We start from the raw sequence: 98,088 nt of genomic DNA, 5'->3' as shown, positions 1-98,088 counted from the left end.
CCCCCGGCGCCCACCGCCGTCTCGTCGTACCTCACCCTGCTCGCGCCGCGCCCTGCTGCGGCTACCAGACCACCGGCAGCCGCAGGACGCCCTGGACCGAGCCGCCGGGCTTGGTTCCCAACCGCTCGACCGGCTCGGCGAGCCGCAGCCCCGGGAGCCGTACGGCCAGTTCGACCAGGGCGATCTCCAGCTCGGCGCGGGCCAGGTTCTGGCCGATGCACTGGTGGACGCCGTAGCCGAAGGCCAGATGGTGCAGGGTGCCGCGCCCGACGTCGAGGACGTCCGGATCGGCGAAGGCCTCCGGCGAACGGTTGGCCGCGGCGTTCGGCAGGTAGACGGCGTCGCCCTCCCGGATCACCCGGCCGCCGATCTCGATGTCGGCGGCCGCCACCCGCTGGAGCTCGTCCGCGACCGACAGGAACCGCAGGAGTTCCTCGACCGCACCGGGCGCGAGCGCCTCGTCGGCGCGCAGCCGGGCGAGCTGCCCCGGGTGTTCCAGGAGCGCGAGAACGCTCAGCCCGATCATGTTCGCCGTGGTCTCGTGGCCCGCGACCAGCAGGAACATCGCGATGGAGGCGACCTCGGCCCGGGTCAGCTCCCCCGCTGCGAGCCGGTCCCTGATGAGCTCGTCGAGCAACCCCTCGCCGGGCTCGGCCAGTTTGGTCTCGATCAGTTCCTCGAAGTACCCGATCAGGGTGGCGCTCGCCGCCGCGGCCTCCTCGGCGGTGCTGGTGGCGAGCAGCATCCGGCGGGTCTGCTCCTCGAAGAACTCGTGGTCCCCGTAGGGCACTCCGAGCAGTTCGCAGATGACGGTGGACGGCACGGGCAGCGCGAACTCCGGTACGAGATCGGCCTCCCGGCGCCCGCCGGCCACCAGCGCGTCGATCCGCTCCACGACGATCCGGCGGATGGCCGGCCGCAGCGAGTTGACCCGCTTCACGGTGAAGCTCGGTATGAGCATGCGGCGCTGCACGTCGTGCTCGGGCGGATCCATCCCGACGAGCGCGACGAGCTTCGCGGCGGCCATCCGGGGCACCAGTACCGGAAAGTCCGGCCGGGACCGGTCGGAGGAGAGCCTCGGATCGACCAGGAGCCGACGCGTCTCGGCGTAGCCGGTGACGGCCCACGCGGTGCGCCCGTCGTATAGCCGCACCTGCGCGAGCGGGCCTTCCTTCCGCAACTCCTCGTAGCCGGCGGGCGGGTGGTACGGGCACTGGCGCGACATGGGGAACTTGGGCAGCATGCGGCCCCCTGGCTGCTAGGACGGCGGGCGGAGGGACCGCCCGCGATGACGCGGCATCTTCCACAACCCCGATAAAGCACGACTAAAGGGCTGTTCACCGCACTGCGCGCCGGCCGGTCCTGCGGATCCCTGCCGGAAGCCTTGACGCTGGGCGCGGGCGCTCGGATACTTGCGGCCAAATCGATTTGGCCAAATCGATTTGGCTCTCCGTCCAGGGCCGGATCGCGGCTGAAATCCGAGCGTGCAGCAACGCCCGAACGGAGCCTGAACGTGTCAAGCCCCCGCGAGACCCTGCCCGGTGCGGAGCACCCGGCGCCCACGTCCACGTCCACTCCCACGTCCACTCCTGCGCCTAGTCCCGCGCCCACTCCCGCGACACCCCACCCCGTCGACGAGTCCCGGCCCCTCGGCCGGATCCTGCTCTTCGGGATCCAGCACGTCCTCGTCATGGCCGCCACCCCCATCTCGGCGATCTTCCTGATGAGCGCGACCCTGCGCCTCAGCCCGGCGCTCACCGTCAACCTCCTCTCCGCGGCCTTCGTGCTCTCCGGGGTCGGATCCCTGATCCAGTCGCTCGGCCCCTGGAAGTTCGGGCCGCGGCTGCCCTTCGTGATGCTTCCGGGGGGCGCGCCCCTCATCCTGTTCCTCGCCATCGCCGACCAGCACGGCCTGCCCACGGCCACCGGCGCGGTGATCCTCACCGCCGCCTTCACCTTCGTCGTCCTGCCCCTCTTCTCCAGGCTGCTCGCCTTCTTCCCGGCCCTGGTCATCGGCACGATGATCGTCATCGTGGGCGTCAACCTGGTGAAGGTCGGCGCGGTCCTGGTCACCGGCCGGCCCGGCCAGCCGGGCTTCGCCGACCCCGCCAACCTCGGGCTCGGCCTGGCGACCATCGGCTTCACCGTCGCCTTCTACCTCCTCTTCAGCGGCATCCTGCGCCAGTTGGCGGTGATGCTCGGCCTCCTCGCCGGCACCGCCCTCGCCGCGGCCCTCGGTTCCGTCGACCTCGGCCGCGCCGCCGACGGCGGCCTGCTCACCCTGCCGCACCTGCTGCCGTTCGGCTCACCCCAGTTCAACCTGGTCGCCGCACTGCCTCTGATGCTCTACAGCCTCGCCTCCATGGCGGAGGCGACAGGCCAGACCGTCATCAACGCCGAAGCCGTCGGCAAGGAGATCGACACGCGCACCGCCGTCCCCAGGACCGTTCGCGGCGACGCGCTCACCTCCCTCTTCGGCGGGTTCTTCGGGCTGCCGCTCCTGGTCACCAGCGGCGAGAACATCGGCATCGTCCGCGTCACCGGCGTGCGCAGCCGGTTCGTGACCGCAGCGGCCGGTCTCGTCCTGATCGCCATCGGGTTCCTCGCCCCCGTGACCCGGGCCATCAGCGTCATCCCGTCCGCGGTCGTCGGCGGCACCGCGATGGTCGTCTTCGCCGTGATCACCGTGCTCGGCGTGCAGATGCTGGGCCGTTCCGACCTCGACAAGCACACCAGCACCTTCATCTGCGCGGTCGCCCTCGCGCTCGGCCTGCTGCCGATCCTCGTTCCCGGTGTGTACGGGGGCTTCCCGCCGAACGTCCGGATCCTCCTCGAAAGCGGCGTCGCCGTCGGCGCGTTCGTCGCGGCGGTCCTCAACATCCTCTTCCACCACGTCAGGCCGGGCATCGCCGCCCGCCTCGCCACCGCCCGTACGGAAAGCGACCGATGAACCAGCCCGTCCGCGAACTCCTGCACGGCCCCGGGCCGTTCCTCCTCCTGCCGGATGCCGTCCTGCTGCCCGAAGGGCCCGCCGACGGCCACGCGGTCGTCGTCGCCGACGGCTCCTTCCGCGCCGTCGGGCCCGCCGGTGAGCTGGTGCGCCGGCATCCGCACCTGGACCCCGTACGACTGCCCGGCCGGCTCCTGATGCCCGGGTTCGTCGACTCCCACCACCACCTCACGCAGAGCTTCGGTTCCGCGCTCGCCTTCGGGGAGCCGTCGGAGATCTTCCGCAGGGTGTGGGAGCCGCTGGAGGGGGCGCTGGACGAGGAATCGGCGTACGTGGCCGCCAAGCTGGCCGCTCTCGAATCCCTGCGCGGCGGTTTCACCACCGTCGCCGACGCCGGAACGCGCGCCGGTGTCGACGCCGAGGTGGTCGCCTCGGCGGCGCGCGACGCCGGCATCCGGTGCGTGCTGGGTCTGGTCTGCAACGACGCCGAGGGCGGTGGCGCCTCCGTCCTGGAGGCCGCCGAGAAGCACCTCGCGCGCTACGCGGACGACCCGCTCGTCCACCCGTCCCTCGCCGTCTCCATCCCCGAGGCCGCCACCGAGGGGACGCTGCGGGGCACGGCTCGACTCGCCGCCGAGTCCGGGGCCGTCGTACAGATCCACGTCAACGAACACCTGGCCGGTGTCGAGCGCTCTCTCGTACGCCACGGGCTGCGCCCCCTGGAGCACCTGCACGCGATCGGCGCCCTCGGCCCGCAGTTGCTGGCCGCGCACGCCACCCTCCTCACGCCGCGCGAGCTCACCCTGCTCGCCGACACCGGTACGGCGGTCAGCTACAACCCCGTCGCCAGCGCCTGGAAGGGCAACGCCGTCGCGCCCGCCACCGCCATGGCCGAACGCGGCATCCGCTTCGGGCTCGGCACGGACGGCACGCGGGGCGACGGGTTCCGCCTCGCCGAGGCGGCCGAGTTCGCCCAGCGGATCGCCTACGGGCTGGTCACCGGCGACTCGTCCTGCGGCGCCGGCTGGACCTGGCTGGAGCACGCCACCCGGGGCGGCGCCGACGCCGTGGGCCTCGGTGCGCGGACCGGCACGATCGCCGAGGGCCTGGCCGCCGACTTCCTGCTCGTCGACGTCACCGGCCCGGAGCTCGCACTGTCCTGGGACCTGCCCTGGGAGCTGGTCCGGCGCGGCAACCGCGACCAGATCAGCGCCGTGTTCGTCGCGGGCCGCATGCGCCTGTGGAGCGGCCGGCCCGTCGACTGGGACGCCGCCGCCCTCGTACGGCAGGCGGCCGGCCTGGCCCGCGCCACCCTGGGACGGGCCGCCGTCACCCGCGTGCACCCCACCTCCACGCAGGCACGGGAACGGAGCGCCGCACGGTGACCGCGCTGACCCTGGTGGTGCTCGCCGTCACGGTGACCGCCGCCGCGTTCGTCCAGGGCAGCAGCGGGCTCGGATTCGCGCTGATCGTCGCCCCGGTGGCGGGCATCCTCGATCCCGGCCTGCTCCCGGTGTTCGTCCTGGCGGCGATGATCCCCCTCAACGCGTACGTGGCCTGGCGCGAACGGGCCTCACTCGACGTGCGCGGCGCGGGCTGGATCACCGCCGCCCGGCTCGCCGCGACGCCCGCCGGTCTGGCGCTGCTCTGGGTGATCCCCGACCGGCGTCTGGGCCTGTTCGTGGGCCTCGCCACCGTGCTGGCGGCCGTCGTGAGCCTGGCCGCGCCGGCGTTCACGCCCGGCAGGGCCGCCTATGTGGGCGCGGGGGTGGTGACCGGCCTGACGGAAACCGCCACCGGGGTGGGCGGGCCGCCGCTGGCGCTGGTCTACCAGCACCGGCCGCCGGCCGAGCTGCGCTCCACCGTGGCCGCGTGCTTCCTCGTCGGCGAAGTCGCCTCGCTGCTGCTGCTGTTCGCGACGGGCAAGGGGAACCCCGCGGACCTCGGCTGGGCGCTCGCCCTGGTGCCGGCGATCGGGGTGGGGGCGTGGCTGAGCCGCCTGGTGCACCACCGGCTGGACGCGCGGCGGATGCGGCTGTGCGTGCTGGTGTTCGCCCTGGTCTCGGGGGTGGTCCTCATGATCGGGCGCTGACCGTGGGGGCGGGGGCCGCGCCGCGCCGCGAGGAGGCCCGGGCGATCAGCCGCGGCTCGGGAGCCGCCACCGTCCTGGCGGCGTCGGCCTCGCCGCGCAACCGGGCCAGCAGCAGCTCCACCGCACCGGCCGCCGCCCGGTCCAGGCCGAGGTCCACGGCGGTCAGGGGCGGTTCGCAGGTGCGGGCGCGCAGGCCGTCGTACCGGGTGACGACCATGACGTCGTCCGGGACGGCGCGCCCGCTGGCCCGGACCGCCCGTACGGCGCCCACCGCGAAGGCGTCCACCAGCGCGCACACCGCGTCGATCTCCGGGTGCCGGGCGAGCAGGGCGGCGCACCGTTCGTAGCCGGCCTGTTCGCCGCCCGATTCGGGGGCGGTCGCCACGATGGGCTCCCAGCCGTGCGCCTCGGCGACCCGTTCGTAGGCCGCGCGCGCGTCCACCGAGGAGTGCCGGGCGCCGGAGCCGATGAACAGGGCCGGTTTCCGGGCGCCCTGCTCGTGGAGGTGGGTGAGCAGCAGCTCGGCGACGGTCCCGCCGCGCAGGTCGACGTACGGGGCGTCCTCCTCGGGGGACACGGGCCTGCCGAGTGCCACGTACGGCAGTCCGCGCTCCTTCAGTACGGCCACCGCCGCGTCGTCCGCGTCGGGCTCCACGACGATGGCCCCGTCGATGTCGACGGAGTACAGGGCGGATCCCGACATCACGGGCGGTACGAGCACCAGCGCGTAGTCGTGTACGAGGGCGCTCTCGGCGGCAGCGGCGGCGACCTCCATGTAGAACCCCAGCCGGGACGGCCCTCCGGCCACCGCGAACGGCATGGACGAGGCGAGGGCGATGGCCCTGGCCTGCCCGCGCCTCAACCGCTGGGCCCGCAGGTTGGGCCGGTAGCCGAGCTCGCCGGCGACCTGCTTGATCCGCTCCCGGGTGCGGGGGTCGACCTTACCGATCCCGTTGAGGGCGTGCGAGACCGTGGTGCGGGACACCCCGGCGACCCGCGCGACGTCGGCGATCGTCGGCGGCCTCGGGCCGGAGCCGGAAGTGGACATCTGCGGCGGCGCTCCCCTCACGCTGGGCACTGGTGATCTCCATCATCGCCGACGGGCGGGGCGCCCGTCACAGCCTCCGGCTCAACGCGTCTTCGGTCGGAGGCGGCGGGCGCCCGGGGCGGGGGCGGCCTCCAGGAGGCGCGGGGGGCGGTGGCCGGCGGCGGCGAAGGCGGCCGTGACGGCGCCGCCCACCGTGCTCTCCCGCCCGGCCTGCACCAGCGCGATGACCGAGCCCCCGAAGCCGCCCCCGGTCATCCGGGCGCCGAGTGCCCCGGCGTCCAGTGCGGTGGTCACGGCGAGGTCGGTCTCCGGGCAGGAGACGCGGTAGTCGTCGCGGAGCGAGGCGTGGCCGGCGGTGAGGATCGGGCCGAGGGCCGCGGCATCGCCCTCCCGCAGCCGGGAGACGGCTTCGGCGACGCGGGCGTTCTCGGTCACCACGTGGCGGACCAGGGGCGCGAGTTCCGCCGGCAGGGCGTCCAGCGCCCGTGGGAGTTCCCCGGCGGGCAGGTCGCGCAGGGCGGGCAGGCCGAGCAGCGCGGCCGCGCGTTCGCAGCCCGCGCGCAGGGCGGCGTACGCACCGTCGCCGAGGTCGTGGGTGACCCGGGTGTCGATCACCAGCAGCCGCAGCCCCTGGCCCGCCAGGTCGAAGGGCACCTGCCGGTGGTGCTCCGGGGTGCGGGCGTCGAGGTGGAGGGCGGCCTCGGCGGTGCAGCACACGGAGGCCATCTGGTCCATGATCCCGCAGGGGACGCCGACGAAGGCGTTCTCCGCGCGCTGCGCGGTCCGGGCCAGTTCGGGCCCGGGCAGGCGCAGCCCGTACAGCTCGTCGTAGGCGACGGCGACCGCGCACTCCAGCGCGGCGGAGGAGGAGAGGCCGGCGCCGGTGGGCACCGTGCTGTCGAAGTGGAGGTCCGCGCCCCCGACGGGGTGTCCAGCCCCGGCGAGTGCCCAGACCACGCCGGCCGGGTAGCCGGCCCAGCCCGTCACGGCGCCGGGGGTCAGTGCGGCCACCGCGAACTCGGTGATCCGGCCGTCGCCCTGCGCGCTGTGCAGCCGCAGGCGTCCGTCCGTACGGGCGCGGGCGGCGAGGAGGGTGGTCTGCGGGAGGGCCACGGGGAGGGCGAACCCGTCGTTGTAGTCGGTGTGTTCGCCGATCAGGTTGACCCGGCCCGGGGCCGCCCAGACCCCGTCCGGGGAGGCGCCGTAGAGCCGTCGGAAGGTGTCGGCGACCCGGTCGGCCCGGCCGTCCTCGTCCCACCGGCCGGTCACGACAGGGCCTCCCGCAGTCGGCGGGCGGCCGTCTCGGGGGCCACGTCGTTGATGAAGGCCTCCGTGCCGGATTCCGTACCGGCGAGGAACTTGAGCTTGTCCGGGGTCCGGCGGACCGTGAACAGCTCCAGGTGCAGGGCCAGTTCCCCGCCGCCGGTACGGGGTGCCTGGTGCCAGGCCGAGACGTACGGGGCCGGCGCCCACCGCTCCGGCTGCCCGGGCAGGGGGAACAGCCGGTCGAAGCGGCGCAGCAGGTCGAGGTAGACGCCCGGGAACTCGGCCCGCTCGGCTTCGGTGAGGCGGGTCAGGTCGGGGACGCGGCGGTGCGGGTAGAGGTGCACCTCGTAGGGCCAGCGGGCGGCGTAGGGAACGAAGGCGGTCCAGTGTTCCCCGGCGGTGACGACGCGTTCGGTGGCGGTGCGGGCACGGGACAGGAGGTCCTCGAAGAGGTTGCGTCCGGTGGCGGCGCGGTGGGCGGCCGCGGCGGCGGTCATCTTGGCGGTGCGCGGGGTCGCGAAGGGGAAGGCGTAGATCTGGCCGTGGGGGTGGGCGAGCGTCACGCCGATCTCGGCGCCCCGGTTCTCGAAGCAGTACACCTGTTCGACGCCCGGGAGTGCGGAGAGCTGAGCGGTGCGGTCGGTCCACGCGTCGAGGACCAGGCGGGCGGCGGCCGGCGTGAGGTCGGCGAAACGGGCCTCGTGATCGGGGGTGAAGCAGACCACCTCGCAGCGTCCGGCCGCGCCGGCGAGCGAGGGGAAGCGGTTCTCGAAGACGGCCACCTCGTAGTCGGCGGCGGGGATTTCGCCCAGCCGGCCGTCCCGGGACGGGCAGAGCGGGCAGGCGCCGGCGGGCGGGTGGTAGGTGCGGTCCTGGCGGTGGGAGGCGATCGTGATCCAGTCGCCGGTCGCCTCGTCCCGCCGCAGTTCCGGCTCGCTGCGCACGCGGTCGAGCGGGCGCCGGTCGGGCGCGTCGCGCACGGCGCTTTCGCCGGTGTCGAAGTAGATCAGTTCGCGGCCGTCCGCGAGTTTCGCGAGGGTCTTCTTCACCCACCAAGAATAAACATCTTCAAACATCATCCACCAGCCTGTGGGCGGGCATTCCCCACGCTCAAACAACCCTGCCGTGCTATCTTGCGACCTTCCGACCGGATCCGCCGATCCTCCCCGGAGGGAACCGTGGCCGAGCAGTCCGCCCAACTCGCCCACCAGCGACGTGCGCTCATCCTGGACGCGGTCCGGCGCGACGGCGCGGTGAGGGTGGCGGACCTGGTCGGCCGGCTCGGCGTCTCGGACATGACGGTCCGCCGGGACCTGGACGCCCTCGCCCGGCTCGGCGCCGTGGAGAAGGTCTACGGCGGGGCCGTCGCCCCGGCCGGGACCAGCGGGCACGAGCCCGGATTCGACGCCAAGTCCGGCCTGGAGGGGGCCGCCAAGGCCGCCATCGCGGACACGGCCGCCACCCTGGTGGAACCGGGCAGCGTGGTCGCGGTCTCGGGCGGCACCACCGCGCACGCGGTCGCCGCCCGGCTGCTCGGCGTTCCGCGGCTCACCATCGTCACCAACTCCCTCCCGGTGGCGGAGCTGGTGCGCGCCGCCGAACGCGACGGCGGGGCCGACGCCCCCGCCCTGCTGCTCACCGGCGGCTCCCCCACCCCGTCGGCCGCGCTGGTCGGGCCGCTCGCCGACCTCGTCATCGGCTCCCTCCACGTGGACCTGCTGGTCCTCGGCGCGCACGGAGTGGCGGAAGGGGCCGGGCTGACCACGCCGAACCTCATGGAGGCCCAGACGAACCGGGCGCTGGTCGCCTCGGCGCGGCGGGTCGCCGTCGTCGCCGACCACAGCAAGTGGGGGGTGGTCGGGCTCAGCAGCTTCGCCGCCCTCGACCGGGCCGACTGGTTCGTGACCGACGCGGGCATGCCCGCGCCCGCCCGCGCCGTCCTCACCGAGGCGGTGGGCGAACTCCTCGTCGCGGGCGAGGAGCACTGAGCGCGGCAGCCGGCAGGGCGCGCCCGATGTCCCGGACGCCCCGTCAGGCTGCTTTGCCGCGCAGGAACTTCCGCAGCCTCGTCAGCGGCCACGCGTTGATGACGTCGTCCTTGGTCAGCCAGCCGCGCTGGGCCGTGCCCACCCCGTAGCGCATGTACGGCAGGTGCGTGGTGGCGTGCGCGTCGGAGTTCACCGCGAACTTCACGCCGTACCGCTTCGCGCTCAGGACGTCCTCGTCGCAGAGGTCGAGCCGCTCCGGATGCGCGTTGATCTCCAGGGCGGTGCCCGTCCGCGCGCAGGCCTCGAAGACCGCGTCGAAGTCGGCGTCGATACGGGGGCGTTTGCCGATCCGGCGGGTCGTGGGATGGCCGATGACGGCGACGTACGGGTTCTCGCAGGCGCGGATGAGGCGGCGGGTGAGCTCCTGCCTGCTCTGGTCGAAGTGGGAGTGGACGGAGGCCACGCAGAGGTCGAAGTCCGCGAGGAACTCGTCGGGCCAGTCCAGTGAGCCGTCCGGGCCGATGTTGAGTTCCGTGCCGTGCAGCAGCCGCATCCGGTGCCGGGTGCCGTCCAGGGCGCGCACCCGCTCGCGCTGGGCGAGGATCTTCTCGCTGGTCATGCGCTGCATGTACAGGTTCGGGGCGTGGTCGGTGACCGCGTAGTAGGCGTAGCCGCGGGCCGCGGCGGCGGCGATCATGTCCTCCAGCGGGGCCAGTCCGTCGGTGAGGTCGGTGTGGGTGTGCAGGTCGCCGCGGATGTCCTTCTCCGTGAGGAGGTCGGGGAGTTCACCACGCAGTCCGGCGGCGATCTCGCCGCGGTCCTCGCGCAGCGTCGGCGGTATCCAGGGCAGTCCGAGCCTCGCGTAGATCTCCTCCTCGGTCGCGGAGGTGATGCTCTCGCCGCTCTCCGCGTCGAAGAGCCCGTACTCGGAGAGCTTGAGGCCCTGGCGCACCGCGAGCGCGCGGGTGCGGATGTTGTGCGCCTTGGAGCCGGTGAAGTACTGGAGCCCGGCGCCCCAGGAGGCGGGGGGCAGCACCCGCAGGTCCACCTGGAGTCCGGTGGCGGTCCGTACGGAGGTCTTCTTCTCCCCGCGGGCGATGACCTCGGCGGTGGCGGGGAGGGCGGTGAGGGCTTCCATGAACGGCGCCGAGCGGCGCGCCGCCACCAGGATGTCGACGTCACCGATGGTCTCCCGCATGCGGCGCAGGGAGCCCGCGTACGTGCACCGGACGCAGCCGGGGATCTGCGACAGCTCGGCGACGAGCTGCTCGGCGACGTCCATGGCGGCGCTGACCAGGATCCGGCCCTCGCCGGCCTTCTGGAGGACCGCGATGCCGTGCAGGATCTTCTCCTCGGTCCGCTCGCCGAAGCCCTTGAGATCGCGCAGCCGCTCCTGCTGGATGGCGTCCCGCAGCTGGTCGACGGAGGTGATGCCGAGCTCCTCGTACAGGGCCATGGCCTTGTGGGGGCCCAGCCCCGGGATGGCGATCAGTTCGCGCACTCCGGCCGGTACGAACGCCCTGGCCTCGTCGACGACGGACATCCGGCCGGTCCGCAGGTACTCCAGGATCTTGTCGGCGACCGACTTGCCGACGTGCGGGATCTCGCGCAGGGCCTTCGCGTCGAGTGCCGAGACGTCCTGCGGGTAGCCGCCGACGGCGCGGGCGGCCTTCTCGTAGGCACGCGCCTTGAAGGCCTCCCCGCCCCGGATCGCGATGAGGTCCGCGTACTCCTGGAGCAGCGCCTCGACCTGGTCGTTGGCTCGGACCATGCCTCCAGGGTGCGCTCCGGGCGGCGGCCGGGCACCCCGGACGGCCTAGCCTGGAGGTGTGGGCGCTGACCTCGTGACGCTGTTCCTCGCCGGTGACGTGATGCTCGGCCGCGGCGTCGACCAGATCCTTCCGCACCCCGGCGACCCGGCCCTGCCGGAGGCGTACGTCTCCGACGCGCGGACGTACGTCGAGCTGGCGGAGGCCGCGAACGGCACGGTTCCGCGGCGCGCGCCCTTCTCCTGGCCCTGGGGGGAGGCGCTGGGCCTGCTCGACGCGGCCGCGCCCGATGCCCGGATCCTCAACCTGGAGACCTCGGTCACCCGGAGCGACGACGTCGCGCCCGGCAAGTCGGTCCACTACCGGATGCACCCGGCCAACCTGCCGTGCCTGGCCGCCGCCCGGCCCGATGCCTGTGCGCTCGCCAACAACCACGTCATGGACTACGGCCGCCGCGGGCTGGCCGAGACCCTCGACTCGCTCGCCGCCGCGGGGCTGCGGGCGGCGGGAGCTGGCCGGGACCTCGAAGAGGCGCGGCGGCCCGTGGTCCTGCCCCTCTCCGGGAAGCGGCGCCTGCTGGTGTTCTCCCTGGGGACGGCGTCGAGCGGCATCCCCCACACGTGGGCGGCCACGGCGGACCGCAGCGGGGTCGACTTCTGCGACGAGTCCTCGGCCGCGGCCGCCGCCGAGGTGAGCGGGCGCATCCGGCGGGCGAAACGGTCCGGTGACCTCGCGGTCGTCTCGATCCACTGGGGTTCCAACTGGGGCCACGCCGTCCCCCGCGAGCAGGTCCGCTTCGCGCACGCGCTCGTGGACGGCGGCGCCGACGTGGTCCACGGGCACTCCTCGCACCATCCGCGCCCGTTCGAGGTGTACCGGGGGCATCCGGTCCTCTACGGCTGCGGCGACCTGATCGACGACTACGAGGGCATCGGCGGCAACGAGCGGTACCGGGACGACCTGCGGCTGCTGTACTTCCTCGCGGTGGAGCCGGACACCGGCCGGCTCGACCACGCCCGTCTCGTCCCCCTCCAGGCCCACCGGATGCGGCTGCGGCACGCCTCGCGGGAGGACTGCGCCTGGCTCCACGAGGTCCTCGCCCGCACCGGCCGCGCCTTCGGGACCCGCCTCGCCCTCGATCCGGAGGGCGCCCTCACCGTGCGGGGAGGGTGAGTTCGCGTCCCCGGTGGAAGCTCTCCCGCTCGTCGACCACGTACGGTCCCATGACCTCGCGCCGCCGCTTCTCCGCGTCGGAGGACCGCCACGCGTCGCACGCCTGCCGCGAGTCCCAGAGCGAGACTCCCGTGACCTCCTGACCGTCCTCGGACCAGTACGCGAACGCGCCGCGCATGCCCTCGGGGCGGGTTTCCGGGCGCCACGCGCGCTCGAACTCCTCCAGGGTGCCCTCCTTGATGCGGCGCGTCGTCACCCAGACGCAGTGCTCCTCCATGGCAGCCTCCTCAAGGGCGGGCACCGTTGCGGCCCGGCCCGTCTCTTCGACCACCGTAGGTCCGCCGGGCCCCTTCCGCCTCAGGGCGTGGACCGGACGGGAGGCCGTGGCCCCCGGTCACTCCACGCCCAGCAGGCGGCGCCGGCCCTCGGGGTCGGCGCGGAACGCGGCGCAGGACGTCCGGTGGACGATGCGGCCCTTCTGCATGACCGCGACGTCCTGGGCGACGGAGAGGGCGAGCCCCAGGTTCTGCTCGACGAGGACCACCGCCGTGCCCTGCGCGGTCACCTCGCGGATCACCTCGCCGACCTGGGCGACGACCGCCGGGGCCAGGCCGTCGGAGGGTTCGTCGAGCAGGAGCAGGCGCGGATTGCCCAGCAGTGCGCGGGCGATCGCGAGCATCTGCTGTTCGCCGCCGGAGAGCTGGTCGCCGCGGTGGCCGAGCCGCTCGCCCAGCCGCGGCAGCAGGTCGAGGACGCGGGCCCTGGTCCACGGGCCCCGCGGCGGCCGCCGCGGGGAGGCGATCGCCAGGTGGTCCGCCACGGTCAGCGGGGCGAAGACCCGGCGCCCCTGCGGGACGACACCCACGCCGGCGCGGGCGATGACGTCGACGCGGGACCCGGCGAGCTCCCGGCCGTCGAAGGTGACGCTTCCCCCGTACGGCCGGACGAACCCCGCGACGGTGGAGACGAGGGTGGTCTTGCCGACCCCGTTGCGGCCCAGGACGGCGACGGTGCCACCGGCCTGGAGGTCGAGGTCGACGCCGCCCAGGACCACGCCACCGGCGTAGCCGGAGCGCAGCTCGCGGATGCTGAGGAAGGGTGTCACGAGGGAACCTCCGTGGTGCCGAGGTAGGCGCTCTGGACCTCGGCGGAGGCCCGCACCTCGTCCGGGGAGCCGGTCATCAGGTGTCTGCCGAGGTGCATGACCGTCACCGTGTCGGCGAGTTCGAAGACCATGTCGAGGTCGTGTTCGATGAGCAGTACGGTCACGTCGGGGGGCAGGGCGGCGATCAGCTCGGTGAGTCGCGCCGTCTCCGCCGGGGACATGCCCGCGGCGGGCTCGTCCAGCAACAGCAGCCGGGGTTCGGTTGCCAGGGCGACGGCGACTTCCAGCTGCCGCCGTTCGCCGTGGGAGAGCTCGGCCGCCCGGGTGTCGTGCCGGGTGGGCAGGCCCACGCGTTCGAGCAGCGTGCGGGCCCGGGCGATCGCGTCGGCCCGGGCGCTCACCCTGCGCAGGCCGCCGAGTCCCCATCCGGTTCCGGCGGCCCGGCGCAACACGGCGAGCAGGACGTTCTCCAGGACGGTCTCGCGCAGGAAGAGACTGGAGTGCTGGAAGGTGGCGGCGACGCCGAGCGCGACGCGGCGGTCCACGGGCAGCCGGGTCACGTCCCGGCCGTCGACGAGGATGGTTCCGGCGGTGGCGGGGAGCGTTCCCGAGATGAGGCCGAACAGTGTCGACTTGCCCGCGCCGTTGGGGCCGATGACGGCGTGCCGGGCACCGTGCCGCACGGTGAGGTCGACTTCGTCCAGGGCGCGGAAGGAGCCGAAGTGCCGTGACACCCCGTGTAGTTGCAGTAGATCGAGGTCCGTCACGCCGTCCTCTTCCGGTGGGGTCTGTGCGGGAGCCGTACGCCGGCCAGCCCGCGGGGCAGCGTGTAGACGGCGGTGACGAAGAGCAGTCCGAGCAGCAGCGGCCCGCGTCCGGCGACGGCTTCGAGGTTTCCGAGGTAGTCCCGGGTGAGCCAGACGAGTGCGGCACCGGCGCAGGCGCCCCACATCGAGCCGGCGCCGCCGATGACGACGGCCAGCAGTGCCAGGGCGGCGATCTCGAATCCGGCGTCGCCGGGCGAGACGAACCGCTGCACCGACACCCACAGGGCCCCGGCGGCGCCGGCCAGGCCCGCCGCGCCGCAGTAGACCGTCAGGGCGTAGCGGCGCGTGGGGTACCCGATCGCGCGCATCCGGTGCTCGTTGTCGCGGATTCCGCGCAGGGCGAGGGCGAACGGTGTCGCACCCAGCCGGGACACGGCCGCGAAGAGCAGCAGGAACACGGCCAGGACGTAGAAGTAGACGAGCCCGTCGAGTTCCAGCGGGTCCATGCCGGGCAGCGGTACGACGGGCGGGATGCCGGAGATCCCGTCGGAACCGTTCGTCAGGGACTTCCAGTTGACGGCCGCGCTGTAGACGATCTCGCCGATGGCCAGCGTCAGCATCAGGAACACCACGCCCCGCGCCCGCACGGCCGGCCATCCCGTGGGGACGGCCACCAGCGCGGAGACACCCGCGGCGACGATGAGTTGCACCGCACCGATGTCGGTGACCTTCGTCGCCACGATCGCCGCCGTGTAGGCGCCGACGCCGAAGTACGCCGACTGGCCGAGGGTCGGCAGTCCGGTCAGGCCGGTGAGCTGGTTGACGCTCACGGCGAGGAGGGCGAACACGAGGATCCGCGACAGGGTGCCCACGGCGTACGCGCCGAGGACGAAGGGGGCCAGGGTGAGCGCGACGACCACGGCGGTCACCGAAAGGCGCCGTACGGAGGATCTGGAGGGGTTCACGCGCGCACCGCCGACGGGACGAGGCCGTTCGGGCGGACCACGAGTACGGCCAGCATGGTGCCGAAGAGGAGGAAGGGGGCGTACTCGGGGAGCAGCGCCACCCCGAGGGTCTGGACCTGGCCGATGAGCAGGGCCCCGGCGAGCGCGCCGCGCACGGATCCGAGGCCGCCCACGACCACGACGACGAGCGAGAGGACGAGCACGGTCTCGTCGACGCCGGGCCCGGGACCGAGGATCGGCGCCCCGAGGACGCCGCCGACGGTGGCGAGGGCCGCGCCGAGGGCGAAGACCCCGTAGAGCACCTTGCGGATGTCGACGCCCAGCGCGCGGACCATGTCCCGGTCGGCGACGGTGGCCCGCACCAGCGCTCCGAGCGAGCTGCGTTCGAAGACGAGGTACACGAGCAGCGCGAGGCCGGCCGCGACGCCGATGAAGACGAGCCGGTAGACCGGGTACGCGTGGCCCAGGAGGTCCACCGTCCCGCGCAGGGCCGCCGGCGGATCCGTGGGCAGCACCTCGCCGCCGAAGCCGGCGGCGAGGAGGTCGGCGACGATGAAGGTGATGCCGAGCGTCAGCACGGCCTGGTCCAGGTGCCCGCGCCGGGCCAGCGGCGCGGTGAGGAACGTGAGGGCCGCTCCGCCCGCGGCGCCGGCCAGGGCGCCGGCGGCCAGCGCGAGGAGCAGCCCCCACACGCCGCCGTCGGAGAGCGCGTAGGCGATGTAGGCGCCGACGAGGTAGAGCGTGCCGTGCGCCAGGTTGAGCACGTCCATCATGCCGAAGACCAGGGACAGGCCGACGGCGATCGTGAAGAGCAGCAGACCGAAGGCGATCCCGTCGACGAGGCTGACGAGGTTGCCGTCCAACCATCCGGTCATGTCAGCCGCCCAGCCGGACGAGCTCGGACGTCACGGTGTTGGTCCCCTGCTTGACCTCGCGCAGGTACCAGGGCTGGACGGGCGTGCCGTCGCTGTTGAACCGCCAGGTGCCGCGGGGGCTGTCGATGTCGCCGACCTTGGCGATGGCGGCGTTGACGGATTCCGGGGTCACCTTGGTGCCGGCGGCCTTGATGGCCTTGTCGAGCACCTGCGCCGCGTCCCACGAGGCCATGGCGTAGGTGGTGGGGGCCGAGCCGTAGGCGGCCGTGTAGGCGGGGGCGAACTGCTTGTTGGCCGGGTTGTCCAGGTCCGCGCCGTAGTTGAGGGCGGTGAGGATGCCTTCGGCGGCGTCTCCCTGGCCCTTGAGGACTCCGCCCTCGGTGAGGAAGCCGGGTGCGTAGAGCGGGATCCTGCCGGCCAGTCCGAAGTCCCGGTACTGCTTGACGAAGTCGACGGCCGCGCCGCCGGCGTAGAAGCAGAAGACGGCCTTAGCGCCGGACTTCTCGATCTGCGCGAGGTACGGCTGGAAGTTCTTCGTCCCCGGGAACGGCGTGTAGACCTCCTCCCCCGCGATCGTGCCGCCCGCCGGGAGGAAGGTGGACTTGAAGCCCTCCACCTCGTCCTTGCCGGCCTGGTATCCGGCGGCGACGAGGAAGACCGGGCCGCCGGCCTTCTCGGCGACGTACCTGCCGAGCGCCTTGCCGGGTTCGTCGTTGACGTACGAGGTGCGCCAGACGTAGGTGGTGCCGGTCAGTGTCGTCGGGGAGGCGTTGGAGCCGACGAGCGGGACCTTGCTGCTCTCGAAGAGGTCCTTGACCCCGTTGATGGTGGCCGAGCTCACCACTCCGCTCACCGCCAGCACCCGGTCCTGCTTGACGAGCTTCTCCGCCGCCGCCTTGCCTGAGTCGGCCGTCTCCCCCTCGTCCGCGACCACGATCTCCACCTCGCGCCCGCCGAGTCTGCCGCCGTGCTGCTTCACGTAGAGCTCGAAGCCCTGCTTCATGTCGTCACCCAGCGCCTTGTAGGTGCCCGACTGCGGGACGAGGAGCCCGAGCTTCACGGGACCGCTCTGCCCGTCGTCGCCACCTGCGCCGAGGCTGGCGCCACCGCATGCCGTGGCCAGCAAGAGGGCCGCTGCTGCGGCGATCGGACCAACGGGACGAAACCGACCTGCCATGGGATCTCCGTACGTCGTCAACCGGCCTCGGAGGGCCGGATGTTGCTGTTGGGCTGCCGTGAGGGTCCGGGAAGTGACACGTGTCTATCGTGCTTTTCAGACGGTCGTCAAGACTTCACAAGACAGGTTTCATGCCGTAACACTGACCCTCGTCAATTTGACGCAATGCCACTTCGGCTACGGGCTCTTGAGCAGTCAGGGAGTGAAGCGACATGACCGACGATCCATCGCGGCGCGCGATCCTCAGGAACAGCGGGGTACTGGCGGGAGCCGCGCTGCTCTCCGGCGTCCCCGGCGCAGCCGGCGCACAGGCCGCCTCCCGCGCGGACGCCTCCTCCCCCGAGGTGGAGCTGCCCGCGGGCCGCCTGCGCGGAGCCGTCGAAGGGGGCCTCGCCGTGTTCAAGGGCGTGCCCTACGCGGCGCCCCCGGTCGGCGCCCTGCGCTGGCGGCCGGCGCAGCCCCACCCCGGATGGCAGGGAACGCGCGACGCGACCGCGTTCGGCCCGAGCGCGCCGCAGCCCTACCGGGAAGGAGGCGACCCCGTCCTCGGATCGCACGGCTCGCCGCCCTTCGACGAGGACTGCCTCACGCTCAACGTCTGGACTCCCGGGGCCGACGGCGCCAAGCGGCCGGTGCTGGTGTGGATCCACGGCGGCGGCTTCGTCTCCGGCTCCGGCGCGGTGCCCGGCTACTCCGGCGAGACCTTCGCACGCAACGGCGACCTGGTCGTGGTCAACCTCAACTACCGTCTCGGAGCCCTGGGTTACCTCTACTTCGGCGAGGACGGGGCCGGCGGGAACTTCTGGCTCACCGACCAGCTCGCCGCACTGCGCTGGGTCCGGGAGAACATCGCCGCGTTCGGCGGCGACCCGGACAACATCACCCTGGCCGGCCAGTCCGGCGGCGCGCTGTCGGTCGCCGCGCTCGCCGGCGCCGCCCGGGCCAAGGGGCGCCCGCTGTTCCGGCGGGCCATCCTGCAGAGCCCGCCGCTCGGGCTGAAGATCCCCACCCGCGCCGAGTCGCTCCAGCGCACCGCCACCTTCCTGGACATCGCCGGCGCCAAGAACGTGGCGGAGCTGCGGGCCGTGCCGTGGCAGCGCCTGCTCGCCGCCACCTTCGAGATGTTCGGGCGCACGAGCAAGTGGGGGTACTGGTCGACCCCGTTCCTGCCGGTGCTCGACGAGGGCACGCTGGACCGCGACCCCGTCGAGCTGCTGCTCGGCGGGGCCGGGGCGGACATCGACGTCCTGATCGGCTGGACCAGGGAGGAGGCGAACTTCGCCTTCGCGCTCAGCGAGCCGTACGCCGCCGCGACCAAGGAGCAGGTGCTGGCGCGGGCTCGGGACACCTTCGGCAACCGGGCGGCCCTGGCGTACACCGCCTACGAGGAGGCCCGGCCGGGCGCCCGCCCGGTGGACGTCCTCATGGACCTGATCACCGACGACCTGTTCCGCATGCCCGCCGTGGCGCTGGCCGAGCGGCGGGCGGCCCGCGGGCGGCCGGTCTGGGCGTACCAGTTCAACCTGCCGACACCCGCCCACGACGGTCAACTGGGCGCCGCCCACTGCCTGGAGCTGCCGTTCGTCTTCGACAACTTCGACAAGTGGTCGCAGGCGCCCTTCCTGGCGGGGCTGAACCCGCGGGTCCGTGACGGTCTCGCCGCGACCGTGCACGCCGCGTGGATCTCCTTCATCCGCACCGGCGATCCCAACCACGATCCGATGCCGCGCTGGGACCGCTACGACCGGGAGTCCCGTACGACGATGGCCCTGGACTCGGTGACCGCCTCCGTCGGGGACCTGGCGGGGTACTGGCGCCGCCTGCACCACCCGGGGACGCCGTAGCGGTGGTGCCGCCCTGCGGAGGGACGGGCTAGGACTCGGGCCCGGCCTACGGCAGGCCGGTGACCTGCCGTACGTGCAGCAGGCTGGGCTCGGCGAGCACCTCGTGCAGCTGCTGGAAGATCCGGCGGGCGTCGACGGCGTTCCAGTCCGAGGGGAGCAGCTCGCTGGGCAGGCCGGGGTCCAGGTAGGGCAGCCGGCGCCACTGGGTGAGCATCGGGACGTAGTGGCGGAAGGCCTCGCCGCCGTCGATCTCGCGCTGCTGCGCGAGACCTTCGGCGACGGGGCCGTACTCGTGGGTGAAGGTGGCGTACTGCGCCTGGATCGCGGGGAAGTCCCACCACGAGCTGACGGTCGCGGGCAGGTCGCTGAAGGCGGCGTAGTCCGCGGCGAACAGGTGTACGTAGTCGCTGAGTCCGAGGCGGATGAGCATGTCGCGGCAGTCGTCGAGCAGCCGGCCGGGGGCCAGCCAGACGCCCGGGGCGATGTTCCCGAAGCCGAGCCAGGTCAGCCGGGTGCGCAGCTGGTAGCGGTAGGACCGCTCGGACTCCGGTACGGAGAAGACGGCCATGGCCCAGCCGTCGCTCAGCTTCGCCGGTTCCAGGCTGCCGAAGATGCGCCGGTCGCCCTCGTCGAAGACGGGCTGCGCGGCCGGGCTCAGCCGGTAGCCCGTGGCGCCGCGGCGCTCCGCTTCGAGGACGCCCTTCTTCTTCAGGCGGGAGATCGCCGAGCGCGCCGCCGGGCCGTCGACGTCCAGTTCGGACATCAGGGTGATCAGGTCGGCGACCGAGATCCAGCCGCCGAGGCGGCGCAGGAACGCCCCGTAGACCGTGTTGATCAACGAGCTGGGCCTGAGGGGACTGTCCGCCATGATCGCCTTCCGTCGTGTGCGGCAGCGATCCTACCGAGCCGGGCGGCCGGGGGGCGGCCCAGGTCCGGGTCACGGTGGGCCGGCCGCCCGGGGAGGGGCGGCCGGGCGCCGTCACTGCGCATACGCGCCCGACAGGAGGTGGCCCGCTCCGGGGGCCACGGCCGGCAGGCCCAGGGCGCGGAGCATCTGGTGGGCCGTGCACACCGCGGCCGAGACGACGGGCTTGCCGAGGAGCTGTTCGGCCTCCTCGATGGCGCCCAGTGAGGGCATCTGGACGCACGCGGAGAGCACGACGGCGTCGGCGTCGGCGTGGTCGAGGGCCCGGGCGAGTCCCGGCAGGCGCGCCGGGTCGTGGGCGGCGACGTCGAGGTTGTCGGGGATCTCCAGGGCCTCGTAGTCGAGGACCTCGATGCCCTCGTGGGTGAGGTAGTCGACGACCGTCCTGGTCAGCGGGCGCATGTAGGGGGCGATCAGGGCGATCTTCTTCGCCCCGATCGTCTGCAGGCCGTGGACGAGGGCTCCGGCGCTGGTGACGACGGGGGCGGGCGCGCCGTTCTCGACGGTACGGGTGTGCAGGCGCTCCTCGGAGGTGCGGTGGTAGCCGAGGCCCATGCTCATGATGGCGACGAGGCAGGCGTAGCCGAGCACGTCGACGCGCGCGTCGGAGAGCTCGACGGCGCACCGGTCGGAGTCGGCGTCCATGGCCTTGAGCTGTTCCGGGGTCACATGGGTCATGCGCATCCGGCTGGAGTGGAAGGTGAAGCGCTCGTCCGGCGCGATCGCCTGCCGGGCACGGAGGATGGCGGGGACTTCCGTCTCCATGGTGACGTTGGAGCTCGGCACGATCTGGCCGATGCGGTAGGTGCGGGGCGGCACGGGTCCTCCTGGACGGGGCGGGGGGGGCGGGATCGGGATCGCGGGTCAGCGGGCGTCGACGACGGGGTTGGTGAGGGTGCCGATGCCCTCGACGGTGGCCTCGACGGTGTCGCCGGGGTGCAGGAACTCGGGCGGGACCATGCCGGCTCCCACGCCCGACGGCGATCCGGTGGCGATGACGTCCCCGGGTTCGAGGGTGACGCCGGAGGAGATGTCGGCGATGAGGCGGGCGATGGGGAAGAGCATGTGGCGGGTGTTGGACTTCTGCTTGGTGACGCCGTTGACGCGCAGGGAGAGGTCGAGGGCCATCGGGTCGGCGATCTCGTCCGCCGTCACCACCGCCGGGCCGAAGGGGGCGTAGGAGTCCTGGCCCTTGGAGAAGAACCACTGGCCGGAGCGGCGCTGGTCGCGGGCGCTGATGTCGTTGACGATGCTGTAGCCGAAGACGTGGTCGTAGGCCTCCTCCTCGCTCACGCGGAAGGCGGTGCGGCCGATGACGACGGCCAGTTCGCACTCCCAGTCCAGCTGGGTGGTGAGGTCGGCGTTGTGCAGGATGGGCTGACCCGGTCCGGTGACGGCCGTGGCGGGCTTGCTGAACAGGACGGGGCGCGGCGGCAGTTCCCGGTCGGTGTCCAGGCTGCGGCTGGACTCCTCCACGTGCTCGACGTAGTTGAGGCCGACGCCGATGATCTTGCCGGGGCGGTGCGGGGCCGCGACCGTCACCTCCCCGATCGGGTGCACGGCCCCGGCCGGCCAGGCCGCGGGGCCGCCGGCCAGCAGGCCGCGGGCGGTTTCCCGCGCCTCCTCGCCGGCCCGGATGAACGACAGCAGGTCCGCGGGCAGGTGTGCGCCGGCCGCGGAGGCGAGCGTGGCGAGGTCGACGACCAGGTCGTCGACCTGCGCTCCGAGGCGGTCGGGCGAGCCGTCGACGGTGTAGGTGACCAGCCGCATGGGGTGCTCCTTGCGTGTGAGGGGGAGGGAGGGTGGCAGGGGGGTGCTCCGCCGCACCGGCGCCGGTGTCAGGGCCGGCGCGGCGTCCGGTGCGGCGGAGCGGCTCAGACGGCGGGCTGGTGGCCGCCGTTGTCGGGGTACGCCTCTTCGCGGTGGAAGCCGAGCGAGCGCATGACGGGGAAGTCGTTGAAGGAGAAGAGGCAGGCGTCCTCGGACGGGTCGAGGTTCTCGTGCTCGTGCCAGGCCCAGGAGGGCACGCAGAACATGTCGCCCTGCTGCCACTCGAAGCGCTGTCCGGCGATCACCGAGACGCCGCGCCCCTTGGCCGCGGTGTAGATGACCGAGCCGGTGTGGCGGTGCGCCTGCGTGGCCTGGCCGGGGCGCAGGAGCTGCATGTGGGCGCCCATGGTGGGCATGACGGAGCCGCCGGTGAGCGGGTTGGTGTACTCGGCGATCACTCCGTCGTACGGGGATCCCTCACTGGCCTTGGCCAGGTTCCGCAGGGCCTCGTAGGTGGGCTCCCAGGGGAAGGCCAGCAGCGGCGAGTAGGGCCGGGTCCACTTCTCCGCGCCGTACGGCAGCAGGTTCGCGCCGTAGGTCAGCACCGAGGAGTTGATGACCTTCCCGGGGGTCTGGTACAGCTCCGGGTGGACCTCGTAGAACCCGGCGTCCAGGGCGTTGACCAGCGGGATGTCCAGGCCGTCCTGCCAGATGACGGGGGCGTCGCCGGATTCGTTGCCGTGCTCGTGCCAGGTGCCGTTCGGGGTGATCGCGAAGTCTCCCGGTCCGACCTTCAGCTTCTGGCCGTCGACGATGGTCCAGGCGCCGGTGCCCTCGTGGACGAAGCGCAGGGCGGCGGCCTGGTGGCGGTGGGCGGTCATGGCCTCGCCGGGGCCCATGATCTGCAGGCCCGTGTAGAGGAGTCCGACCGCGGCGCTGACGTCCTTGCGGCCGGGGTTGACGAGCATGACCACGCGGCGGCCGGCGTCGTCGGCCTTGACCAGGTCGAGGGCCTTGCGGACCAGGGGGCGCAGTTCGCTGTAGCGCCACAGCACGGGTACGGACTTGGGCTGGGGGTACCAGGGCTCGATGTCGTTGGCCACGGTCCACAGTGCGCCCGCTTCGAGCTGGGCGAGTTCGCCGTAGAACGCGGCGAGTTCGGGGGAGTCGGACACGCGTGCGCGTCCCAGCTGCGTGTCGTCGTACTCGGTGGTCATGCGTCCTCCTTCGTGATGCCGGTGGTGTCGGTGGTGAGGGGTGCCGCCGGGTGCGCCCGGTCCGTCGCGAAGGTCACCGGCGTGCGGGGGCGGTCGTCGACGTGGAGCTGGAAGACGTCGAAGCGGTTGTAGTGGCCGACGATGTCGTGCATCTGCTTGGGCTGGATGCAGCGGGCCAGGTCGATCTCCGCGTAGACGATGCCCTCCTCGTCGACGAGGGGTTCGGTGACGGGGCGGCCGTCGGGGCCGAAGATCCCGGACAGGGCGCTGCGGGGGCGGGTGAACTGTTTGCGCAGTTCCTCGTCTTCGCCCGCGAGGGCGTCGACGATCTCCGGGGAGATGGTGGAGCAGGCGACGACGGAGAAGACCTTGCCCTCGAAGCTGTGTGCGGCGGTGCGGACGGCGATGGCCTCGGCCATGTCGTAGTCGGCGGGTGCCACCGGCAGGGCGATGTAGCAGGAGGCGTGGACCAGTTCGCCCTGTGCGAGGAGGGTGAAGCGGGCCAGGGTGTTGGTGTTCTCGCCGCAGGCGAGCGCGCCGAGCGGGCCGACGGGGGTGGGGTGGACCTTCAGCGAGCTGCCGTCGCCGCCGGTCCAGGTGAGCTTCTCGGCCCAGGTGGGCACCAGTTTGCGGTGGACCCCGAGGAGTTCGCCGTCGGGGCCGATGGTGAGCAGGGTGTTGTAGAGGACGCCGAGGCTGTGGGGTCCGCGTTCGTTGACGCCGATGACGAGGACGACGCCGTACTGGCGTGCGGCGGCGCGCAGTTGGTCCACGTACGGGCCGGGGACGTCGACGGCCGCGCGGTAGAGGCGCTCGAACCAGGGCGAGCCCTGGACGGGGTTCATCGTCCAGTTCCAGTAGGGGTATCCGGGGACGAACACCTCGGGGAAGACGACGAGTTCGGCGCCGTTCTCCGCCGCCTGGGCGATGAGCCCGACCGCCTTGTCGACGGTCGCCGCGGCGTCCAGGTAGACGGGGGCCGCCTGTACGGCCGCGGCGGTGAAGCGTGGCAGGTTGTCCATGGTTCTCCAGTTCAGCGGGCGGCCGCGGCCGCGGCGGGGAGGTTCGGGACCCAGCGCTGGTGCACGGGCGCGGAGGACTCGCGGAGCAGCTGGAGGCGGGGCGCGACGCGGTCGGCGCGCGCGCCCGGCGGGCGGCCGCTGCCCGCCCGCCAGGAGGCGGGCCACGGTGCCGCGGGGCCGCTGTAGCCCTGGGCGGCCGCGGCGTGCAGCGTCCACAGGGGGTCGTGGAGCTGGGCGCGGCCGACGGCGCACAGGTCGGCGCGGCCGGCCAGGATGATGGAGTTGACGTCGTCGTACGTGGAGATCGCGCCGACGGCGATGGTGGGTACGCCGGTGGCGTTGCGGATCAGGTCCGCGTACGGGGTCTGGTAGCTGCGGCCGTACCGGGGCCGTTCGTGGGCGACGACCTCGCCGGTGGACACGTCGACCGCGTCCGCGCCGGCCTCGGCCAGGGCGCGGGCGATCTCCACCGCGTCGGCCTCGCCGGTGCCGCCGTCGGCCCAGTCGGTGGCGGAGATGCGGACCACGAGGGCCTTGCCCTCGGGCCAGACGGCCCGTACCGCGCGCAGCACCTCCAGGGGGAAGCGCAGCCGGCCGGTGAGGCTGCCGCCGTATTCGTCGGTCCGCTCGTTGGTGAGCGGGGAGAGGAAGCCGGACATCAGGTGGCCGTGGCCGTACTGCAGTTCCAGGACGTCGAAGCCGGCGCGGTGGGCGCGTGCGGCGGCGGCGGCGAAGTCGCGCGTGATGGCGTCCATGTCCCTGCGGGTGGCCTCCCGCGGGATCGCGGAGTTCTCGTCCCAGGCCCGGGGGGAGGCGGCGACGAGCGGCCAGCCGTCGGCGCCGAGCGGCACGGCCCGGCCGTCCGGCCTGGGCACACCGGTCGCGGCGCGGCGGCCGGCGTGGGTGAGCTGGATGCCCAGGCAGGTGTCGGACTGGCCGTGGACGAAGTCGGCGATGTGCCGCCAGGCGGCTTCCTGTTCGTCCGTGTAGAGGCCCGGGCAGCCCCGGGTGGCCCGGCCTTCGGCGCTGACCGCGGTCATTCCGGCGAGGACCAGGCCGCTGCCGCCGAGGGCCTGGGTGCTCAGGTGGACGAGTTCGAAGTCGCCCGGCACCCCTTCCCGGGCGGTGTACAGCGCGGTGGGCGGTACGACGACCCGGTTGCGCAGGAGCAGGCCGCCCAGCCGGAACGGGCGGAACATCGGCGGCACCGTGGCGGCGGCGGCAGTGGGCCGGGCGGCGGTGAGGGCGCTCCCGCCGGCGTGCCAGGAGGCGACCTCGGCGGTGAACTTCTCGTCGCGTACGCGCAGGTTGTCGTAGGTGACGCGACGGCTGCGGGTGAGGAGGTTGAAGGCGAACTGCGGGGGCTCCTGGCCGGTGTAGCGGCCGACGTTCTCGAACCATTCGAGGCTGGCCTGGGCGGCGCGCTGGGTGGATTCGACCACCGGCCGGCGTTCGGCCTCGTAGGCGGCGAGCGCCGAGGCCACGTCGGGGTGCTCGTGCAGGCACGCGGCCAGGGCCAGGGCGTCCTCCATGGCGAGCTTGGTGCCGGAGCCGATGGAGAAGTGGGCGGTGTGGGCGGCGTCGCCGAGCAGGACGACGTTGCCGTGGCGCCAGGAGGCGTTGCGGACGGTCGTGAAGCGGATCCACTTCGAGGCGTTGGGGATCAGGCGGTGGCCGTCGAGGTGGTCGGCGAGGATCTCCTCGCACCGCCGCACGCTCGCCTCGTCGCTCTCGCCGCGGGCGAACTCCCGGTCGGCGAGGGCCTCGAAGCCCGCGCGCCGCCAGTCGTCCTCGGCGATCTCCACGATGAAGGTGCTGCGCCGGCCGTCGTAGGGGTAGGCGTGGACCTGGACGCTGCCGAAGTCCCGCTTCTCGACGATGAAAGTGAAGGCCTCGAAGACGCGGTCGGTGGACAGCCACATGTAGCGGCAGTGACGCTCGTCGAGGTCGGGGCGGAAGCTGCTCGCGTAGGTGTCGCGGGCGGTGGAGCGGATGCCGTCCGCGGCGACCACCAGGTCGTAGCCGGTTGAGAGCTCCTCGACGGGCGGTGCCTCGGTGCCGTAGTGCACGCGCACCCCGAGCTCGGCGCAGCGGTTCTGCAGGATCTCCCGCAGCCGGTTGCGGTCCAGGGCGGCGAAGCCGTGGCCGCCGGAGACGTGGACCTCGCCGCCGTAGCGGACGTCGATGTCGCTCCACCGGGCGAACTCGGCGGACATGGCGGCGAACACGGCGGGGTCGGCCTGTGCGATGCCGTCCAGCGTCTCGTCGGAGAAGACGACGCCGAAGCCGAAGGCGTCGTCACGGGCGTTGCGTTCCCAGACCGTGATCTCCCACTCCGGTGAGAGCTGTTGGGCCAGTGCCGCGAAGTACAACCCGCCGGGGCCTCCTCCGATGACTGCTACACGCACGGTGTTCCTCCTTGTGGTTCCGGAAAACAGGATATGCCGCAGATTTGGCGACCGTCAAGAATGCAGCACATCCCGTGGGGCGAGGGGCCGCCCCGGGTCACGCGAACAGCTCGGGTGCCTGCGGGCCGGCCTTGGTGAGGAGCTCGCGCACCTCGGCGGGCCAGGGCTCGGATCCCGTGGCGCGCGCGGCCGAGTGGGCGATGACCATGCGCCCGGTGGCGGCCGGCTCCTCCCCCTCGCCGCGGACGGTGAAGGCGTAGTGCAGGGAACTGGTGCCGACCTTGACGACCGCCAGTTCGGTGCGGACGGTCTCGCCGAACCACAGCCGGGCCCGGTAGTCGGCCTCGAAGTGGACGCGCGGGGTGCTGCCGAAGAGGTGGGCCAGGCCCAGCCGCCGCAGCAGGACGGCCTCGGCCGCCTCGACCCAGCGCACCACGGTGGAGTGGTGGTAGTGGCCGGCGGCGTCCGTGTCGGGCCATTCGACGCGCCGCTCGACGACGACGCTGGGCAGGTTCGGAGCCTCGGCCGCGGGGCCCGCCTGGGCGTGCCTGCGCAGCTCGGAGCGCTGTAGCTTTCCGTTGCCGGTGCGCGGGAGGTCGGTGACGAACTCGACGGCGCGCGGGTACTTGTAGGGCGCGACGGTCCGCTTGACGTGGTCCTGGAGCTCCTTGGCCGTCTCCCGGTCGGGCGCGACTCCCGGGCGCAGGACCACGTACGCCTTGACGAGCATGCCGCGCTTCTCGTCCGGGGCCCCGACGACGCCGCATTCGGCGACGTAGGGGTGGGTGGCGAGCGCCTTCTCCACCTCGGGGCCGGCGATGTTGTAGCCCGAGGAGACGATCATGTCGTCGCTGCGGGCCACATACCAGAAGTACCCGTCGGCGTCGCGGACGTAGGTGTCGCCGGTGATGTTCCAGCCGTGCCGGACGTACACGCTCTGGCGCGGGTCCTCCATGTACCGGCAGCCCGTGGGGCCGGTGACGGCGAGGAGCCCCGGCTGCCCGTCGGGGACGGGGTCGCCCTGTTCGTCGACGACGCGGGCCCGGTAGCCGGGGACGGGCCTGCCCGTGGAGCCGGGGCGTATGTCGCCGTCGGAGGCCGAGATGAACACGTGGAGCATCTCGGTGGCGCCGATCCCGTCGATGATGCCCAGGCCGGTGGCGGCGTGGAACTCCTCCCACACGGCCGCCGGCAGCGCCTCCCCGGCGGACACGCAGCGGCGCAGACCGGCCAGCCGGTGCACCGCGCCGGCGGCCATGATCGCCCGGTAGGCGGTGGGCGCCGTGAAGAGCACGGTGACGCCGTGGTCCTCCACGAGCTCGGCCAGCCGCTCGGGGGCCGCCTGCTCGATCAGCAGGGTGGCCGCGCCGGCGTACAGCGGGAAGACGACGAGGCCGCCGAGCCCGAAGGTGAAGGCGAGGGGCGGGGTCCCGGTGAAGACGTCGTCGTGGCGGGGCCGCAGGACGTGGCGGGAGAAGGTGTCGGCGTTGGCCAGGACGTCCCGGTGGAAGTGCAGGGTCGCCTTCGGCCGTCCGGTCGTGCCCGAGGTGAAGGCGATCAGGGCGACGTCGTCCGCCGCGGTGGCGACATTGTCGAACCGGCCGTCCTTCGTGGCGCAGCGCGCGACGAGGTCCTCCTCGCCGGGACCGCCGTAGGCGATGACGGCCGGGCCGGCAGCGCCCGCGCCGACGGCGGCGGTCAGCTCGTCGAGGTAGCGGTGGTCGCACACGGCGACGGTCGGCCGGCTGATCTCGTGCAGCTCCGCGAGCTCGCCGGCGCGCAGCAGCGGCATGGTGGTGACGGCGACGCCGCCCGCCTTGAGGACGCCGAACCAGGCGGCCACCAGCCAGGGGTTGTTGGGGCCGCGCAGCAGCACGCGGTTGCCCGGGACCAGTCCGTGGTCCTCGGTGAGCACGCGGGCGACCTGGTTGGCGCGTTCCAGCAGGTCACCGTAGGTCCACCGGTCGGTGTCCGTCAGCAGGCAGGGCCGGTCGGGCCCCCAGCGCCGGAGGGTGTCGTCGAGGATCCGTTCGGCGCAGTTGAGCCGGTCCGGGTACTGCAACTCCGGCAGGTCGAAGTGCAGTTCGGGCCAGAGGGGGAAGGGCGGGAGGCGATCACGACAGAACGTGTCGACATGGGCAGAGGGGGAGAGCTCCATGGGGCGGCACCTCAATCTCGGGGCAGCGGGGAGAGTGGAGCAAGTATCTCGCTAATCTGGCGACCGTCAATGATGCGCGATACGGGATTTCCGTTAACAGCGTGTTACGCCGCCAGGTCGCGCAAGGGGTATATATGGCAAAAGGGATGATTCCCCCCACCCTGGGAGGCGGACATGGCGCGGCTGTACGTCGACGGAGACCAGATGGTCGTACGTCTGTCCTGGTGGGAGAGGATCGCGGCCCGGCAGAACGGCCCGCGGGTGCCCCTCGCGGCCGTGGCGGACGTCTCCGTCGTGACGGACTGGTGGCGCCCGCTGCGCGGCGCGCGGGCCCGCGGCAGGCTCGTGCCCTCCGTGCTGTGCCTGGGGACGTGGCGGCACGCCTCCGGCCGGGACTTCGTCGCCATCCGGGCCCGCGACCTACGGGTGGTCCGTGTCGACCTGCTGCCGTCGGCGCCGTACGCCCGTATCTCCGTCAGCGACCCCGAGGCCGGCGAGACCGCCGCGGCCCTGCGGTCGGCCCTGGCCCGGCGGATGGCCGCGGCTCCCGGGCGGGCCGCCGTCCGCGCATAGGGCGCGGCAACATATCAGCCTTTCGAGTACTCGCCCGGATGTTTATCCAATAGTGATGGCCCTCCCGCGACGGCACCACAAGGGGCACTAGCGTCCCGTGACACCCCGGGAACGCGGGTGTGCCCCGCACGGCGCGTGCGGCCCCCCTGCCCCGCCACCCCGCCCGGCCCACGGAGCAAGGAGGCACTGTGCTGTCATTCCGGCGGAGGTCCATCAACAGCCTGTCGGTGGCCGCGAGATACACGATCGGAAGCGGCTTCGTCATCACCGCGCTGGCCGTCACGCTGATCGCCCTGCTGATCCCGGTGGACAAGTTCGGCGGCCGGACCGCCGCCGCGACCGGACGGCCGGCGGCCGAGGACGACGGCGCCGGGACCCTGAGCACGGCCTACGGGCCGCTGACCCCCGCGGACCGGGACTTCGTCCGCAAGGTGCGGCTCGCCGGCCTGTGGGAGCTGCCCGCCGGCCGCCAGGCCCAGCAGCGCGGCACGCGCGCCGCGGTGCGTACGGCAGGGGAGCACCTCGTCGAGGGCCACACCGAACTGGACCGGCAGGTCATCCAGGTCGGCCAGGCCCTCGGCATCGATCTGCCCAACCAGCCTTCGGAGCAACAGCAGGACTGGCTCAGCCAGTTGACCCGCGCCAAGGGGGACGAGTACGAGCGATTGTTCGTCCAGCTGCTGCGCCGGGCGCACGGAAAGGTGTTCGCCCTGCTCGCCCAGATACGGGCGCAGACGCGCAACTCCATGGTCCGCGCCCTCGCCACCTCCGCCAACACCACGGTCCTGGACCACATCACGGTTCTGGAGGACAGCGGGCTGGTCGACTTCGACGCGCTCTCCGACGCGACCGCCGCCCCCTCCCCCGTCCCGTCCACTCCCCCCGTCCGATCGACGAAGTGAAGTGAAGTGATCGCATGAGTGAAAAGGGCCATAAGCGCCCCCGGTTGTCGAAGCGGCTCCTGGCCGTGATCGCCGCTCTGCTGCTGGGCGGCGGCGGGGTCGCCGTCGTCGCCGGCAACGCCAACGCGGGCCAGGAGCAGGACCGTACGGGCCGGGTGACGGCCACCATCGACTGCCCGGACGTGGGCGACCGGCTCACGGCCGTACCGGACCAGGCCCGGTCCGAGGTCGACGAGAGCCTCGCCGAGCTCGACGTACAGGTGGCCGATGCCTACCGGCGGCTCGCCGCCGGCGAGGCACGCGGCGACGCCCTCCTCGGCGAACTCCAGGCGCAGCGCGACAAGACCATCACCCGCATGTCCGACGCGATAGCCCGCACCGCCGGCCGGCCCGAGGAGCTCAAGTCCCTCGCCGGATGCCAGATGAAGCAGGCGTCCGCGCAGGAGGACGACGCGGCGGCCGATCCGGCCGCCGCCCGGTCCATCGGCGGCAAGGCCGGTCCGGCGCGCAGCGACTTCGTCTCCATCACGAAGATCCGGCCCAACGTGCGCACGCCCGCACCGGCGGGCGGGGCCTCCACGGGGTCCTTCAGCTCGCGGTGCGGCCGCAACGAGAACGGCCACTCCAACCCCGACAACGTGATCGTCGCACCCGGCGTCTCCAACGGCGCCCACCACATGCACGACTACGTGGGCAACAAGTCCACCGACGCCTTCTCCACCAACGACAGCCTCGCCGCGGCCGGCACCACCTGCGGCAACGGCGACCAGTCCAGCTACTACTGGCCCGTGGTCCGGCTGCGCGACGGCAAGGCGGCCCAGGACGCCAAGGCGCCCGGCGGCGGGCTCGACGCCAACGTCGGCACGGTCCTGCGGCCCAAGCAGGTCACGATCACCTTCAAGGGAAGCCCCGTCGGCAAGGTCAGCGCGATGCCCCGCTTCCTGCGCATCATCACCGGCGACGCCAAGGCCTTCACCAACGGAACGGCGAACGCCAACGCCTCCTGGAGCTGCACCGGATTCGAGGACCGCCAGCTGAAGGACAAGTACCCGATCTGCCCCAAGGGCAGCGACGTGGTGCGCACCTTCACCTTCCAGAGCTGCTGGGACGGCCGGAACACCGACAGCGCCAACCACCGTACGCACGTGGCCTTCCCGGACCGGGGCGGCCGCTGCCCCAAGGGCTTCAAGGCCATTCCGCAGCTGGTGCAGCGGATCACCTACGGCATCGCACCGGGCGCGCGGTTCGCCGTGGACAGCTTCCCGGAGCAGCTGCACAAGCCGGTCACCGACCACGACGACTTCATCAACGTCATGTCGAACGGCCTGATGTCCACCGCCGTCGACTGCATCAACGGCGGGCGCACCTGCCGCTGACGCCCGTGTCCTCCCTCATGCTCCCGGGCGCGGCGCTCTCCTCCCCCACCCACCGCGCCCGCCCGGGACAGGTGTTGGCCCGGAGCCGACTCCGGGCCAACACCGCACACCTGTGCCCGAACGACCCTGCGAGGTGGACCGTGTCCGGCTCTCGTACATCCGCAGACTCCGACGGGGAACTCACCCGGCGGCTCAGGAGGGGATTCGGCGCGGGCGCCACGGACCCGGCCGTGTGCGACCTGCTCTACCGGCGGCACCGGCGGGCGGCCCTCGCCTACGCGCGCACCTGCTGCCGTACCCCGCAGGACGCGGAGGACCTCGTATCGGAGGCCTTCCTGCGGACCCTGCAGGCCGTCCGCGCCGGCGCCGGGCCGCGGGGGCCCTGGCGGGCGTACCTGCTGGCCGTCGTGCGCCACACCGCCATGCAGTGGCGGGACGGGGAGGTCAGGACCCTCCTGACAGCGGACTTCGACACCTGGTGCCAGCAGGCGGCCGCCGGCAGCGACCCGCAGTACCGGCTGCTCGCGGGCGAGGACCGCAGGCTCGTCGTCCGCTCCTTCCGCTCGCTGCCGGCGCGCTGGCAGGCGGTCCTGTGGCACACCCTCGTCGAGGAGGCCCCGCCGCACGAGGTCGCCGCGCTCCTGGGGATCAGCCCCAGCGCCGTGACCTCGCTGGCGTTCCGGGCGCGCGAGGGGCTGCGCGAGGCGTACCTCCGGGCCCATCTGGACACCGCGGCGGACCCCCGGTGCTGCCACTACAGCGGCATGCTCGGGTCGGCGGTGCGGCGCGCCGCCCGTACGCGTCCGCCCCGCGGGCTGGCCGTGCACCTGGCGGCGTGCCCGGCCTGCGCACGGGCGTACGCGGAGCTGACCGACCTCAACTCCACGCTGCGCGGGACGGTTGCGGAACCCGGCCGCGCTGCCGCCGCCTGAGCCCCGCCCCGTGAGCGGCACCGGCCCGGCTCCCCGTGCTGACGGGGTGCCGGGCCGGCTGCCGTGCGGCGGTGGCTCACAGGCCGTTGACGCGTGCCATCCGCCCGACGACCAGGGGGGTGAAGTCCGCGGTGACCACGCGGGCCGTCCTGCGGCTCACCCGCGAGTGCTGCCGCCGTACCTGGGCCATCAGCCGGCGGCTGCGCAGGGCCATCTCCAGCTCGAACCGGGTGCGGGGATCCCTCAGCCCGGGACCGAAGAGCTTCTCCAGCTGCCGCATCCGGTAGCGGACCGTCTGCGGGTGCACGCTCAGCGCCTTGGCCGCCTCGGGTGCGCCGCCGCCCTCCAGCCAGGCCAGCAGGGTCACCTCCAGCCGCTCGCTCTGGCGCGGGGTCAGGTCCGCCAGCGGCCGCAGCCACCGGGCGGCGAGCGCGTGGGCCAGCGGTTCGTCCTGGAGCAGCAGCAGCGTCGAGAGGTGGTCGTCGACGAAGACGGACCGGGCGTCCGGTCCGCCGGCGCGCGCGGGGGTCAGCGCGAGCAGGCGCAGCGCCCAGCGCAGGGAGGACGCGGTGTCCCTCAGCGGGACCGCGTGGCCGACCGCTGCGAACCGGCCGCGCAGCGGGAGTTCGAGCGGCGCCCGGCCGTCGGGATCCGGGCTCGGGACCAGCAGGCACGGCCGGCCGGCGAACACGCCGGCGAGGGCGTCGTCCAGTACGGTCGCCAGCTGCTGCGTCTCGCCCGGCGTGCCCGGCGCGATGGCCCGTACGGCTGCCGGAAGGGGCCAGCCGGCCGCCTCGGCCAGCTCGGCCAGGGAGCTTTCCGAGGGGGCCCGGTCGTCGGTGAGGGCCTTGAAGAGCTCCTGGCGGGCCCGGCTCCCGTGCTCCGCGGCTTCGGGCACGGGCACGGCTTCGGCCACGGCCGGGGTCATGCTCTCGATGCCGGCCTCGCTCTCGCTCTCGCTCTCCGGTTCGGTGAGCGGTGGCAGTGGCTTCACCGCCTGCGGCCGGAAGCGCCCTTGCGGGCCGCGCGGGGCCGGCAGCGCCTGCAGCCGCTGCGGCCGGTGTTGCTCCTGCTCCGTGCCCGAGGGGCCGTCGCACACGTCCCGTTCGGGCGGGGCGTCGCGGTAGCCGAGAGCGGTGAGGAGGGCCTCCTCCACCCGCTGTCTGAGCAGTTCGTCATCGATGGCATCGTTGTCATCGATAAGCGCGGAAAATTCCGGAATTCCATGCAGAAGCTCCTCCACTATCTCGGCGGCCAGCGCGGGGAGTTCCCTTCGCAGGACACGGGTCCACTCTCCGCGTGGGCGGGACCAGATGCGGTTCAGAAGTTCGCACATCGTTTTCCTCGTTCGTGCCGGGGTGAGGCCTGCCCGGTGCGGGTGCGACAGGCCTGCCGAGATCGCATCTCCACCAACTGCCCTGTTGGACAAGAGAGTTGCGAACCTCGTACTACCTCCTGGAGGGGACCGGCCCCCTGCGGTCCCGCGGTTTTGCCTGGTTTTTGCCGTCGGGGACGCGTAGGCCGCGGGCAGCGCCGTGGCCTGTCGCAACCTCCACTGGAGGGGAATCTTCCGGGGTTGTTCGATGCGCTGTGGACGCGGTGCGAGAAATTATCACGTTTCGATAAATCCTGTGGAGGAGCCGTGAGGCTCCACGATGCTGCTGCACTCCGGCCCCAAGCACCTCGGCCGGCGCAGGAATTTCACAGCGCTGCCGGGCACGACCGTCAATGACCCCCGGGTGCCGAGTGCCCGCTGGAGTGCTCGGCACCCAGGCGCACAGGAGATCTGGATGCCCCTGCCCCAGCTGCACATACCGCGCTCGCACCGGGCCCGCCGCCGCAGTCTTCCCGCGCCCGCGGCTCCGGTCGCCGCCGCGGCCCTCGCCTCCGTGATCGTCGCGGCCCGCGCGGGCGCCCTGTCCCACCTCTGGGACTTCCTCGACTTCGGGGCGGGCGTGCTCTCGCTCGTCTCGCTCACCGCAACCGTCCTGTGGGGGCTGGTGGCCACCGACCGGGTGCTGCTCGGCCCGGGCCACCGACTGCTCGCCCAGGGCGTGCACCGGGGCCTGGCCGTGGCGGGCCTCGGCTTCCTGGCCCTGCACATCTGGGTCAAGGTCGCCGAGCAGCGGACGACCGCGGCCGCCGCCCTCCTGCCGTTCACCGACGACGGGCAGCCCGTCCTCATCGGACTGGGGACGCTGGCCGGGTACCTCTTCGTGTCCGTGGCGGTGTCCGGCGCGGTGCGCAGCGTGTTCGCCACCAAGAGCCGCTCGCTGTGGTGGCGGGCCCTGCACATCGGCGCCTACCCGGCATGGGGGGCGTCGCTGGTACACGGGCTCAAGTCCGGCCGCGCGGGCGGCCCCTGGGTGATGACCGCCTACGCACTGTGCCTGATCGGCGTGGCCGCCGTCCTCGCACTGCGCCTCAGGTCCCGGATGCGCGGCGCCCGTTCGCGCCCCGCCCCCGCCCCGCCGACACGGCCCCGGCCGCGCCCCCGCCCGCGACCGGGTGCGGGGACCGGCCCGCGCAGGGCCGTGGCCGTGGGGTCGGTGCCGCCGCCCCGGCCGGAACACCCGCCCTACGCCGCTGCGTACGCACCGGGCGGCTCCGACGGGCAGCCCACGACCCGAGAGCGGTGGATGTGACGGGCGAACCGCGCCCCGGCCTCGGCTGCGTGGGCGCCCCCAGACTGCTGGCCGGGCTCGACCGGGCCCCGCGCCTCGACCGCTCCGCCCACCTGGCCGTCCACGGCACGCTGCCCCGGTACCGTCCCGACGAACTCGTCGGCCTCGCGGACGACATCGACCTGCGGGGCCGCGGCGGGGCCGGCTTCCCCTTCGCGCGCAAGCTCCGCGCCGTCATCCGCTCCGCCCGGGGGCGGGACGCCCCCACCGCAGTCGTCGTCAACGGCAGTGAGGGCGAGCCCAGTTGCCTCAAGGACACCGCGCTGCTGCTGCACGTCCCGCACCTGGTGCTCGACGGGGCCCTGCTGGCGGCGGCCGCGCTCTCCGCGGAGGAGGTGGTGGTGGCCGTGACCCGGGCGGACGTGGAGCAGTCGGTGCGGGACGCCGTCGCCGAGCGGGGGCCGGCCGGCCGCCGGGTGCGCGTGACGCGGCTGCCCGAGCGGTTCGTGACCGGGGAGGGCACCGCCCTCGTCGGCGGGCTGAACGGCGGGGCGGCGCTGCCGTCCGGGCAGAAGGTGCGGACCAGCGAGCGGGGCCTGGGCGGTGTGCCGACGCTGCTGTCGAACACCGAGACCTACGCCCAACTCGCCGTCGCCGCACGGCTCGGAGCTCCGGAGTACCGGGCGACCGGTCTGCCGGCCGAGCCCGGCACCGTGCTGCTGACCGTCGCCGGGTCCACGGTGGTCGAGACGCCGACCGGGGCCTCGCTGGCGTACGTCCTGGAGCTGTGCGGGACCGATCCCGGCCAGGGGGTGCTGGTCGGCGGCTACCACGGCCGGTGGCTGGACGCGGGGTCGGCTCGCTACGCGCAGGTGTCCCGGCAGTCCCTGGCGTCCCTCGGCGCGGTGCTGGGGGCGGGGGCGGTGCTGCCGCTGCCCGAGGACACCTGCCCGGCGGGCGAAGTGGCGCGGGTGACCCGGTGGATGGCGAAGGAGTCGGCGGGCCAGTGCGGGCCCTGCGTACGGGGGTTGCCCGGGCTGGCCGACGTACTGGACGAAGCCGTCAGGGGCGGCGGACGGGCGGCCCTGGAGGCGGTGGAGGCACGCATGGGCGCGGTCCGGGGGCGGGGTGCGTGCAGCCATCCGGACGGCACCTCCCACTTCGTGGCGTCGGCGCTGTCCGCCTTCCCCGACGAGTTCCACGACCACGCCCTCGGCAGCGGGTGCGGCCGGCGCGTCCTGGGGGCGCTGCCGCTGCCCGAGGACGAGAGTCCGGAGCGGCTGGTCGTCGACTGGACGCTGTGCAAGGGGCACGGGCTGTGCGTGGACATCCTCCCCGATGTCGTACGGCTCGACGCGGACGGATATCCGGCACAGGCCTCCATGCCGGTGCCGGGGCGGCTGCGGCCGAAGGCGCTGCGCGCGATCCGGCGCTGCCCGGCCCTCGCCCTGCGGATTCAGGAATGAGCCGGGCCCGTGCACGTCCGCGGACCGCCGCCGAGTTCAATCTTGGCGCGATCTGACAAATTCCGAGTGATATGAACTTCCGCTCTCCTGGGGCCCGTATGAATGAGCACGGGAACGACATCACGGGACCGAATCCGAAGGAGACATCATGAAGAGAATGCATCGTGGAATGTGCGCCGGGTCCGCGGTCGCGGCACTGCTCCTGACGGCCGGATGCGGTCTCGGCGGCGAATCCCCGGGAAAGAGCAATGCGGTGCAGCCGGTGAGCGACAGCAAGAAACTGGGCTCGGGATACGGGTCGGGGTACGGATCGGGTTCCGATACGGGCTACGGAAGCGATCCGGGCACGGCCACGGTGGGCGAAGCCGGGAAGAACGGCCTAGCCGGGCAGCTGAAGGTGGCGGAACTCCCGGGCGTGGGCGGGGCGGTCACCGACGGGGCGGGCCTGACCCTCTACCGGTTCGACAAGGACACGGCGAAGCCCCCGAAGTCCAACTGCGAGGGGGACTGCGCCCAGGCCTGGCCCGTCGTGGCGGCGGACGATGCCACGGCGGGCGAGGGGATCGACGCGGGCCTGCTCGGTTCGGTCGCGCGGGCGGACGGCACCCGGCAGCTGACCATCGCGGGGTGGCCCGTCTACCGCTACGCGAAGGACACGAAGGCGGGTGACGCGCTGGGCGAGGGCGTCGGCGGCACGTGGCATGTGGTGGGCGCCGACGGGAAGCCGGCCGCCGCGGCCAAGAAGGCGGACCAGGAACCGGGGAAGGCGGAAAAGGCGGAAAAGGGAATCGAACTGTCCGTCCGGCAGAATGCGCAGCTCGGCGGAATTCTCGCGGACGCCGAAGGACGTACGCTCTACCGGTTCGACAAGGACAGCGCCTGGCCGATGAAATTCGGCTGCCTCGACGCCTGCCTGGACACGTGGAAGCCGGCGCAGCCCGTGGACCGGGCGAAGGTGTCGGGAATCGCCGCCGAACTGGTCGGCTCGGTGAAGCGCCCCGACGGCTCCGAGCAATTGACGATCGACTGCTGGCCGGTCTACACCTTCACCGGCGACAAGGAGCCCGGCGACATCAACGGGCAGAACAAACAGGGCCTCTGGTTCGCCGTCACCGACAAGGGCAAGAAGGCGAAGGCGGCCGGCTAGCGCCGACGGGCCCTTCGGGGGCCCATCCAGACCCGTGGTGCCCGGCTCTCCCCACCGGGCACCACGGCCACATCCCGATCAGCCAGTGAGGACACCATGCCCCGGTCCCCCGTCCGCTCCGTCCGCCGGATCCTGACCATCGTCGCCGTGTGCGCCACCGCGCTGCCCGTCGCCGGTTGCGCCGGGCATCCGGCCGCCGCCCCGCCGCCCTCGGCCTCCGCCTCGATCGAGGAGATCGCGGCCGCCGTCGGCTGCACCGCGGAAGTGAGCGTCCAGGCCGACGAGTTGCGCCAGGGCGGTTGCTCGACCGCGCAGGGCGCCTTCCGCATGCTCACCTTCGCGGGCGCGGAGGGTCAGCGCTCCTGGCTCGCCGAGGCCCGTACGTACGGCGGCAGTTACCTGGTCGGCGACCGCTGGGTCGTCACCGCCCAGCCCCCCGAGGCCCTCACCGCCCTGCACGCCCGCCTCGGCGGTTCCCTCGAATCCCCCTCGGGACACTCCGGCCACGGGGCCGCCCATCCGGCCGGTGGATGACCTTCGGCGTGTCGGCCAGTTGTCCGGATACCTCCTCATTCGCGAGACGCACAAGGCCCGACCTTCGGGATGATTCGCCCCGGCTCCGCGTGCAACAAGGTGAGCGGGTCAGCGATTTCACCGAAAGGAACGCCTCGTGCGCCTGAAACGCCCCGCACCGCTGCTCGCCGCCGCCGGACTCATCGCCACCACCCTGCCCCTGCTGAGCGCGACCCAGGCCTCCGCCGCTCCGGCGGCCGATTACCTGCGGCAGAAGCCCGCCTGGCACCGCTGCAGCCCCGAGCAGCCGGCCTCGTACGAGTGCGCCACGCTGAAGGTCCCGCTGGACTACCGGCGTCCGGAGGGGCAGAAGATCGACCTCGCCATATCCCGGATGAAGAGCGAGAACCCCGCCAAACGCCACGGCGCCATGCTGCTCAACCCCGGCGGCCCGGGCGGCTCCGGGCTCGACCTGCCGCTGATGGCGAACGAGGCGATGCCGAAGGACGTACGCGACCAGTACGACCTCATCGGCTTCGACCCGCGCGGGGTCGGCGCCAGCAGCCCGATCACCTGCGGGCTGACCGACGCCGAGCAGGGCATCGACCGGCCCTACCGGCCGGAGAGCTTCCCCTCCGACGTGGCGTGGGCCCGTACCGTCGCCGACAAGTGCCGCAAGAAGGCCGGCGCGGTGCTCCCGCACATCACCACCCGCAACACGGCCCGCGACATGGACACCGTCCGTACGGTGCTGGGCGAGCGCAAGCTCTCCTACCTGGGCTACTCGTACGGCACCTACCTGGGCGCGGTGTACTCGCAGATGTTCCCGGAGCGGACCGACCGCTTCGTGCTCGACAGCGGCGTCGACCCGCAGCGGATCTGGCGCGGCATGCTCCAGGTCTGGGCCACGGAGGCCGAGCCGGCCTACGCGCGGTGGACGCAGTGGGCAGCGGAGCGGTCGGGCGAGTACGGGCTGGGCGACACCCCGAAGGCGGTGTCCGACACGTTCTGGGGACTGGTGGCGCGGGCCGACCGGGACCCGATCGACTTCGACGGCCAGAAGGTGACGGGCGACAACATCCGTGCCGCGCGGGCGGTGTTCTTCTACCCGGCGCAGGCCACTCCCCTGGTGGCGGCCCTCAAGGCGGCGGCCGAGGGCAAGCCGCTGCCGGCCGGCCCGGCGGTGGCGGAGGCGAAGCGGCTGCTCGGGGGCGCCCCGGCCGCCGAGCCGGCCTCGGACAACGGGACGGCCGTGTTCTGGGCGGTGGTGTGCGGGGACACGGGCACCTGGCCGCGCTACACCGAGCAGTACGAGCGGGACGCGGCGAAGGACAAGGTCAAGTACCCCCTGTACGGGGACTTCGCGTCCAACATCAAGCCGTGCGCCTTCTGGCAGCGGCCGGTCGAGGCGGCCACGCCGATGAGGACCCGGGCGAACGTGCTGACCGTGCAGAACGAGTGGGACTCGCAGACCCCGCTGACCAGCGGTCAGGGCCTGCACCGGGCGCTCAAGGGCTCGCGGATGGTGCTGGCGGCGGGCGGTGAGGGCCACGGCGTGTACCTCGCCGACCCGAACTCCTGCGCCAACGCGGTGGTGAACACCTACCTGACGACGGGCCGGCTGCCCGCCGAGGACGTGACCTGCCAGAACCAGGCGGGCGGCACGGAGCGGCGCGAGTCGCTGACGCCGTCTCCGTCGACGCCGCGCCCGCTGCCGTTCCCGGCGGGCCCGAACCGCTTCTGACCGCTGCGTTCCGAACACCTGGCGGGCCTGCCGCCACCCGGCCTCTACGGGGCTACGGCGGGGAGGCCGTTCGGCAGGTCCGCCAGGCCGGGCGCGGACAGGTGGAGCACCTGGTACCGCTCGGTGGCGTCCTCGTCCTTCGGGACGGCGTCCGCCCACACGACGAACCTCAGCAGTTGCCAGTCGCGCGGGTCGACGGCGAGCACGGCGGTGTGGACACCCGCCCGCCGTGCGAGCGTCGCCAGTTCCTGGGTCTCGCGCTCGATCAGCCCGGCCAGCCCCAGGCCGTCGGGATCCGGGCCGGGGCCGCCCGGCAGCACGGTCAGGCGGCGCGTCGCGGCCGCCGGGGCGGCGGTGCGGGCGGGCCCGGCCAGCGCGGCCAGCCCGGTCCAGTGCCGGACGGGCGGCCGGCCGAAGTCGCGGATGATGCCCTGGAATCCGGCGCCGCCGACCAGGAACCGGCCCATGGCGCCGATGTCGTTCCAGAGGTAGAAGGGCGCGTACTGGTTCACGGGCGAGCCGTCGACGCCGCGTTCACGGATCAGGTACGCCTTCAGCCCCAGCCCGGCGCGGTCGTCGAGGAGGTGGCCGTTGTCGGCGACGCGCCGGCGGATGATCCGCATGTCGTGGCCGGCGGGGAGGGTGATCTCGTACTGACTGGCGTACACGGGGGTGGATTCGCCTTCCGGTGGGTCACGGTCGGGACGTGGTGTGGGCGGCGAGCAGCCCGAGAAGGCCGGCGACGGCCTGGTCGAAGACCTCCGGGGAACCGGCGGCCCGGGCCAGCACGTAGCCGCCCTGGAGCACCGCGACGATGGCGGCGGCGGTGGCGTCCGGGTCGAGCCCTGCGGCCAGTTCGCCGCGCTCGTGCCCCTCGGCCAGTACTCCGGCGAGGCGGCCGCGGAGCCAGGTGAACGTTTCCTCGACCGGGCGGCGCAGGGCCGGATCGGCCATGACGTCGGGGTCCTGGGTGAGCCGGCCGACGGGGCAGCCCTTGAGGACCTCGCGTTCGCGCCGCAGGTAGGCACTGATCCGCTCGGGCGCCGTACCGGGCGCGGCGAACTGCGCCTCGGCCGCGGCGCGCAGCTCCGCGGCCGTACGTTCGATCGCGGCGAGGGCCAACTCCGGCTTGCCGGCGAAGTGGTGGTACATGCTGCCCTGACCGACCCCGGCCCGCTGCTGGATGGCCTTGGGGCTCGTGGCGACGTAGCCGCGCTCCCACAGCAGTGCGCGCGTGCTCTCGATGAGGCGTTCGGACGTGCTCATGCAGGCAGTGTACATACCAGTAGGTACAGACGCTCTACTGCCTCTTCGCCGCTGCCTTGACGCGGCGGCGCAGGTGCCGGCGGCCGCCGCGGACGCGGGAGGTGTCGGCCCGGCTGCCGCGCAGGGGCGTGAGCAGTCCGGCGCCGAGGATCAGCAGGCAGAACGCCCCGCAGGCCAGGCTGACGGCCGGGACCCCGTGGCGTGCGGCGAGGAGCGTGAGCACGGCCGCGCCCACCGGGCCCGAGGCGTTGTGCACCGTCCAGAAGGCGGAGGTGACCCGGCCCAGGAGGTGGTCGGGGGTCACCTCCTGCCGCAGGGTCATGGAGCTGACCCCGCCCAGGGTGATGCCGAACATGAACACGGCGGCCAGCACGGCGATCAGCGGCACGCTGCGGCTGACGCCGGTCACCGCGATCCCGGCGCCGATCATCGCGACCGCGGCCAGCCAGCACGTCCCGAAGCCGAGGATCCGCCGGAGCGCGCCGGCGGTGGCGGCCGCGGCGACGGCGCCGATCCCGCTCACGGCGATGACGTAGCCGAGGGTGGCGGAGTCCCGGCCGAGGTCGTGGCGGATCCGGTAGATCAGCAGGTCGGTCGCGCCCATGGTGACGAAGGTCAGCAGGGTGAGCAGGACCGTCAGCGGCCGCAGCAGCGGATGGCCCCACAGGAAGCGGAAGCCGACGACGAACACCTCCCGCAACACCCCCCTCCGGGCGGAGCCCGGCACCGGCCCGGCCCGGTCGGCAGGGCCACCGGCGGGCCGGGAGAACCGCACCCACACCAGGCTGACGGCCGAGACCAGGAAGGTCGCCCCGTCCACGGCCAGTGCCCGGTCCGGGCCCACCGCGGCCGCGAGGAGCCCGGCGGCCACCGGGCCCAGCAGGGTCCCGAAGGCGAAGGTGCCCATCAGCCGCGCATTGGCGGCGGTGAGGTCCTCGGTGCGCACCAGATTGGGCACGGCCGTCACGTAGGCCACGTCGAACAGCGTCTTCAGGACGGCGGTCAGCGCGGTGAGCACGTACAGCAGCCAGATCCGGGGACCGCCGGCCCACCAGAGCAGCGGCACCGCGCCCAGCAGCACCGCCCGGGCGAGATCGCAGACGATCATGAGCCGGCGGCGGTCCACCCGGTCCACCGCGTAGCCCGCGAACATCCCGGTGCCGATGCCGGTGGCCCCGGAGACCACGGTGAGGACGCCCATCTGCACGACGGACCCGGTGGCCTCCAGGACCAGCAGCGGGAGCGCGAGCAGCGAGACGGAGCCGCCGAGGACGGACAGCGTCTGGCCGAGCCAGAAGACGTTGAAGTCCCTGTTCCGCCGCAGCGGGCTCCGTTCCGCGCCGGGCGCGGGTTTCGATGCGATGGTCCGGCTTCCTCTCCCGGTGCGGACGGGGCGTCGACACCGGGACGTTAGGCGACGGGATCCCGTCCTGTCACCCGCGTTTCAGAGGCGGCTGCGGGTGCTAACGGCGGGCGCCGGCAAGGGTGTTGCCGGTAATGGTGCCGTCCGAGCCGGAGAGCGTGACCGCGTGGCGGACTCCGTCCGGCCCGATCACCACGGCCCGCCAGGCGCTGCCGCCGCCCTCCTGGGCGACCGCCCGGATGCTCTCGACCTTGCCGCCTTCCACCGCCGCGGCCGCCTTCTCGGCCGCCTGGCCGATGGCCAGCGACGGCAGGGGCGCGGGCGCCGGCTTCGCCGGGCCGCCGGGGGCGCCCGCGCCGCCGCGCGGCTTCGGGGCCGCGCCCCGCGCCTCCTTCCAGGCCTTCAGGTCCTTCACGGCCTCGTGGTCGCCGAACTTCCGGGCACCGTGCGCGCCGGCGCCCCCGGGACCCCGCTTCCCGCCCTCGGCCCGGGCGGCGTGAGCGGCCCCGGGCACTCTCGCGTCGTGGCGCCCGTCCACGGCCACCGCGACCGCCACCGCCCCGCCGCCGACGATCACCACGGCCGCGCCCGCCGCCGCCCAGCGGGCGCCCTTGCTCCGGGGTACCAGGCGCCCCACGTTCACGCGCGTGCGCGGGCCGGCCTCCGGAGCGTTCTCGGGCTGCTCGGACGGCGGGAAAGAATCAGACATACCGGGACTCCTCAGACGCAACCAGGCACGTCACCCGGCTCGTTGCAGAGCATGCCGAGCGGATGCTGAAGCCCACCTGAAGCCACCTGAAGACCCCTTCAGCCGGGCGCGGGCCGGGCCTGAGACCCTGGTCGCCATGCGCGTACTGGTGGTGGAGGACGAACGGCGGCTGGCCGTGGCCCTGCAGCGGGGGCTCCAATCGGAGGGGTTCTCGGTGGACGTGGCCCACGACGGGCAGCAGGGGCTGTGGATGGCCACCGAGCACGACTACGACCTGATCGTGCTCGACATCATGCTGCCCGGCCTGAACGGCTACCGGGTCTGCGCACGGCTGCGCGCCGCCGGCAACGACTCGGGGATCCTGATGCTCACGGCGAAGGACGGCGAGTACGACGAGGCCGAGGCGCTGGACACCGGCGCCGACGACTTCCTCTCCAAGCCCTTCTCCTACCTCGTCCTGGTCGCCCGGCTGCGCGCGCTGGCCCGGCGTACGGGCCGCCGCGGCCCGCAGACCATGCGGTTCGGAGACCTGGTGCTGGACCCCGCCCGGCACGCGTGCTCCCGGGGCGAGACCGACATACGGCTGACGGCCCGCGAGTTCGCGGTCCTGGAGTACCTGGCCCGGCGGCCCGGGGAGGTCGTGCCCAAACGGGAGATCCTGGAGCAGGTGTGGGACATCGCCTTCGCCGGCGATCCCAACGTGGTCGAGGTCCACATCAGCGCCGTGCGCCGCAAGATCGACGCGCCGTTCGGCCGCGCGGCCCTGGAGACCGTGCGCGGCGCCGGGTACCGGCTGGCGGTCGACGGTGGCTGATCCCGTGAACCGGTTCCGACGCCTGCGCCGCCTCCTGCGCCGGTCGCCGCTGCGCCGCGTGTGGCCCGTGACCGTCCGCGCCCGGGCCACCGTGGGCGCCGTCGTGGTGGTCGCGGCGGCCCTGGCGCTGGCCTCCTTCGCGCTCCTCGGGCTGCTGGAGGCCAACCTCCTGCGCAACGCCGAGCGCGACGCCCTGCGGCAGGCCGACACGCTCGCCCGGCTCGCGGCCTCCGGAGACCTCGACACCGTGCGGGCGCCCCTGCACGGCGTGGAGTTCGTCCAGGTGGTCAACGCCCGCGGCCGGGTGCTGCGCTCCTCCCCGAACCTGGCCGGAGAGCTCTCGCTCGCCCCCGTGAAACCCCTGCGCCCCGGTACGGTCTTCCACACCTGGCGGCTGCGCCCGCTCGGCGGCGAGCACCGCCAGCGGGTCGTCCAGGTCACCACGGAGACCCCGCAGGGCATGGTCACCGTCTTCGTGGGGACCTCGCTGCGCGATGTGGACGCGGCCGACGACACCACGGCCGCGGCCCTCGCCGTCGGCGGCCCGCTTCTCCTCGCCACCGTGGCACTCGTCACCTGGCGGGTCACCGGCCGGGCGCTCGGCCCGGTCGAGGCGATCCGCGCCGAGGTGGCCGAGATCACCGAACGGGACCTCCACCGGCGGGTTCCGGTACCGCCCACGCGGGACGAGGTCGCCCGTCTGGCGCAGACGATGAACACCACCCTGGACCGGCTGGAGTCCGCCGGGAACCGCCAGCGCCGGTTCATCGCCGACGCCTCCCACGAACTGCGCAGCCCCATCACGGTGCTGCGCACCCAGCTGGAGGTGGCCCTGGCCGTCCGGGACCCGGAACTGTGGCCGGAGCTGATCGGCGGCGCGCTCCAGGACATCGAGCGGCTCCAGCAGCTCTCCTCCGACCTCCTGCTGCTCGCCCGCATCGACGCCGCCCAGCCGGTGGCGGCGGTCCGGCTCGACCTGGGCGCGGTGGTCCGCGACACCGTGGAGGCACGCCTCGGGGACCGCGTTCCCGTACGCACCGAGCTGGAAGGGGGCATCGAGGTGGAGGGCAGCGAACTGTGGCTGGCGCGGGTGGTCACCAACCTCCTCGACAACGCCCAGCGGTTCGCCGCCGGGCGGGTGGAGGTCGTCCTGCGCGCGAGCGGCACCCCGGACGCGCGGACCGCCGTGCTGGAGGTGGCCGACGACGGCCCCGGCATCCCGGCCGGCGACCGGGAGCGGGTCTTCGAGCGCTTCACCCGGCTCGACGACGCCCGCAGCCGCGACCACGGCGGGGCCGGCCTGGGCCTGGCCATCGCCAGGGACCTGACCGCCCACCACGGTGGCACCCTCACCGCCGAGGACTCCCCGCGCGGGGCCCGGCTGGTGGTGCGGCTGCCGGCCGCGCGCCGGCCGGCGCGGTCGGCGCCGGGCTGAGCTCAGCCGAGCAGGGCGTACACGGTGGAGGCCGTCGCGGACGGCTCGTCGGCGCCCTCGGGGGTCATCGTGATGTCGGCGAAGGCCATCCGCTTGCCGAGCTTGGTGATCCGTACGTGGATCAGCACGTCCGCGCCGACCACCGGCCGCTGGAAGCTCGTCGACTGCTGGACGGTGGTCATCGGGCCGTAGGCGCCGCGCGCGGCGGAGATCGCGATGACGGTGGCGGTGTCGGCGGCCGCCATCAGGGCCTGGCCGGAGAGGCCGCCGCCGTCCCGGGCCAGGGTGTCCGACCAGGGCAGGCGCAGGACGGCGTGCCGGTCGCCGGTCTCCTGGACGGACAGGCCGAGGTCGAGCACCCAGGGGGCGAAGTTGTCGGCGAGGATCTTGTCTGCTTCTGCGGATGAGAACGTCACCGGGCGATTGTGGCGGCCCGGCAGGGCCGCCACAATCCCCTTCGGCTCACGGGTGTCAGAGGCCGGCCGCCAGCTCGGTTCCCTGGCGGATGGCCCGCTTGGCGTCGAGCTCGGCGGCGACGTCGGCGCCGCCGATCAGGTGGGCCTCGATGCCCGCCGCGCGCAGCGCCTCGTACAGGTCGCGGCGCGGCTCCTGGCCGGTGCACAGGACCACCGTGTCGGCCGGTACGAGGCGCTGCTCGTCGCCGACGGTGATGTGCAGGCCCTCGTCGTCGATGCGGTCGTACGAGGCGCCCGCGACGGAGACGACCCCGCGGTGCTTGAGCTCGGCGCGGTGGATCCAGCCGGTGGTGGTGCCGAGGCCCGCGCCGACCTTGGTGGCCTTGCGCTGGAGCAGGTGGACCTGGCGCGGCGGCGCGGGGCGCTCGGGCCGGGCGAGCCCGCCGGGGCCGGTGTACTCGGTGTCCACGCCCCAGTGGCGGAAGTAGGCGGCCGGGTCCTGGGAGGCGCCCTCGCCGCTGTCGGTGAGGTACTCGGCGACGTCGAAGCCGATGCCGCCGGCGCCGACGACGGCGACGCGCTCGCCGACGGGGGCGCCGTCGCGCAGCACGTCGAGGTAGCTGACGACGTTGGGGTGGTCCACGCCCTCGATGTCGGGGGTGCGGGGCGTGACTCCGGTGGCGACGACGACCTCGTCGTAGCCGCGCAGGGTCTCCACGTCGGCGCGGGTGTCGAGGCGGACCTCCACCCCGCTCTCCACGAGCTGGTTCCCGAAGTAGCGGATGGTCTCCTCGAACTCCTCCTTGCCCGGGATGCGGCGGGCGATGTCGAGCTGGCCGCCGATGTGGCCGGAGGCCTCGAAGAGGGTGACGGCGTGGCCGCGGCCGGCGGCGGAGACGGCGCAGGCCAGGCCGGCCGGGCCGGCGCCGACGACGGCGACGCGCTTCTTCAACCGGGTGGGGGCCAGGACGAGTTCGGTCTCGTGGCAGGCGCGCGGGTTGACCAGGCAGCTGGTGATCCTGCCGCTGAAGGTGTGGTCGAGGCAGGCCTGGTTGCAGCCGATGCAGGTGTTGATGGTCTCGGAGCGGCCGGCGGCGGCCTTGGCGACGAAGTCGGCGTCGGCGAGGAAGGGGCGGGCCAGCGAGACCAGGTCGGCGCGGCCGTCGGCGAGCAGTTCCTCGGCGATCTCCGGGGTGTTGATGCGGTTGCTGGTGACGAGGGGGATGCTCACGGCGCCCATCAGCCGCTTGGTGACCCAGGTGTAGGCGCCGCGCGGGACGGAGGTGGCGATGGTGGGGATGCGGGCCTCGTGCCAGCCGATGCCGGTGTTGATGATGGTCGCGCCGGCCGCCTCGATCTCCTTGGCGAGGTGGACGACCTCGTCGAGGGTGGAGCCGCCGGGGATCAGGTCGAGCATGGAGAGGCGGTAGACGAGGATGAAGTCCTCGCCGACGGCCGCGCGGGTGCGGCGGACGATCTCCAGGGGGAAGCGGACGCGGTTCTCGTACGCGCCGCCCCACCGGTCGGTGCGCTTGTTGGTGGCGGCGGCGATGAACTCGTTGATCAGGTAGCCCTCGGAGCCCATGATCTCGACGCCGTCGTAGCCGGCCGACTTGGCGAGGCGGGCGGCCCGCACGAAGTCCTCGACGGTGCGCTCGACCTCGATGTCGGTGAGCTCGTTCGGGACGAAGGGGCTGATGGGGGCCTGGAGGGCGCTGGGGGCGACCAGGTCCTTGTGGTAGGCGTAGCGGCCGAAGTGGAGGATCTGCATCGCGATCTTCCCGCCCTCGGCGTGCACCGCGTCGGTGATCACCCGGTGCTCGGCGGCCTCCTCCTCGGTGGTGAGGCGGGAGCCGCCCTCGAAGGGGCGTCCGGCGTCGTTGGGGGCGATGCCGCCGGTGACGATGAGCCCGGCGCCGCCGCGGGCGCGCTCGGCGTAGAAGGCGGCGAGGCGCTCGAAGCCGCCCTCGTGCTCTTCGAGGCCGGTGTGCATCGAGCCCATGATCACGCGGTTCGGCAGCGTGGTGAAACCGAGGTCCAGGGGGCTCAGCAGGTGCGGGTACCGGCTCTGGGCAGTCATGGGGGCGCCTCCTCGCGCGGGGGTGATGGACCTGTTCTAGCGAGCGCAGCCCGGTTATGCAACTAAGTGCACAACCGGGTGAGGGCAGCGGGCCCGGGAATTCCATGGCCTCCGGGGCCAGGCCCGCCCCACGCTGTGGCGGAGTTCACGCCCCCCGGCCCCGAGGCGCGCAGATGGCCGCATTCCGACCTTGTCGGCCCCTGCCTCCCTCTCTAGCGTCACAGGGCGCTGGGACCTCACGCCGGTGAGGTCCATGAGGGGGGACTCATGAACAAGGCGCTACGGCGCGCCCTTGCCGTTGCCGGGGCACTGGCCATCCTGCCGCTCGCCGGCTTCTCGGCGCAGGCGCAGCCTGCGGCCCCGCTCTCCGCGGACGCGGTCGCCGCGATGAGCCCGGAACGGCAGGCCGAGGTGCTCGAGCCGCTGAGGGCCGCCGCCGACGCCGTGGCCCAGGTGGGCCTGGGCCCGCGGGCCGACATCTACACCCAGGTGGAGATGGCCCCCGACTACCGCTCCGTCAACGTCTACCTGACGGATCCGCGCGAAAGCCGGGCCTTCCTCGCCGCGGTGCGGCAGACCGACCCGAAGGTGAACGACCGGCTGATCCACGTGGTGCAGGCGAAGAAATCCCGCCAGGACCTCATGAAGGAGATCTCCGGGATCACCGGACGCTCCGACCTGCCCTTCACCGTCTCGCTCGCCGGCAGCTCCGCCGACGGCAGCGTCATCGAACTCTCCGTGGACGATCCGCGGGCCGCCGAGGCCTACCTGGCCTCACCGGCCGTCGCGCAGCAGCGCACGGCCTCATCGGCCACGCCCGTCCGCGTCAGGCAGGCACCGCCGTCCCGGCCGCTGAACCGCTGGAACGACACCTCGCCGTTCTACGCGGGAGCCGCCCTCGGGCCCGCCTACGGCAGCCAGTCGAACTGCACCAGCGGGATCCCGGCCGTCAGCACCTGGGACGGCCGCCAGTGGCTGGTCACGGCCGGCCACTGCTACAACGTCAACGACAACGTCTGGACGGCCGGCGGCAACTACATCGGCCAGGTCAAGTTCAAGAAGCCCGAGATCGACTCGCTCTTCATCGAAGCCCCCACGAACCGCTATACGTGGGACGGCGTGGACGCGAACGGCTACACCCGCTACCTCAACGGCGTGCGCAACGTCGCGGTGAACGACTTCACCTGCCAGCTGGGGTACAACTCCAAGGTGGTCTGCAACATCCGCACGGTGTACGCGGGCAACGCCAAGTGGAACGTCAACGGCACCGATGTCTGGGGGAGTTACGGCGTGCCCCACTACGGCGGCATCGTGGGCCGCGGCGGCGACAGCGGCGGCCCGGTGATCTACATCAACGACCAGAACTCGCGTCAGCTGAACGGCATCGTCAGCTACGGCTGGGGGTGCAACGCCTCCCAGGAATGCAGCACGGGTCTCGGCTGGGTCGACGTCTGGTCCATCTTCAACGGCTTTGCCATCAAGTTGAATCCGTCCTGAGCCGTACGGAGCCAGGTGCCCCCGACCGGCTCGGTCGGGGGCACCCCCGTATCGGCAGGGCTGTCAGGCGCGGTGGAGTCGGACGGTGAGGATCTGGAACGGGCGCAGGGTCAGGGGGATCGCGCCCTTCGCCGTGGGGGCTCCCACCGCCGAGGCCGGCAGGGGGCGCTCCAGCAGGTCGCTCTCCGTCGCCCCCGCGACCGGGAAGTCCGGCGCGAGGGTGGTCCGGGCGCGGCCGCCGCGGGATTCGTAGAGGCGGACGATCACGTCGCCGCTGCGGTCCTCGGCGAGTTTGACGGCCTCGACGACCACCGCGTCGTCGTCGACGGAGAGCAGCGGGGCCACCGGGCCCGCGCCGCGCAGCGCCCGCTCCGGCAGGTTCAGGGCGTGGCCCTCGCGGACCGCGTCGCCGAGGGTCGCGCCCGGCGCGAGCGAGAACCGCAGGGTGTGGCGGCCCTGGTCGGTCTCCGGGTCCGGATAGCGCGGGGCCCGCAGCAGGGAGAGGCGGACCGTGGTGGTCTGGCCGCCGTCGGGCCGCACGTCGCGGGTGACGTCGTGTCCGTAGGTGGAGTCGTTGAGCACCGCGACGCCCCAGCCGGGCTCCTCCGCGTGGATCCAGCGATGGGCACAGATCTCGAACTTGGCGGCCTCCCAGGAGGTGTTGGTGTGGGTGGCCCGGTAGACGTGACCGAACTGCGTTTCGGACGCGGTGCGGTCGGCCTTCACGTCCAGCGGGAAGGCGGCCTTGAGGAACTTCTCCGTCTCGTGCCAGTCCACGTCCGCGACGATGTCCACCGTCTTGGCCCCGGCCCGCAGCGTGACCGACTGGACCACCGAGGAGGAGCCGAAGGAGCGGGTCACCGTCACCGTGGCCGAGGACTCGCCGCTCTCGGTGACCTCCATGGTGTCCAGGCCGACGAGGTCGGTGACCTTGTGGCGGTAGAACTCGTCGACGTCCCACGCGTCCCACATGTTCGGGAAGTCGGGGTGGATCTGGAGGAGGTTGGCCGCGGCGCCCGGGGCGAGCGACTCCCGGCCCGCTTCGAGGTCGTACGCCGAGACGATCAGGCCCCGGCCGTCGATCTCCACCAGCAGCCGGCCGTTGGCCAGGACGTGCCCGCCGCCGTGCCGCTCCTCCACCGTGACGGGCTGCCGGGGGTCCCCGGCGGCCGGCCGGCCCGCTCCGCCGGCCGGGACGCCGCGGCGCGCGTGCGGGGCGCAGTTGAAGACCAGCTCCTCCTCGCCCTGCCCCGCCAGCGCCTGCTGCGCGGCGAGGGTGATCCCCTGGAGCTCCTCGCGTACGGCCGCGTACGTCGCGCGCGCCTCGCGGTGCACCCAGGCGATGGAGGAGCCGGGGAGGATGTCGTGGAACTGGTGCAGCAGCACCGTCTTCCAGATGCGCTCCAGGTCCTCGTACGGGTACCCGAAGCCCGGCACGCGCACGGCGGCGGTCGCCGCCCACAACTCGGCCTCGCGCAGCAGTGATTCGCTGCGCCGGTTGCCCTGCTTGGTCTTGGCCTGGGAGGTGTAGGTGCCGCGGTGCAGCTCCAGGTAGAGCTCCCCGGCCCAGACGGGCGCGTCCTCGTACTCGGCGTGCGCCTTCTCGAAGAAGGCGTCGGGCCGTTCGATCTCGACCCGCGGGGAGCCTTCGAGGTCCCGCTGGCGCCGGGCGCGGGCGAGGTGCTCGCGCGTGGGGCCGCCACCGCCGTCGCCCCACCCGAAGGGCACCAGGGAACGCGAACCGCGGCCTTTCTCCCGGTAGTTGCGGGCGGCGTGAGCCAGCTGGGCGCCGCCGAGGTCGGAGTTGTAGGTGTCGACGGGCGGGAAGTGCGTGAAGACGCGGGTCCCGTCGATGCCCTCCCACCAGAAGGTGTGGTGGGGGAACTTGTTGACCTGGGACCAGGAGATCTTCTGGGTCAGGAACCACGTGGAGCCGGAGAGCCGGACGATCTGCGGCATGGCGGCGGTGTAGCCGAAGGAGTCCGGGAGCCAGACGCCCCGGGTCTCGATGCCGAACTCGTCGAGGAAGAACTTCTTGCCGTAGAGGAACTGGCGGGCCATGGCCTCACCGCCGACCATGTTGGTGTCGGACTCCACCCACATCCCGCCGACCGGCACGAACTGCCCGTCCGCGATCTTCTTCTTGATCCGTTCGAAGAGCTCGGGCCGGTGGGTCTTGATCCAGTCGAGCTGCTGCGCCTGCGACATGGCGAACACGAACTCGGGGTGTTCGTCCATCAGGCTGACCATGTTGGAGGTGGTGCGGGACACCTTGCGCACCGTCTCGCGCAGCGGCCACAGCCACGCCGAGTCGATGTGCGCGTGGCCGACCGCGCTGATCCGGTGCGCGGAGGCGTGGGCGGGGGCGGCGAGCACCCCGGCCAGCTCGGCGCGGGCCGCGGCCGCGGTGCCGGGGACGTCGCCGGGGTCGACGGCGTCCAGCGCGGCGCCGAGGGCGCGCAGGATCCCGTACCGGCGCGCGTCTCCCGTGCCGAGCTGCGTCATCAGGTCGTAGAGGACCTCCAGGTCCTGGACCAGCTCCCACACCTCGGTCTCGAAGACCGTGAGGTCCATCCGGGCGAGCCGGTAGAGCGGCTGGTCGCCGCTGGTCAGCGTGTCGCCCTCGTACGTGGCCGAGTGGTCGACCAGGACCGGGTTGGAAGCGGCCTCGACGTACCACTCGACCCGTTCGCCGCCCTCGGCGCGGTCGGCGACGCGCACCCAGTCGTTGTACGGGTTGAGGGCCTTGACCTCGCCGCCGTCGGGGCGGTGGACCAGGCCCTCGCACTGGAAGCCGGGCATCATGCGGTCGAAGCCGAGGTCGAGGACGGCCTCGACCGTACGGCCGGCCCAGGCGGCCGGGACGGTGCCGGTGACCTTGAACCAGGTGGTGCCCCAGGCCGGGCCCCACGCGTCGCCGATCGCGCAGGGCCCGTACGGCGCCGCGAGGCCTTCGGCGACGGGCACGGGCTCGCCCGGGGCCTCCCAGCGCTCGATGGTCAGCGGGACCGGATGGGTGTGGACGGCGGGCTTGATGCGCTCCGCGAGGACCCGGCGGAGGCGGTGTTCGGTGATGCTGCGGTCGTCGTGCATGAGGGCTGCTCCAGGAGAGGGGTGTCGTGGACGCGGCAGGACGGGGTCGCGGGCTCGGCTCAGGTCTTGACGGCTCCCTCGCCCACGCCCTTGAAGAAGAAACGCTGGAGGGCGAAGAAGAGGAGCATCATCGGGAGGAGCGCGGCCATCGCGCCGGCGGCGATGAGGCGCTGGTCGTTGACGGTGGTGGCGCCGGCCAGGGTCTTCAGGCCGAGCTGGAGCGTGTAGTGGTCGCTGTTGGTCAGGACCAGGAGGGGCCAGAGGAAGTCGTCCCACGCCCCCATGAAGCTGGTGATGCAGACGACGGCGAGCGCGCCCTTGGCGGCGGGGACGAAGACCCGGGTGAAGCGGGTCCATTCGCCGGCGCCGTCGAGCACCGCGGCCTCCTCCACCTCCTTGGGGACGGCGAGGAACGCCGCCCGCATGATCATGATGTTGAGGACGGACACCGCGCCGGGGAGCCAGACTCCGATGAGGGTGTCGACCAGTCCCAGCTCGCGGACCGTGAGGAACATCGAGATCATCACGGATTCGAAGGGGAACATCAGGCTCGCCACGAGCACGGTGAAGACGGTCTTGCGGCCCTTCCAGCCGGCCCGGGAGAGGGCGTACCCGCCCATGGCCGCGAACAGCAGGTTCGAGGTGACGGCGAGGGCGGCGACGATCAGGGTGTTGCCCGCGTACTGGAGCAGCGGGAACGATTCGGCGACGCGGACGTAGTTGTCGAGGGTCGGCTGCGAGGGCAGCACGCCGTCGTACACGTTCTCGGTGCGGCCGCGGATCGAGGTCAGGAACTGCCAGACGATCGGGCCCAGCATGACGACGAGCATCAGCACCAGCGTGGCGTACCGGACGGCCCGGCCGGTGCGGGGGCGGCGGCTCACTCCTCGTCCCCCTTGGACAGGCGGCGGCCCAGCAGGCTGAAGACGAGCGTCAGGAGGAACAGCAGGATGGAGATGGCGGAGGCGTAGCCGGTCTCGCCGGAGAAGCCGAGGCCGACCTGCCGGATGAGGAAGGGCAGGGTCCGGGCGCCGCCGCCGGGGCCGCCGCTCTCGCCTCCCAGGATGTAGATCTCCGTGAAGACCCGCAGGGCGGAGATCGCGGAGAGGGTGCCGACCAGCAGCATCATCGGCTTCACCTGGGGGACGGTGATGCTGAAGAAGCGGCGCACCGGTCCGGCGCCGTCGATGGCGGCCGCCTCGTGGAGGGAGGCGGGGACGTTCCCGAGCGCCGCGAGGTAGAAGACCATGTAGTACCCGAGGCCCTTCCACACGGTCACGATCATCGCGGAGACCAGCAGCATCGTGCTGTCGGTCAGGAACGGGACCGGCTCGGAGACGATGCGCAGCCTCTGGAACAGGGTGTTGACGAGGCCGTCGCTGCGCAGCACCCACTGCCAGATCAGGCCGACGACCACGGCGGAGGCGATCACCGGGGTGTAGAAGGCCGAGCGGAAGAAGCCGATGCCGGGGATCCTGGCCTCGACGAGGACGGCGAGCGCGAGCGGCAGGAAGACCAGGCACGGGACCACGACCACGAGGTACAGGACGCTGTTGCCGGTCGCGACCCAGAAGTCGGGGTCGGCGAAGGCGCGGACGTAGTTGTCGAAGCCGGTGAAGGTGCCGCCGCGCAGGACCTGGGCGCTGGTGAAGGAGAGGATGACGGTGTTGACGAACGGCCAGAGGCTGAACAGCGCCACCATGACCAGGCCGGGGGCGAGGAACAGGTACGGGGTCCACCACCTGCGGAGGTGCGGCCCCGTCCCGGCCTCCCTCGTCCGCCGGTCCTTCCCGGTGCGGCGGGTGGCAGCCGTCACTTCGTGACCGCGTTGGCGAGGAGCTTGTTGGCCTCCTCCTGGGCCTTCTTCACCGCCGTACGGGCGTCCTGCTCGCCCTTGATCGCCTTCTGTACCTCCCGTACGACGGCGTCGCCGACCTGGTTGGTCCACTGGACGGGGGTGTTGGCGTCGAGTGCGGCGGTCTTCAGCTGCTCGGCGCCGATGGCGCGGGCGAGGGTTTCCGCGTCCTTGCCGTCGCCCTTGTCCGCGAAGCGCGGGTCGGCGAGGCCCTGGGCGTTGGACGGGTAGATGGTGGCCTTCCTGGAGAACTCCACCTGGTTGGGGCCGTTGGTGACCCACTTCGCGAACTCGACCGCCGCATCGAGGTGTTCGGTGTCCTTCTTGATGCCGAGCGACTGGGCGTAGATGCCTATGTGGCCGAGTTTCCCGGTGACGGCTCCGGCGACCCGGGTGTTGGCGTAGACCTGTGGGGCGTTCTGCTTGATGTCCCTGACGAAGCCCGGGGAGCCGGGACCGAAGACGATCTTCCCGCCGCCGTAGAGCTGGTTGATGTCGTCCGACTTGAGCAGGGACTCCTTGGGCATGGCGCCCTTGGCGTACAGGTCCTTCATCCGTTCCACCCACGCGACGGCCGCGTCGGTGTCGAAGGTGAAACGGTCCTGCTGCCGGTTGAGGATCGGGACGCCCATCTTCTGCCAGTCGCCGGGCAGCCGGCCCTTGGGGTCGGCCATGAAGGCGGAGTACCGGCCGCCGGACCTGGCGGCGATCTGCTCGGCGTAGTCGAAGAACTGCTCCACGCTGGCCGGCGGCCTGGCCGGGTCCAGGCCCGCCTTCTCGAAGAGTTCCTTGTTGTAGGTGAGGATCTCCGGGGTCACGTACCAGGGGTACGCGTACACGCCGTCGCCCTTGCCGGGGAGCTTGAACTGCTCCCAGGCGCCGGGCACGTACTCCTTGGCGGAGTCGCCGTCGAGTGCGGCCACGTCGGCGAGCATGCCGCGGTCGCCGAGGAGCTGGAAGGAGTCGGTGGACAGGTTGACCACATCGGGGAGGGCTCCGGCCTGGGCGTCCGCGACCAGCTTCTCGTTGTAGCCGTCGCCCGGCACGTCCTCCCATCTGACCTTGACCTCGGGGTACTTGCTCTCGAAGGCGTCGATCACGCCCTGCACGTAGGCCGTGAAGGCGGGCTTCAACTGGAGGGTGCGGAAGGTGATCCCGCCCGCCACCCTGCCCGTCCTCCCGGCCTCCCGTACGTCCCCGGATCCGCCGCCCAGGCCGCAGGCGGCGGTCGGTAAGAGGGCTGCGGCCACCAGGGCGGCCACGGCAATCCGGGTCGGGCTCGTACGGGTCATCGTCGCCGCCTTCGCAGAGGCCCGGCCTCATTGCCGGGGGCGGTGCCCACGGTCGTCCGAAAGGAAGACCTCGTCAATGAGGCGGAAGTCCCACTGGCCGGGGGTGCGCAGGTGCCGAATGACACAGGAGGGCCTCGGTCTCTCGCCCCGCCCCCCTTCCCACGGCTCACGACCTGGACTAACGCGCTTTAGCACAAGGGCAGTTGAGGGTCATGTCGATTCGGTGACGACCCGGCTTCCCATCAAGGGAATGACTTCTTGTCGACGGTTCACCAGGGCCCGCACTAATGCGCTTTATCCCGCACGCCCCTATGCACCGGGAGCCGTCAGGTCCCCGGGGTCCGTGTTGGCCCCGCACAGGATGACGGCGACCCGCTCCCCCGGCGGCTGCGGCGCGCCGCGCAGGGCGGCGAGGGCGGCGGCGGCCCCGGTCTCGACCACGATCCGGTGCTCTTCCCAGAGCGCGCGCCGGGCGGCCGTGATCGCATCGTCCGGAACGAGGACGGACCGTACGTTGTCCTGCCGGGCGGCGGCGACCGCGTCCGCCGAAACCCGGGGGGCTCCCAGGGAGTCGGCGGCCACGGAGTCCACGGTGACGTCCACCGGGCGGCCCGCAGCCAGGGCCGCGTTCAGGGCCCGGCAGTTCTCCGGCTCCGCCGCGATCACCCGTACGCCGTGCTCGCGGGCGGCGGTGGCGACCCCGGCGAACAGTCCGCCGCCGCCGACCGCGACGACCACCGTGTCCAGCCCGGGCAGGGCGGCCCGGATCTCGTCGAGGAGGGTGCCGGCGCCCGCCGCGATGAGCGGGTGGTCGTAGGCGTGGCTCCTCAGGGCCCCGCTCCCGGCGGCGAACTCCTCGCAGGCGGCCAGCGCTTGGTCGTAGCGGTCGCCGACGAGCCGCACCTCGGTACCGTAGCCGCGCAGCCGTTCCACCTTCACGCGCGGAGCGTTGCCGGGCAGGAACACGGTCGCGGGCACGGACTGGGCGCGGGCCGCCCAGGCGCAGGCGAGGCCGGCGTTTCCGCCGGAGGCGATGGTGACGCCCGCGGCGGGCAGGGTGCCGGCCGCATGGTGGGCGGCAAGGAAGTTGCGGGCGCCGCGGGCCTTGAAGGAGCCGGTGTGCTGGAGGTACTCCAGGGCGTACCAGACACCCTCGGCCGCCGGGGCGACGGCGACCGGCCGCACGGCGCCCGCGATCCGGTCGGCGGCCGCGCGCACGGCGGCGTAGTCGAGCTGCTGTTCCATGAGCGGACTCCTCGTCAGGCGGTGGGTCGGGCTGCTTCGATCAGCTGGCGCAGGGCCCCGTAGTACACCTCGTGGTCGGTGAGCGGTGGCAGCACCTCGGCCAGCCCGCCGGAGAGCACCGGGAACTCGGCCGGATCCAGCGCGGCCAGGGCCGCCCGCGAGGCGGCGGTGACGCCGGCCGGGTCCCGGTGGTCCACGAAGGCCGCACTGCCCAGGGTGAGCAGGTACATGCGGCGGTAGGCGGTCATCGCCTCGGCGGTCGACATCCCCGCGGCCACGCTGTCGGCGAGGGCGGGCTCGACGAGCCGGGCCAGCAGCTGCCGCCCGAGCCAGGGCCGGCCGCCGCGCAGGACCAGCAGCCCGGGGTGCGCGGTGAGCAGCCGGTAGAGGGCGGTGAAGCGCTGCTCGGTCGCCTGCGCCCAGTCCGTGCCGGCGGGGACGTCGGGCAGCTGCGCGGCGAGGTGCTCGGTGCACAGGTCCAGCAGGCCGGCGAGGTCGGTGCAGCGGCGCTGGACGGTGGCGTGGGAGACCTCGAGCCGCTCGGCGAGGGCGCGGAAGCTCAGCTGCCCGGGCCCCTCCTCGTCGAGGATGCGCAGGGCGGCGACGGCGATCGCCTCGGGTGTGGCGCGGTCCAGGGCGGCTGATGTCCTCGGCATGAGATACACCGTAACATACCGCGTACCATACGTCGTATCACCGCTCTCCCGTGCGATCGACTACGGCCATATTGCTGGTCATTGACGGATAATCAACGACGTTCGTTGACAGCGGGTAGTCACCTGGCTGCACTGGGCGCACGACTGCACTCGATCACTCGACCGCCGCCTCCGCCCCCACGCCAAGGAGACTCCGTGCCGCTCCGCCTGCGCGCCTCGCTCCCCTGTCTGACCGCGGCCGCCCTGTTCGCCCTCGCGCTCTCCCCCGCCCCGGCGGGAGCCGAGCCCACCGCGACCTCGGACACCCCGCTCGCGCTCACCCCGCCCATGGGCTGGAACAACTGGGCGCACTACATGTGCGACATCGATGAGGCCAAGGTCGTCGCGAACGCCGACGCGCTCGTGTCCACCGGCCTCGCCGCCAAGGGCTACGACACGGTCACCGTCGACGACTGCTGGATGACCAAGAGCCGTGACGCGCGGGGCGCGCTGGTCGTCGACACCGCGAAGTTCCCGCACGGCATGGCCTGGCTCGGCGACCACCTGCACGCCAAGGGGCTGAAGTTCGGCATCTACCAGGACGCCGGCTCCCTCACCTGTGAGAAGTACCCCGGCAGCGGCGCCCCGCAGGGCGGCGGTGAGGACCACTACGCCCAGGACGCCCGGCAGTTCGCCTCCTGGAAGGTGGACTACGTCAAGATGGACGGCTGCAACCTGTGGGTGCCGGAGGGGAGGACGAAGGAGCAGGCCTACCGGGACGCCTACAACGCGGTGGCCGCGGCCCTGCGCGCAAGCGGCCGGGACATGGTGCTGTCGGCGTCCGCGCCCGCCTACTTCCAGCAGGGTGAATGGGGCGGCTCCGACTGGCACAGGGTCCTCGGCTGGGTCGGCGAGACGGGCCAGCTGTGGCGCGAGGGCAAGGACATCAAGGTGTACCGGCCCGCCGCCCCCGGTACGTCGCGGTGGAGCTCGGTGCTGGGCAACTACGGCTACAACCGCTGGCTCGGCCGCTACGCGGGCCCCGGCAACTGGAACGACCCCGACTTCCTGATCGCGGGCGCGCCCGGGCTCAGCGCGGCCGAGAGCCGCAGCCAGGTGGCCCTGTGGGCCATGATGGCGGCGCCGTTCATCCTGTCCTCCGAGGTCTCGAAGCTGACCCCGGAGGGGCTCGCGGCCCTCGGGAACACCCGGATGATCGAGCTGGACCAGGACCCCATGGGCCGTCAGGGCGCGGTGGTCTCCTCGAACGCCACCTTCGAGATCCTCGTACGGCCGCTGGCCAACGGCGACCGCGCGGTGGCCGTCCTCAACCGGTCGGCCACCGCCCGGGACATCGCGGTGCCGCTGGAGGAGATCGGCCTGCCCGCCTGCACGGTCGACGCGACGAACCTGTGGAACGGGGAACGCCGGGAGCTGACCGGGACGTTGACCGGGAAGGTGGCCTCTCACGACACCGGGGTCTGGCGGCTCACCCCGCGCGGCTGCGCGGAGGCCGTGCCGACGGGGCAGATCGTCGGCGACGGCGTCCGCTGCGCCGACGGGGCCAACACCACCGCGGTCGGCGCGGTCGTGCTCGCCGCGTGCACCGGCGCCCCCGACCAGCGGTGGACCCTGGACCGGGACGCGCGCCTGCGGCTGGCCGGCGAGTGCCTGTCGGCGGGCGAGGACGGCCGGGTCGAACTGGCGGACTGCGCGTCGGAACCTGCGGAGCCGGCGGAGCAGCCCGGCCAGAGGTGGGCGCACCGGCGCGGCGGCGCCCTCGTCGAGGAGACGAGCGGGCAGTGCCTGACGGCCCCCGCCCCGGCCGCCACCCCGGACGCCCCGGCCGAGCGGCTGCGCCTGACCCCGTGCGGCGACCACCGGGTCGACCAGACCTGGTCCCTGCCGGTCTGACGGGGGACGAATGACTCATCCCATGCCCCCGACCGGCCCCGCGCCACACCCGGCGCCTCCCGACTCGGCAGCCACCCGCGCGGCCGCGCCCGTGCCCGTACCGATGACCGCGTCCGACTCGACGGCCGCGCCACTGCCGGCGGCCGCGCCCGAGCCGGTGCCGGTGCCGGTGCCGGTGGCTGCACCCGGGCCGGTGCCCGTGCCGGTGGCCGCGCCGGCCCCGGCGGCCGCGCCGCTCCCGGTAGCTGCGCCCGATCCGGCGCCCGTACCGACGGCCGCGCCGACCCCGGCGGCCGCGCCGCTGCCAGTAGCTGCGCCCGCGCCGGTGCCGGTGGCCGCGCCCGGGCCTGGGCCGGTGGTCGCGTTCGGGCGGGGGCGGCGGCGGGGCGGGGCCCGGGCGGTGGCTCTTGCCGTGCTGCCCGCCGCGCTGTTGGCGGTGGTCTGCGCGGGGGCGGCGCCCGCGGCGCCCGTACGGGCCGACGTGCGGGAGCACGCCCCGCGGGCGTCCTTCGACGTCGCCCCCGCGCGAGCCGCGCTGGAGCGGCTGCTGCCGCGCCACGCCGGGCAGTTCACCCTGCTGCCCGACACGGCGGCCGCCGCCGACACCTTCACCGTCTCCGGGGCGCCCGGCGCGATCACCGTGCGCGGCAGCACCGGAGCCACCCTGCTCACGGGCGTCGGCTGGTACCTCCAGCACGTCGCCGGCGCCGACATCGGCTGGCCCGGCGACAGCATCGGCATGCTGCCCGCCCGCCTGCCCGGCGTCCCCGCCCCCGTGACCCGCAGCGCGCTCGTACCGCACCGCTACGCGCTGAACGACACCGACGACGGGTACTCCGGCCCGTACCGCACCTTCGAGGAGCACCAGCGCCAGATCGACCTCCTCGCCCTGCACGGCATCAACGAGGTGTTCGTGCAGGTCGGCGCCGAGTACCCGTACTACCGGGCGCTCCAGGGCTTCGGCTACTCCGCCGAGGAGCTGCGCCGGTGGATCCCCGCCCCCGGCCACCAGAGCTGGTGGCTGCTGCAGAACCTGAGCGGTTTCGGCGGCCCGGTCTCCGAGCGGCTGATGCGGGAGCGTGCCGAGCTGGGCGGGCGGATCGCCGAGCAGCTGCGCGGGCTCGGCATGACCCCGGTGCTGCCCGGCTACTTCGGCACCGTGCCCCCGGAGTTCGCCGCGCGCAACCCGGGGGCGTCCACCGTCCCGCAGGGCGAGTGGGCGGGCTTCGAGCGCCCGGACTGGCTGGACCCGGTCTCGCCGGCGTTCGGGAAGCTGGCCGCGGCCTACTACGCCGAGCAGCGCGCGGTGTTCGGGGACAGCGCGATGTACCGGATGAGCCCGCTGCACGAGGGCGGCCGGACCGGTTCCGTCGACGTCGGCGCGGCGGCGGGCGCCATCCAGGCCGCCCTGCACGCCGCACACCCCGGCGCCCTGTGGGCGGTACTGGGCTGGCAGGACGACCCGACCGCGGAGCTCCTCGCCGGGGTGGACAAGAGCAGGCTGCTGATCCTGGACGGGCTGTCGGACCGCTACAACCGGCTGGACCGCGAGGCCCGTTGGGGCGGGGTGCCGTACGCGATGGGCACGATCTACAACTTCGGCGGACACACCACCATCGGCGCCAACTCCTCCGTGTGGCTGGAGCGGTTCGGGCCGTGGCGGGCCAAGAGCAACAGCGCCCTGACCGGCATCGCCTACCTCCCGGAGGGCACCGGGACCAATCCTGCCGCCTTCGACCTGTTCACGGACCTGGCCTGGGAGCCGGGGCCGGTCGACCAGCGGCAGTGGTTCGCCGGCTTCGCGGCCCGCCGCTACGGCCGCCCCGACGCCGAGGCCGCGGCGGCCTGGGAGGAACTGCGCAAGGGGCCCTACAGCACCTCCTCGGGGCTGTGGTCGGAGTCGCAGGACAGCCTGTTCTCCGCCCGGCCGAGCCTCACGGCGGTCGGGGCGGCGTACTGGAGCCCCAAGTCCATGCGCTACCCGGCCGGTTCGGTGCGCCGGGCCCTGGACCACCTGCTCAGGGTCGATCCGGCACTGCGCTCCTCCAGCGCCTACCGCTTCGACCTGGTGGACACGGCCCGGCAGGTCCTCGCCAACCACTCGCGGGTGCTCCTGCCCCGGATCAAGGCGGCCTACAAAGCCGAGGACCTGCCGCTCTTCCGCCGGCTGGTGGCCGAATGGGCGGACGGGGAGCGCCGGTTGGACGCGATCACCGGCTCGGACCCGAACTTCCTCCTCGGCCGCTGGCTGGACCGGGCCCGTTCGGCGGGCGCCGACCGGGCCGAGCAGGACCGGTACGAATACGACGCCCGCTCGATCCTCAGCGTGTGGGGGCTGCGCAGCACCAGCGAGGGAGGCTTCCTGCACGACTACGCGAACCGCGAATGGAGCGGGCTGGTCTCGGAGTTGTACGCGCGCAGGTGGCAGCTCTACTTCGACTCGCTGGAGGAGGCCCTGGTCGAGCGGACCGCGCCGCGGGAGATCGACTGGCACGCCGTGGAGGAGGAGTGGGCCCGGCTGACCACCCGGCATCCCGTCCGGCCGAGCGGGGACCCGCACGAGGTGGCGGCCGCGATCGCGGCGGCCCTGCCCGCAGCGGCCGGCTGAGCTACACCACGGCCGGCGGCGCCGATCACCTCATACGGTCGTCGTCACCCTCCCGTGGGAATCCCGGCACTCGTGCGGGGGAGAAGGCGGCCCGCGGTCCCTCCGGCCCGGGCCCCTCTCGGTTCACTGACCCGGAAACGACCAGGGGCGGCACGACGCGACCAGGAGTGCACCGGACATGTCGCAGACCGAACACGAACAGCGCGCGCAGGAGCAGCCCGAGCGGGAACCGGCCGCCGCACCCCTCGAACAGTTCACCCTGCTGGCCGCCGGGGTGGTGGAGCTGCGCAAGCGCGGAGACCTCGCCACCCGCCGGGCGGGGTCGGGCAACGAGAACCCCCTGGAGGCCATGGCCCGGCGTGCCGCGGAGCGCATCGCCGCCGAGGGACGCCCCTGCGCGTGAGCGCGCGCCGCCTGCGCCGCGGTCGGGGCACACTGGCCCTGTGAAGGCAGATCCGAGGCCGCCGGGGCGACCGGCGCGGCCCCCGCGCCTGCTCGGCGCCGCCGGTGGACTGGTCGCCGCGTGCGCGGGGCTGGCCCTCGCCGAGCTGGCCGCGGCCGCCGTACGCCCGGAGGCGGCCCCGCTCACGGCGGTCGGCGGGGCGGTGGTCGACCGTACGCCCGCGGCCGTCAAGGAGTGGGCCATCCGCCAGTTCGGCACCGCCGACAAGCTGGTGCTCACCCTCGGCATCGTCGCCGTCCTGGGCGCCGTGGCCGTCGGGGCCGGTCTGCTCGCCCTGCGCCGCCTCCCCGCCGGGATGGCCGTCGCCGGGGGCTTCGGGGCGCTGGGCATGGCGGCCGCGCTCAGCCGGCCGGAGGCGACCTGGCGCGACGCGCTGCCCTCCCTGGTCGGCGGGGTGACCGCCGCCGGGGTGCTGTACCTGCTGGTCACCGCATTGCGACGGCCTCGGCCGGCCCGGTCGCCGGCCGGCGGCGCCCGGGCGATGGACCGCCGCGGCTTCGGCCGCCTCGTCGTCGCCATCCTGGCCGTCTCGGCCGGGGCCGGGCTCGCCGGGCGCCGCCTCGGCGCCTACGGCTCCGCCGGCGCGACCGCCTCCCGGGCCGGCTTCCGCCTCCCCCCGCCGGCCGTACCGGCGCCGCCCGTTCCCGCCGGCGCGGACCTCCGCGTTCCCGGGGTCTCCCCCTTCCTCACCCCGAACCGGGACTTCTACCGCGTGGACACCGCCCTGGTCGTCCCCCGTGTGGACGCGGACACCTGGCGGCTGCGCATCCACGGCGAGGGCGTCGCCCATCCCCTGACCCTCGATCTGCGGGAGCTGCTCGCCCGCCCCCTCGTCGAGCACGACATCACCCTCTGCTGCGTGTCCAACGAGGTCGGCGGCCCGTACGCCGGCAACGCCCGCTGGCTCGGCGTGCGCCTCGCGGACCTGCTGCGCGAGGCCGGCGTACGGCCGCCGTCTCAGGGCGGCCCGGCCGACCAGCTGGTGGCCCGTTCGGTGGACGGCATGACGCTGGGCACGCCCGTCGAGACCGTGATGGACGGCCGGGACGCCCTGCTGGCGGTCGGGATGAACGGCGAACCGCTGCCCTTCGCGCACGGCTTCCCCGTCCGGATGGTCGTACCGGGCCTGTACGGATACGTCTCCGCCTGCAAGTGGCTGAGCGAGCTGCAGCTGACCACCTTCGCCGCGTACGACGCGTACTGGGTGCGCCGGTCCTGGGCGGCCATGGGCCCGGTCAAGACGCAGTCCCGGATCGACACCCCGCGCGCGAGCGCCGTCCTGGTGCCCGGGCGGGTGGCGGTCGCCGGGGTGGCGTGGGCGCAGCACCGGGGGATCGCCCGGGTGGAGGTACGGGTCGACGGCGGTCCCTGGCAGGAGGCTCGGCTCGGGGCGGCCGACGGCGCCGACACCTGGCGGCAGTGGGTGTGGCCGTGGGAGGCGACGGCGGGCCGGCACACCCTCCAGGTCCGCGCCACGGACGGCACGGGCGCCGTCCAGACGGGGGAACGTGCCGGCACCCTGCCCGACGGGGCGACCGGCTGGCACACGGTGACCGTGCGCGTCGGGTCGGGCCCCTGAGGGCGGGGCCGGGGATTTGACGTGACAATCGGATCGTCGCCTCGTCCCCGTCCTTCACGTCAGGAGCCGGCGCCGTGGAGCTGACCAGTACGTCGTTCCTCGTCACACTGATCGTCGTCACCGCGCTCGCCATGCTCGCCGCGCTGCTCCTGTGGAACCGGATCCCGGGACCGGGGTGGGTGCGCTGGCCGGCGCGGGTGGTGATGATCGGGGTGTGCCAGCTGACCGCCATCTGTGTGGTGGCCACCTGGATCAACGGCAGTTACGGGCTCTACTCCTCCTGGGACGACCTGCTCGGCACCGACAGCGGGCAGGACGCGGGCTCGATGACCGGCCCGCCGCCGGGCCGGGCCAGGTTCACGCAGAACGGCGACGGCACCCGCGGCACCTACTTCCGCGGCTCGCACTCGAAGCTGGCGGGGCAGGTGACCGTGTGGACGCCGCCGGAGTACGACGCGCCGGGCGCGGACCGGACCCGTTTCCCGGTGCTGATGCTGCTGCACGGCTATCCGGGCACGCCGCGCACGTGGATCGACCTCGGGAACATGCCGGGTGCGCTGGGCGACCTGGTGCAGCTGGGCGCGGCGCACCCGTTCATCGTGGTGATGCCGGAGATCTATCCGGGCGGGGTGAACACCGACTGCAGCAACACCCCGCAGCGCAGGATCGCCGACTGGCTGGCGCTGGACGTGCCGGAGCTGGTGGCGCGGAACTTCCGTACGCTGCCCGCCCCGGCCGGCTGGGGGCTGATGGGCGTCTCGACCGGGGGCTTCTGCGCGGCCAAGCTGCCGTTGCAGTACCCGAAGGCGTTCCGCGCGGGCGCGGCCCTGGACCCGGATCCGCTGACCGGCGATCCGGACGTGCTGGCCGACCGGACCCTGCGGGAGCGCAACAGCCCGATGTGGCTGGTCGAGCACACGAGGAAGGCGGACGTCGGCCTGTTCCTGGCCACCTCGGCGCAGGACAAGGACAGTCCGCCCGGGCAGCTGGAGGCCTTCGCGAGGGCCGCGGCCGGCACCGGGGTCCGGGTCAAGACGCTCGTCCGGCCGGAAGGCGGGCACAACTTCCAGACCTGGATCGGGATGTACCCGGACGCGCTGGGCTGGCTGAGCACGGAGCTCTCGCCGCCGAGCACGCGGTGACTCCCCCGGCACCCGGCTCAGCTTCCTGGGAGGATACGGCGCGTTTCGTAGGCCCACATCGCGATCTCGACCCGGTTGCGGGCGCCGAGTTTGGCCATCAGGCTGGCCAGATGCGTCTTCACCGTGCTGAGGCTGATGCGCAGCGCGTCGGCGATCTCGGTGTTGGTCAGCCCGCGGGCGACGGCGAGGAGCACCTGCTCCTCGCGGGCGGTGACCGGGGAGACCGGCTGGGCCGCGGGCCGGCCGGCGGGCAGGTCCGCGAATGCCCGGAGCAGACGGACGGTGACGCTGGGCGCGATGAGCGCCTCACCGTCGGACGCCGACCGTACGGCCTGCGCCAGGAGGTCCGGTCCCGTGTCCTTGAGGAGGAATCCGCGGGCGCCGGCACGCAGTGCGCCGTAGACGTACTCGTCGAGGTCGAACGTGGTGATGACGACCACGGCCGGCGGGTCGGCGACGCCCGGGCCGGCGACCAGTCGGGTGGCCTCCAGCCCGTCGAGTACGGGCATGCGGATGTCGAACAGGCAGACGTCGGGGCGCAGTTCGCGGGCCAGACGTACCGCTTCCCGCCCGTCGGCGGCCTCGCCGACCACCTCGATGCCGGGCTGGGCGTTCAGCATGATCCGCAGCCCGTAGCGGATGATGGTCTGGTCGTCAGCGACGAGGACCCGTATGGACACCGCTCTCGCTCCTCGCTCTCGGCAGTTCGGCTTCGACGTGCCAGCCCCGGTCGGTACCCGGGCCGGCTCGTAGTGTGCCGCCGAGCAGCGTCGCGCGCTCGCGCAGTCCGGTAAGTCCGTATCCGTCGCGGCCCCGGCCGGTGCGCCGGCCGTCGTCGCGCACGCTCACCCGTACCGCGTGCCGTTCCGCGGCGACCCGGACGACGAGCTCGGTCGCGTCGACCGCGTGGCGCAGCGCGTTGGTCACCGACTCCTGCACGATCCGGTAGACGGCCGCGTCCACGGCCGGGGGCAGCGCGTCCAGTTCGCCGTCGAGTCCCAGGTCGACCCTGAGGCGGCCACCCGGGGTGCGCACCAGGCGCTCCAGATCCGCGACACCGGCGGGCGGCGCCAGCTCGGCGCCGACCCCGCGGTCGCGCAGCGCGGCGACCATGGCGCGCATTTCCTCCAGCGTGCGCGCGCCTTCCTCCTCGACCCCCTCCAGCGCCTCTACGGCGGCGGACGGGTCGGTGCCCGCGAGCACCCGGCCCGCCTGGGCGATGATCACCATGGCCGATACGTGGTGGGCCACCGTGTCGTGCAGTTCCCGGGCGAGCTGCTCGCGCTCGCGGGAGCGCACCTGCTCCAACTGCCGCTCGCGAGCGGTCACCCGGAACCGTACGGCGGCCCCGAGCACGCCGGGCAGCAGCAGGAAGACGAAGCCCACGGCCTTTTCGACGACCGGGGTCCCGTCCGTGACGACGCACAGCGCGCCGACCACGACGATCACCGCGCCGCCCAGCACGATGTCGCGTCCCGATCCCCACCGGGGCAGCGCGTACACCAGCACGAGCACGGCCGCGCCGGTGTACAGGCCGACGGGCTCGCGCGGTGCGGCGACGAGCGAGGCCACCGGAAGCAGGACCACCGAGCCGAACGCCAGCGTCACCACCGCCAGCGGGCGGGTCCGGCGCCACAGCGGCAGCAGGCACAGCCATACGGCGAACACCACCGCCACCGGCCGCCACACGACGTCCTCGCGCAGGGTGGCCTCCAGCGCCACACCGGCGAGGCCCGCGGCGAGCAGCACCCAGTCCCGCCACACCCGGGCGGGCGCGCCGGGTGGCCGGGGTTCGGTCCACAGGGTTCGCAGGTCGTCTCGTAGCACGGTTCTCAGCCTAGGGACCGCGGCGTGCCGCGCATCGGCCGAAAGGACGGGTCGCCACTCCGCCCCGGGGCCCACGGATCCGCGGCCCGCGGGCCGATGCCGTGGAGCGCCGTGGCGAGGAGCCTCGGCATCGGCGGCCGTACACGGACGGCCGACGAGGTGGTTGGAGGACCCGATGCTCTCGAAAGCCCTGTTGCGCCTGGGCGGGGGCGCCGCACGCCATCCCTGGCGGGTGATCGCGGCATGGCTGGTCGCCGCCACGCTCGCCGTCCTCGCCGCGGTCGCCTTCGGCGGGCGGACCGCGGACTCGATGACCGCTCCGGGGCTGGACTCAGGGCGGGCCGCGGAACTGATCGAGCGGGCCGGCACCGGCCAGGAGGGGATGACCGCCCAACTGGTCGTCACCCCCCTCGACGGCGGTGCGACGTTCTTGGACGACGCCGGCGCCCGCACCGCTCTCACGCGACTGCAGACCGAGGTGGGGTGGCTGCCGCACGTGCTCGGCACGAGCGACCCGGCGGGGGCTCTCGACACGGGCCGGGAGAGCGCCGTGCGCGGCGGCCTCGTCTCGGCCGACGGGCGGATCGCGGTCGTCCGGGTGCAGTACCCCGACCAGAGCCGGCTGTCGGCCGAAGACCTCGACGCCCTCGTCGGTCTCGGCGACCGCCTGCGCGCCGAACTGCCCCTGCGCATCGAGATGGGCGGGAGCCTCTTCTACGCCTTCTCCGACCCCGACGGCGGCGTGAGCGAGCTGATCGGCCTCCTCGCCGCGGCCGCGATCCTGTTCCTGGCGTTCGGTTCGCTCGTCGCGGCCGCGCTGCCGATCGGCATGGCGGTCTTCGGACTGACCGTCGGGGTCGCCACGATGACGGTGCTGGCGGGGGTCACGGACGTCCCCACCTTCGCACCGGTCCTGGGCAGCATGGTCGGGCTCGGAGTGGGCATCGACTACGCGCTGTTCGTGCTCGCCAGGCACCGGGAGTACCTCGCGCGCGGGCTCGATCCGCACGAGGCGGCCGGACGAGCGGTGGCCACGGCGGGGCGGCCGGTGGTCTTCGCCGGCGGAACCGTCGTCGTGTCGATCCTCGGCATGGCGGTCGCGAACGTGCCGTTCATGACGGTGGGCGGGCTCGCCGTCTCCATCGTCGTCCTGACCATGGTGCTCGCGTCGGTGACGCTGCTGCCGGCCTTCCTCGGCGCCGCCGGCCCACGCCTGGCCGGGGCCGGCCGGATCGGCCGGGTTCTTCGGGCCGGGCGGCTCTTGCGGCGGCAGGGCGCGGCGCCGGACGCCGTGCCCGCCGCCGGGTGGCGTCGCTGGATCGGGCACGTCAGCCGGCACCCGGCGCTGTACGCGGTCGGCGCCGCGGCGCTGCTGCTGACGGCGACGCTGCCCGTGCTCGGCCTGCGCGTCGGCCTGCCCGACGACGGCTCGCTGCCCCACAGCCGTACCGAGCGCCGGGCCTACGACCTCGTCGCCGAGGGGTTCGGCCCGGGTACCAACGGTCCCCTCGTCATCGCCGCGGACCCCGCCGGAGATCCGGGAGTGCTGGACCGGCTCGCCGGGGCGGTCGCGGCGGATCCGGGCATCGCGTCCGTCGCGCCGGCGCACATCGATCGGGCCACCGGCATCGCGACCCTCGTGGTGTTCCCGACCACCAGCCCCCAGGACAAGGCCACGGCCGACACCATCGCCCGGCTGCGCACCGACGTGCTGCCCACGACGATCGGGCACGGCCCGGCGAGGGCCCACGTCGGCGGCGCCGCCGCGAGCCTGTCCGATGTGGGCCGGCGCACCAGCCAACGCCTGCCGGTGTTCGTCGCCGCCGTGCTGACGATGTCGTTCCTGCTGCTGATGCTGGTCTTCCGCTCGGTACTCGTACCGCTCAAGGCGGTACTGCTGAACCTGCTGAGCATCGGCGCGGCCTACGGCATCATGGTCGCGGTCTTCCAGTGGGGCTGGGGAGGCGCGCTCATCGGGCTGGAAGCGACGGTTCCGATCGTGTCGTTCATCCCGATGTTCCTCTTCGCCATCCTGTTCGGCCTGTCGATGGACTACGAGGTGTTCCTCCTCTCCCGCGTACGCGAGGAGTACCTGCGCACCGGCGACAACGGCACGGCGATCGTCGAGGGCATCTCGGGCACCGCCCGGATCATCACCTCGGCCGCCCTCATCATGGTGGCGGTCTTCCTGTCCTTCGCCGTCGCCGACGACCCCTCCGCCAAGATGTTCGGGCTCGGCCTGGCCACCGCGATCTTCATCGACGCCACGGTCGTACGCATGGTGCTGGTACCGGCGACCATGACGCTCCTCGGCCGTACCAACTGGTGGCTGCCGAAGTGGCTGGACCGGATGCTTCCCCGCGGCCCGGTCGGCACCGACGGCACCGACGCGGAATCCACGGGCGGGGCGCCGCGTCCACGGCTGGTCGACCGTTGACTCAACTCCTGCCCGCCCGTGCGAGGCGGACGGGCAGGGACGACACGTTGTTGCTGATGAAGCTGCGCTGGTGCGGGATCTCGGCCTCGGGTACGGCGAGGTCCAGGTCCGGGTAGCGGGTGAAGAGCCGCTCCAGGGCGGTGGTGGCCTCCAGCCGGGCCAGCGGGGCGCCCATGCAGTAGTGCGCGCCGTGGCCGAAGGAGAGGCTGCGGGCGGCCGTGGGGCGGGTGATGTCGAAGCGGTCGGCGTCCGGGCCGTGGAAGGCCTGGTCGCGGCCGGCCGCACTGTATCCGGCGAGCACCGGGGTGCCCTGCGGGATGACCGTGCCTTCGACGTCCAGGTCCCGGGTGGGGTAGCGGAACGGGAACCAGCTGACCGGGGAGTCCCAGCGCAGGGTCTCGTCCACCACGTCCGTCCAGGTGGCCTTGCCGTCCAGGACGAGGGCGAGCTGGTCGCGGTGCGCGCACAGGGCGCGGACGGCGTTGGTTATCAGGTTGAGGGTGGTCTCGTGGCCCGCGACCAGCATCAGCCGCATGGTGCCGATGAGTTCGATCTCGCTGAGCCGGTCGCCGTCCTCCTCGCGGGCGGCGATCAGAGCACTGGTGAGGTCCTCTCCGGGGGCCTCCCGGCGGGCGGCCGCGATGACACCGGTCAGGGCGACGAGCTCCTGGAGTGCCGCCATCTTCTCGGCGGGGGTGACGTCGGTGGCGATGATCACCTTGTTGGTCAGCCGGTGCAGGCGGTCCCGGTGCTCGGGGTCCACGCCGAGCAGCTCGCAGATGACGCTCATGGGGAGCGGGAGGGCGAAGTGCGCGTACAGGTCGGCGACCCCGTCGGGGGCTTCGGCCGCCGCCCGTCCGAGGTCGTCGAGGAGGCCGGCCGTCAGCTCCTCGACGCGCGGCCGCAGCCGCTCCACCTGGCGGGCCGTGAAGGCCTTGCCGACCAGCGAGCGCAGCCGGCGGTGGTCGGCGTCATCGGAGGTGTGCATGCCCTGCGCGTTGGCGAAGACGCGCAGCGGCCAGTCCGGCGGGATGGTGCCGTCGTGCAGGGCCGGGAAGTGCCGGGCGTCCTTGGCGACGTCGGGGTCGGCGAGGAACTCCTTCAGCGCGTCGTGCCCCAGGACGACCGCTCCGGGCACCCCGCCGGGGAGTACGACCTCGGCCACGGCGCCCTGGGCGCGCAGCCGGGCGTTCAGCGCGTGCGGGCAGCCGCCCGCCGGGTCGATGACGTGCGGGACGGGTGAAGTGTGGGACGACAAGCCGGATCTCCTGACCTGATGAACGAAGCTCGGTCAACAGTGCGGCTTCGGGGGCAGGTTGTACAAGCCCGCCCCCTGCCCGTCTCAGAACCATGTGACGGTCAGTGCGAAGGACGTGCCCGCGGTGGCTCCGGCGGAGTCGGTCGCGGTGGCCGTGACCTGGACGGTTCCGCTGCTCCAGGGCTTGCCGGTGATGCGTCCGGAGGCGGCGTCGAGGGTCAGGCCCCAGGGCAGGCCGGAGGCTGCGTACCGGACGGGCGACTTGCCGCCGGTGGCGGTGAGCTGGATGGCGCAGGACTGGTTGAACCTGCACGTCTGCGGGCCGGGGTTGGTGACCTTCAGGTCACCGGGAGTGGGCGTCGGAGTCGGGGTCGGGGTAGGAGTGGGTGTCGGCGTGGGTGTGGGTGTGGGCGTCGGTGTGGGCGTCGGGGTCGTGCCGCAGCCCGGCGTGGCCTCCGGCGGCAGCGGCACCCGCCAGATCTGGGTGTCGTTCTCCGACCCGACGAGCAGGTTCGCGCAGTCGGCGTACGTCACCGTCTCGCCCTGCGACTGGGCGGGCAGTGCCACGTCCGCGAGCTTGGTCCCCGCCGTGTCGTACACGGAGGCCGTGTTGGCGCCCAGCGGTCCGCCGCTGCGCAGGGTGTACGAGGCTCCCGTCGGCGAGAAGGCGCCGTCGGTGGCGAACACCGGGCCGGGCCGGACAGGGGTGAGGGTGTTGACCTGCCCGGTCACGGGCGGGAGCGGAGCCTGGTAGAGCTGGCCCGCGGCTCCGATGAGCTTGCTCGCGATGTAGAGCCGGCCGGTGACGGGGTCGGCGAGCAGGGACTCGGCGTCGTGCTTGCCGTCCGCGTAGGCGAAGCGGTAAGTCGTGGGCGTCACCGTGGCGTTCGCGAGCTGCGCGGGCTCGGCGAAGCCATGGACGGTGATCTCGGCGCGGCCGCTGAAGTTGTCGCCGATGTCTCCGACCAGGATCACCGGTCCGCCGGCGGCGTCCTTGCCGATCGCCAGGCCCTCCCAGTCGGTGTTGCCGACCCCGGACACGGTGAGGGTGGCCTTGAGCACGCCGGTGGGGCCGCTGCAGTCGATCGCGAAGACCTGATTGGTGTTCCCGCTGTCGTTGACGGCGTAGAAGACGCCCGGGTGTCGGCGGCTCATCGCGAGCCCGCTGAGCTCGGCCAGGCCGCCGGGCAGGGTGCACTTCTTCTCCGGCGCCGGGGCGGCGGCGGCCGCGGGGGCGCCCGGGACCGCGGCGGCGGCCGGGGCGGCGCCGGCGCCGGCCATCCAGGCCACCGCGGGCAGGATCGTGGCGAGGACCGCGGTCGCGAGGGCGGCGGCGGCCCGTGGGGCTGTCAGGAGTCGTGACATGCGGACCATGTGAGGCGGCATCGGCCGATGACACCAGGCCCAACCACCCCCCGTTCGAGCATCGTTCAATGCCGTCCCGGCATGTCCCGCTCAGCGCACCGGCTCCCGGACCGGGGCCTTGCGCCCGGCGTGCGCGATGAACGCGCGGGCCGCGCGGCTCAGCGGCCGCCGGGCGTGCGCGATGCCCACCGGGCGCAGCAGGGGCGGGGTGAAGGAGCGGATCTCCGCCCTGCTGCCGAAGGCCCGTGAGACCACGTCCCGGTACCAGATGAGGGAGCCGCGGCCGTCGGTCACCCCGGTCACCCAGGCGAGTCGTTCGTCGACCTCCAGGGAGGGCACGGGGCGGACCCCGAGGCAGCTGAACATGGCCTCCATCTCGGTGCGGCGGCCGGTTCCCGGGGTGGGCAGCACCATCGGGAGCCCGTCGAGCATGCGGAACGGCACGGGGTGGGGCAGCCGGGAGCCGATCGGGGAGATCAGCACCACCTCGCGCTCCTGGATGTGGTGGGTGGAGAGCTCCTTGTCGACCGGCAGGTCGACGAGGGCCAACTCGGCGCGCCCTTGGTTCAGTTCCTGGACGAGGGCCTCGCGGCTGTCGTGCTGCTGCAGCCGCACGTCCACGCCGGGGTGGCGTTCGGTGAACGCGGCGACCAGGTCGGTGGCCAGGTCGAGGGCGAGGGTGGGTGTGGTGACGAGGGTGAGGGCGCCCCGGGAGTCCTTGCCGTGGGGTGTGCCTATGTCGTCTATGGCCTCGACCGCGTTGAGCACGGTGCGGGCCAGCCGGACGACCCGGGCCCCTTCCGGTGTGAGGTCCACCCCCCTTCCCCGGCGGGCGAGGAGTTCGACGCCCAGGTCGCGTTCCATGGCCTGGACGGCCCGGGAGAGGGCGGACTGGGCGACGAAGACGGAGGCCGCCGCGCCGGTGATGGACCGGCAGTCGGCAACGGCGACGAGGTAGCGGAGTTGCGCGAGTGTGGGGGTCATGACCGGACGGTAACGGCGCGAGGTTGTACCCGTAAGGGCCCGACGGATGAACAACTGTCCGAGTATGGGCGGGAGTTCATGCCGGGTCGGCGGCGAGACATGCCGGTGCGGCATGAGCCCTCCGGATCCCCCGCGCCGGCCCGCGCATCGGGGCCGGCCCACCCGGGCGGGAATCGCCGCAGGTCACCGGCGCGGCGGGGGTGTGGTGCCGGTCCGCCCGGGGCGGGTTCCGAGCGGTCTGCGCGTGCCGCGGGAGCGAAGGATCGTACTCCGTATGGCTGTTGACAGTGTGAGGCGCCCCCCGCACGATGCATCGCGGCGTCCGGGAACTTGACCGTTGTTCAAGCCCGCCCCTCCGATCGGCCGGGATTCCCGGCCGGTGTGCGCGTGCGCCGCCCGGTCCGCAGTCTTCATCGCTCTCCCCCGTTCTTCCGCCCTGCATTTGCGCCATGTCACACAGCACTGGAAGAGGAGCGCCCGTGACCCCCCAGCCCCCGCAGCCCGTCCCCGCCGTCCGCGATCTGGTCGTCGCGGTCAGCCCGTTCGAGGAGCCACACCCGCGGATCGTGTCCGCCGCCGAGCGCGCCGGGGCCCTCGGGCTGCTCGACCTCGGCCGGGACGCGACCGCCGCGCGGCGCGCCTTCGCGGAGCTGGCCCGCCGGCTCCGCGGCGGCCGCCGCTACGGGGTGCGGGTGCCCGTAGGCTGCCCGACCGGGCCCGCGGAGCTGCCGTCCGCCGTGGACACCGTGCTGCTGGCCGATCCCGCGGCGCACACCCCGGAGCAGGTCGCCGCCTGGGCCGGGGCGGCCGGCCGGCCCCGGGTGTGGGCCGAGGTCACCGGTCCGGCGCAGGCCGCGACCGCCGTGGCCGCCGGGGCGGGGGCGCTCGTCGCCAAGGGCCACGAGGCCGGCGGCCGGGTCGGCGGGAGCACCACCTTCGTCCTGCTCCAGCAGCTACTGGCCGACCCGGGGCCCGGGGTGCCCGTACGGGCGTACGGCGGGATCGGGCCGCACACGGCGGCCGCGGCGGTCGCGGGCGGGGCCGCCGGGGTGCTGCTCGACGTACAACTCGCCCTGACCACGGAAGGTGAACAGGCCCTGCCCGCCGAAGTGGCCGCGGCGATCCGCACGATGGACGGCTCGGAGACCCGACTCCGCGACGGTCACCGGGTGTTCACGCGGCCCGACCTGCCCGACCCGCCGGACGGGCCGGTCGCCGCGCTGCTGGGCGCCCGGGACCTGCGGACGCAGCTCCTGCCCGTCGGGCAGGACGGGGCGGCGGCGGCCCGCCTCGCCGACCGGTACCGGACCACGGGCGGGGTGCTCCAGGCCGTGCGGGAGGCCGTCACCGGGCACCTGGCCGCCGCCGTACGGGCCCGGCCGCTGGAGCGGGCCCTGCCCGTCGCCCAGGGGCCGATGACCCGGGTCAGCGACCAGGCGGCCTTCGCCGAGGCGGTGGCCGCGGCGGGCGGGGTCCCGTACCTGGCGCTCGCGGTCATGCCGGGCCCGGACGTCCGCCGGCTCCTCGCCGAGAGCGCCGAGCGGCTCGGGGAGCGCCCCTGGGGCGTGGGCCTGCTCGGCTTCGCCCCGGACGGGCTGCGGCGTGAGCAACTGGCGGCCGTGGCCGAGGCCCGCCCGCCGTACGCGATCATCGCGGGCGGCACCCCGGCGCAGGCGGCTCCGCTGGAGGCCGCCGGGATCCGGACCCATCTGCACGTGCCGTCGCCGGGGCTGCTGGAGCGATATCTCGCCGAGGGGGCACGGCGGTTCGTGTTCGAGGGCCTGGAGTGCGGGGGCCACGTCGGGCCGAGGGCTTCCTTTCCCCTGTGGGAGGAGCAGATCGAGCGGCTGCTGTCCTGCCCCGAACCGGCCTCCCTGGACGTGCTGTTCGCGGGCGGCATCCACGACGAGCGCTCCGCCGCGATGGCGGTGGCGGCCGCGGCACCGCTGGCCGAGCGGGGGGCGCGAATCGGGGTGCTGATGGGCACGGCGTACCTGTTCACCAAGGAGGCGGTGGCCGCGGGTGCGGTCCGGCCCGTGTTCCAGCGGGCGGCGGTGGAGTGCACGGACACCGTGCTGCTGCACACCGCACCCGGCCACGCCACCCGCTGCGCGGCGACCCCGTACGCCGACACCTTCGAGGCCACCCGCGACCGCCTCACGGCCGCCGGGCTCGCCCCCCGCGAGATCTGGGAGAACCTGGAACACCTCAACCTGGGCCGCCTCCGCCTGGCCTCGAAGGGCCTGCGCCGCGACTCCTCCGGAGAGGTCGCACCGGCCGGGGCGGACCACCCGGCGCAGCCGGACGGGGCCGCCGGGGCGGACGCCCCCGGCGGGAGCCGGTTGGTGTCCGTCGGCGACGCGGAGCAGTACGCCGAGGGGCTGTTCATGCTCGGGCAGGCCGCGACGCTGCGCGACGGGACCACGACCGTGGCCGCGCTGCACGCGCAGGTCACCGAGGGGGCGACGCGGTTCCTGGAGCGGCGGGCCCGGGAGGTCACCGCCCCGGAGCCGCAGCCGCGGCCCGCCGCCGATCCGCTCGACATCGCCATCGTCGGGATGGCCTGCGCCTACCCGGGGGCACCCGACCTCGCCGCCTACTGGGCGCGGATCCTGGCCGGGGAGGACGCCGTGACCGAGGTGCCGGCCGAGCGCTGGGACCCGGAGCTCTACTACGACGCCGACCCGGCCCTGGCCGGCGAGCGCACCCCCTCCCGCTGGGGCGGCTTCCTCGACCCCGTCCCCTTCGACGCCCTCGCGCACGGCATCCCGCCCGCCTCCCTCGCCGGGATCGAGCCGGTCCAGCTGCTCTCCCTGGAGATCTCCGCGCGGGCCCTGGCGGACGCCGGCTACGGCCGGGACCGGGACTTCGACCGCTCCCGGACCTCGGTGGTCTTCGGCGCCGAGGCCGGTACCGAGCTGGCGGGCGCGTACGGCCTGCGCGCCCTGCTCCCGGCCTACCTGGGCGAACTCCCGGCCGCCCTGGACGAGCAGTTGCCGCGGCTCACCGAGGACTCCTTCCCCGGCATCCTCGCCAACGTCATCGCCGGCCGGGTCGCCAACCGCCTGGACCTGGGCGGCGCGAACTGCACGGTCGACGCCGCCTGCGCCTCCTCCCTCGCCGCCCTGGACCTCGCCTGCCGCCAACTGCGGGACGGTGACAGCGACATGGTGGTCTGCGGCGGCGCCGACGTGCACAACGGCATCAACGACTACCTGATGTTCTCCTCGGTCCGCGCCCTGTCGCCCACCGGCCGCTGCCGCCCCTTCGACGCCTCCGCGGACGGCATCGCCCTCGGCGAGGGCGTCGGCGCGCTCGTCCTCAAGCGGCTCGAGGACGCCGAGCGGGCCGGCGACCGGGTCTACGCCGTGGTCAAGGCGGTCGGCGCCGCCAGCGACGGCCGCTCCCTGGGCCTGACCGCGCCCCGCCCCGAAGGGCAGCGCCGCGCACTGGAGCGGGCCTACGCCCGGGCCGGCATCACCCCGGACGAGGTGGGTCTGATCGAGGCGCACGGCACCGGCACGGTGGTGGGCGACAGCACCGAACTGACCGTCCTGACCGAGCTGTTCACCACATCGGGCGCCGCACCGGGATCCTGCGCCCTGGGCTCGGTGAAATCACAGCTCGGGCACACCAAGTGCGCGGCCGGCCTGGCCGGGCTGATCAAGGCGGCCCGGGCCGTCCACGCGGGCGTGCGGCCGCCCACCCTGCACATCGACACGCCGAACCCGGCCTGGCAGGAGGAGAGCAGCCCCTTCTCCTTCGACACGGAGGCCCGGCCCTGGTCCGCGCCCCCGAGCCGACGCATCGCGGGCGTGAGCGCCTTCGGTTTCGGCGGCACCAACTACCACGCCGTGCTCACCGGTTACGAGGAGGAGCCCCACCACGGCTTGGAGGAATGGCCCGCCGAACTCTTCTGCTTCCGCGGCGAGGACCGCGCGGCCGCGGCCCGGTCGATGGCGCGGCTGGCGGCCCGGCTGGAGGAGAACGACGCGGCCGGCCGGCCCTGGCCGCTGCGCGACCTCGCGGCGGAGACGGCCACCGGCACCGCACCCGTCCAGGTGGCGATCGTGGCAGCCGACCAGGACGAACTCACGGCACGGCTCGAACAGGCCCGCGCCTTCGATGCCGCCCCGGGTGTCCACGTACGGAAGGAGTCGGCCGACCCGGGCCGGGTGGCCTTCGTCTTCCCGGGCCAGGGCAGCCAACGCCCGGGAATGCTCTCCGACTTGTTCACGGCGTTCCCGTCCCTCCAGGACCTCCTCCACCAGGCCCCGCCCGCCGTCACCACGTCCATGTTCCCCCCGGCGGCCTTCGGCACCGACCAGCGCTCGGCCCAGCGCACGGCGCTCACCGACACCCGCATGGCCCAGCCGGCCCTGGGCCTGGCCGGATCGGCGGCCCACACCCTCCTCGCCCGACTCGGCGTACACCCGGACGCGGTGGCGGGCCACTCGTACGGCGAGCTCACCGCCCTCTGGGCCGCGGAGGCGTACGACACGCAGAGCCTCTTCCACCTGAGCACCCGCCGCGCCGAAGCCATCCTGGCGGCCGCCGGCACGGACCCGGGGTCCATGGCAGCCGTCTCCGCCGCGCCGGAGGAGATAGGCGGGATGGCGAGCACCAACGGTTGCGTGGTGGCAAACCACAACGCCCCACGCCAATCAGTGATCTCGGGCCCCACGGACGCCGTGGCCGAGGCGGTGACCGCGCTCAACGCGGCAGGCCTCTCCGCGAACCGGATCCCCGTCGCCTGCGCCTTCCACAGCCCACTGGTGGCACCGGCATCCGCGACCCTGGCCGCCGAACTGTCCGCGATCGCGGTGGCCACCCCCGCCATCCCGGTCTGGTCGAACACCACGGCCGCCCCCTATCCCTCCGCTCCCGAGGCGATACGCGGCCTCGTCGCACGCCAAGTCGCGGAGCCCGTACGCTTCGTGGAGCAGATCGAGGCCATGTACGCGTCCGGCGTCCGCACCTTCGTCGAGGCGGGCCCCGGCCGGGTCCTGACCGGCCTGATCGACCGCATCCTCCACGACCGCCCCCACACGGCAGTCCCGCTGGACGTACCCGGCGAGCACGGCCTCACCCGTCTCGTGACGGCGCTGGCGGAACTCGCATGTGCCGGAGTGCCCCTCTCCCCCGAAGCCCTGTTCCGCGGCCGGACGACCCGCCTCCCCGAACGGGCCCCGAACCGGCCGGGCTGGCTGGTGGACGGCCACCTGGTGCGCACCGCGGCCGGCACCCCGGTAGGCCTCCGGCCTCCCACCCGCATCCCCCTGCCGGCCTCGGACCGGCGCGAGGAAGCCGTCATGGAATACCTCAGGGGCGCCCGCGAACTGGTGGAGGCCCAACGCGACGTCCTCCTGGGCTACCTGGGCACCCCCGCGGACGGTTCCGGCGGGGACGGGCGTGGGGCGGGGCGCCCCCGCAGGGCGCCGAACACTGTCCCGATGCCACCCTCCGACCCCTGGTCACGTTCGGCGCCCGAGGAGGTGCCCCGGCGCGCGCCCGGCCCCGCCGGAACCGCCCCCACCGGTACCGGCCCCGCTCCGCGGGCGGACCGGTCCGCCGAGTCGCTCATGGACGCCGTCCTGGAGATCGTCCACACCCGCACCGGCTACCCCCTCGACATGCTCGACCCCGAGCTGGACCTGGAAGCGGACCTGTCCATCGACTCCATCAAGCGCGTCGAGATCATCGCCGCCCTGGCCGACCGCATCGACCTCCCCGCGGACCCGAACGGCAACGCCGTCGAGGAACTGTCCCGCATCAAGACCCTCCGCGGAATCGTGGACTGGCTCATGGCCCGCACACCGGACGCCCCGGGCGGAACCGGGCGCGCCACGCAGGACACCGAAGCCGGTGGCACCCCCGAACCACTTCCCGAACCACTTCCCGCCGCGCCCCCGATGGCCCGCCTCCGCGTGGACGTCCTGCCCGCCCCGGTACCGGCCCACGACCCGGCGGCCCTGCGCGGCCTCCGCGTCGGGATCGTCGAAGACGCCCAGAACGTGTCACGGGCGCTCGCCGACGCCCTGCGCGCCCAGGGCACCGAGGTGCGGCTCCTGCCCGAGCCGGACCCGGACTTCGACGCGATCGTCGACCTGTCCGCGCTCCGCCCGGGCGCCGACCCGCTCCTCCCCGAGGCCTTCCCGGCCCTGCAACGCGCCCTGACCGCGGGCCTGTCCCGGCTGCTCCTCGTCACCACCCCCGGCACCCCCGGCGCCGGCCTGCACGGCTTCGCCCGCAGCGCCGCCCTCGAATTCCCCGGCACGCTGATCCGCGCGGTGGAAATCCACCCCAAGGCGGACCCGGAACACATCGCAACGCACCTCCTCACGGAACTGAGCTGCACAGAGGACGGAACCAACGAAAGCGACGGAAGCAGCGGAAGCGGAGGAGCCAACGCCACCCCGCCCTCCATCGGCTACGCCGCGGACGGCACCCGCTTCACCCGCCACCCGGTCCCCACCCCCCTCCCCCCGACCGACGGAACCCCGCCGCTACCCCCCGGCTCCGTGGTCCTCCTCACCGGCGGCGCCCGCGGCATCACCGCCCGCACCGCCCTGGCCCTGGCGCGCACCACCGGCTGCCACATCGAACTGATCGGCCGCACCCCCGCGCCGAACACCACCGCCGACGACGCGTACGCCCACGCCCAGGACCGGGTGGCCCTCCGCGCCGCCCTGATCGCCACCGGCCTGCGCAAGCCGGCCGACATCGAGTCGGCCGCCTCGCGGATCCTCGCCGAGCGCGAGATCCGGGCCACCCTCGCCGCACTCGCCGGCGCGGCGGCCTCCGTGCGCTACCACTGCGCCGACGTGACGGACGAGCAGGCCGTTCGGGCCGTGGTGGCCGATGTCCGGGCCCGCCACGGCCGCCTGGACGGGATCGTGCACGGCGCCGGCATCCTGCGCGACGGGCTGCTGCGCGACAAGCAACCGGCCGACTTCACCGAGGTGTTCACCACCAAGGTGGCCGGAGCCCGCCACCTGGCCGCCGCGGCCGCCGAGCACGGCCCGTGCCCCGCCCCCCGGTTCCTGGCCCTGTTCGGCAGCGTCGCCGGGGTGTACGGCAACCGCGGCCAGACCGACTACGCCGCGGCCAACGAGGCCCTGGACGGCCTGGCGCACACCTGGGCGGAGACCTTCCCGGGCCGGGTGCTGGCCGTGGACTGGGGCCCGTGGGCGGCGGAGGCGGGCGGCATGGTGACCCCCGAGCTGGAGCGTGCGTACGCCCGACGCGGCATCCCGCTCATCGCCCCGGAGGCCGGCGCCGCCGCTTTCCTCGCCGAACTCACGCACGGCACGGCCGTACAGGTCGTCCTGATGGCAGCACCGGCGGAGGAGGCCGAAGGCGATGAGTGACCACGACCGGCGCGCCGCCCCCCGCCCCACCGACGCCGCGATCGTCGGCATGGGCGCGGTGTACCCGGGCGCCGCCGACCTGGCCTCCTACCGGCGCAACCTCCTGGCCGGTACGGACTCCATCGGCGAGGTCCCGCCCGGCCGCTGGGACCCGGAGGTGTACTACGACCCGGACGGCGCCACCGGCCCGGCGGCCGGCGACCGCTTCTACTGCCGCCGCGGAGGCTTCGTCGACGGGCTGGCCGCCTTCGACCCGACCCGGTTCGGGATCATGCCGGCCGCCGTGGAGGGCGCGGAGCCGGACCAGATGCTGGCCCTGCACGCGACGGCGGAGGCGATCGCGGACGCGGGCGGCGAGGACCGCCTGCCGGCCGACCGCTCCCGGATCGGGGTGGTGCTGGGGCGCGGCGGTTTCATGGGGGTGGCCACGGCCAGGCTGGACCAACGGGTGCGTACGGCCCACCAGTTGGCGCAGACGCTACGGGAGCTCGCGCCCGAGCTCGGCGAGGGGCGGATCGCGCAGGTGCGGTCGGCCTTCCAGGATGCGCTGGGGCCGGAGCGGCCGGACGCGTCGATCGGGCTGGTGCCGAGTTTCACGGCCGCCCGCACCGCGAACCGGCTGGACTTCCGCGGCCCCGCCTACACCCTGGACGCGGCCTGCGCCTCCTCCCTGCTGGCCGTGGACCAGGCGGTGGGGCTGCTGGCGGGCGGCCGCTGCGACGCGGTGGTCGCCGGGGCCGTGCACCACTGCCACATCGCCACGCTGTGGAGCGTGTTCACGCAGCTGCGGGCGCTGAGCCCGAGCGAGCGGATCCGGCCCTTCGACCGCAGGGCGGACGGGACGCTGCTGTCCGAGGGCACGGGCGTGGTGCTGCTGAAGCGGCTGGCGGACGCGGAGCGGGACGGCGACCGCGTGTACGCGGTGATCCGCGGGACCGGGGTGGCCGGGGACGGCCGGGCGGCCAGCCTGATGAGTCCGCTGGTCGCGGGCCAGGTACGGGCACTGGAACGGGCCTGGCGGGAGGCCGGCCTGGATCCCCGGGCGCCCGGCGCGCTGGGCCTGCTGGAGGCGCACGGCACGGGCACACCGATCGGGGACGCGGCCGAACTGGACACGCTGGCCCAGGTGTTCGGTGCGCCGGATCGGAACGGAGGAGGCAGGGGTACCGGCGGAGGCTTCGACATCGGCTTCGGCTCGGTGAAGTCGATGCTCGGCCACACCATGCAGGCCTCGGGCATGGCCGGGCTGATCAAGGCCGCGCTCGCGGTGCACGAGGGGGTGCTGCCGCCGACGCTGCACCTGGAGGAGCCGCACCCGGACCTGGCCCGGACCCGGATGCGGCCGGTGACGTCCGCCGAGCCGTGGGAGCGCGGACCGGCGCCCCGCCGGGCCGGGGTCAACGCGTTCGGCTTCGGCGGGATCAACGCGCACGTGGTGCTGGAGGAGGCCCCGGGGACCGCGGCCCGGCCCACGCCCCCGGTCCGCCGCTTCCTGCCGCTGGGCGGCCCGGCCGCCCCGGCCGGCGGGAGCGCACTGGCCGGCGGCGCCGCGCTGGTCGGCGTGGCCGAACCGGCCGGCGGGCCCGTACGAGGCGACGTACTGCTGCTGGCGGCGGACAGCACGGCAGAGTTGTCGGCGAGGCTGGCGTCCGCGACCCCGGCGGCCGCGGCCGCGGCGCCCGGGTCCCCGGTGGCCGTCCTGGGCGCGGGCCCCTGCCGGCTCGCGGTGCTCGGGCCGACGCCCCAGCGGCTCGCGCTGGCCGCGAAGGTCGTGGTGCGCGGCCGGCCCTGGCGGGGCAGGGGCGACGTGTGGTTCACGCCGGAGCCGCTGGGCGGCCGGGTCGCGTTCCTGTTCCCCGGCCTGGAGCCGGAGTTCGCGCCGGTCGTGGACGACGTCGCCGACCGGCTCCGCCTCATCCGGCCCCGCCTCACCGGCGGTGCGTCGCTGGTGGAACGGGCCCTCGACGCCCTCGCGACGGGCCGCTTCTTCGCCCGGGTCCTGCCCGGCCTCGGGATCGAAGCCGATGTGCTGGCGGGCCACAGCCTGGGCGAATGGGCGGCGATGGTGGCCGCCGGCATGTACCCGCAGGAGGCGGCCGACACGTTCCTCGACTCGCTGCGGCCCGGCTCGCTGAAGGTCCCGGACCTCGTGTACGCGGCGCTGGGCTGCGGTGCGCGGCGGGCCGAGGCGGCGCTCCACGGGCTGGACCGGGTGGTGGTCAGCCACGACAACTGCCCGCACCAGTCGGTGGTCTGCGGGGATCCGGAGCAGGTGGCGGCCGTCGTGGAACGGTTGCGCGGCGAGGGGGTGCTCGGGCAGGAGCTGCCGTTCCGTTCGGGGTTCCACACGCCGATGTGGGAGCCGTACCTCGGCCAGGTCCGCGCCGCCTTCGCGCGGCTTCCGCTGCGGCCCGGGGCCCTCCCGGTCTGGTCGGCGACCACGTGCGCGCCGTTCCCCGAGGCCCCGCAGGAGGTCCGGGACCTGGTCGTACGCCACCTCCTGGAGCCCGTCCGCTTCCGCGAGCTGACGCTGCGCCTCTACGAGGAGCAGGGCGTCCGGAGCTTCGTCACGCTGGGCCCGGGCAGCCTGCCCGGGTTCGTCGAGGACACCTTGCGCGAACGTCCCCACCTCTCGGTGTCCACCTCCTCCCCGCGCCTGCCCGGCCTGGCCTCCCTGGGCCGCACCTGCGCCGCGCTGTGGGTGGAGGGGCACGCGCCGCGCTGGGAACGGCTGCTCCCCACCGATCCGGCACCGGAACGGGCCGGCCCCGCGCGTACGGTGCGGGGCGGCGCCCAGCCCGCGGCCGCCGCGCCGGGCCGGGCCGTCCCGCTGGACCTCGGTTCGCCCCTGGTCCGCCTCGGTGAGGAGGCCCGTACCGCCATCGGCACCCTCCTGCCGGCGGCACCGTCCCCCGCTCGGGCCGCACCGGCCGGCGGTCGCCCGGTCCTGCTGTCCGCCCTCGACGCGGTCCTCGAAGACACCCGCGCGGCGGTCCGGACCGTCACCGAGGCCTGGTCGGCCGAACCCCCACCGCACGCACCGCGCGTCCACGGTCCGGAAAGGGCCACGGGGAACCACACCCTGCGCGTCTCGCTGGCCGCACTGCCCTACGTACGGGACCACTGCGTGTACCTCCAGCCCGACGGCTGGCCGGAGGACTCCGACCGGTTCCCCGTCGTCCCCATGACCACCATGCTGGAGCTGGCGGCCGACGCCGCCCGCCGGTACGCCCCGCCCGGCCTCGCCGTCCTCGGCTACGAGGACGTACGGGCCCTGCGCTGGCTCCCCGCGGAACCGGCCCTCGACGTCGAGGTGGCCGTGCGGGGCGACGGGCCCGGCCGGTACCGCGTCGCGCTCGGGGAGTACGCCTCGGTGGTCGTCCTGCTCGGCGAGCGGTACGGGCCCCCGCCCGCGCCCGACACCACGCCCCTGCGCGACCCGCAGCCCGCCCCCGTCAGCGCCGAGGCCCTCTACCGGGACCGGTGGATGTTCCACGGCCCCCGCTTCGCCGCCGTGCACGAGGTGCGGACCGTCGGATCGGACGGCATCCAGGGGGTGCTGCGGGCGCTCCCCGACCCGGGGGCGCTGCTCGACGCGGCCGGCCAGCTGTTCGGGCACTGGATGCAGCTGCGCCTGCCGGTGGACCGGCTGGTGTTCCCGGCCACCGTGGACCGCGTCCGGTTCTCCGGGCCCCCGCCCGCCCCGCAGGAGCTCGTCTCCGCCACCGCCCGGATCCGCGAGGTGCGCGATGTCACCGTGCGCGGCGACGTCGAGCTGCGCCGGGCCTCCGACGGCGAGGTGTGGGCGCGGATCGAGGGGTGGACGTACCGCCGTTTCGGCGCGGACGAGCGGGTCTGGCCGATGAAGTTCACCCCGGAGGTGTGCGGCATCGGCGAACCGCAGGCCGCCGGCTGGTGCCTGGCCCGGCGCCGCTGGTCCGACCCCGCCTCCCAGGAGCTGGTGATGCGCCGCTACCTGGGCGCCGCCGAACGGGCGGCCTACGAGCGGCTGTCGCCGCGCGCCCGGGCGCCCTGGCTGCTGGGCCGGATCGCGGCCAAGGACGCGCTGCGGCAGCTGCTGTGGGACGGCGGCGCCGGGCCGGTCTTCCCGGCGGAGGTGCCCGTCGGCAACGACCCCGCCGGCCGGCCGCTGGCCGAGGGGCCGCTCGCCCGCGGCTTCCGGCTGAGCATCGCCCACAAGGACCGGATCGCCGTCGCCCTCGCCCACCCCGGCCGGGCGGTCGGGATCGACGTGGAGCCGGTGACCGCCGACCCGGAGGCGCTGATCCGCATCGCTCTCGGACCGGACGAACTCCGCCTGGCCGAGGCGCTCGCCGCCCGCGAGGGCACCGGCCTGCCGGCCGCGCTCACCGCCCTGTGGTGCGCCAAGGAGGCCGCCGCCAAGGCGGAGGGCAGCGGGCTCGGCGGCCGGCCGCGGGACTGGCGCGTGTCCGGCGACCCGGACTGCGGCGGCCTGCTGGTGCGCTCCCCCGAGGGGCACCCGTACGCCATCGCCACCGCCCTGCTCGGCTCCGGACCGCTCGACCACGTCGTCGCCTGGACCGCCCACGGCGCGGCCGCTCCCCCCGTCCCCTTCCACCTCACGGAGACACGTCATGGCAACTGACATCCTCGCCGAGATCACCGGCATGCTGGTGGAGATCGTCGGCGACGAATACCTGCTCGCGGATGAGGTCACGATGAAGACGACGTTCAACGAGGATCTCGCCCTGGAGAGCATCGAGTTCGTCGCGCTCGCCGAACTGCTCCACCACCGCTACGGCGCCGAGGTGGACCTGATGGGCTTCCTGGCGGAGAAGGACATGGACGCCATCCTCGCCATGTCCGTCGGTGAACTCGTCACGCACATCGGCCGGGTCACGCACGCCTCCCTCGCCCGGGCGGCGGCGGGCCCGACGGCCTCGCCCGGCCCGACCGGCGCGGCCCCCGCGGCCTCCGCCTCCGCCGCCGCCCCCGCCCCTGCCGGCACGGCCGGCTGAGCGCGCGCCATGGCCTTCGTCCTCGCGGACTCCCTCCGCGTCCACGTCCAGCGGCTCCCGGCCACCGCCGGGCCCGCCTCCTGCGACCGGCCCGTCGTCGTCTTCCTGCACGGCCTGGTCGTCGACAACCTGTCCTCCTTCTATTGCCCCCTGGCGGTGCCGGTGGCCCGGGCCGGGCACGAGGTCGTCCTCTACGACCTGCGCGGCCACGGCCGCACCGAGCGCCCGGCCGCCGGCTACGACAGCCGCACCGCCGTACGCGACCTCTTCGCGCTGCTCGCAGCGCTGGACCTCGGGCAGCGCCCGGTCCACCTGGTCGGCAACAGCTACGGCGGCACCCTCGCCCTGCACGCCGCCCTGGCCCGCCCCGACCTCGTCTCCGGACTCACCCTGCTCGAACCCCCGCTCGGCGGGGCGTGGGTGGAGAACATGGTGGACACCCTGTCGGCGGCCGCGCTCAGCCTGGAGGACAGCCCGGTACCGGCGGAGCTGCTCACCCTGCGCCTGCGCAAGGCCGCGCACCTCACCGCCATCGCCGACGACCTGCTCAACCGCACCACCCTGATCGACGACATCGCCGGGAGCCGCATCTTCACCCCCGCCGACTACGCGCGGCTGCACTGCCCGGTCCTCATCGTCTGCGGGGAGCACTCCGAACTGGTGCCGGGCGCCCGGGAACTGGCCCGGCACGCGGCGCACGGCAGTCTGCGGATCCTGCCCGGTCTGGGGCACGACGTCCTCAAGGAGAGCAGCGGGGCGCTACGGGAGGCCGTGCTCGGCCACCTCGACGCGACGGCCGCACCCGCGGCCCCGGCCCCGATGGCGGCGGCTCGGCCGCGGGTGGGAGCGCTGGTCCCGTGAGGGTGCTGTTCACGGTGCCGCCGCTGGCGGGGCACGTCAATCCGACGGTGGCCGTCGGGGCCGAACTGGCCGCCCGGGGACACGAGGTCGCCTGGACCGGTCCGGCTTCGGCGCTGGCCGGGCTGCTGCCCCCGTCGGCCCGGATCCTGCCTGCCGGTGAGGAGGCGGGGGGCGGCTACTCGGCGCTGCACGAACGCTGGCGCGATCTGCGGGGGGTCGGGGCGCTGCGGTTCCTGTGGGAGGAGGCGCTGGTGCCGCTGGCCCGGGCGATGGTGCCGGGCGTGACGCGGGCGGTGCACGCCTTCGAGCCGGACGTGCTGGTCGCCGACCAACAGGCGCTGGCCGGACCGCTGGTGGCCCGGCGGCTCGGCGTCCCGTGGGCGACGTCCGCCAGCACCTCGGCGGAACTCACCCGCCCCTTCGCCGACTTCCCGAAGGTCGGGGAGTGGGTGTCGGGCCGGATCTCGGGCCTGCTGCGCGAGTTCGAAGCGGAGCACCCGGCCGCCGGTGCCGGTGCCGGTGAGGGGAGCCACGGCTGGGACCCGCGCTTCTCCGACCGGCTCGTCCTCGTCTTCTCGACTCCCGAACTCGTGGGAACGGACGGCGGCGATTTCCCGGCCCACTACGCCTTCGTCGGCCCGGCCTTCGGGGCCCGGCCGACGGCCACCGGTTTCCCCTGGCAGCGGCTGGACCCGGACCGCCTCCGGGTCCTGGTGTCCCTCGGCACCCTCAACCAGGAGGCGGGCGGCCGCTTCTACGGAGCGGTGCTGGGCGCGGCCGAGCGGCTGGCCGCGCACGTCCAGCTGGTGCTGGCGGCGCCCGCCTCGCTGGTCGGGGCCGCGCCGGACCACGTACTGCTCCAGGAGCGCGTCCCGCAGCTGGAGTTGCTGCCGCACCTGGACGCGGTGGTGTGCCACGCCGGCCACAACACGGTGTGCGAGGCCCTCGCGTACGGGCTGCCGCTGGTGGTCGCGCCGATCCGCGACGACCAGCCCATCGTGGCCCAGCAGGTCGTCCGGGCCGGGGCCGGGGTCCGGGTGCGGTTCGGCCGGACCCGGGCCGAGGAAATGCGTGACGCGCTCACGGCCGTGCTGGACGAACCCGGCCCCGGCCGGTCCGCCCGGCGGATCCAGGCCTCATTCGCCGCGGCGGGCGGCGCCGCCCCCGCGGCCGACCGGTTGGAGAAGCTGACATGACGCCACCCCCGCTTTCCCCGGGCCGGGTCCGGTGGACCTCCGCGGTCCTGCTGGCCGCGCTCGGCGCGGGCACCGTGCGGGCCGGGCGCCGGCTCCGGGCGATACCGGTGCTGCCCGTCCCGCCGTCCACGGCGGCCGGGGTGCCGCGGGCCGCCCGGTGGCGGCTGCTCACCGCCCGGGGGGTCGAGCCCGACGCGGCCACCTTCCTCGCCGCCTGCGTGCACGCCGACCGGGAGGGTCTGCTGGTGCTGGACCTGCTGCCCGCGGACCTGGCCGCCGAGCGGGCGCTGGGGCTGCTGCGGCTGGTCGATCCCGCCCGGTACCGCCAGGACCGGCTCGGCGAGGGGCGCGGGGCCGGGTTCGCCGTGCTCGTCGCCGACGAGGTGCTCGAACGGGCCGGCGTGGATCCGGGCGGGCCGCGCCCCGGTCCGGCGGAACTCCTCGCGCTCACCCGTCGTTTGAAGGAGTACGCGGCCGGGGCGACGGGTCTGGCCATCGCCCCGGCGCTGAGCTGCGGGCCGGCCGGGGATGGCGCCGGCCCGGCACGGGCCGCCGAGCTGCGGGCCCAGGGGCTGCCGCCGGGGGCGCTCGCCGCGGCGCAGCTGTCCGGGCTGGCGCTGCTCGCGGGCGTCGCCGTGCGCCAGGGGCGGTGGGGGGCGGCCGCGGCCGGGCTGTACTGGCTCCAGCCGTACCTCGCCCTGGGCGGGCCCGGCTCGCCACTGCGCCCGGCCGATCTGGCCAGGGCCACCGCCGCCCGGCCGGTCCGCTCCCTCGGCGCTGCCCTCCGTACGGCCGCGGCGGCCGACCGGACCCGGTCCGGCGGGGCGGAGGCCGCCCGGGCCGCCGCCTACCGGGCCGACCTGGCCGACGGGACCGAGCGGTTCTTCGAGGCGCGCCGTCCGGACTGCCCGTGGTGCGGCTCCGGGCGGCTGTCCGTGCGCGTCCGGATGCCCGACCAACTCCAGGGCAAGCCCGGCCGGTTCACGCTGGAGCAGTGCGGGGACTGCGGTCACGTCTTCCAGAACCCCCGGCTGACGGTGGAGGGGCTGGAGTTCTACTACCGCGACTTCTACGACGGGCGGGGCGGCGAGGGCGCGGGCACGGTCTTCGGCCGGCTCGGCGCCGCCTACCGGAGCCGGGCCGAGATGCTGCTCCCGCACGCCGATCCGGAGTCCTGGCTCGACGTGGGCACCGGGCACGGCCACTTCTGCAACGCGGCGCGGGCGGTCTGGCCGGGGACCCGGTTCGACGGGCTCGACATGGGCGACGGGGTCCGCGAGGCGGAGCGGCGGGGCTGGGTCGAGACCGGCTACCAGGGGCAGTTCCCGGAGTACGCGTCGAAGCTGGCGGGCCGGTACGAGGTGGTCAGCATGTACCACTACCTGGAGCACACGCGGGATCCGTTCGCCGAGCTGGACACGGCGGCGGCCGTCCTCGCCCCCGGCGGGCACCTGGCCATCGAACTCCCGGACCCGGAATCGCGGATGGCGCGGCTGCTCGGCCCGGCGTGGCTGCCGTGGTTCCAGCCGCAGCACCAGCACCTGATCCCGGCCGCGAACCTGCGCGGGGCGCTGGCCGAGCGCGGGTTCACCGTGCTCGCCGAGGAGCACGGCCCGGCCCACCAGGGCAATGACTTCTTCGGCGCGGTGGCCCTGACGGCGACCCGCCTGGCCCCGGACCCGGACCGCCCCTGGGGGCCACCGCCCACTCCGCGCACCCGCGCCCTCGCCGCCGCGGTACGGGCCGCCGCCCTCCCGCTGTTCGCCGGCGCGGCACTCCTCGACACCGCCCGCACCGCGGCGGCCCACCACACGAACGGCGGCAACGCCTACCGCCTCCTGGCCCGCAAGGCCCCCCGATGAGGCCCCGCCCCGAACTCCCGCCCACCCCCGCCGGGTCCGGCCCCGCCCGTGACACCACCGCGACACCCACCCACCCCGCCGCAGCCGGAGCGCCCCGGGGGGCTGCCGCCAGCCCCGCCGCAGACAGCCCGGCGCGCAGGGCCACCGCCGGACCGGGCCACCCTGCCGCCGGTGACCCCACCTGGAGGGCCAACGCACCCACCCACCCCGCCGCAGGCGGCAGACCGCCCCGGGGCGGCACCCCCGAAGCCGTCACCCCCGCCGCAGGCGCACCGGCCCAGGGGGGCACCCCCGAAGCCGTCGCCCCCGCCGAAGGCGGAGTGGGCCTGGGGGGCACCCCCGGAGCTGTCGACCTCGCCGGAGGCGGGCTGGCTCGGAGGGCTACCGCCGATCCGCTCTTCCGGCTCGTCGCGTACGCCCTCGAAGCCGCGCACGGGCGGCCCCCGGCCGCCGTGTGGAGTGCCCCGTACGCCTTCCACCTCGGCTCGCCCGGGCTCGTCGCGGCCGCCGGGTGGCCCACGGCCGCCGCCGCGGCCCCCCGCACCGACGGCCTGGTGCGGCTCAGCTCCCTCTCCCACCCCGCCGACAGCTGCGATCTGCCGCTGACCCTGTCCGGGCCGCCGCCCGCCGCGCCCGCCTGGGCCGCCCGGCCGTACGCCGTACTGCGGGCCCTGGCCCGGGCCGGCTACGGCCGCGGCGGGAGCGACCTGCACGTGCAGGGCTCGCTCACGGCCGCCGCCGGGCTGGCCACGGCCGAGCCGGCCGACTGCGCGGTGGCCCTGGCCGTGGCCGACGCCCACACGCCGCCCGGCGATCGGCCCGACCGCGCCCACCTGGCCCGGCTGCTCGCCGAAGCCCTCCCCGACGGCGACGACACCCTGCGCGGGGCGGCGCTCTTCGCCCGGCCCGGGCAGGCCCTGCTGCTCGCCGCGGAGCCCCGGCGGCACCGGTACGTCACCTTCGACCCGGCCGCCTCGGGCGCACGGCTGGTACTGGTCGCCGTACGCGGCGAACCGGCGGACCGGCCGGCCGACCTGGCCCGGGCCGTGGCCTGCGCCCGCCGCGCGGGAGCCCTGAGCGCCTGGCCGCCCGGCCCGTCGCAACGGCCCGGGCGGAGCGTACTGGTGCTGCTGCCCGAGGCACGCCTGGCGGCGGTACGGGCCGCGGTCGCGGAGGACTTCCGCGACCGCGGGCGGCCCGTACCGCGGTTCCTGAACATCGCCGTGGCCGGTGCGGCCCGGCGCGAGGAATGACACGACAAGGAGAGCCGTCCATGCCCACGCCCACGCCCACACCCGTGCCCGCGCACACTCCCGCTCCCCCACCGACACCCGACACGGCACGCCCGAGACGCCGGACCCGGCGGTCCGCGATCGTGGCCGCGCTCGGCGCCCTCGGCCTCCTGGGCGCCTTCACCGTCGCCAACTCCCAGGCGGCCGAGACCGGTTCCACCGGCACGGCCGCCTCGGCGACGGCCGCGGCCGCCCTGCCGACCTACGACCACGTCGTGGTCGTCGTCTACGAGAACAAGCAGTACGGCGAGATCATCGGCAGCGGGAACGCCCCCTACATCAACCAGCTGGCGACCGGCGGCGCGAGCCTGACCGGCATGAAGGCGCTGACCCACCCCAGCCAGCCCAACTACTTCAACCTCTTCTCCGGCGCCACCCAGGGCATCACCGGAGACAGCTGCTACACCCCGCAGTCGATGTCCGCGCCGAACCTCGGCCAGGAACTGATCGCGGCCGGCAAGACCTTCGCGACGTACAACGAGGACCTGCCGGCCGAGGGTTCCACGGCCTGCACCAACGGCCAGTACGCCCAGAAACACAATCCGTGGTTCGCCTTCAAGAACGTGCCGCTGAACACCGGCAAGACGTGGGCGCAGTTCCCGCAGAACAACTTCGCCGCCCTGCCGGACCTGTCCTTCGTCGTGCCCAACCAGTGCAACGACATGCACTCGTGCTCGGTCGCCACGGGCGACACCTGGACGAAGAACAACATCGACGCCTACGCGCAGTGGGCGAAGGCCAACAACAGCCTGCTGGTGCTGACCTGGGACGAGGACAACTACCTCGGGTCGAACCAGATCGCCACCGTCTTCTACGGAGCGAACGTCAAGACGGGGACGTACGGCACCGCCTTCAACCACCACCACCTGCTGCGCACCTTCGAGGACCTGTTCGGCACGGCCACGCACGCGGGCAACGCGGCCAACGTCCAGCCCATCAGCGAGGTGTTCGGCGGCTCCACACCGACTCCGACGCCGACCCCGACTCCCACCCCGACACCCACCCCCACTCCGACACCCACCCCGACACCCACGCCCACCCCCACCCCCGGTGACCTGAAGCTGGCCAACCCGGGCCCGCAGACCTGCAAGTTCAACCAGTCCTGCACCATCCAGCTCACCGCCACCGGCGGCAAGTCCCCGATCCGGTACGCGGCCACCGGCCTGCCGTGGGGCCTGACGGTCGACGCCGCCACCGGCCGCATCAGCGGAAAGCCGTGGGGCAGCGGCACGGTCCAGGTCACCGCGACCGCCACCGATTCCACCGGCGCCACCGTCACCGCCGCGTTCGCGCTCACCGTCAACTGGTTCTGAGGGAGGCATCCGTGTACCTGTCGACCAGCCGGGCCGCCGACACGGCCGGGCAGCGCGTCCCGGCCCCGCGGGGCCGCACGCTGCGCGCCGTACCCGGCACCGTGTTCGCGCTCGGCCTGGTCAGCCTGGTCACGGACGTCTCGGCCGAGATGGTGACCGCCGTCCTGCCGCTGTACCTGGTGGCCGGACTCGGCATGTCCCCGCTCGCGTTCGGCGCCCTGGACGGACTCCACCAGGGCGCCACCGCGCTGCTGCGCCTCGCGGGCGGCCGGATCGCGGACCGCACCCACCGCCGCAAGCTGGTGGCGGGCGTCGGCTACGCGCTCTCGGCCGCCTGCAAGGCGGCCCTGCTCGCCGTCACCACGCCCTGGTCGGTGGCGGCGGTGCTCGCCGCCGACCGCACCGGCAAGGGCCTGCGCACCGCCCCGCGCGACGCGCTGATCTCGCTGTCCTGTCCGCCCGAGGAGCAGGGCCGCGCCTTCGGGGTGCACCGCGCGCTGGACACGGCGGGCGCCCTGCTGGGCCCGCTGGCCGCGTTCGGGGTCCTGTGGGTCGTGGTGGACGGCTACGAGGCCGTGTTCACCGTGAGCTGCTGCGTCGCGGCGCTGGGCGTGGTGGTGCTGGCCCTGTTCGTACGGGAGACCCCCGCGCCCGCGGCCCGCACCCCCCTGCCCCCCGTCAGTGCCCTCGTACGGATCCCCGGGCTGCTGCGGCTGTGTGCGACGGCCGCCGCTCTCGGTCTGTTCACCGTCGGCGACGGCTTCCTCTATCTGCTGCTCCAGCGCCGGCTCGACCTGCCGGCCGCGTGGTTCCCGCTGCTGCCCGTCGGGACGGCGGCCGTGTTCCTGTCGGCCGCGCTGCCCGTGGGGCGGTTCGCCGACCGGCTGGGCCGGCGCCGGGTGTTCCTCGCCGGGCACGTGCCGCTGCTCGGCGCCTGTCTGCTGCTCCTGGCTCCGCTGCCGGCCGGTGTTCCGCTCGTCCTGGGCGTACTGGCGCTGCTGGGGCTGTTCTACGCGGCGACCGACGGGGTCCTGATGGCCGCCGCCGGGCCGCTGCTCCCGGCCGGACTGCGTACCTCCGGGCTGGCGTTGCTCCAGACGGTGCAGGCCCTGGGCCGGTTCGCCGGTTCGCTGCTGTTCGGGGCGGCCTGGACGCTGTGGGGGCCGCAGACCGCGCTGGGGGCCGCGGCGGCCGCGCTGGCCGCCGTCCTGGCCGCCGTCTGCCTGCTGAGAGCATAGGCTCGCCGCATGTCTGGAACCCTTGAGGGCAAGGTGGCCCTGGTCGCGGGCGGCACCCGGGGAGCGGGCCGGGGCATCGCCGTCCAACTGGGCGCGCAGGGCGCGACCGTGTACGTGTCGGGCCGCAGCACCCGGGGCCGGCGTTCGGAGTACGACAGGCCCGAGACGGTCGAGGAGACCGCGGAGCTGGTGACGGCGGCGGGCGGTGTGGGGATCCCCGTGGTCGCGGACCATCTGGTGCCGGCCGAGGTCGAGGCGCTGGTGCGGCGGATCGAGACCGAGCAGGGGCGCCTGGACGTGCTCGTGAACGACATCTGGGGCGGGGAGCGGCTCTTCGAGTGGGACAGCCCGGTCTGGGAGCACGACCTGGACAACGGTCTGCGGCTGCTGCGCCTCGCGGTGGAGACGCACGCCGTCACGAGCCATTTCGCGCTGCCCCTGTTGCTGCGCGAGCCGGGCGGGCTGGTGGTGGAGATGACGGACGGCACCGCCGAGTACAACGCGGGCCATTACCGCAATTCGTTCTTCTACGACATCGCCAAGTCCTCGGTGCTGCGCATGGCGTTCGCGCTGGGCCACGAGCTCGGGCCGCGGGGGGCCACGGCGGTGGCGCTGACGCCGGGCTGGCTGCGCTCGGAGATAATGCTCGACGCGTTCGGCGTGACGGAGGAGACCTGGCGCGACGCGCTCGCGGCCGTCCCGCACTTCGGCATCTCCGAGACCCCGTCGTACGTGGGCCGGGCGGTCGCGGCGCTCGCCGCGGACCCGGAGGTGGCGCGCTGGAACGGGCAGTCCCTCTCCAGCGGCCGACTCGCGCGGGTCTACGGCTTCACGGACCTCGACGGCAGCCGGCCGGACGCGTGGCGCTACATGGTCGAGGTCCAGGACCCCGGCCTGCCCGCCGACCCGACCGGCTACCGCTGAGCCCGTCGTCAGCCCTTGGGGACCGTGATGACGAGGGTGCTGCACACCTTGTCGGCGAAGGTCTGCTTCTTCTCGTCCCACAGCGGCCACAGGAAGCCGATGTAGCAGGCGATGCCGTCGAGGAAGTGGGCCAGCCTGCGGACGAAGGCCATGCCGAAGCCGATGGGCTGGCCGTCGGCCTCGCGGCGCACGCTGATGCCGAGGACCTTCTTGCCGATCGTCTGGCCGGTCGCGCCCTCGCGGTAGAGCTGGTAGAAGAACATCACGGTGGCGTAGATCGCGCCGATGACGAAGAGGAAGCCCGGCTCGTCCGGATTGTCGCTGGTGGCGAGGTCGATGAAGCCCAGCGCGTACATCGGGCCGGCGGTGATCAGGCCGTCGAGCAGGGTGGCACCCACGCGCTGGCCCCAGTGGGCCAGCGCCGGCATCCCCATGACGGGGGGCATGCCCGGGGCGCCCTGGGGGTACGCGCCGTACGGCGGCGGCGTCTGCTGCTGCGGGTAGCCGTACTGCGGGGGCACGCCCTGGGGCGCCTGCTGCGGGTAGCCGGGCTGGCCCTGCGGGGGCTGCTGGCTGTACGGGTTGTTCGGGTCGCCGTAGCTCATGGCGAAGTCTCTCCAGGGGGACGACAAATGGGGACGAAGCGGAGTGGAGGCGCTGGTGTCCGGATCAGCGGTGTGCCCGCGCGCCCCCGTGCTGCCGCGAACTTGCAGCCCACATCGTGTTCGCCACACCGGGTTCTGTCCAATTTCCGTCGCCCGCCCCCGGCTTGTGAACGCCGTACGCACGATGCGTACGGCGTTCGCACATGCACTAGGGTGACAGCATGCCGGCCGACGAGAAGCAGAAGAACGAGCAGGGCCCAGGCGCCTCGGCCGCGACCGCCGTCCCCTCCGTCTGGACACGCCCGCGCCACCGCGAGGAGCGGCAGCCGGCGCTCGGTCGGGCCCGCATCGTCGCCGCGGCCGTGCGGCTGCTCGACGCCGAGGGCATCGAGGCACTGAGCATGCGCAGGCTCGGCACCGAGATGGGCGCCGCCGCCACCTCGCTGTACCGGCACGTGGCCGGCAAGGACGAGCTGATCGAGCTGGTCGTGGACGAGGTCCACGGCGAGCTGGAGGTGCCCGCGCCGGCCGGCCCGGACGCGTGGCGCGAGGCCCTGGCGCGCAGCGGGCACGGCCTGCGCGACATGGTCCTGCGCCACCCCTGGGTGGCCGCGGTCCTCGGCCGGGTCGGGCTGGCCCACCTCGGCCCGAACCTGATGCGCATGTCGGAGCGGATGCTGGGGCCGGCCCGGGCGGCCGGATTCCCGCCCGGCGAGGCGGAACTCGCGGTGCAGGCGGTCGTCTCCTACGTCATGGGCGCCGCCACCGGCGAGGCCTCCTACCTCTCCCTCCTCGCCCGCAGCGGCAGGACGGAGGCCGAGTGGCCGCAGTCGCCGGTTCCCGCGGCCCGGGCGGCCCCGGACCCGGCGCGGATGCGCGAGGAGAGCTTCGACTACGGGCTCCAGCGGGTCCTGGACGGTCTGGAGGCCAGGCTCAGTCGCTGCTGAAGCCCCCGCCGGGCAGCCGGAGTTCGTTCCCCTCCCCGAGCGGGGCGAAGAAGCGCTCCACCTCCGCGTCGGACACGTCCGCCAGGGCTGCGGGTGACCAGCGCGGACGGCGGTCCTTGTCGACGACCTGCGCCCGGATGCCCTCGACCAGGTCGGGCAGCGAGCGCAGCGCGTTGCAGGAGACGCGGAACTCCTGGGCCAGCACCCGCTCCAGCGAGCCGAGGCCCGTGGCGCGGCGCAGGGCGGCGAGGGTGACCTTGAGCGCGGTCGGGGACTTGGCGAGGATCGTCGCGGCGGCCTCCTTGGCGGCCGGTTCGCCCTCCGCGAGCAGCCGCTCCACGATCTCCTCGACGGTACCGCCGGCGTAGCAGCGGTCGATCCAGGGCCGCCCGTCCGCGAGTTCACCGGGCGGCGGCGTGGCGGCGTGGCGCGGCAGCACCTCGTGGACGGGTGCCGTGGCGAGTGCGTCGGTCAGCTCCGGGAGCCGGTCGGCGGGGACGAAGTGGTCCGCGAGCCCGCACAGCAGGGCGTCTGCGGCCCCCACGGCGGCGCCGGTGAGGGCGAGATGGGTGCCGAGGCGGCCGGGGGCGCGGCCGAGCAGCCAGGTCCCGCCGACGTCGGGGACGAAGCCGATGCCGGTCTCGGGCATGGCCACGCGGGAGCGTTCGGTGACGATGCGGACCGCGCCGTGGGCCGAGAGCCCGACGCCGCCGCCCATGACGATCCCGTCCATGAGGGCCACGTACGGCTTGGGGTAGCGGGCGATGCGGGCGTTGAGCCGGTACTCGTCGCGCCAGAAACCGGCGGAGGCGGTGGTCCCGGCCTTGGCGTCGTCGTGGATGGCGCGGATGTCCCCGCCCGCGCACAGCCCGCGCTCGCCGGCGCCCCGGATCAGGACCTGGTGGACGGCCGGGTCGGTCTCCCAGGCGGTCAGGGCCTCGTCGATCCGCAGCACCATGGGGTGGGTGAGGGCGTTGAGGGCCTTGGGGCGGTTGAGGGTGACCACCCCGGTCCGGCCGTGGGTGTGGAACAGGACGGTGTCTTCGTTCTTCACACCGGCCAGTATCTCCGCGCCCGCTACGAGCGGCCGTACGCCCCCGGGGTGTGCCCGAACGCCCGCCGGAACACGTCGATGAACGCACTCGCCGAGGACCAGCCGCAGCGGTGCGCGACCGTGGTCACCGGGGTGTCGACCGCCAGCAGCCTGAGCGCCTGGTGCAGCCGCAGCTGGGTGCGCCACTGCGGGAAGGTCATGCCGAGCTCGGCCCGGAACAGCCGGCTCAGCGTCCGCTCGCCGGCCCCGGCGCCCGAGTCCGCGGCCAGCGCGGCCAGTCCGCGCGGGTCCGCCGGGTCGGCGTACAGCAGGGCGCAGACCGCCGCGAGCCGCGGGTCGGCGGGGGCGGGCAGGTGCAGCGGCTGGAGCGGTGAGACCCGCAGCTGGTCGAGGAGGACCCGGAGCATCCGGCGCCGCGCGGGGCTGCCGTCCTCCGGCGCCCGGGTGTAGGCCAGGATCAGCTCCCGCAGCAGCGGGCCCACGGCGATCACGGCCGGGGCGTCCAGCGACAGCGGGTCGATGCTGGTCGGCAGGCCGATGCAGTGCAGGTCGGTACGGCCGAACGCGCGGTGCTCGTGGACCGTCCCGGCCGGGATCCACAGGGCCCGGGTGGCGGGGGCCACCCAGGTGCCGGCGTCGGTGGTGATCGACAGCACCCCGTGGCCCGCGTAGGCGATCTGGTGGTCGTCGTGGCGGTGGGCGTCGATGCCGATGCCGGTGTCGAGCTCGCTGACGTTGGTCGCGGCGCGCGGCGTGTGGCGGATTTTCTGCATCACCCGGCAATTTATCGGAAGCGCCGCACGCGCGCCGACGGCGATCCTCGACCGGTGAACACGAACAGCATCCGCATCCGCACGGCGGCCTTCGCGGCGGGCCACTCGTGCGTGGACGTCTACCAGGGCGCCGTGGCCGCGCTCGTCCCCTTCCTCGTGGCGGAACGCGCCTACGACTACGCCGCCGCGTCCGGCATCGTGCTCGCCGCCTCGCTGCTCTCGTCCGTGGTCCAGCCGCTGTTCGGGATGCTGACCGACCGGTGGCCGATGCCCTGGCTGATACCGCTGGCCACGGCCGTGGCCGGGCTGGGCATCGCCCTGGTGGGTCTCGACGCGGGCTACCCGGCCACCGTGGCCGCCGTCGCCCTGTCGGGGCTGGGGGTCGCCGCCTACCATCCGGCGGCCGCCCGGTGGGTCCGTACGGCCCTGGGCGGCTCCGGGAACACCGCGATGAGCTGGTTCGCCCTCGGCGGCAACGTCGGCTTCGCCTGCGCGCCGCTGCTGGTGGTCGGCGCGCTGGCGGTGCCCGGGCCGGCCGGCTGGTGGCTGCTGGCGCTCCCGGCGGCCCTGGCCGTCCTGC

General features: G+C 73.9%; 74 protein-coding genes and 2 pseudogenes (1 of these 76 cut by a window edge). 36 read left to right on the top strand and 40 right to left on the bottom strand.

The window, feature by feature from the left end; genetic code table 11:
* Positions 1 to 61: 61 nt before the first annotated feature.
* Positions 62 to 1,243 (bottom strand): cytochrome P450, encoded by a 1,182-nt coding sequence (locus ACFTXQ_RS11930; protein WP_382638876.1) that lies wholly within the window; start codon positions 1,241 to 1,243, stop codon positions 62 to 64.
* Positions 1,244 to 1,690: 447 nt separating this feature from the next.
* Here ACFTXQ_RS11930 and ACFTXQ_RS11925 point away from each other — a divergent pair, with 447 nt between their 5' ends.
* The 3 genes from ACFTXQ_RS11925 to ACFTXQ_RS11915 are packed head-to-tail and all read left to right on the top strand — an operon-like array spanning position 1,691 to position 5,042.
* Entirely contained in the window at positions 1,691 to 2,950 is a 1,260-nt protein-coding gene (locus tag ACFTXQ_RS11925; protein WP_382638873.1) for a uracil-xanthine permease family protein, read from the top strand.
* The gene (locus tag ACFTXQ_RS11920) at positions 2,947 to 4,335 is read left to right on the top strand and encodes an amidohydrolase family protein (protein WP_382638870.1); all 1,389 of its coding nucleotides are present in this window, start codon (positions 2,947 to 2,949) and stop codon (positions 4,333 to 4,335) included. Before ACFTXQ_RS11925 ends, ACFTXQ_RS11920 begins: the two co-directional genes overlap by 4 nt.
* The gene (locus ACFTXQ_RS11915) at positions 4,332 to 5,042 is read left to right on the top strand and encodes a TSUP family transporter (RefSeq protein ID WP_382638867.1); all 711 of its coding nucleotides are present in this window, start codon (positions 4,332 to 4,334) and stop codon (positions 5,040 to 5,042) included. The genes ACFTXQ_RS11920 and ACFTXQ_RS11915 overlap by 4 nt, the downstream gene beginning before the upstream one ends.
* Here the strand turns inward: ACFTXQ_RS11915 and ACFTXQ_RS11910 are convergent.
* The 3 genes from ACFTXQ_RS11910 to galT all read right to left on the bottom strand — a co-directional run bounded on the left by ACFTXQ_RS11910 (position 5,026) and on the right by galT (position 8,405).
* Positions 5,026 to 6,090, bottom strand: a complete 1,065-nt coding sequence (locus ACFTXQ_RS11910) for a LacI family DNA-binding transcriptional regulator (protein WP_382638864.1) — start codon at positions 6,088 to 6,090, stop codon at positions 5,026 to 5,028. The genes ACFTXQ_RS11915 and ACFTXQ_RS11910 overlap by 17 nt on opposite strands.
* A gap of 81 nt (positions 6,091 to 6,171) precedes the next feature.
* Entirely contained in the window at positions 6,172 to 7,359 is a 1,188-nt protein-coding gene (gene galK, locus ACFTXQ_RS11905) for a galactokinase (RefSeq protein ID WP_382638861.1), read from the bottom strand.
* Positions 7,356 to 8,405 (bottom strand): galactose-1-phosphate uridylyltransferase, encoded by a 1,050-nt coding sequence (galT, locus tag ACFTXQ_RS11900; RefSeq protein ID WP_382638858.1) that lies wholly within the window; start codon positions 8,403 to 8,405, stop codon positions 7,356 to 7,358. Before galT ends, galK begins: the two co-directional genes overlap by 4 nt.
* A 129-nt stretch (positions 8,406 to 8,534) precedes the next feature.
* On the opposite strand from galT, the gene ACFTXQ_RS11895 reads away from it, so the two are divergent.
* Positions 8,535 to 9,344 (top strand): DeoR/GlpR family DNA-binding transcription regulator, encoded by an 810-nt coding sequence (locus tag ACFTXQ_RS11895; protein ID WP_382638855.1) that lies wholly within the window; start codon positions 8,535 to 8,537, stop codon positions 9,342 to 9,344.
* Between the two features lie 43 nt (positions 9,345 to 9,387).
* Here ACFTXQ_RS11895 and polX read toward each other — a convergent pair whose 3' ends face one another.
* Positions 9,388 to 11,115, bottom strand: a complete 1,728-nt coding sequence (polX, locus tag ACFTXQ_RS11890) for a DNA polymerase/3'-5' exonuclease PolX (RefSeq protein WP_382638850.1) — start codon at positions 11,113 to 11,115, stop codon at positions 9,388 to 9,390.
* Positions 11,116 to 11,173: 58 nt separating this feature from the next.
* Here polX and ACFTXQ_RS11885 point away from each other — a divergent pair, with 58 nt between their 5' ends.
* Positions 11,174 to 12,286, top strand: a complete 1,113-nt coding sequence (locus ACFTXQ_RS11885) for a CapA family protein (protein WP_382638847.1) — start codon at positions 11,174 to 11,176, stop codon at positions 12,284 to 12,286.
* Here the strand turns inward: ACFTXQ_RS11885 and ACFTXQ_RS11880 are convergent.
* From ACFTXQ_RS11880 to ACFTXQ_RS11855, 6 genes are all read right to left on the bottom strand, one after another.
* Complete coding sequence (locus tag ACFTXQ_RS11880) at positions 12,267 to 12,563, bottom strand: antibiotic biosynthesis monooxygenase (protein ID WP_382638844.1); 297 nt, start codon at positions 12,561 to 12,563, stop codon at positions 12,267 to 12,269. The genes ACFTXQ_RS11885 and ACFTXQ_RS11880 overlap by 20 nt on opposite strands.
* Before the next feature lie 117 nt (positions 12,564 to 12,680).
* Positions 12,681 to 13,391: an ABC transporter ATP-binding protein gene (locus tag ACFTXQ_RS11875; RefSeq protein ID WP_382638841.1), complete on the bottom strand. Its 711-nt coding sequence runs from the start codon at positions 13,389 to 13,391 to the stop codon at positions 12,681 to 12,683.
* A complete protein-coding gene (locus tag ACFTXQ_RS11870; protein WP_382638838.1) occupies positions 13,388 to 14,158 on the bottom strand; it encodes an ABC transporter ATP-binding protein in 771 nt (256 codons plus the stop codon). Before ACFTXQ_RS11870 ends, ACFTXQ_RS11875 begins: the two co-directional genes overlap by 4 nt.
* On the bottom strand, positions 14,155 to 15,123 hold the full coding sequence (locus tag ACFTXQ_RS11865) for a branched-chain amino acid ABC transporter permease (protein ID WP_382638834.1): 969 nt from the start codon (positions 15,121 to 15,123) through the stop codon (positions 14,155 to 14,157). The genes ACFTXQ_RS11870 and ACFTXQ_RS11865 overlap by 4 nt, the downstream gene beginning before the upstream one ends.
* A complete protein-coding gene (locus ACFTXQ_RS11860) occupies positions 15,120 to 15,998 on the bottom strand; it encodes a branched-chain amino acid ABC transporter permease (RefSeq protein WP_382638831.1) in 879 nt (292 codons plus the stop codon). The genes ACFTXQ_RS11865 and ACFTXQ_RS11860 overlap by 4 nt, the downstream gene beginning before the upstream one ends.
* A gap of 1 nt (position 15,999) precedes the next feature.
* A complete protein-coding gene (locus ACFTXQ_RS11855) occupies positions 16,000 to 17,058 on the bottom strand; it encodes an ABC transporter substrate-binding protein (protein ID WP_382638828.1) in 1,059 nt (352 codons plus the stop codon).
* 329 nt (positions 17,059 to 17,387) lie between these two features.
* Here ACFTXQ_RS11855 and ACFTXQ_RS11850 point away from each other — a divergent pair, with 329 nt between their 5' ends.
* Complete coding sequence (locus tag ACFTXQ_RS11850) at positions 17,388 to 19,019, top strand: carboxylesterase/lipase family protein (RefSeq protein WP_382638825.1); 1,632 nt, start codon at positions 17,388 to 17,390, stop codon at positions 19,017 to 19,019.
* A 46-nt stretch (positions 19,020 to 19,065) separates the two neighbouring features.
* Here the strand turns inward: ACFTXQ_RS11850 and ACFTXQ_RS11845 are convergent, their stop codons facing one another.
* The 8 genes and pseudogenes from ACFTXQ_RS11845 to ACFTXQ_RS11810 form a co-directional block, all read right to left on the bottom strand.
* Complete coding sequence (locus tag ACFTXQ_RS11845) at positions 19,066 to 19,887, bottom strand: PaaX family transcriptional regulator C-terminal domain-containing protein (RefSeq protein WP_382638822.1); 822 nt, start codon at positions 19,885 to 19,887, stop codon at positions 19,066 to 19,068.
* A 111-nt stretch (positions 19,888 to 19,998) separates the two neighbouring features.
* Positions 19,999 to 20,709 carry an Asp/Glu racemase gene (locus ACFTXQ_RS11840; RefSeq protein WP_382638904.1) on the bottom strand — a complete coding sequence of 237 codons (711 nt, stop codon included), beginning with the start codon at positions 20,707 to 20,709 and terminating at the stop codon, positions 19,999 to 20,001.
* 99 nt (positions 20,710 to 20,808) lie between these two features.
* Positions 20,809 to 21,714 carry a fumarylacetoacetate hydrolase family protein gene (locus tag ACFTXQ_RS11835; protein WP_382638819.1) on the bottom strand — a complete coding sequence of 302 codons (906 nt, stop codon included), beginning with the start codon at positions 21,712 to 21,714 and terminating at the stop codon, positions 20,809 to 20,811.
* Positions 21,715 to 21,818: 104 nt separating this feature from the next.
* Positions 21,819 to 22,931: a cupin domain-containing protein gene (locus tag ACFTXQ_RS11830; RefSeq protein ID WP_382638816.1), complete on the bottom strand. Its 1,113-nt coding sequence runs from the start codon at positions 22,929 to 22,931 to the stop codon at positions 21,819 to 21,821.
* Positions 22,928 to 23,953 (bottom strand): carbon-nitrogen hydrolase family protein, encoded by a 1,026-nt coding sequence (locus ACFTXQ_RS11825; protein ID WP_382638813.1) that lies wholly within the window; start codon positions 23,951 to 23,953, stop codon positions 22,928 to 22,930. The genes ACFTXQ_RS11830 and ACFTXQ_RS11825 overlap by 4 nt, the downstream gene beginning before the upstream one ends.
* A gap of 11 nt (positions 23,954 to 23,964) precedes the next feature.
* Positions 23,965 to 26,361, bottom strand: a complete 2,397-nt coding sequence (locus tag ACFTXQ_RS11820) for a bifunctional salicylyl-CoA 5-hydroxylase/oxidoreductase (protein WP_382638810.1) — start codon at positions 26,359 to 26,361, stop codon at positions 23,965 to 23,967.
* Positions 26,362 to 26,458: 97 nt separating this feature from the next.
* Positions 26,459 to 26,833: pseudogene (locus ACFTXQ_RS11815) on the bottom strand (acyl-CoA thioesterase); the annotation flags it as partial.
* Between the two features lie 54 nt (positions 26,834 to 26,887).
* Positions 26,888 to 28,519, bottom strand: a pseudogene (locus ACFTXQ_RS11810) (AMP-binding protein); the annotation flags it as partial.
* Between the two features lie 174 nt (positions 28,520 to 28,693).
* Between ACFTXQ_RS11810 and ACFTXQ_RS11805 the strand changes: the two are divergent.
* From ACFTXQ_RS11805 to ACFTXQ_RS11790, 4 genes are all read left to right on the top strand, one after another.
* A complete protein-coding gene (locus ACFTXQ_RS11805) occupies positions 28,694 to 29,092 on the top strand; it encodes a hypothetical protein (protein ID WP_382638807.1) in 399 nt (132 codons plus the stop codon).
* A 188-nt stretch (positions 29,093 to 29,280) separates the two neighbouring features.
* Complete coding sequence (locus ACFTXQ_RS11800) at positions 29,281 to 29,994, top strand: DUF4142 domain-containing protein (protein WP_382638804.1); 714 nt, start codon at positions 29,281 to 29,283, stop codon at positions 29,992 to 29,994.
* A gap of 14 nt (positions 29,995 to 30,008) precedes the next feature.
* Positions 30,009 to 31,370, top strand: coding sequence for a DUF1996 domain-containing protein (locus ACFTXQ_RS11795; protein WP_382638801.1), 1,362 nt, complete (start codon positions 30,009 to 30,011; stop codon positions 31,368 to 31,370).
* Between the two features lie 140 nt (positions 31,371 to 31,510).
* Positions 31,511 to 32,302: an RNA polymerase sigma factor gene (locus ACFTXQ_RS11790; RefSeq protein WP_382638798.1), complete on the top strand. Its 792-nt coding sequence runs from the start codon at positions 31,511 to 31,513 to the stop codon at positions 32,300 to 32,302.
* Positions 32,303 to 32,378: 76 nt separating this feature from the next.
* On the opposite strand, the gene ACFTXQ_RS11785 is transcribed toward ACFTXQ_RS11790, so the two are convergent.
* A complete protein-coding gene (locus tag ACFTXQ_RS11785; protein WP_382638795.1) occupies positions 32,379 to 33,638 on the bottom strand; it encodes a PucR family transcriptional regulator in 1,260 nt (419 codons plus the stop codon).
* A gap of 454 nt (positions 33,639 to 34,092) precedes the next feature.
* Between ACFTXQ_RS11785 and ACFTXQ_RS11780 the strand changes: the two genes are divergently transcribed.
* The 5 genes from ACFTXQ_RS11780 to ACFTXQ_RS11760 all read left to right on the top strand — a co-directional run bounded on the left by ACFTXQ_RS11780 (position 34,093) and on the right by ACFTXQ_RS11760 (position 39,796).
* Complete coding sequence (locus ACFTXQ_RS11780; protein WP_382638792.1) at positions 34,093 to 34,947, top strand: hypothetical protein; 855 nt, start codon at positions 34,093 to 34,095, stop codon at positions 34,945 to 34,947.
* Positions 34,944 to 36,392, top strand: coding sequence for an NADH-ubiquinone oxidoreductase-F iron-sulfur binding region domain-containing protein (locus ACFTXQ_RS11775; RefSeq protein ID WP_382638789.1), 1,449 nt, complete (start codon positions 34,944 to 34,946; stop codon positions 36,390 to 36,392). The genes ACFTXQ_RS11780 and ACFTXQ_RS11775 overlap by 4 nt, the downstream gene beginning before the upstream one ends.
* Before the next feature lie 148 nt (positions 36,393 to 36,540).
* Positions 36,541 to 37,539, top strand: coding sequence for an SCO0930 family lipoprotein (locus ACFTXQ_RS11770; protein ID WP_382638786.1), 999 nt, complete (start codon positions 36,541 to 36,543; stop codon positions 37,537 to 37,539).
* 96 nt (positions 37,540 to 37,635) lie between these two features.
* Positions 37,636 to 38,073: a hypothetical protein gene (locus ACFTXQ_RS11765; protein ID WP_382638783.1), complete on the top strand. Its 438-nt coding sequence runs from the start codon at positions 37,636 to 37,638 to the stop codon at positions 38,071 to 38,073.
* A 136-nt stretch (positions 38,074 to 38,209) separates the two neighbouring features.
* On the top strand, positions 38,210 to 39,796 hold the full coding sequence (locus ACFTXQ_RS11760; RefSeq protein ID WP_382638780.1) for an alpha/beta hydrolase: 1,587 nt from the start codon (positions 38,210 to 38,212) through the stop codon (positions 39,794 to 39,796).
* A 44-nt stretch (positions 39,797 to 39,840) separates the two neighbouring features.
* On the opposite strand, the gene ACFTXQ_RS11755 is transcribed toward ACFTXQ_RS11760, so the two are convergent.
* From ACFTXQ_RS11755 to ACFTXQ_RS11740, 4 genes are all read right to left on the bottom strand, one after another.
* Positions 39,841 to 40,464 carry a DUF4865 family protein gene (locus ACFTXQ_RS11755; protein WP_382638777.1) on the bottom strand — a complete coding sequence of 208 codons (624 nt, stop codon included), beginning with the start codon at positions 40,462 to 40,464 and terminating at the stop codon, positions 39,841 to 39,843.
* A gap of 25 nt (positions 40,465 to 40,489) precedes the next feature.
* Complete coding sequence (locus tag ACFTXQ_RS11750) at positions 40,490 to 41,062, bottom strand: TetR/AcrR family transcriptional regulator (protein WP_382638774.1); 573 nt, start codon at positions 41,060 to 41,062, stop codon at positions 40,490 to 40,492.
* Between the two features lie 34 nt (positions 41,063 to 41,096).
* On the bottom strand, positions 41,097 to 42,386 hold the full coding sequence (locus tag ACFTXQ_RS11745; protein WP_382638901.1) for an MFS transporter: 1,290 nt from the start codon (positions 42,384 to 42,386) through the stop codon (positions 41,097 to 41,099).
* 139 nt (positions 42,387 to 42,525) lie between these two features.
* Positions 42,526 to 43,134, bottom strand: a complete 609-nt coding sequence (locus tag ACFTXQ_RS11740) for a hypothetical protein (RefSeq protein WP_382638771.1) — start codon at positions 43,132 to 43,134, stop codon at positions 42,526 to 42,528.
* Between the two features lie 136 nt (positions 43,135 to 43,270).
* Here ACFTXQ_RS11740 and ACFTXQ_RS11735 point away from each other — a divergent pair, with 136 nt between their 5' ends.
* Together ACFTXQ_RS11735 and ACFTXQ_RS11730 are read left to right on the top strand one after the other, a co-directional pair.
* On the top strand, positions 43,271 to 43,948 hold the full coding sequence (locus ACFTXQ_RS11735) for a response regulator transcription factor (RefSeq protein ID WP_382638769.1): 678 nt from the start codon (positions 43,271 to 43,273) through the stop codon (positions 43,946 to 43,948).
* A gap of 49 nt (positions 43,949 to 43,997) precedes the next feature.
* A complete protein-coding gene (locus tag ACFTXQ_RS11730) occupies positions 43,998 to 45,383 on the top strand; it encodes an ATP-binding protein (protein ID WP_382638898.1) in 1,386 nt (461 codons plus the stop codon).
* Between the two features lie 2 nt (positions 45,384 to 45,385).
* On the opposite strand, the gene ACFTXQ_RS11725 is transcribed toward ACFTXQ_RS11730, so the two are convergent.
* Together ACFTXQ_RS11725 and ACFTXQ_RS11720 are read right to left on the bottom strand one after the other, a co-directional pair.
* Positions 45,386 to 45,799 carry a PaaI family thioesterase gene (locus ACFTXQ_RS11725; protein WP_382638766.1) on the bottom strand — a complete coding sequence of 138 codons (414 nt, stop codon included), beginning with the start codon at positions 45,797 to 45,799 and terminating at the stop codon, positions 45,386 to 45,388.
* Positions 45,800 to 45,854: 55 nt separating this feature from the next.
* Positions 45,855 to 47,879 (bottom strand): FAD-dependent oxidoreductase, encoded by a 2,025-nt coding sequence (locus ACFTXQ_RS11720; protein ID WP_382638764.1) that lies wholly within the window; start codon positions 47,877 to 47,879, stop codon positions 45,855 to 45,857.
* A gap of 267 nt (positions 47,880 to 48,146) precedes the next feature.
* On the opposite strand from ACFTXQ_RS11720, the gene ACFTXQ_RS11715 reads away from it, so the two are divergent.
* Positions 48,147 to 49,376, top strand: coding sequence for a hypothetical protein (locus tag ACFTXQ_RS11715; protein ID WP_382638761.1), 1,230 nt, complete (start codon positions 48,147 to 48,149; stop codon positions 49,374 to 49,376).
* A gap of 63 nt (positions 49,377 to 49,439) precedes the next feature.
* On the opposite strand, the gene ACFTXQ_RS11710 is transcribed toward ACFTXQ_RS11715, so the two are convergent.
* The 6 genes from ACFTXQ_RS11710 to ACFTXQ_RS11685 all read right to left on the bottom strand — a co-directional run bounded on the left by ACFTXQ_RS11710 (position 49,440) and on the right by ACFTXQ_RS11685 (position 57,517).
* Positions 49,440 to 52,469, bottom strand: coding sequence for an alpha-mannosidase (locus ACFTXQ_RS11710; RefSeq protein WP_382638758.1), 3,030 nt, complete (start codon positions 52,467 to 52,469; stop codon positions 49,440 to 49,442).
* Positions 52,470 to 52,528: 59 nt separating this feature from the next.
* A complete protein-coding gene (locus ACFTXQ_RS11705) occupies positions 52,529 to 53,299 on the bottom strand; it encodes a carbohydrate ABC transporter permease (RefSeq protein WP_382638896.1) in 771 nt (256 codons plus the stop codon).
* 50 nt (positions 53,300 to 53,349) lie between these two features.
* Positions 53,350 to 54,171, bottom strand: coding sequence for a carbohydrate ABC transporter permease (locus ACFTXQ_RS11700; RefSeq protein WP_382638894.1), 822 nt, complete (start codon positions 54,169 to 54,171; stop codon positions 53,350 to 53,352).
* A gap of 110 nt (positions 54,172 to 54,281) precedes the next feature.
* On the bottom strand, positions 54,282 to 55,616 hold the full coding sequence (locus ACFTXQ_RS11695) for an ABC transporter substrate-binding protein (protein WP_382638756.1): 1,335 nt from the start codon (positions 55,614 to 55,616) through the stop codon (positions 54,282 to 54,284).
* A 309-nt stretch (positions 55,617 to 55,925) separates the two neighbouring features.
* On the bottom strand, positions 55,926 to 56,861 hold the full coding sequence (locus tag ACFTXQ_RS11690; RefSeq protein WP_382638754.1) for a serine/threonine dehydratase: 936 nt from the start codon (positions 56,859 to 56,861) through the stop codon (positions 55,926 to 55,928).
* Positions 56,862 to 56,875: 14 nt separating this feature from the next.
* Complete coding sequence (locus ACFTXQ_RS11685; protein WP_382638751.1) at positions 56,876 to 57,517, bottom strand: TetR/AcrR family transcriptional regulator; 642 nt, start codon at positions 57,515 to 57,517, stop codon at positions 56,876 to 56,878.
* Between the two features lie 195 nt (positions 57,518 to 57,712).
* Between ACFTXQ_RS11685 and ACFTXQ_RS11680 the strand changes: the two genes are divergently transcribed.
* The 5 genes from ACFTXQ_RS11680 (at position 57,713) to ACFTXQ_RS11660 (ending at position 65,202) form a co-directional block, all read left to right on the top strand.
* Positions 57,713 to 59,410: a ricin-type beta-trefoil lectin domain protein gene (locus ACFTXQ_RS11680; RefSeq protein WP_382638748.1), complete on the top strand. Its 1,698-nt coding sequence runs from the start codon at positions 57,713 to 57,715 to the stop codon at positions 59,408 to 59,410.
* A gap of 103 nt (positions 59,411 to 59,513) precedes the next feature.
* Entirely contained in the window at positions 59,514 to 62,018 is a 2,505-nt protein-coding gene (locus ACFTXQ_RS11675) for an alpha-N-acetylglucosaminidase (RefSeq protein ID WP_382638745.1), read from the top strand.
* Positions 62,019 to 62,196: 178 nt separating this feature from the next.
* The gene (locus ACFTXQ_RS11670; RefSeq protein ID WP_382638742.1) at positions 62,197 to 62,421 is read left to right on the top strand and encodes a hypothetical protein; all 225 of its coding nucleotides are present in this window, start codon (positions 62,197 to 62,199) and stop codon (positions 62,419 to 62,421) included.
* A gap of 40 nt (positions 62,422 to 62,461) precedes the next feature.
* Positions 62,462 to 64,060, top strand: coding sequence for a molybdopterin-dependent oxidoreductase (locus tag ACFTXQ_RS11665; protein WP_382638739.1), 1,599 nt, complete (start codon positions 62,462 to 62,464; stop codon positions 64,058 to 64,060).
* Positions 64,061 to 64,134: 74 nt separating this feature from the next.
* Positions 64,135 to 65,202 (top strand): alpha/beta hydrolase, encoded by a 1,068-nt coding sequence (locus tag ACFTXQ_RS11660; RefSeq protein ID WP_382638738.1) that lies wholly within the window; start codon positions 64,135 to 64,137, stop codon positions 65,200 to 65,202.
* Between the two features lie 17 nt (positions 65,203 to 65,219).
* Here the strand turns inward: ACFTXQ_RS11660 and ACFTXQ_RS11655 are convergent, their stop codons facing one another.
* Both ACFTXQ_RS11655 and ACFTXQ_RS11650 read right to left on the bottom strand, forming a co-directional pair.
* Positions 65,220 to 65,882, bottom strand: a complete 663-nt coding sequence (locus ACFTXQ_RS11655) for a response regulator (protein WP_382638735.1) — start codon at positions 65,880 to 65,882, stop codon at positions 65,220 to 65,222.
* A complete protein-coding gene (locus ACFTXQ_RS11650) occupies positions 65,857 to 67,029 on the bottom strand; it encodes a sensor histidine kinase (protein WP_382638732.1) in 1,173 nt (390 codons plus the stop codon). The genes ACFTXQ_RS11655 and ACFTXQ_RS11650 overlap by 26 nt, the downstream gene beginning before the upstream one ends.
* 175 nt (positions 67,030 to 67,204) lie before the next feature.
* On the opposite strand from ACFTXQ_RS11650, the gene ACFTXQ_RS11645 reads away from it, so the two are divergent.
* Positions 67,205 to 69,466, top strand: coding sequence for an MMPL family transporter (locus ACFTXQ_RS11645; protein ID WP_382638729.1), 2,262 nt, complete (start codon positions 67,205 to 67,207; stop codon positions 69,464 to 69,466).
* Position 69,467: 1 nt separating this feature from the next.
* On the opposite strand, the gene ACFTXQ_RS11640 is transcribed toward ACFTXQ_RS11645, so the two are convergent.
* The 3 genes from ACFTXQ_RS11640 to ACFTXQ_RS11630 all read right to left on the bottom strand — a co-directional run bounded on the left by ACFTXQ_RS11640 (position 69,468) and on the right by ACFTXQ_RS11630 (position 73,073).
* Positions 69,468 to 70,724 (bottom strand): cytochrome P450, encoded by a 1,257-nt coding sequence (locus ACFTXQ_RS11640; RefSeq protein ID WP_382638726.1) that lies wholly within the window; start codon positions 70,722 to 70,724, stop codon positions 69,468 to 69,470.
* 84 nt (positions 70,725 to 70,808) lie between these two features.
* Positions 70,809 to 72,089, bottom strand: a complete 1,281-nt coding sequence (locus ACFTXQ_RS11635; protein WP_382638723.1) for a putative Ig domain-containing protein — start codon at positions 72,087 to 72,089, stop codon at positions 70,809 to 70,811.
* A gap of 90 nt (positions 72,090 to 72,179) precedes the next feature.
* Positions 72,180 to 73,073, bottom strand: a complete 894-nt coding sequence (locus ACFTXQ_RS11630) for a LysR family transcriptional regulator (protein ID WP_382638720.1) — start codon at positions 73,071 to 73,073, stop codon at positions 72,180 to 72,182.
* Between the two features lie 479 nt (positions 73,074 to 73,552).
* Between ACFTXQ_RS11630 and ACFTXQ_RS11625 the strand changes: the two genes are divergently transcribed.
* The 10 genes from ACFTXQ_RS11625 to ACFTXQ_RS11580 are packed head-to-tail and all read left to right on the top strand — an operon-like array spanning position 73,553 to position 94,129.
* A complete protein-coding gene (locus tag ACFTXQ_RS11625; protein WP_382638717.1) occupies positions 73,553 to 80,443 on the top strand; it encodes an SDR family NAD(P)-dependent oxidoreductase in 6,891 nt (2,296 codons plus the stop codon).
* Positions 80,436 to 85,070, top strand: a complete 4,635-nt coding sequence (locus tag ACFTXQ_RS11620) for a beta-ketoacyl synthase N-terminal-like domain-containing protein (RefSeq protein WP_382638715.1) — start codon at positions 80,436 to 80,438, stop codon at positions 85,068 to 85,070. The genes ACFTXQ_RS11625 and ACFTXQ_RS11620 overlap by 8 nt, the downstream gene beginning before the upstream one ends.
* Positions 85,060 to 85,443, top strand: a complete 384-nt coding sequence (locus tag ACFTXQ_RS11615) for an acyl carrier protein (protein WP_382638712.1) — start codon at positions 85,060 to 85,062, stop codon at positions 85,441 to 85,443. The genes ACFTXQ_RS11620 and ACFTXQ_RS11615 overlap by 11 nt, the downstream gene beginning before the upstream one ends.
* Positions 85,444 to 85,452: 9 nt before the next feature.
* Positions 85,453 to 86,304 (top strand): alpha/beta fold hydrolase, encoded by an 852-nt coding sequence (locus tag ACFTXQ_RS11610; protein WP_382638709.1) that lies wholly within the window; start codon positions 85,453 to 85,455, stop codon positions 86,302 to 86,304.
* 2 nt (positions 86,305 to 86,306) lie between these two features.
* Positions 86,307 to 87,500 carry a glycosyltransferase gene (locus ACFTXQ_RS11605; protein WP_382638891.1) on the top strand — a complete coding sequence of 398 codons (1,194 nt, stop codon included), beginning with the start codon at positions 86,307 to 86,309 and terminating at the stop codon, positions 87,498 to 87,500.
* Complete coding sequence (locus ACFTXQ_RS11600) at positions 87,497 to 89,362, top strand: methyltransferase domain-containing protein (RefSeq protein WP_382638707.1); 1,866 nt, start codon at positions 87,497 to 87,499, stop codon at positions 89,360 to 89,362. Before ACFTXQ_RS11605 ends, ACFTXQ_RS11600 begins: the two co-directional genes overlap by 4 nt.
* Entirely contained in the window at positions 89,359 to 90,615 is a 1,257-nt protein-coding gene (locus ACFTXQ_RS11595; protein WP_382638704.1) for a hypothetical protein, read from the top strand. The genes ACFTXQ_RS11600 and ACFTXQ_RS11595 overlap by 4 nt, the downstream gene beginning before the upstream one ends.
* Before the next feature lie 20 nt (positions 90,616 to 90,635).
* Positions 90,636 to 91,967 carry an alkaline phosphatase family protein gene (locus ACFTXQ_RS11590; protein WP_382638701.1) on the top strand — a complete coding sequence of 444 codons (1,332 nt, stop codon included), beginning with the start codon at positions 90,636 to 90,638 and terminating at the stop codon, positions 91,965 to 91,967.
* An 11-nt stretch (positions 91,968 to 91,978) separates the two neighbouring features.
* On the top strand, positions 91,979 to 93,205 hold the full coding sequence (locus tag ACFTXQ_RS11585; RefSeq protein ID WP_382638698.1) for an MFS transporter: 1,227 nt from the start codon (positions 91,979 to 91,981) through the stop codon (positions 93,203 to 93,205).
* A gap of 9 nt (positions 93,206 to 93,214) precedes the next feature.
* Complete coding sequence (locus tag ACFTXQ_RS11580) at positions 93,215 to 94,129, top strand: SDR family oxidoreductase (protein WP_382638695.1); 915 nt, start codon at positions 93,215 to 93,217, stop codon at positions 94,127 to 94,129.
* An 8-nt stretch (positions 94,130 to 94,137) separates the two neighbouring features.
* Here the strand turns inward: ACFTXQ_RS11580 and ACFTXQ_RS11575 are convergent, their stop codons facing one another.
* Positions 94,138 to 94,734 carry an RDD family protein gene (locus tag ACFTXQ_RS11575; RefSeq protein ID WP_382638693.1) on the bottom strand — a complete coding sequence of 199 codons (597 nt, stop codon included), beginning with the start codon at positions 94,732 to 94,734 and terminating at the stop codon, positions 94,138 to 94,140.
* 221 nt (positions 94,735 to 94,955) lie between these two features.
* Between ACFTXQ_RS11575 and ACFTXQ_RS11570 the strand changes: the two genes are divergently transcribed.
* Positions 94,956 to 95,681 carry a TetR/AcrR family transcriptional regulator gene (locus ACFTXQ_RS11570; protein WP_382638690.1) on the top strand — a complete coding sequence of 242 codons (726 nt, stop codon included), beginning with the start codon at positions 94,956 to 94,958 and terminating at the stop codon, positions 95,679 to 95,681.
* On the opposite strand, the gene ACFTXQ_RS11565 is transcribed toward ACFTXQ_RS11570, so the two are convergent.
* A complete protein-coding gene (locus tag ACFTXQ_RS11565) occupies positions 95,668 to 96,735 on the bottom strand; it encodes an enoyl-CoA hydratase/isomerase family protein (protein ID WP_382638687.1) in 1,068 nt (355 codons plus the stop codon). The genes ACFTXQ_RS11570 and ACFTXQ_RS11565 overlap by 14 nt on opposite strands.
* 23 nt (positions 96,736 to 96,758) lie before the next feature.
* Positions 96,759 to 97,508, bottom strand: a complete 750-nt coding sequence (locus ACFTXQ_RS11560; protein ID WP_382638685.1) for an AraC family transcriptional regulator — start codon at positions 97,506 to 97,508, stop codon at positions 96,759 to 96,761.
* Positions 97,509 to 97,562: 54 nt separating this feature from the next.
* On the opposite strand from ACFTXQ_RS11560, the gene ACFTXQ_RS11555 reads away from it, so the two are divergent.
* Positions 97,563 to 98,088: the start of an MFS transporter gene (locus ACFTXQ_RS11555; RefSeq protein WP_382638682.1), read on the top strand. It continues 680 nt past the right edge of the window; the window shows 526 of its 1,206 coding nt (coding positions 1-526); the start codon lies at positions 97,563 to 97,565; its stop codon lies beyond the right edge, outside the window.

The organism is Streptomyces sp. NPDC057010 (assembly GCF_042673805.1).
Taxonomy (GTDB): domain Bacteria; phylum Actinomycetota; class Actinomycetes; order Streptomycetales; family Streptomycetaceae; genus Streptomyces.
This window is presented reverse-complemented; position numbering and strand designations above follow the sequence as displayed.

What these genes read in the sequence shown, in the direction of transcription:
- ACFTXQ_RS11930 (WP_382638876.1), bottom strand. Translation starts at nt 1,243, where the DNA reads ATGCTGCCCAAGTTCCCCATGTCGCGCCAGTGCCCGTACCACCCGCCC.
- ACFTXQ_RS11925 (WP_382638873.1), top strand. Translation starts at nt 1,691, where the DNA reads ATGGCCGCCACCCCCATCTCGGCGATCTTCCTGATGAGCGCGACCCTG.
- ACFTXQ_RS11920 (WP_382638870.1), top strand. Translation starts at nt 2,947, where the DNA reads ATGAACCAGCCCGTCCGCGAACTCCTGCACGGCCCCGGGCCGTTCCTC.
- ACFTXQ_RS11910 (WP_382638864.1), bottom strand. Translation starts at nt 6,090, where the DNA reads ATGTCCACTTCCGGCTCCGGCCCGAGGCCGCCGACGATCGCCGACGTC.
- polX (WP_382638850.1), bottom strand. Translation starts at nt 11,115, where the DNA reads ATGGTCCGAGCCAACGACCAGGTCGAGGCGCTGCTCCAGGAGTACGCG.
- ACFTXQ_RS11880 (WP_382638844.1), bottom strand. Translation starts at nt 12,563, where the DNA reads ATGGAGGAGCACTGCGTCTGGGTGACGACGCGCCGCATCAAGGAGGGC.
- ACFTXQ_RS11860 (WP_382638831.1), bottom strand. Translation starts at nt 15,998, where the DNA reads ATGACCGGATGGTTGGACGGCAACCTCGTCAGCCTCGTCGACGGGATC.
- ACFTXQ_RS11850 (WP_382638825.1), top strand. Translation starts at nt 17,388, where the DNA reads ATGACCGACGATCCATCGCGGCGCGCGATCCTCAGGAACAGCGGGGTA.
- ACFTXQ_RS11845 (WP_382638822.1), bottom strand. Translation starts at nt 19,887, where the DNA reads ATGGCGGACAGTCCCCTCAGGCCCAGCTCGTTGATCAACACGGTCTAC.
- ACFTXQ_RS11840 (WP_382638904.1), bottom strand. Translation starts at nt 20,709, where the DNA reads ATGGAGACGGAAGTCCCCGCCATCCTCCGTGCCCGGCAGGCGATCGCG.
- ACFTXQ_RS11835 (WP_382638819.1), bottom strand. Translation starts at nt 21,714, where the DNA reads ATGCGGCTGGTCACCTACACCGTCGACGGCTCGCCCGACCGCCTCGGA.
- ACFTXQ_RS11830 (WP_382638816.1), bottom strand. Translation starts at nt 22,931, where the DNA reads ATGACCACCGAGTACGACGACACGCAGCTGGGACGCGCACGCGTGTCC.
- ACFTXQ_RS11825 (WP_382638813.1), bottom strand. Translation starts at nt 23,953, where the DNA reads ATGGACAACCTGCCACGCTTCACCGCCGCGGCCGTACAGGCGGCCCCC.
- ACFTXQ_RS11805 (WP_382638807.1), top strand. Translation starts at nt 28,694, where the DNA reads ATGGCGCGGCTGTACGTCGACGGAGACCAGATGGTCGTACGTCTGTCC.
- ACFTXQ_RS11795 (WP_382638801.1), top strand. Translation starts at nt 30,009, where the DNA reads ATGAGTGAAAAGGGCCATAAGCGCCCCCGGTTGTCGAAGCGGCTCCTG.
- ACFTXQ_RS11785 (WP_382638795.1), bottom strand. Translation starts at nt 33,638, where the DNA reads ATGTGCGAACTTCTGAACCGCATCTGGTCCCGCCCACGCGGAGAGTGG.
- ACFTXQ_RS11780 (WP_382638792.1), top strand. Translation starts at nt 34,093, where the DNA reads ATGCCCCTGCCCCAGCTGCACATACCGCGCTCGCACCGGGCCCGCCGC.
- ACFTXQ_RS11770 (WP_382638786.1), top strand. Translation starts at nt 36,541, where the DNA reads ATGAAGAGAATGCATCGTGGAATGTGCGCCGGGTCCGCGGTCGCGGCA.
- ACFTXQ_RS11765 (WP_382638783.1), top strand. Translation starts at nt 37,636, where the DNA reads ATGCCCCGGTCCCCCGTCCGCTCCGTCCGCCGGATCCTGACCATCGTC.
- ACFTXQ_RS11750 (WP_382638774.1), bottom strand. Translation starts at nt 41,062, where the DNA reads ATGAGCACGTCCGAACGCCTCATCGAGAGCACGCGCGCACTGCTGTGG.
- ACFTXQ_RS11740 (WP_382638771.1), bottom strand. Translation starts at nt 43,134, where the DNA reads ATGTCTGATTCTTTCCCGCCGTCCGAGCAGCCCGAGAACGCTCCGGAG.
- ACFTXQ_RS11735 (WP_382638769.1), top strand. Translation starts at nt 43,271, where the DNA reads ATGCGCGTACTGGTGGTGGAGGACGAACGGCGGCTGGCCGTGGCCCTG.
- ACFTXQ_RS11720 (WP_382638764.1), bottom strand. Translation starts at nt 47,879, where the DNA reads ATGACTGCCCAGAGCCGGTACCCGCACCTGCTGAGCCCCCTGGACCTC.
- ACFTXQ_RS11715 (WP_382638761.1), top strand. Translation starts at nt 48,147, where the DNA reads ATGAACAAGGCGCTACGGCGCGCCCTTGCCGTTGCCGGGGCACTGGCC.
- ACFTXQ_RS11710 (WP_382638758.1), bottom strand. Translation starts at nt 52,469, where the DNA reads ATGCACGACGACCGCAGCATCACCGAACACCGCCTCCGCCGGGTCCTC.
- ACFTXQ_RS11705 (WP_382638896.1), bottom strand. Translation starts at nt 53,299, where the DNA reads ATGCTCGTCGTCATGCTGGGCCCGATCGTCTGGCAGTTCCTGACCTCG.
- ACFTXQ_RS11700 (WP_382638894.1), bottom strand. Translation starts at nt 54,171, where the DNA reads ATGGTGGCGCTGTTCAGCCTCTGGCCGTTCGTCAACACCGTCATCCTC.
- ACFTXQ_RS11695 (WP_382638756.1), bottom strand. Translation starts at nt 55,616, where the DNA reads ATGACCCGTACGAGCCCGACCCGGATTGCCGTGGCCGCCCTGGTGGCC.
- ACFTXQ_RS11690 (WP_382638754.1), bottom strand. Translation starts at nt 56,861, where the DNA reads ATGGAACAGCAGCTCGACTACGCCGCCGTGCGCGCGGCCGCCGACCGG.
- ACFTXQ_RS11685 (WP_382638751.1), bottom strand. Translation starts at nt 57,517, where the DNA reads ATGCCGAGGACATCAGCCGCCCTGGACCGCGCCACACCCGAGGCGATC.
- ACFTXQ_RS11675 (WP_382638745.1), top strand. Translation starts at nt 59,514, where the DNA reads ATGACCGCGTCCGACTCGACGGCCGCGCCACTGCCGGCGGCCGCGCCC.
- ACFTXQ_RS11670 (WP_382638742.1), top strand. Translation starts at nt 62,197, where the DNA reads ATGTCGCAGACCGAACACGAACAGCGCGCGCAGGAGCAGCCCGAGCGG.
- ACFTXQ_RS11645 (WP_382638729.1), top strand. Translation starts at nt 67,205, where the DNA reads ATGCTCTCGAAAGCCCTGTTGCGCCTGGGCGGGGGCGCCGCACGCCAT.
- ACFTXQ_RS11635 (WP_382638723.1), bottom strand. Translation starts at nt 72,089, where the DNA reads ATGTCACGACTCCTGACAGCCCCACGGGCCGCCGCCGCCCTCGCGACC.
- ACFTXQ_RS11630 (WP_382638720.1), bottom strand. Translation starts at nt 73,073, where the DNA reads ATGACCCCCACACTCGCGCAACTCCGCTACCTCGTCGCCGTTGCCGAC.
- ACFTXQ_RS11620 (WP_382638715.1), top strand. Translation starts at nt 80,436, where the DNA reads ATGAGTGACCACGACCGGCGCGCCGCCCCCCGCCCCACCGACGCCGCG.
- ACFTXQ_RS11615 (WP_382638712.1), top strand. Translation starts at nt 85,060, where the DNA reads ATGGCAACTGACATCCTCGCCGAGATCACCGGCATGCTGGTGGAGATC.
- ACFTXQ_RS11610 (WP_382638709.1), top strand. Translation starts at nt 85,453, where the DNA reads ATGGCCTTCGTCCTCGCGGACTCCCTCCGCGTCCACGTCCAGCGGCTC.
- ACFTXQ_RS11600 (WP_382638707.1), top strand. Translation starts at nt 87,497, where the DNA reads ATGACGCCACCCCCGCTTTCCCCGGGCCGGGTCCGGTGGACCTCCGCG.
- ACFTXQ_RS11595 (WP_382638704.1), top strand. Translation starts at nt 89,359, where the DNA reads ATGAGGCCCCGCCCCGAACTCCCGCCCACCCCCGCCGGGTCCGGCCCC.
- ACFTXQ_RS11590 (WP_382638701.1), top strand. Translation starts at nt 90,636, where the DNA reads ATGCCCACGCCCACGCCCACACCCGTGCCCGCGCACACTCCCGCTCCC.
- ACFTXQ_RS11580 (WP_382638695.1), top strand. Translation starts at nt 93,215, where the DNA reads ATGTCTGGAACCCTTGAGGGCAAGGTGGCCCTGGTCGCGGGCGGCACC.
- ACFTXQ_RS11575 (WP_382638693.1), bottom strand. Translation starts at nt 94,734, where the DNA reads ATGAGCTACGGCGACCCGAACAACCCGTACAGCCAGCAGCCCCCGCAG.
- ACFTXQ_RS11570 (WP_382638690.1), top strand. Translation starts at nt 94,956, where the DNA reads ATGCCGGCCGACGAGAAGCAGAAGAACGAGCAGGGCCCAGGCGCCTCG.
- ACFTXQ_RS11560 (WP_382638685.1), bottom strand. Translation starts at nt 97,508, where the DNA reads ATGCAGAAAATCCGCCACACGCCGCGCGCCGCGACCAACGTCAGCGAG.